This window comes from Paenibacillus sp. AGC31 (assembly GCF_057334655.1).
The window spans coordinates 1-115,343 of sequence record NZ_JBHFJH010000031.1 but is presented as its reverse complement, the minus strand read 5'-3'; the positions used below and the strand labels follow the sequence as shown (position 1 = coordinate 115,343).

97 protein-coding genes, 2 pseudogenes and 1 riboswitch (1 of these 100 running past the window's edge) are annotated in these 115,343 nt (G+C 46.1%); of the genes and pseudogenes, 80 read left to right on the top strand and 19 right to left on the bottom strand.

Annotated features, from left to right (window positions below; translation table 11 throughout):
• The 7 genes from ACE04G_RS19085 to ACE04G_RS19055 all read left to right on the top strand — a co-directional run.
• Positions 1-468 carry the 3' portion of an ABC transporter ATP-binding protein gene (locus ACE04G_RS19085; RefSeq protein WP_221820711.1) on the top strand. It extends 456 nt beyond the left edge of the window, so 468 of the gene's 924 nt are visible here — the last part of the coding sequence; the start codon falls outside the window, past its left edge; its stop codon occupies positions 466-468.
• Positions 461-1,159, top strand: coding sequence for an ABC transporter permease (locus ACE04G_RS19080; protein ID WP_339305678.1), 699 nt, complete (start codon positions 461-463; stop codon positions 1,157-1,159). Before ACE04G_RS19085 ends, ACE04G_RS19080 begins: the two co-directional genes overlap by 8 nt.
• Before the next feature lie 105 nt (positions 1,160-1,264).
• Positions 1,265-2,077, top strand: a complete 813-nt coding sequence (gene thiD / locus ACE04G_RS19075; protein ID WP_221820716.1) for a bifunctional hydroxymethylpyrimidine kinase/phosphomethylpyrimidine kinase — start codon at positions 1,265-1,267, stop codon at positions 2,075-2,077.
• Between the two features lie 250 nt (positions 2,078-2,327).
• Positions 2,328-3,008: a response regulator transcription factor gene (locus tag ACE04G_RS19070; RefSeq protein ID WP_221820719.1), complete on the top strand. Its 681-nt coding sequence runs from the start codon at positions 2,328-2,330 to the stop codon at positions 3,006-3,008.
• Positions 3,005-4,753 carry a sensor histidine kinase gene (locus ACE04G_RS19065; protein WP_221820720.1) on the top strand — a complete coding sequence of 583 codons (1,749 nt, stop codon included), beginning with the start codon at positions 3,005-3,007 and terminating at the stop codon, positions 4,751-4,753. The genes ACE04G_RS19070 and ACE04G_RS19065 overlap by 4 nt, the downstream gene beginning before the upstream one ends.
• 21 nt (positions 4,754-4,774) lie before the next feature.
• Complete coding sequence (gene pssA, locus ACE04G_RS19060; RefSeq protein WP_221820721.1) at positions 4,775-5,320, top strand: CDP-diacylglycerol--serine O-phosphatidyltransferase; 546 nt, start codon at positions 4,775-4,777, stop codon at positions 5,318-5,320.
• Between the two features lie 13 nt (positions 5,321-5,333).
• Positions 5,334-5,819 (top strand): DedA family protein, encoded by a 486-nt coding sequence (locus ACE04G_RS19055; protein WP_221820722.1) that lies wholly within the window; start codon positions 5,334-5,336, stop codon positions 5,817-5,819.
• Between the two features lie 107 nt (positions 5,820-5,926).
• On the opposite strand, the gene ACE04G_RS19050 is transcribed toward ACE04G_RS19055, so the two are convergent.
• Both ACE04G_RS19050 and ACE04G_RS19045 read right to left on the bottom strand, forming a co-directional pair.
• Positions 5,927-6,589, bottom strand: a complete 663-nt coding sequence (locus ACE04G_RS19050) for a transcriptional regulator (RefSeq protein WP_221820724.1) — start codon at positions 6,587-6,589, stop codon at positions 5,927-5,929.
• Positions 6,590-6,746: 157 nt separating this feature from the next.
• Positions 6,747-7,937 (bottom strand): cation:proton antiporter, encoded by a 1,191-nt coding sequence (locus ACE04G_RS19045; protein WP_221820726.1) that lies wholly within the window; start codon positions 7,935-7,937, stop codon positions 6,747-6,749.
• Positions 7,938-8,313: 376 nt separating this feature from the next.
• Between ACE04G_RS19045 and ACE04G_RS19040 the strand changes: the two genes are divergently transcribed.
• From ACE04G_RS19040 to ACE04G_RS19020, 5 genes are all read left to right on the top strand, one after another.
• Entirely contained in the window at positions 8,314-8,886 is a 573-nt protein-coding gene (locus ACE04G_RS19040) for a DUF420 domain-containing protein (RefSeq protein WP_017692198.1), read from the top strand.
• 73 nt (positions 8,887-8,959) lie between these two features.
• Positions 8,960-9,703: a 2,3-diphosphoglycerate-dependent phosphoglycerate mutase gene (gene gpmA / locus ACE04G_RS19035; RefSeq protein ID WP_221820727.1), complete on the top strand. Its 744-nt coding sequence runs from the start codon at positions 8,960-8,962 to the stop codon at positions 9,701-9,703.
• A 173-nt stretch (positions 9,704-9,876) separates the two neighbouring features.
• The gene (locus ACE04G_RS19030) at positions 9,877-10,050 is read left to right on the top strand and encodes a hypothetical protein (protein WP_179088546.1); all 174 of its coding nucleotides are present in this window, start codon (positions 9,877-9,879) and stop codon (positions 10,048-10,050) included.
• A 178-nt stretch (positions 10,051-10,228) separates the two neighbouring features.
• Positions 10,229-11,137: an aldo/keto reductase gene (locus ACE04G_RS19025; protein WP_221820730.1), complete on the top strand. Its 909-nt coding sequence runs from the start codon at positions 10,229-10,231 to the stop codon at positions 11,135-11,137.
• 85 nt (positions 11,138-11,222) lie between these two features.
• Complete coding sequence (locus tag ACE04G_RS19020; RefSeq protein ID WP_017692202.1) at positions 11,223-11,549, top strand: thioredoxin family protein; 327 nt, start codon at positions 11,223-11,225, stop codon at positions 11,547-11,549.
• Positions 11,550-12,215: 666 nt separating this feature from the next.
• Here ACE04G_RS19020 and bacA read toward each other — a convergent pair.
• Positions 12,216-13,058: an undecaprenyl-diphosphate phosphatase gene (bacA, locus tag ACE04G_RS19015; protein ID WP_339185456.1), complete on the bottom strand. Its 843-nt coding sequence runs from the start codon at positions 13,056-13,058 to the stop codon at positions 12,216-12,218.
• 181 nt (positions 13,059-13,239) lie between these two features.
• Here bacA and ACE04G_RS19010 point away from each other — a divergent pair, with 181 nt between their 5' ends.
• The 5 genes from ACE04G_RS19010 (at position 13,240) to ACE04G_RS18990 (ending at position 16,718) form a co-directional block, all read left to right on the top strand.
• Complete coding sequence (locus ACE04G_RS19010) at positions 13,240-13,872, top strand: TetR/AcrR family transcriptional regulator (RefSeq protein WP_221820732.1); 633 nt, start codon at positions 13,240-13,242, stop codon at positions 13,870-13,872.
• 114 nt (positions 13,873-13,986) lie between these two features.
• Entirely contained in the window at positions 13,987-14,838 is an 852-nt protein-coding gene (locus ACE04G_RS19005; protein ID WP_221820733.1) for a substrate-binding periplasmic protein, read from the top strand.
• A 32-nt stretch (positions 14,839-14,870) separates the two neighbouring features.
• A complete protein-coding gene (locus ACE04G_RS19000; RefSeq protein ID WP_017692207.1) occupies positions 14,871-15,515 on the top strand; it encodes an amino acid ABC transporter permease in 645 nt (214 codons plus the stop codon).
• A gap of 16 nt (positions 15,516-15,531) precedes the next feature.
• On the top strand, positions 15,532-16,278 hold the full coding sequence (locus ACE04G_RS18995; RefSeq protein ID WP_221820738.1) for an amino acid ABC transporter ATP-binding protein: 747 nt from the start codon (positions 15,532-15,534) through the stop codon (positions 16,276-16,278).
• A gap of 17 nt (positions 16,279-16,295) precedes the next feature.
• Positions 16,296-16,718, top strand: coding sequence for an OsmC family protein (locus ACE04G_RS18990; protein ID WP_017692209.1), 423 nt, complete (start codon positions 16,296-16,298; stop codon positions 16,716-16,718).
• Between the two features lie 94 nt (positions 16,719-16,812).
• Here the strand turns inward: ACE04G_RS18990 and ACE04G_RS18985 are convergent, their stop codons facing one another.
• Complete coding sequence (locus ACE04G_RS18985) at positions 16,813-17,424, bottom strand: TetR/AcrR family transcriptional regulator (RefSeq protein ID WP_221820740.1); 612 nt, start codon at positions 17,422-17,424, stop codon at positions 16,813-16,815.
• Positions 17,425-17,566: 142 nt separating this feature from the next.
• Between ACE04G_RS18985 and ACE04G_RS18980 the strand changes: the two genes are divergently transcribed.
• The 24 genes and pseudogenes from ACE04G_RS18980 to ACE04G_RS18865 all read left to right on the top strand — a co-directional run bounded on the left by ACE04G_RS18980 (position 17,567) and on the right by ACE04G_RS18865 (position 52,271).
• Positions 17,567-18,745 (top strand): MFS transporter, encoded by a 1,179-nt coding sequence (locus ACE04G_RS18980; protein WP_221820742.1) that lies wholly within the window; start codon positions 17,567-17,569, stop codon positions 18,743-18,745.
• 219 nt (positions 18,746-18,964) lie between these two features.
• Positions 18,965-20,755, top strand: a complete 1,791-nt coding sequence (locus ACE04G_RS18975; protein WP_100529851.1) for a sensor histidine kinase — start codon at positions 18,965-18,967, stop codon at positions 20,753-20,755.
• Positions 20,748-22,340, top strand: coding sequence for a response regulator transcription factor (locus ACE04G_RS18970; protein ID WP_221820744.1), 1,593 nt, complete (start codon positions 20,748-20,750; stop codon positions 22,338-22,340). The genes ACE04G_RS18975 and ACE04G_RS18970 overlap by 8 nt, the downstream gene beginning before the upstream one ends.
• 175 nt (positions 22,341-22,515) lie before the next feature.
• On the top strand, positions 22,516-25,425 hold the full coding sequence (locus tag ACE04G_RS18965; RefSeq protein WP_405130839.1) for a glycoside hydrolase family 2 protein: 2,910 nt from the start codon (positions 22,516-22,518) through the stop codon (positions 25,423-25,425).
• A 278-nt stretch (positions 25,426-25,703) separates the two neighbouring features.
• Entirely contained in the window at positions 25,704-26,687 is a 984-nt protein-coding gene (locus ACE04G_RS18960) for an ABC transporter permease (RefSeq protein ID WP_036606891.1), read from the top strand.
• Positions 26,688-26,702: 15 nt separating this feature from the next.
• Positions 26,703-27,605: a carbohydrate ABC transporter permease gene (locus tag ACE04G_RS18955; protein WP_036606894.1), complete on the top strand. Its 903-nt coding sequence runs from the start codon at positions 26,703-26,705 to the stop codon at positions 27,603-27,605.
• A gap of 186 nt (positions 27,606-27,791) precedes the next feature.
• On the top strand, positions 27,792-29,480 hold the full coding sequence (locus ACE04G_RS18950) for an ABC transporter substrate-binding protein (protein WP_221820749.1): 1,689 nt from the start codon (positions 27,792-27,794) through the stop codon (positions 29,478-29,480).
• 375 nt (positions 29,481-29,855) lie between these two features.
• Positions 29,856-31,559, top strand: a complete 1,704-nt coding sequence (locus ACE04G_RS18945) for an ABC transporter substrate-binding protein (protein WP_221820751.1) — start codon at positions 29,856-29,858, stop codon at positions 31,557-31,559.
• Between the two features lie 319 nt (positions 31,560-31,878).
• Positions 31,879-33,576, top strand: a complete 1,698-nt coding sequence (locus ACE04G_RS18940; protein WP_017692217.1) for an ABC transporter substrate-binding protein — start codon at positions 31,879-31,881, stop codon at positions 33,574-33,576.
• 190 nt (positions 33,577-33,766) lie between these two features.
• Positions 33,767-36,148: a glycoside hydrolase family 95 protein gene (locus ACE04G_RS18935; protein ID WP_221820753.1), complete on the top strand. Its 2,382-nt coding sequence runs from the start codon at positions 33,767-33,769 to the stop codon at positions 36,146-36,148.
• 16 nt (positions 36,149-36,164) lie between these two features.
• On the top strand, positions 36,165-37,526 hold the full coding sequence (locus ACE04G_RS18930; RefSeq protein ID WP_221820754.1) for a GH1 family beta-glucosidase: 1,362 nt from the start codon (positions 36,165-36,167) through the stop codon (positions 37,524-37,526).
• A gap of 360 nt (positions 37,527-37,886) precedes the next feature.
• Complete coding sequence (locus ACE04G_RS18925; RefSeq protein ID WP_036606904.1) at positions 37,887-38,150, top strand: hypothetical protein; 264 nt, start codon at positions 37,887-37,889, stop codon at positions 38,148-38,150.
• Between the two features lie 318 nt (positions 38,151-38,468).
• Positions 38,469-39,443 carry a ubiquinol oxidase subunit II gene (gene cyoA, locus ACE04G_RS18920; RefSeq protein WP_221820756.1) on the top strand — a complete coding sequence of 325 codons (975 nt, stop codon included), beginning with the start codon at positions 38,469-38,471 and terminating at the stop codon, positions 39,441-39,443.
• Between the two features lie 21 nt (positions 39,444-39,464).
• Positions 39,465-41,435 (top strand): cbb3-type cytochrome c oxidase subunit I, encoded by a 1,971-nt coding sequence (locus ACE04G_RS18915; protein WP_076212762.1) that lies wholly within the window; start codon positions 39,465-39,467, stop codon positions 41,433-41,435.
• Positions 41,436-42,056, top strand: a complete 621-nt coding sequence (gene cyoC, locus ACE04G_RS18910) for a cytochrome o ubiquinol oxidase subunit III (RefSeq protein WP_036606911.1) — start codon at positions 41,436-41,438, stop codon at positions 42,054-42,056.
• Positions 42,057-42,386: a cytochrome o ubiquinol oxidase subunit IV gene (cyoD, locus tag ACE04G_RS18905; protein WP_449003981.1), complete on the top strand. Its 330-nt coding sequence runs from the start codon at positions 42,057-42,059 to the stop codon at positions 42,384-42,386.
• A 222-nt stretch (positions 42,387-42,608) separates the two neighbouring features.
• Positions 42,609-43,592 carry a zinc-dependent alcohol dehydrogenase family protein gene (locus ACE04G_RS18900; RefSeq protein WP_339305663.1) on the top strand — a complete coding sequence of 328 codons (984 nt, stop codon included), beginning with the start codon at positions 42,609-42,611 and terminating at the stop codon, positions 43,590-43,592.
• Between the two features lie 354 nt (positions 43,593-43,946).
• The gene (gene kduI / locus ACE04G_RS18895) at positions 43,947-44,786 is read left to right on the top strand and encodes a 5-dehydro-4-deoxy-D-glucuronate isomerase (RefSeq protein WP_036606918.1); all 840 of its coding nucleotides are present in this window, start codon (positions 43,947-43,949) and stop codon (positions 44,784-44,786) included.
• Between the two features lie 86 nt (positions 44,787-44,872).
• The gene (locus ACE04G_RS18890; protein WP_221820760.1) at positions 44,873-45,631 is read left to right on the top strand and encodes a DeoR/GlpR family DNA-binding transcription regulator; all 759 of its coding nucleotides are present in this window, start codon (positions 44,873-44,875) and stop codon (positions 45,629-45,631) included.
• A gap of 77 nt (positions 45,632-45,708) precedes the next feature.
• Positions 45,709-46,461: a 2-dehydro-3-deoxy-D-gluconate 5-dehydrogenase KduD gene (gene kduD / locus ACE04G_RS18885; protein ID WP_221820762.1), complete on the top strand. Its 753-nt coding sequence runs from the start codon at positions 45,709-45,711 to the stop codon at positions 46,459-46,461.
• A 37-nt stretch (positions 46,462-46,498) separates the two neighbouring features.
• Positions 46,499-47,344, top strand: a complete 846-nt coding sequence (locus ACE04G_RS18880) for a sugar phosphate isomerase/epimerase family protein (protein ID WP_221820764.1) — start codon at positions 46,499-46,501, stop codon at positions 47,342-47,344.
• Between the two features lie 239 nt (positions 47,345-47,583).
• Positions 47,584-48,891, top strand: coding sequence for a homocysteine synthase (locus tag ACE04G_RS18875; protein WP_449003980.1), 1,308 nt, complete (start codon positions 47,584-47,586; stop codon positions 48,889-48,891).
• 421 nt (positions 48,892-49,312) lie between these two features.
• Positions 49,313-51,328 (top strand): heavy metal translocating P-type ATPase, encoded by a 2,016-nt coding sequence (locus ACE04G_RS18870; protein ID WP_221820766.1) that lies wholly within the window; start codon positions 49,313-49,315, stop codon positions 51,326-51,328.
• 133 nt (positions 51,329-51,461) lie between these two features.
• A pseudogene (locus ACE04G_RS18865) lies at positions 51,462-52,271 on the top strand (alpha/beta fold hydrolase).
• A 123-nt stretch (positions 52,272-52,394) separates the two neighbouring features.
• Here the strand turns inward: ACE04G_RS18865 and ACE04G_RS18860 are convergent.
• Positions 52,395-53,126, bottom strand: coding sequence for a ZIP family metal transporter (locus ACE04G_RS18860; RefSeq protein ID WP_221820769.1), 732 nt, complete (start codon positions 53,124-53,126; stop codon positions 52,395-52,397).
• A gap of 256 nt (positions 53,127-53,382) precedes the next feature.
• Here ACE04G_RS18860 and trxB point away from each other — a divergent pair, with 256 nt between their 5' ends.
• Together trxB and ACE04G_RS18850 are read left to right on the top strand one after the other, a co-directional pair.
• Positions 53,383-54,324 (top strand): thioredoxin-disulfide reductase, encoded by a 942-nt coding sequence (trxB, locus tag ACE04G_RS18855; RefSeq protein WP_036668032.1) that lies wholly within the window; start codon positions 53,383-53,385, stop codon positions 54,322-54,324.
• 62 nt (positions 54,325-54,386) lie between these two features.
• On the top strand, positions 54,387-54,617 hold the full coding sequence (locus ACE04G_RS18850; RefSeq protein WP_076212704.1) for a glutaredoxin family protein: 231 nt from the start codon (positions 54,387-54,389) through the stop codon (positions 54,615-54,617).
• Positions 54,618-54,756: 139 nt separating this feature from the next.
• Here the strand turns inward: ACE04G_RS18850 and ACE04G_RS18845 are convergent, their stop codons facing one another.
• Both ACE04G_RS18845 and ACE04G_RS18840 read right to left on the bottom strand, forming a co-directional pair.
• Entirely contained in the window at positions 54,757-54,954 is a 198-nt protein-coding gene (locus tag ACE04G_RS18845; protein ID WP_017692236.1) for a hypothetical protein, read from the bottom strand.
• A 147-nt stretch (positions 54,955-55,101) separates the two neighbouring features.
• Positions 55,102-56,268, bottom strand: a complete 1,167-nt coding sequence (locus ACE04G_RS18840; protein ID WP_339179462.1) for an ROK family transcriptional regulator — start codon at positions 56,266-56,268, stop codon at positions 55,102-55,104.
• Between the two features lie 198 nt (positions 56,269-56,466).
• On the opposite strand from ACE04G_RS18840, the gene xylA reads away from it, so the two are divergent.
• The 11 genes from xylA to ACE04G_RS18785 all read left to right on the top strand — a co-directional run bounded on the left by xylA (position 56,467) and on the right by ACE04G_RS18785 (position 75,621).
• Positions 56,467-57,783 carry a xylose isomerase gene (gene xylA / locus ACE04G_RS18835; protein ID WP_036606941.1) on the top strand — a complete coding sequence of 439 codons (1,317 nt, stop codon included), beginning with the start codon at positions 56,467-56,469 and terminating at the stop codon, positions 57,781-57,783.
• Positions 57,784-58,475: 692 nt separating this feature from the next.
• Entirely contained in the window at positions 58,476-59,969 is a 1,494-nt protein-coding gene (gene xylB / locus ACE04G_RS18830; protein WP_449003978.1) for a xylulokinase, read from the top strand.
• Between the two features lie 225 nt (positions 59,970-60,194).
• Positions 60,195-60,911 carry a glycosyltransferase family 2 protein gene (locus ACE04G_RS18825; RefSeq protein ID WP_449003977.1) on the top strand — a complete coding sequence of 239 codons (717 nt, stop codon included), beginning with the start codon at positions 60,195-60,197 and terminating at the stop codon, positions 60,909-60,911.
• A gap of 1,082 nt (positions 60,912-61,993) precedes the next feature.
• Positions 61,994-63,064 (top strand): glycosyltransferase, encoded by a 1,071-nt coding sequence (locus ACE04G_RS18820; protein WP_449004005.1) that lies wholly within the window; start codon positions 61,994-61,996, stop codon positions 63,062-63,064.
• Between the two features lie 183 nt (positions 63,065-63,247).
• Positions 63,248-63,646: an RrF2 family transcriptional regulator gene (locus ACE04G_RS18815; RefSeq protein ID WP_036607093.1), complete on the top strand. Its 399-nt coding sequence runs from the start codon at positions 63,248-63,250 to the stop codon at positions 63,644-63,646.
• A gap of 116 nt (positions 63,647-63,762) precedes the next feature.
• Positions 63,763-64,914, top strand: a complete 1,152-nt coding sequence (locus tag ACE04G_RS18810; protein WP_036606945.1) for an MFS transporter — start codon at positions 63,763-63,765, stop codon at positions 64,912-64,914.
• 151 nt (positions 64,915-65,065) lie between these two features.
• Positions 65,066-65,692 (top strand): bifunctional 4-hydroxy-2-oxoglutarate aldolase/2-dehydro-3-deoxy-phosphogluconate aldolase, encoded by a 627-nt coding sequence (locus ACE04G_RS18805; RefSeq protein WP_449003976.1) that lies wholly within the window; start codon positions 65,066-65,068, stop codon positions 65,690-65,692.
• A gap of 167 nt (positions 65,693-65,859) precedes the next feature.
• Positions 65,860-66,786, top strand: coding sequence for an alpha/beta hydrolase (locus ACE04G_RS18800; RefSeq protein ID WP_449003975.1), 927 nt, complete (start codon positions 65,860-65,862; stop codon positions 66,784-66,786).
• A 228-nt stretch (positions 66,787-67,014) separates the two neighbouring features.
• Positions 67,015-69,408, top strand: coding sequence for an S-layer homology domain-containing protein (locus tag ACE04G_RS18795; RefSeq protein WP_449003974.1), 2,394 nt, complete (start codon positions 67,015-67,017; stop codon positions 69,406-69,408).
• Positions 69,409-69,800: 392 nt separating this feature from the next.
• On the top strand, positions 69,801-70,928 hold the full coding sequence (locus ACE04G_RS18790) for a transglutaminase domain-containing protein (RefSeq protein WP_221820777.1): 1,128 nt from the start codon (positions 69,801-69,803) through the stop codon (positions 70,926-70,928).
• Positions 70,929-71,091: 163 nt separating this feature from the next.
• Positions 71,092-75,621, top strand: coding sequence for a collagen binding domain-containing protein (locus ACE04G_RS18785; RefSeq protein ID WP_449003973.1), 4,530 nt, complete (start codon positions 71,092-71,094; stop codon positions 75,619-75,621).
• Between the two features lie 126 nt (positions 75,622-75,747).
• Here the strand turns inward: ACE04G_RS18785 and ACE04G_RS18780 are convergent, their stop codons facing one another.
• From ACE04G_RS18780 to ACE04G_RS18770, 3 genes are all read right to left on the bottom strand, one after another.
• Positions 75,748-76,389, bottom strand: coding sequence for a class D sortase (locus ACE04G_RS18780; protein WP_221820782.1), 642 nt, complete (start codon positions 76,387-76,389; stop codon positions 75,748-75,750).
• 269 nt (positions 76,390-76,658) lie between these two features.
• Positions 76,659-78,140, bottom strand: a complete 1,482-nt coding sequence (locus tag ACE04G_RS18775) for an amino acid permease (protein ID WP_221820784.1) — start codon at positions 78,138-78,140, stop codon at positions 76,659-76,661.
• Positions 78,141-78,257: 117 nt separating this feature from the next.
• Positions 78,258-78,473: riboswitch (Lysine riboswitch) on the bottom strand.
• A gap of 147 nt (positions 78,474-78,620) precedes the next feature.
• Complete coding sequence (locus ACE04G_RS18770; protein ID WP_047841582.1) at positions 78,621-79,763, bottom strand: virulence factor; 1,143 nt, start codon at positions 79,761-79,763, stop codon at positions 78,621-78,623.
• Between the two features lie 245 nt (positions 79,764-80,008).
• On the opposite strand from ACE04G_RS18770, the gene ACE04G_RS18765 reads away from it, so the two are divergent.
• Entirely contained in the window at positions 80,009-80,428 is a 420-nt protein-coding gene (locus tag ACE04G_RS18765) for a hypothetical protein (RefSeq protein ID WP_339305648.1), read from the top strand.
• A 46-nt stretch (positions 80,429-80,474) separates the two neighbouring features.
• Here the strand turns inward: ACE04G_RS18765 and ACE04G_RS18760 are convergent, their stop codons facing one another.
• A complete protein-coding gene (locus tag ACE04G_RS18760) occupies positions 80,475-81,173 on the bottom strand; it encodes a response regulator transcription factor (protein ID WP_221820788.1) in 699 nt (232 codons plus the stop codon).
• Positions 81,174-81,515: 342 nt separating this feature from the next.
• Here ACE04G_RS18760 and ACE04G_RS18755 point away from each other — a divergent pair, with 342 nt between their 5' ends.
• From ACE04G_RS18755 to ACE04G_RS18730, 6 genes are all read left to right on the top strand, one after another.
• Complete coding sequence (locus tag ACE04G_RS18755) at positions 81,516-84,362, top strand: PAS domain-containing sensor histidine kinase (protein ID WP_449003972.1); 2,847 nt, start codon at positions 81,516-81,518, stop codon at positions 84,360-84,362.
• Positions 84,363-84,746: 384 nt separating this feature from the next.
• The gene (locus ACE04G_RS18750; protein ID WP_124118119.1) at positions 84,747-86,093 is read left to right on the top strand and encodes a cytochrome ubiquinol oxidase subunit I; all 1,347 of its coding nucleotides are present in this window, start codon (positions 84,747-84,749) and stop codon (positions 86,091-86,093) included.
• Entirely contained in the window at positions 86,090-87,124 is a 1,035-nt protein-coding gene (locus ACE04G_RS18745; protein ID WP_076212671.1) for a cytochrome d ubiquinol oxidase subunit II, read from the top strand. The genes ACE04G_RS18750 and ACE04G_RS18745 overlap by 4 nt, the downstream gene beginning before the upstream one ends.
• Positions 87,121-87,330 carry a cytochrome bd oxidase small subunit CydS family protein gene (gene cydS, locus ACE04G_RS18740; RefSeq protein WP_449003971.1) on the top strand — a complete coding sequence of 70 codons (210 nt, stop codon included), beginning with the start codon at positions 87,121-87,123 and terminating at the stop codon, positions 87,328-87,330. Before ACE04G_RS18745 ends, cydS begins: the two co-directional genes overlap by 4 nt.
• A gap of 67 nt (positions 87,331-87,397) precedes the next feature.
• On the top strand, positions 87,398-88,444 hold the full coding sequence (locus ACE04G_RS18735; protein ID WP_449003970.1) for an MBL fold metallo-hydrolase: 1,047 nt from the start codon (positions 87,398-87,400) through the stop codon (positions 88,442-88,444).
• Between the two features lie 215 nt (positions 88,445-88,659).
• On the top strand, positions 88,660-90,285 hold the full coding sequence (locus ACE04G_RS18730) for an ABC-F family ATP-binding cassette domain-containing protein (RefSeq protein WP_062836460.1): 1,626 nt from the start codon (positions 88,660-88,662) through the stop codon (positions 90,283-90,285).
• Positions 90,286-90,399: 114 nt separating this feature from the next.
• Here ACE04G_RS18730 and ACE04G_RS18725 read toward each other — a convergent pair whose 3' ends face one another.
• Entirely contained in the window at positions 90,400-90,588 is a 189-nt protein-coding gene (locus tag ACE04G_RS18725) for a hypothetical protein (protein ID WP_221820794.1), read from the bottom strand.
• A gap of 290 nt (positions 90,589-90,878) precedes the next feature.
• On the opposite strand from ACE04G_RS18725, the gene ACE04G_RS18720 reads away from it, so the two are divergent.
• Positions 90,879-91,766, top strand: a complete 888-nt coding sequence (locus tag ACE04G_RS18720) for a cation diffusion facilitator family transporter (protein ID WP_237178240.1) — start codon at positions 90,879-90,881, stop codon at positions 91,764-91,766.
• Between the two features lie 91 nt (positions 91,767-91,857).
• Here ACE04G_RS18720 and ACE04G_RS18715 read toward each other — a convergent pair whose 3' ends face one another.
• Positions 91,858-92,325, bottom strand: a complete 468-nt coding sequence (locus ACE04G_RS18715; protein ID WP_221820797.1) for a hypothetical protein — start codon at positions 92,323-92,325, stop codon at positions 91,858-91,860.
• Positions 92,326-92,696: 371 nt separating this feature from the next.
• The gene (locus ACE04G_RS18710; protein WP_017692264.1) at positions 92,697-92,861 is read right to left on the bottom strand and encodes a DUF1328 domain-containing protein; all 165 of its coding nucleotides are present in this window, start codon (positions 92,859-92,861) and stop codon (positions 92,697-92,699) included.
• A 219-nt stretch (positions 92,862-93,080) separates the two neighbouring features.
• Between ACE04G_RS18710 and ACE04G_RS18705 the strand changes: the two genes are divergently transcribed.
• The 11 genes from ACE04G_RS18705 (at position 93,081) to ACE04G_RS18655 (ending at position 105,533) form a co-directional block, all read left to right on the top strand.
• Positions 93,081-93,590 (top strand): DUF948 domain-containing protein, encoded by a 510-nt coding sequence (locus ACE04G_RS18705; protein ID WP_076212664.1) that lies wholly within the window; start codon positions 93,081-93,083, stop codon positions 93,588-93,590.
• 68 nt (positions 93,591-93,658) lie between these two features.
• Positions 93,659-94,192 carry a hypothetical protein gene (locus ACE04G_RS18700; RefSeq protein ID WP_221820798.1) on the top strand — a complete coding sequence of 178 codons (534 nt, stop codon included), beginning with the start codon at positions 93,659-93,661 and terminating at the stop codon, positions 94,190-94,192.
• 94 nt (positions 94,193-94,286) lie between these two features.
• Positions 94,287-94,631: a YflT domain-containing protein gene (locus ACE04G_RS18695; RefSeq protein WP_076212661.1), complete on the top strand. Its 345-nt coding sequence runs from the start codon at positions 94,287-94,289 to the stop codon at positions 94,629-94,631.
• A 533-nt stretch (positions 94,632-95,164) separates the two neighbouring features.
• Positions 95,165-96,334, top strand: a complete 1,170-nt coding sequence (locus ACE04G_RS18690; RefSeq protein WP_221820800.1) for a PP2C family protein-serine/threonine phosphatase — start codon at positions 95,165-95,167, stop codon at positions 96,332-96,334.
• The gene (locus ACE04G_RS18685; protein ID WP_221820802.1) at positions 96,331-100,056 is read left to right on the top strand and encodes a response regulator; all 3,726 of its coding nucleotides are present in this window, start codon (positions 96,331-96,333) and stop codon (positions 100,054-100,056) included. Before ACE04G_RS18690 ends, ACE04G_RS18685 begins: the two co-directional genes overlap by 4 nt.
• 86 nt (positions 100,057-100,142) lie before the next feature.
• Positions 100,143-101,015: a CheR family methyltransferase gene (locus ACE04G_RS18680; RefSeq protein WP_074096446.1), complete on the top strand. Its 873-nt coding sequence runs from the start codon at positions 100,143-100,145 to the stop codon at positions 101,013-101,015.
• 16 nt (positions 101,016-101,031) lie between these two features.
• Positions 101,032-102,708 (top strand): response regulator, encoded by a 1,677-nt coding sequence (locus tag ACE04G_RS18675; RefSeq protein ID WP_237178245.1) that lies wholly within the window; start codon positions 101,032-101,034, stop codon positions 102,706-102,708.
• A gap of 86 nt (positions 102,709-102,794) precedes the next feature.
• Entirely contained in the window at positions 102,795-103,133 is a 339-nt protein-coding gene (locus ACE04G_RS18670; protein ID WP_036606989.1) for an STAS domain-containing protein, read from the top strand.
• Positions 103,134-103,151: 18 nt separating this feature from the next.
• Complete coding sequence (gene rsbW, locus ACE04G_RS18665) at positions 103,152-103,604, top strand: anti-sigma B factor RsbW (protein WP_076212654.1); 453 nt, start codon at positions 103,152-103,154, stop codon at positions 103,602-103,604.
• The gene (locus tag ACE04G_RS18660; RefSeq protein ID WP_047841571.1) at positions 103,601-104,374 is read left to right on the top strand and encodes a sigma-70 family RNA polymerase sigma factor; all 774 of its coding nucleotides are present in this window, start codon (positions 103,601-103,603) and stop codon (positions 104,372-104,374) included. Before rsbW ends, ACE04G_RS18660 begins: the two co-directional genes overlap by 4 nt.
• 130 nt (positions 104,375-104,504) lie before the next feature.
• A complete protein-coding gene (locus tag ACE04G_RS18655) occupies positions 104,505-105,533 on the top strand; it encodes a magnesium transporter CorA family protein (RefSeq protein WP_397376255.1) in 1,029 nt (342 codons plus the stop codon).
• Between the two features lie 17 nt (positions 105,534-105,550).
• On the opposite strand, the gene ACE04G_RS18650 is transcribed toward ACE04G_RS18655, so the two are convergent.
• The 4 genes from ACE04G_RS18650 to ACE04G_RS18635 form a co-directional block, all read right to left on the bottom strand.
• On the bottom strand, positions 105,551-105,916 hold the full coding sequence (locus tag ACE04G_RS18650) for a DUF5665 domain-containing protein (protein WP_221820807.1): 366 nt from the start codon (positions 105,914-105,916) through the stop codon (positions 105,551-105,553).
• Positions 105,917-106,000: 84 nt separating this feature from the next.
• On the bottom strand, positions 106,001-106,408 hold the full coding sequence (locus tag ACE04G_RS18645; RefSeq protein ID WP_076212649.1) for a YtxH domain-containing protein: 408 nt from the start codon (positions 106,406-106,408) through the stop codon (positions 106,001-106,003).
• 64 nt (positions 106,409-106,472) lie between these two features.
• Complete coding sequence (locus tag ACE04G_RS18640; protein WP_017692278.1) at positions 106,473-106,730, bottom strand: GlsB/YeaQ/YmgE family stress response membrane protein; 258 nt, start codon at positions 106,728-106,730, stop codon at positions 106,473-106,475.
• A 134-nt stretch (positions 106,731-106,864) separates the two neighbouring features.
• On the bottom strand, positions 106,865-107,566 hold the full coding sequence (locus ACE04G_RS18635) for a phosphatase PAP2 family protein (protein ID WP_221820809.1): 702 nt from the start codon (positions 107,564-107,566) through the stop codon (positions 106,865-106,867).
• A 177-nt stretch (positions 107,567-107,743) separates the two neighbouring features.
• Here ACE04G_RS18635 and ACE04G_RS18630 point away from each other — a divergent pair, with 177 nt between their 5' ends.
• A complete protein-coding gene (locus ACE04G_RS18630) occupies positions 107,744-108,763 on the top strand; it encodes an asparaginase (RefSeq protein WP_076212644.1) in 1,020 nt (339 codons plus the stop codon).
• 138 nt (positions 108,764-108,901) lie between these two features.
• On the top strand, positions 108,902-109,627 hold the full coding sequence (locus ACE04G_RS18625) for a pirin family protein (RefSeq protein WP_036607001.1): 726 nt from the start codon (positions 108,902-108,904) through the stop codon (positions 109,625-109,627).
• A gap of 148 nt (positions 109,628-109,775) precedes the next feature.
• Here ACE04G_RS18625 and ACE04G_RS18620 read toward each other — a convergent pair whose 3' ends face one another.
• Positions 109,776-110,000 carry a DUF1128 domain-containing protein gene (locus ACE04G_RS18620; RefSeq protein ID WP_449003969.1) on the bottom strand — a complete coding sequence of 75 codons (225 nt, stop codon included), beginning with the start codon at positions 109,998-110,000 and terminating at the stop codon, positions 109,776-109,778.
• Between the two features lie 158 nt (positions 110,001-110,158).
• On the opposite strand from ACE04G_RS18620, the gene yyaC reads away from it, so the two are divergent.
• The 5 genes and pseudogenes from yyaC to ACE04G_RS18595 all read left to right on the top strand — a co-directional run.
• Complete coding sequence (yyaC, locus tag ACE04G_RS18615) at positions 110,159-110,716, top strand: spore protease YyaC (RefSeq protein ID WP_221820812.1); 558 nt, start codon at positions 110,159-110,161, stop codon at positions 110,714-110,716.
• Positions 110,717-110,776: 60 nt separating this feature from the next.
• Complete coding sequence (locus ACE04G_RS18610; protein WP_221820814.1) at positions 110,777-111,568, top strand: alpha/beta fold hydrolase; 792 nt, start codon at positions 110,777-110,779, stop codon at positions 111,566-111,568.
• Between the two features lie 434 nt (positions 111,569-112,002).
• Positions 112,003-112,707, top strand: coding sequence for a DUF6483 family protein (locus ACE04G_RS18605; protein WP_221820816.1), 705 nt, complete (start codon positions 112,003-112,005; stop codon positions 112,705-112,707).
• Between the two features lie 95 nt (positions 112,708-112,802).
• On the top strand, positions 112,803-114,050 hold the full coding sequence (locus ACE04G_RS18600) for a class I SAM-dependent methyltransferase (protein ID WP_221820819.1): 1,248 nt from the start codon (positions 112,803-112,805) through the stop codon (positions 114,048-114,050).
• 191 nt (positions 114,051-114,241) lie between these two features.
• Positions 114,242-115,343 (top strand): annotated as a pseudogene (locus ACE04G_RS18595) (hypothetical protein); the annotation flags it as partial.

Below are 115,343 nucleotides of genomic sequence, written 5' to 3'. Positions count from 1 at the left end.
CTGCTCATTCTGGATGAACCGATTAATGGATTGGATCCGGTAGGGATCCGGGAAATGCGAGATTTGTTCAAGCGACTTAGTAATGAGTATCGGATCACCCTGTTGGTCTCCAGTCACATTCTTGGTGAGATAGAGCAGATTGCGGACACGGTTGGTGTCATTCGCGGCGGTCGTTTGGTGGAAGAGGTATCGATGGAGAGCATTCGTGGAAGTCAAAATGAGTACATCGAGTTACAGGCAGTAGATATCCGCAAAGCGACCTATGTCATTGAACATCAGCTTGGTTTGAGTAATTATAAACTGGTTGATGACCAAACGTTACGCATCTATGATCCGGGAATTATTCCATCGGAATTAACCACCAAGCTGATTCAGCATGGTATTGAGATCGAATCGATATCCAAACGGGCTCATTCCCTGGAAGAACACTTCATGAAGCTTGTGAAAGGGGATGAAGACGTTGCTTAAACTCATCAGACTTGAGATGCGGAAGCACCGCTTTGCACGTAATTTTGCAGGTGCAGGTATTGCCAGTTTAGCCATTCTTCTTTTCCTGATCATGATTGGATTCGTGGATGTGGGAGCAGAAGATTATGCCTATGCCGATTACCAGACCGCCTTTATGATTATCGATACATTTGTGAGAGCGACCTTTATCATATTTGCCGGAGCTTTAATATCCAAGCTGGTGATCAGTGAGTATAGAAATAAAACGATGAACGTCATGTTCACCTATCCCATCCAGCGTCATAAAATCATTGCTGCAAAATTGATTATCGTGTTTGGTTTTACATTTGTGATGATTATGGTTACCGATCTGTTGATGGGTTCACTGTTGTTGATTGTTAATCATTTCTACTCCTTCATTCCCGGATCATTGACAAATCAGGATATATTGGGACTTCTGGTGAAGTACAGTATGAGTTCTCTATCGGCTGCATGTATGGCACTCATTCCCCTATTCTTCGGTATGCGTAAGCATTCTGTTACCACTACGATGGTCTCGTCCATTTTGCTGGTTTTGATTGTCTGCTCTGGCTTCAACGGGTCGGAAGTTTCCATTCATTCGCTTATTATTATCCCTCTGACCCTTGGAGCAGTAGGGATATGGATTGCTTCAATGTCCATGGTTCGTCTGGAGACAAAAGATGTGAACTGAAACATTCGGAAAACCATGCTCTGTATGGCTTCAGATGCCATTGACATCCGCTCGTACAAGGGATAGGATAATGTCAACTGAGACACGAAGGAGAATGCAACTACCATGACGATTCCAAAAACATTAACAATAGCTGGTTCGGACACGAGCGGCGGTGCAGGTATTCAAGCTGATTTGAAAACTTTTCAGGAGCTGGGTGTGTATGGCATGACCGTACTGACTACGGTTGTGGCAATGGAGCCCGAAACATGGGATCACCAGGTCTTTCCTGTTGATTTAAATGTAGTTGAAGCGCAGCTTCGCACTGTTCTGGACGGTATCGGTTTCGATGCCATGAAGACAGGTATGCTCGGTTCTGTAGATATTATTGAACTGGTAGCAAAACATATTCGCCGCAGCGGTCTGCCACAGATCGTTATCGATCCGGTAATGGTTTGCAAAGGTACAGACGAAGTGCTGCAACCGGAAAATACGGAAGCGATGATCGAATTCCTGTTGCCAGGTGCTGATCTGGTTACCCCTAATCTGTTCGAAGCATCCCAACTGGCGAAGAGTGGACCGATTCGCTCCAAGGAACAGATGGAAGCAGCGGCAGCAGCAATTCATGCCCATGGCTCGAAACATGTCCTGATCAAGGACAGAGGTGTCATTAGCCCTGGTAAAGCAATGGATCTACTCTATGATGGAACCAACTACGAATGGTTTGAAGCCGATGTTGTCGGCTCCGGATATACGCATGGTGCGGGCTGCACGACGTCTGCGGCGATTACCGCTGGATTGGCTCGTGGTCTTTCAGTGAAAGAGGCTGTTCGTGAAGGTAAAGCCTTTGTGACCAAAGCGATTGCTGGCGGATTCCCGCTGAACCGTTTTGTTGGTCCGACACTGCATGTGGCACACCGTCTGGAGCAACAACGCTAAGTGTTACCAGGGAGCGCGCAGTAGCGCATCAATTCTGGATAACACACTTCGATTTCATTCAAGTAGCTGTCAATGAGCAGGAACTTGCTCGTTGATGGCTTCTTTTTCATGCGAATTTTTATAAAAATTAGTAACTTTTGGCTTATATTAATCGTATATATCATGGGAGCATTCCAAAACATGTATGGACACATGAACGACACATGGAATAGGTATGTTAACATCAGAAATCTAAAAAGGAGAGTCGGCCATGATCAGAACAGTGCTTCTGGTGGAAGATGAAAGCCGCATTCGTGAGATTGTGGCCGATTATTTCATAAAAGAACAATGGAACGTCATAGAAGCAGAACATGGAGTACAGGCACTGGAACTGTTGGCTCTGCATGAGGTGGATCTGGTTATTCTGGATGTTTTGATGCCTGAAATGGATGGATGGACGTTATGTGGGCATATTCGATCCCAATCCACCGTACCTATTATCATGCTGACTGCACGGTCCGAGGATGACGATAAAATTCATGGATTTCAGCTGGGCGTAGACGATTACGTTACCAAGCCGTTTAGTCCACGTGTGCTGGTTGCACGTGCAGAGACATTAATGAAGCGTGTTGAAGGTGCAATTGGACGAGAGCAGGGTGTGATTCGCTTCGGACAGGTAACCCTTGATCCATGGGCCAGACGCCTGGAGAAGGACGGAATTGAAGTGGAACTTGCACCAAAGGAATATGATCTGTTGCTTTATTTGGTACGTAATGCAGGCATTGTGTTGTCCCGGGATGCCATTTTGAATCGGATCTGGGGATTTGATTTTGAAGGTGACTCACGTGTTGTGGATACTCACATCAAGAAGTTGCGCAGCAAATTGGGTGATGAAGCCAAGTGTATCCGGACGGTGATTGGCACTGGATATCGTTTCGAGGCAGAAGCATGAGAAGAAATGGCGTAACGATGAAGCTTTTCCTGGTCATGGCAGGATGTCTGGTTCTTCTATATGGTACGACGGTTTTTGCCCAGTTGGTCTGGTTCCCCGACTTCTATCAGCATCAAAAGGTCAGCAGTATGAAGAAAAAGCTGTCCAAGTTCGAACAGCAATATTCCAATGGACATTGGAGTGATTTACAGCTAGCCAAGGAGACCGGGAAATTCATGCGTCAGAATCAGTCACATCTGGTCATTCTGACGAATACCGGAAGACTGGTTAATGACCCGTTCCACATTACGTTGCTTCAGGAAGATGGAAGTCACGTGAAGGTGTCCTTGTCCTTGTTTATCAATAGTGAGAATGCTGGCTGGATTACATCCCATCTGAAATATGGGCAAGAACTGACGGTGAGAGGTCCGGCCAGCGAGTCCATGGTCTATCCATTCAAAATCCAGGATGCCACTTCTGCCGCATGGGGAACAGAAAGCTTTCAGGAATCAATTGAACCGGTAAAGGAATGGTCTGGCGTATTGACTGAGGTAGTTCTTCCCAATCTGGCAACGTGGAGTCAGAGGCAGGGCCTGCTGGTGCAAGCACTGGATAGCCGGTTCCCTTTGTCCACCGAAGACCAACTGGCCTTGGCGAATGGCAAAATGCTCAATGAAGAGTGGATGGATAGCTGGAGCGGTGTTCGCAATGTCATCACCATTGCTCCAGCGCATCGTTCCGGACCCGAGCAACAACTGATCTTCTCGCTCACCTCTCTACAGGAGATGAGGGAAGCGAATGAGGCAACCCGTTTGTTCTATGCGTATTTCGGCATAGGGGCATTTATATTGATTCTGTTGCTGGCGTTACTCCTGTCCCGAATTGTAACGAAGCCGCTCTTGGCCTTGAACCATGTCGCCAAGAAGATGTCTACGCTGGATTTTACGGTGAAATCACCCATCCGGCGTAATGATGAAATCGGCAGTCTGTCTAATAGCCTCAATGCCTTGTCGGGAACTTTGGGTCAGACACTGGAAGAACTGAGGCAGGCCAACACGCAGATGCGTACAGATATGGAAATGAAACAGGAGATTGAACAGCGTCAGCGCAAGTTTTTTGCCGATGCATCACATGAACTTAAGACGCCAATCAGCATTATTAAGGGATATTCTGAAGGGCTGAAGGATGGCGTGAGTGAGAGCAAACGGGAGCGTTACATTGAGATCATTGCCGATGAGGCGATCAAAATGGAAACGATGGTTGAAGAGATGCTGGATCTGGTGCGACTGGAATCCTCAGCGGTTCAATTGAATACGGATGCTGTTGCACTTGCTGACATGATTGAAGATATCGCCGGCCGTCTGGGTCCGCAACTGAAGGACAAAGGATTGGATGTGGTGCTTGTATCCACAACAGAACAGACGGTTGAGGGTGACCGAAGCAAGCTGGAGCAAGTTATTTTCAATATCATGATGAATGCTATACGTCATGCGATACCACATACCGATATAACTATTGAGATTAGCAGGCGTGAAGGTTTTGTCCATATTTCCATTGAGAACAAGGGCGAGCAGATAGCTGAAGCTGAGCGGCAGTATATATGGGAGAGGTTCTATCGGGTAGAGCGCTCACGTAATCGTAAAATGGGGGGGACCGGGCTTGGTCTGGCCATTGCGAAGCAGATTCTTGATCTGCATGGGTGCAGTTATGGAGTGGAGAATACACCGGATGGAGTCCGTTTTTATATTATTTTTCCTAAAGCCTAGTACGAAAGGGAGTCAAATCTTATGAAGTCTTTACCATCGATTTTAACCTTGGGGAATCTGAGTTCAGGCATGTTGGCAGTTATTATGGCTATTCATGGTGAATTTGCCCTGGCTGTGATGATGATATGGGTAGCGATGTTCTTTGATCTGTTTGACGGGTATGCGGCTCGTAAATTGCATTGTGAGGGTGAGTTCGGCAAGTCCCTGGACTCACTTGCGGATGTAGTTTCATTCGGAACAGCACCCGTGCTGATTCTGTACCTGAATTCCATGCTTGAAGTGAGTGTGCTGGGGATGGCCCTGACTGCATTGTTTCCGGTTTGTGGTGCTTTGCGTCTGGCCCGTTATAACTGTCAGAAGACAGGAAGCAGTGGTTTTGTAGGGATGCCGATTACATTTGCCGGAGGTCTGATGTCCTTTTTCGCACTCTGGAGTCCTTATTTCACACAGGGTGTAGCCTATCTTGTCATTATTGTATTATCCGGTCTCATGGTGAGCCAAATCCGATTCCCGTCTCTAAAACAAGTGTTAGCCTCACATGAGAAGGATATTGTGGAACCGAAATAAGGAGCGAGTCAGTATGGAATTTGCAAAAGAATTTATTGGTCAATATGGTTATTTCGCAATATACGGACTACTGGCTCTTGGCGTTATTGGCATGCCGATTCCGGATGAGGTGATGATGACTTTTGTCGGATATCTCGCCTCCATCTCGGTATTGAATTACTCCGTATCCATCGCCGTCAGTTTCGGTGGGGCATTTACCGGCGGATTGCTCAGCTACATGATCGGCAAGAAGGCGGGCAGGCCGCTGGTTGAAAAATACGGCAAGTGGGTCGGCGTCAATGCCAAACGATTCAGCAGGGTGGAGTCGTGGTTTCTCAAATATGGATATTGGTCCATCATCCTGGGTTACTTCATTCCAGGCATTCGTCATCTGATGTGTTGTTTCTCCGGAATTAGCAAGATGGCCATCGGCAGGTACGTCCTCGTATCGGGCATTGGTGCTTTTGTATGGTGTGTTGCCTTTATCTCCATTGGTTTTTATGTCGGTGTACTAACTTAAAATGGGACAGCCTGTTGCAACAACAGGCAAAGATCGAAGACCTCTTGAGTGTAAGGTGGTCTTTTTTTGTTTTTCTATATATGGTAGGAGACCTCATTCTAAGTAATTTAATCGACTACAAGCAACTTACCCTTGGAGCTGTAAACTAGCCCGCAAGCTATTTCAAGTAATACTTGTTGATCAATCAGGCTGTGAAGAACTCTTCGAGCATGCTGATCCGTGATTCGCAGGTGTGTTGCTAGTTCCGAGGGGGCGAATGGACGGATGATGCGTCTGGCATAACGAACAGCCTCGGCTTCTAGCCAATTTAAGGATGTCGGAACGTCCGTAGCAATGAATTTTCCCATAAAAGACAGCACAAGCTGCTGGCACCGTTTCGGTTCATCCTTAATGGAGATATAAGTGATCGGCAGAAAAATCCAATCATCCAGCGTTAGCAGACAATTCCGCCAGCATAAATCTTTAAAACGCCGTACATCCAGATCACGGGCATGTGGCCCGTATCCTTGGATTTCAATACCTGCCTTAACGCCGTTACCTGGCATGTATGCAAGATCCAGATATCGATAGCCGTTATGAAAGTCTCGAACTTCCCATTCGGGTTGCAAATGGTTAAAGTTTTTCATCAACGGAAACCAGACTGAACGCAAAAATTCCAATGTGCCATGTTCAAGTCCATTTTCCAGTCTGGACAGCACTCTAGGGTTCGTTTCTTCCTCCAAAAGGGAGTGCATCCAGACTTCGTAAGCCTCATCAAAATCAATGCTCATCGTCTTCATCTCCTCTAAAAATAAAATAAAACGAACGTGAACAGGGCTTCAGGTTGTCATGTGAAAATACAAAAAGCCGCTCCGACCATTTCCAACCTTCGCGTTGAAGGGAAAATGGATCAAAGCGGACTGTTAAGTTTTGAACGGTGACATGCCCTTAACCACTTAAATGAGATTCTTCAATTCCTCGTTCGACTTGTTTTTCCCCTTTTTTGCGTGCAAAGGTGATTTTGAGGAGTGGTGGAGTAACCAGTGTAGTCACAATGACCATGATCACAACGCTCGTGAAGTATTCCGGATCAAGTAATCCGGAAGCAAGTCCCGTTGAAGCGATAATGAGAGCAACTTCACCTCTTGATATCATTCCTGAACCAATGGCCAGTGAAGATGTCATATTAAATCCGGTCAGTCGTGCACCAGCTCCACCACCGACAAGTTTGGTAATAATAGCGATAAGACTGATAACAACAATAAACCAAATTTGTGAACCCACACCATCAAAGGTGACATTTAAGCCAATACTTACAAAGAACACTGGAACAAAAATTCCGTAGGCGATCGGTTCCAGTTTGGTTTCGACTTCATGTTTGAAGTTGGTTTGGGAGATGGCGATACCCGCGGCAAATGCTCCAATGATTCCAGCAACACCCATCCACTCTGCAAAGTACGAGAAGCCAAAACAAATAATTAATCCCGCAGTAATGACGGTCTCGGTTACTTTCAGTGGTGCCATCCACTTCATGATGCGTGGAACAAGGAACCAGCTGGCAGCGATGATGATCACAAAGAACAACAGCTTTTTACCAATAAGCAAGGAGATCGAAGTGTCTCCTCCACCAGTACCCAGCAAGCTCATCATAACGGCAAGAATGACAACGACCAGAACATCATCAACGACAGCTGCTCCAAGGATTGTTGTACCCTCACGAGAGCTGAGTTGATCCATGTCTTTCAGTGTCTGAACCGAAATGCTGACGGAAGTGGCACAGAATAAAAGTCCAAAGAACAGCGCGTGTGTCTGTGACATACCAAAGGCCATGGCGGAACCGTATCCTCCGATAAAAGGCAAAATAATACCGCCGACTGCTACGGCAAAGGCCGCCTTCCAGTTTTTCTTTAATTGCTCCAGATCGGTTTCAAGTCCGGCAATGAACATTAACAGCAATACCCCGATCTCAGCCATATAATGCACAAAATCACTTTGCTGAACCCAACCGAGAATTGCAGGCCCGAGGACGACACCCACAATCAGCTTTCCTAAAACCGATGGTTGACCCAATCTTACGGATAGATCACCAGCAAGTTTGGTAAAGATTAAAATAAGTGCAAGAACCAAAATAAATTCCATAGGTTTACTCCCCTCCAGTAGTAGCGTCTATAGGTTAACCAGCCCAAGGGCGATCCATTCTCAGCTTAAAAAAGACAAAAAGGCACAGAAAGGCATTAGGAAAAGTGCCGTTCTGTGCCTGAAAAAGACAAAGAGGGGCCCTTGGTGACAGGCTCCTCCAGTTTCAACGCGTATGTGATTAATTGCATTAATTATACCACAAATATGGACTTGGGTAAATGGGAGCTGGTTTGGATTTGATTGAAAATAGCCGTAAAGGGGCATTTTATCATGTAGTACTAAGGTTTTTGTTCAGAGTGTTGTCACTTAACAGCCCGGAATTGCCGAGATATAATGATATAGAACATAGAAGTTAGGATATGAGGAGGATTTTGCATTGGGCAAAAATAACAAAGGGGAGCCGAACATTCCATCCCCGACGAGTAATAAAAATTTCGCAGGCATCATTATCACCATTTCCATTCTCGCTAATGTCATTATTTTATTATTGTTCTTCGCACCATCGATTGGTTACAAAGGTGATGTAACCTTTGATATTACGGTGTTGCCGCGGTTTAATGCCGTGTTTAACAGCTTTACCTTCATCTTCCTGCTCGCAGCGCTTATTGCTATTATCAAGCGGAATGTGAAGCTGCACAAACGATTTATTCTTGCTGCATTCTCAACGACACTGTTATTCCTTGTGACCTATCTGACGTTCCATTACCTCTCACCAGAGACGTCCAAATACGGCGGCGAGGGCATCATTCGTTCGATCTATTTCTTCATTCTGATTACCCATAGTATACTGGCAGCCCTGATTGTTCCATTGGCATTGTTCACACTTGTCTGGGGTTGGACGAATCAATTGAAAAAACACCGCAAAATCGCACGTTGGACGATGCCAATCTGGCTGTACGTCAGTTCTACAGGTGTTGTGGTATATCTCATGATGGCACCATATTATTAATGTAATGAACGTTTCACTGTGCTAATTAGTTTGACCTGCGGGTAATGTTTCCATGGAAGGAGGGTTCACGTTTATGTACAGAGTTGTTTTGATTCGCCATGGACAGAGCATGTGGAATGTAGAGAATCGTTTTACCGGATGGACAGATGTGGATCTGACGACGGATGGTTACGGAGAAGCTCGCAAAGCAGGGAAGATCATGAAGGAACAGGGATTTGATTTTGATTACGCCTATGCATCCGTGCTGAAACGTTCTATCCGAACACTCGATATTGCGCTGGATGAAATGGACCTCATGTGGATTCCCATTACGAAGACTTGGAAGCTGAATGAACGCCATTATGGTGCGCTGCAAGGACTGAACAAACAGCAGACGGCTCTGAAGTATGGGGAAGACCAAGTAAAGGAATGGAGACGATCCGTGAACGTATCTCCCCCGGCACTGGACGAAACGGATGACCGTTATGTGCAGGATCTGGACAAGTACAAGCGGCTCGGATGTACCATTCCTTTTACGGAGAACCTGATGGATACTTCGAAGCGTGTACTGGACTACTGGAATGCGGAGATTAAACCGATGGTGTCTGCTGGCAAAAGGGTGCTGATCTCTGCGCATGGGAACACGCTCCGTTCACTCGTCATGCATCTGGACCAATTGTCCGAAGCAGACGTGATGGCGCTCAATATCCCGACAGGCATTCCGCTTGTCTACGAATTGGATGAAAATCTGCATCCCATCGGACACTTTTATCTGACCGCCGATGGTTCTACCTACAAACATGAAGAGATGACCCATGTGGCAACGCCATCTGATTAAACGGGTGTGTGAACGTTTATGCCTCAACAGAGCAAGTGAAGATGACCGCTGAATTTTAATTCAGCGGTCATCTTTTTTTCTGCGATCAAGCTTGCACTTCGTTTCGTTTTGCTCCCACAGGGTAATTGTCAAACAAGACACGATGTACATTTATCCTGAAGGAGGAGAAGCACATGTCTAAAAGAAGAGGAATTATCATGACGGCTATCGGCGCAGGTGTGACTTATCTGATGAGGAACAAACAAGCAAGAGATAAGTTGTTTAGCACTGTCTCGGGTATGATGAAAAACTCCAATTCGTCGTCCAATGGAACAAGTAAAACTAGACCACGCGTGGAAGTGAAATAGATTGCGATAGTTCGTTTATCGTTGAATTAAAATGATGATCATGAGAAACCTGGAGATGAAGTCGTTCCAGGTTTTTTTGTGCAATCAAAAGCAGTCCATTGCTTTTGTGTGTAAAGCGATTTTTGTCAGCAAGAATGATACAATGGATACTTGCAGAACGTATGAAGGGAGATGCAATATGAAGAAAAATCGTCTGGGTACATCCGAACTGATGGTGTCTGAGATTGGGCTGGGATGTATGTCACTTGGAACTGAAATGGAGCATGCTATGGGCCTGATTCATGAGGCTCTGGATCATGGAGTCAATCTGCTGGATACTGCTGATCTGTACGACGCAGGGCGTAATGAGGAAATTGTAGGACAAGCTATTAAAGGGCGTCGGGACCAAGTCATTGTGGCGACCAAAGTAGGTAATCGTCGTATGCCGGGCAAAGAGGGCTGGTCATGGGACCCGTCCAAAGCCTACATTAAGCAGGCTGTACATGAAAGTCTGAAGCGTCTGCAGACCGATTACATCGATCTGTATCAGCTGCATGGCGGGACCTTGGACGACCCCATCGAAGAGACGATTGAAGCGTTTGAGGAACTGAAGAAGGAAGGACTTATCCGATATTACGGAATTTCCTCCATTCGTCCCAATGTGATTCGGGAGTATGTAAAGAGGGCATCCATCGTCAGTGTGATGAACCAGTACAGCATTGCTGACCGCAGAGCGGAAGAAGAAGTGCTGCCTTTATTGGAACAAAAGGGGATCAGTGTAATTGCCCGTGGGCCCGTAGCTAGCGGTGTGCTAGCCGATTCTGGATCTGCCAAGGCAGACAAAGGTTATCTGGACTACACACCAGAGCAACTATATACCATTCGGCAAGGGCTAAGTCGTCTTGTTACGGATCAACGGAGCATGGCTCAGACGGCTATTCGCTACGCATTATCCCATCCTGCCGTAGCAGCTGTTGTCCCTGGTGCCAGTTCAAGAGAACAGTTGCTGCACAATATGGCTGCTTCGAATTCGCCTGCACTCACCGCTGCGGAAATTCAGGAAATACGAGAGCTTAGTCCCGCTAATCTGTACAAGCAGCATCGTTAACTCGGTACAGCCTATTTTCAATTGTAACTATACAAGGTACAATGAAGATCAGCCAAAAAAGGAACATAAAAGGGAGAGAAGACATATGGAAAGAATTCAAAGTGAACAGCAGTATTTGGATACAATCAACTCTGATGGTTTTACCGTCATTAAATTTGATACAACCTGGTGTCCGGATTGCAAAAACCTGGATCGTTTTATCGGGGATGTTATCGACCAACATACGGACAAAACCTTCTATGCCCTGGATGCAGAGAAGTTCCAGCCTTTTGCCGAAGAGAATGGTGTACGCGGGATTCCAAGCCTGCTCGTCTTCCAGAACGGCAAGAAAATCGCACATCTGCATAGCAAATGGGCTAAAACACCTGCTCAAATCTCCGAGTATCTGGAGACGCTTGAATCCAAAGTTTAAGCGAACGAAGGCTCAGCAGTTTGTTTAATTAACTTAGCTAAGGAAACCTCTTCTTGTCACGCGACAGGAAGGGTTTTTCTGCTTCATTCCAGCACGCATGATGTGTATTCAAATCTGCATTCGAAGTGGAGAAACAACGCTTGTTTAGAATTTGTTCAGTGCTCCCATGTATACTGTGAGAACAAACTGAATATTTGGAGTGAACAAGACCCATATGAAGAATGAAATTTTTGAGGAAATGCACCAATTAAGTCACAATGACGACCGGAGATATCGATTGTTGATGATTGGAGTAAAACAACTGCTGCAGGAACAAAAGGAGAATAGATATAATCTGCGTGAGAGATTAAAGAGTCGAAAGAAACACCGGAACATTCAAGTAAAAGAGTGGTACTAGCCAGCCTGCATTTCAGAAGTGAACATAAATATGGATGTCCATAATACATAGTAAACCTAGTCGGCATCACCCATGATCCAATCCGGCAGAGAAGGAAGTAATGAAGGGTCAAACTTCTTCTAATTACAGATATTCCTGTCTCTGAAGCCGTTACAGAATCGTGAAGCAACAGAAACGTAGCTCAGAATATAAAATATGGCGGCCTCACTTCCCAAGGGAAAGTGAGGCCGCCATTGATTTTGCCGTTCTATTTACTTGAGTTGTAATGCTTACATCAAAATAATAAAGAACACGGCTGCCAAGACAAAGCGATATACAGCAAAGACGGTCAGGCTCAATTTTTTCAAAATGGACAGGAACGTCTTGATCGCAAGCATGGCGACGATGAAAGCAGCGATGAATCCAATCGCAAAGATTGGGAAATCACTGCTGTTCAGGTGATCGATACTTTTGTAAAGGTCATATCCCGTAGCACCAATCATAATTGGTACAGACACGAGGAATGTGAACTCCGCAGCGGCTACACGGCTTACCCCTGCAATGAGACCGCCTGAGATCGTTGACCCGGAACGGGAGAAGCCTGGCCACAATGCCAAGATCTGAAATATACCCACCGTGAATGCCTGTTTGTAAGAGATATCGTCAACATCATGGGTTGTAATTCGTTCACTCTTACGGCTCCAGCGTTCGGCCACGATCATCAATATACCACCTATAACGAGGCTGTACAGCACTGTTTCCGGACCAAACAAATGTGCTTTGATCCAGTCGCGGAATACAAGTCCGATGACTACGGCAGGAACCATCGCCAGGAAGATATGTCCCAGATTGAGGCGGCGGGAGTAAGGTCTGCTCCCTCCAGTGAAGCGGAACATATCAATGAATTTGTTCCAGTACAGTACTACAACAGCAAGTACAGCTCCGAGTTGAACAACCACCTCAAACGTTTTGACTGACTCGTTGTCCTCTGATAAACCGAGCAAATGGGCAGTCAGGATCATGTGTCCAGTGGAGGATACGGGCAAAAATTCTGTCAAACCTTCGATGATGCCCATAATAATGGATGATATAATATCCAATTCTCTTCCTCCTTGAAATGCAGGTGACAGCATAGGCTGTCCTGCTTGACCATGCCTGTTCATTTGAACAAGGCTATCACCTATTATGATCACAAATGCACTCAACTTCAACTTATACTTGTAACCATTTGTTTAAAACTATATTGACAAAAACCTAGTTATCCCATAGGATATAAATTAACTGACTGACTGATCAATCGGGAGGGTTACATGAATGACCAAAATCAACGGTTTGGAACCCGGTGAAGAACGGCGGGACCAAATAATACGCATAGCGATGGAGCGTTTTGCAACTCAAGGCTACCATCAGACGAAAATTTCCGATATCGTCCGCGAGGCTGGTGTGGCGCAAGGGACGTTCTACTGGCACTTCAAGAGTAAAGAAGCCATTGCTTCGGAGATTGTCTTAACGGGCAAGGAGGAGTTGCTTGAGGCGATCGGACAAGGGTACCGCAAGGATGCAGGATCGGTAGAAGATATGGTGAAAGCATCGGAAAGGCTGTTCACTGACTTGTTTTTGTTTGCCGCGCAGAATCGCTATTTTATGGAACTGTTGCTCAAAGGCATCGTGACGGAAGAATCCGTACAACGCCTGGTCGAGGAGACACGTAATGCTGTGGAAACTGCGTTTCGTCACAATATGGAACGTGCCATCGAGCTCGGCATGTTGCCTAAGGGCATGGATGTACCGCTTCGAGCAGCGCTATTGGTAAGCATGATTGAAGGCATGATAACACGCTGGTTGTTCGGTTCCGATGAGTTGCACAGCAAGTTCTCAGCCATGACAGCTTCATCGCTGGCAGCTGAGGCAGCAAGCTTTGAGTTTTACGGACTATTAGGCTCGTAAGATTCACATGATTAAACAAATAGCAGGGAATAATGGGTACAACTGCGGTTTAGTCACAATAAAGTAACCCAATGTACATCCAGATTAATACACGACTGAGAGGAAGTTAACGTAATGAACAAAACATATGGATCGAAAACTCGTAAAGGCTGGTCTTTGACAGCAATTCTGCTGATGACCGTGCTGGTACTTAGTGCTTGTGGAAGTAAGGCAACAGACAATGGAAGCACAAATGGTGCACAGGCAAGTAATGAATTGGAGCAGATCAAGTCGGCTGGCGTTATCAAAGTGGGCATGATGGGCACATACGCACCGTACAACTTCCTGAACGATAAGAAAGAAATGGACGGCTACGATGCTGATATTGCACGTGAAGTTGCGAAGCGTCTTGGGGTTGAAGTTGAATTTGTATCTCAGGAGTTCTCCGGTCTGACACCAAGTCTGCAAGCGAAGAAGCTTGATGCCATTATCAGCCAGATGACGATTACCGATGATCGTAAGAAAGTACTGGATTTCAGTGATCCGTATATTACGAACCAAGTTAAAATTATTGTAAAAGAAGATAATAACGATATTACCAAGCTGGAAGACTTCAAAGGAAAAACGATTGGCGTAGGTTTGGGTACAAATGATGAATCATATCTGCGCAATGAAGTATTGCCAAAAGTGGGAGACTTCACGATTAAAACCTATGACGATGTCATCTCTTCACTCAAAGATCTGAATGCTGGTCGGATTGACGCAACAATTAACAATATGTATGCACTGAAACCGATTGTGGATGCCAACGGATTGAATATTAAAGCTGTAGGTGAACCGATTAAGAGTGACCAGGCAGGTATTGCTGTTCGTAAAGACAATCCGGAACTCGTAGCAGCACTGAATGATGCTCTCAAAGGCATGAAAGATGATGGCACGTACAATACCATTTTCAAAAAATGGTTTGGTGAAGAGCCTGCGCAATAACGAACCTGCAAGGCGAAGGGAAGATTTGACCCATGGAACTGGTATTTGAGAATATCCCCTTTTTTCTGAAGGGGGCTTACTATACGCTGTATGTAACTGTGATCTCCATGTTTTTTGCGTTCATCATTGGAGTGCTCGTTGCCATTGCTCGTCTGAAGGGACCGATGTGGCTTAGGTTGATCGCAAGGTTTTATGTATCCATCATGCGGGGAACCCCGCTGCTGGTGCAATTATTCGTCATTTATTACGGATTGGTCGATTATGGAGTGACCTTGGGATCCCTCACGGCTGCATGTCTGGGACTCAGTCTGAATGCAGGAGCGTTTCTGTCGGAGACGTTCCGTGGAGCCATTCAGGCTGTACCAAAAGGACAGACCGAAGCTGCATATGCAACGGGAATGACCCCGGCTCAAGCGATGAGACGGATTATCTTCCCGCAGGCTGTGCGCATTGCGATCCCGCCGATGGGAAACACGTTTATTGGCATGTTGAAGGAAACATCACTTGTGGCGGCGATCGGTGTTACCGAGTTATTGCGGTCAGCACAACTGCTGGTATCACAATATGCATTGAACATGCCGTTTTATCTGGCGATCGGAGTGATCTACTGGATTATGAGTATCGGCTTCTCGGCCATTCTGGAACAAGTGGAGCGCCGGCTGGCCCGGGCTTACTGATGGGAGGAGAGAAGCGATGATTACAACAACCGGACTTACCAAACGTTTTCAGCAAAATGAAGTACTTACGAACATCGACCTTCATGTCGATGCCAAAGATATTGTTGTATTGCTTGGCCCAAGTGGTTCAGGCAAAAGTACCTTGCTGCGCTGTCTGAATGGCCTCGAAGAGCTGTCCGGAGGACAGATCGAAGTCAACGGCATTGTGGTCAACAGCGCAGATCCGCTGCGAGTCCAGCGTGCCCGGGTACTGGAGATTCGTCGCCAGACCGGCATGGTATTCCAGCAATTCAATCTGTATCCGCACAAGTCAGTGCTGGGTAATGTGATGGAAGGTCTCGTTACGGTGAAAAAAATCAAACGGGACGAAGCGGCTGAACGCGGCCGAATTCTTCTGGATCGGGTCGGCTTGTCGGACAAGCAGGATGCGTATCCATCCCGATTGTCCGGTGGACAACAGCAGCGGGTTGCCATTGCACGTGCACTCGCGATGGAGCCGGAAGTAATGCTGTTTGATGAGCCCACTTCAGCCCTTGACCCTGAATTGGTCGGAGAGGTACTTTCCGTCATGAAGGAGTTGGCAGAGGAGGGTATGACGATGCTGGTTGTGACGCATGAATTGAAGTTTGCCCGTAATGTGGCGAACAAAATCGTCTTTATGGCGGATGGATCGATTGTGGAAGAAGCAAGTCCACAGGCGTTCTTTGAACAGCCGAAGCAAGAACGCACTCGTCGTTTCTTGCAACAAATTACTGAATTCTAAGAAAGAAGGATAACATCATGAATGTAACAACCGTATGGAAAGGCAAACGTGCGTTTACTTCCGAAGGACCCTCTGGCTACGCCGTTGGCATGGATGCCACTGCTGCTTATGGTGGTGACAGCAAGGGAGCTACCCCAATGGAATTGTTACTGGCGGGTCTCGGCGGCTGTATGGGAATCGATATTACGATGATTCTGGATGCTTTCCTGGACAAAATTGAGTCGATTGAGATTGAAGCGCAAGGCACACGCAGTGAAGAGATGCCCAAAGGCTTCACATCCATTGATCTGATCTTCAAAGTCGATGGGGATATCCCGGATTATCGTATCTGGAAAGCCATCCAGATGGCTGAGGAAAAATATTGTGCAGTTTCCGCTTCGCTGAACGCTGATATTCATCCTAAACTGATCCTCAATGGGGTAAGTACACCTCGTCCTTAATAGCACACGAACAGATTCTATACTAAGCAGGCACTTCCAATCGTGGGAGTGCCTTTTTTGGCTTTTCTAACCTATCAACAGTTCGTAAGTAAAGTCAGGCTGGATGTTGAATAAGGTTCCAGATACCCATGAATTTCGTGATAGCCTGATCGATCGTTGCATGAGGAACACCGTCACGGGCTTGGGTAGAGATGCCTTGCATAAAGGTATCAAATACGGTGGTCAGCATGTGTACATTCGTGGAAGCAGGAATTTCACCCACATCCACAGCACGCTGGATGCAATCCTGCAGGCGTTTGCGAGTCAGCTTTCTTTTCTCAGCGGCAATGTCGCGGATATGATTGTTTTTGGAAGAACATGTGCTGGCTGACAGCACAATTAAACAGCCAGATGGATGTGTGCTGTCTGTTTGCATTTTTGCGGTACTTCTTAATGTGGTTTCGATCGCTTCTCTTGGTGACAGTGTGAGATCCGAGAAGCTTTCCGTCACACGTCCAAACGTATCCATATATCGTTCTACTGCTTCTTTATACAGCGATTCTTTGGATTCAAAGGCTGCATAGAAGCTGGCTGCTGAAATATCCCCCATGGCTGCTCGAAGCTGAAGTAATGAAGTGGCCTCGAAACCTTGCTCCCAAAAGAGCATCATCGCTTGTAATAGGGCTTCATCCCGATCGAAAATGCGCGGACGTCCCGTTCTTGCCATAAGAGTTCTCCCCCTTTTTTCTTAATTATATACTAATCGATCCAAAAGTCATTGACAAGGTGAGACGGTCTGAATAATATAAGGAATGATCGATCCATAATTCGATTACTTGTTCTACATAAACTAAAAAGGAGCTGCACAGATGTCGAATATATCTTCTCATCGTTTTCCGTGGTTGGGGTTGCTTGCCCTGGCTATGGCGGGTTTCATAGCCATCATGACCGAAACACTTCCTGCGGGGTTGCTGCCGCAAATTAAAGAAGGGCTGCAGATCTCTGAGGCAGGGGCGGGGCAGCTTGTCACCTTTTATGCGGTTGGGTCACTGGTTGCGGCCATACCTGTGGCGCTGCTAACCAGGGGCTGGCGGCGGCGTCCGCTTTTACTTCTGTCCATTATCGGTTTTCTTGTCTTCAACACCATTACTGCCCTCTCGCAAAACTATGTACTGACACTATTCGCTCGTTTCTTGGCCGGTGTTGCAGCTGGTGTCTCCTGGGGCCTAATTGGTGGTTATGCATTACGCATGGTACCTGAGCATCTCAAGGGAAGGGGCATGGCTGTGGCTATGATTGGAACGCCGCTTGCCTTATCATTTGGTGTTCCGGTAGGTACGCTGCTTGGTTCATTTATGGGCTGGCGCTCGGTGTTCTGGCTGATGTCGTTGCTGGCGTTTGTACTGATTTTCTGGGTGCTCTGGAAAGTACCCGATTATCCGGGGCAGTCAGCTGATAAACGTATCTCAGTCAGGCAAGTGTTGTTCGCCCCCGGTGTCATTCCCATTTTGACTGTCGTTTTGGCCTGGATGTTGGCTCATAATATTTTATACACGTATATAGCTCCTTTTCTCGCCGATGTCGGTATGGAATCCAAGGTTGGACTCATTTTACTTGTATTTGGTCTGATGGCATTGGTAGGCATCTGGATTACAGGTATTTTCATTGATCGGTGGTTACGTATGCTGGTTCTCATGAGCCTTGCGGGATTTGCTTTGATTTCCCTCGTATTAGGTCTTTGGAGTGAGCACGTTGTAATCGTCTTTGGTTCTGTTGCGCTGTGGGGTCTGACATTTGGCGGTGCGGCTACCCTGTTACAGACTGCACTTGCACAAGCTACAGGCGAACAGGGTGTGGAGCTCGTCATGCCGATTAATACAACCGTTTGGAATCTGGCTATTGCCCTTGGGGGAATGGCGGGAGGTGTTCTTCTGAATCAATGGGGAGCTTCGTCATTTAACTGGGCCATCTTGGCTTTAACATTGGTGGCTTTGATTGTGGCATGGCGTGCCAAAGGATATGGATTCCGCCCATCTAGGAGTCACTAAACTTCTTTCAGTAGAAAATAATTCCGTAAGCCTGGTCGCCATGTTAATGGCGGCCTCTTCTACTAGAGGTAGGCTGGCTTGTAGGCCTGGCAATATATTACCCATTGCAATGACAATCCGAATTCTGGCGGTTATGTGGTATGATTAATTCTGAGGACAGGGCATCCTGATCCTGCTGTTTATATGTAAGCGCTTATACAGATGACGGAAGGTGCAGACATGTTGAAAAGGCTGATACGAACCACCAATAATCTCAAATTAAAGCATAAATTGCTCATTTCCTATGTACTGGTTGTCATGATTCCGGTCCTGATTGTTGGTCTTGCTGTGACCAGTTATTTTCGCCAGCAAGCCCTGGACAATGCGATAGGACAGACGATCATCAATGTGGACAAGATCAAGAGCCAGACAGCAACCATGCTGCGTGTACCAACCGATATATCCAATCTTTTAATGTTTAATGCGGATCTCAAGGAGATCGTGAATAAGCGGTACAAGAGCGTTGTGGAGTTAACCTCAGCGTATCTTGCATACAAAGACTTTCAGGAATACAGGCGTTTGTACCGTGAGATAGCCGGCATTCGCTTTTACTCAACTAACCCAACATTGATCAACAACCTCGAATTCATTCCGGTAGACAAGCAGACGGAAGAGAGCTACTGGTACCAACAGGCATTGAAAACAACCAGCATCGGGTGGTTCTACATCCCAGACAAGGAAGATAATCCTGTACACAAGCTCAGCCTAGTGCGCAAAGTACCTTTTGCCGAGTATCGGACAGAGGGCGTGTTGATGATTGTGATCAATCAGGATGAGCTGAACGGATTGCTGCGTCAGGAACAGTTCGAGACGATGATTACGGACGAGCAGGGGTATGTGGTTGCAGCCAAGAATACCGAGCTGGTGGGTAAAACGCTGGATGAGCTTGATTTTGGCGTTGATCTGCAGAATCAGGCGAAAGGCACCATAGAGGGTGATTTCCGGGGGGAACCATCTAATATTGTTATTGATGAGCTGGGCCCTGGATCGAGCATGAATAGCCTGAAGGTGATTTCGGTTTTTGCCACCAAAAATATCGTCAAAGACGCCAACACCGTCAGCTTGATTGGCATGATTTTTATTATACTGGTGCTGGTGATCGCCCTACTATTCGTATATATCATCTCGTTCCTCACTTCGAACCGATTGCTCCGGCTGAGTAAACACCTCAACAAGCTTGCATTAGGAGACCTGAACGTGACTTCACGGATTGATGGAAATGATGAGATTGGGCAACTATCAAGACAGTTCAACTATATGGTGAAAAGTATCAATGAACTCATGACGCAGGTGGTAGAAGCGACCGAACAGAACAATCAATTGGAAATCGCACAAAAAGAGATTAAACTGAAAATGATGGCGAGCCAGATCAATCCCCATTTCTTGTTTAATGCATTGGAGTCCATTCGCATGAAAGCCCATATCAAAGGGGAAGCAGAGATTGCCAACATCGTCAGGCTGTTGGGCAAGCTAATGCGCAAGAGTCTGGAGATTGGCAGTGGAAAAACAACCTTCCGGGCTGAACTAGAAATGGTACGTTCCTATTTGGAAATTCAGAAATTCCGGTACGGCGATCGCCTCGCATTCCAGATTCATATCGATCCCGAGGTGGAGAAGATGTACATTCCGCCTTTGATTATTCAACCTTTGGTTGAGAATGCGATTGTCCATGGTCTGGAGAACAAAGAGGGGACAGTCCGTGTTCATATAAGTATTCGTTTAGTTGAGAACATTGTACAGATCCGTGTGGATGACAATGGTGCAGGCATAACGCCAGAACGACTGGCTGAGGTGATGCAGTTTATCTGTGGACCGGAGGAACAGGAGAAGAGTCGGATCGGCATGCGTAATGTACATCAACGCTTAACATTGACGTACGGCGAGCCGTATGGATTACAGATTAAGAGTGTATATGGGGAAGGAACAGAGGTTTCTTTCACTTTGCCAGCAGGAGGGGACCAACATGTATAAAGTATTTTTGGTGGATGACGAACCGAGCATACGTGAGGGACTGACAACCATTATCGAGTGGGAAAAATACGGATTCCAGGTCATCGCTACAGCTGCCAGCGGGCGTGAGGCCATCTCCCGGTTTGAGGAATTGGAGCCTGATCTGACGATTATTGACATTCGTATGCCCGGTATGACCGGGCTGGATGTGATTGAAGAAGTCCGCCGGAATCATCCGGATTCGCACTTTTTGATATTAAGTGGTTACGCGGATTTTGATTATGCCAAAAAAGCCATCAGTTTTGGTGTGGATGGTTATCTGCTCAAACCGGTGGATGAAGAAGAGATTATTGGTGAACTGGAGCGTATTGCTACAATCCTGACCCGTGAACGGGAGACAATTGCACGTCATGCTGGTGAAGATACCGTCTATCGGGAGCATCAGATCGAGGCTTTGCTCTTTGACAGTCTGGAGGGTGCGGGTAGCATGGAAGAAGATAGCCTGGGACTGCACTGGCCTCACTATCAGATTGTGCTGCTGGAGCTGCATGTAGCCCCCGACCTGCAACGGGGAAGTGTTATGAAACGCAAACTGATTGAAGCATTTGACCATAAAGACCGAGGCATTGTATTCTCGTTCCATTCAGGTCTGGGGTTGTTAAGTAAGGAAACAATCACATCCGAGTCATCTGCAAGAAATCTGTACAATGAGCTGGAAGGACTGCTGGGAGAATGGGAGGTTCACATGTACGGTGCTGCGGGAGAACCTGTACATTCCACTTCTGAAATTGCGCGGTCATACACACAGGCGAATCGTTTACTCGGGGAACGCTTCTTGTTCACGGAGCAACGCATCATTCTGTGGAATGAAGGCAGTGAAAGCGTTGTTAAGCCAGAAATTGAAGCTGTGGACGGAGCACATGAGCCAGTTGAGGACGAACTTGCGGACAAGCTGTATTATGCGTTAGACATCCGAAGTAGTGAGTCCGTTATGCGAGTACTGGGTGAGATGGAAGAGCGCCTGGTTCCATATCACCGAACAGAGCAAGCGATCAAGACGGCGTTCTCACAGGTATTTTCCCTGGCGTTCAACAAGCTTGCAGCGACGAATCAACATATGCACTCCATTATGCAGGAACATTCGGTTCTGATTAATGAAGTCTATCATCAATTTACGATGTCTGACCTCAAAGTCATGGCAGCGGAACATTTGAATCGACTTATTCAACGTATGGGTGGAGGAAGTAAGGATACTGTATTAAAACAGATGATTGAATTTATCCAGCGTAACCCTGGCGAAAATCTCAAGCTGGAGGTACTTGCTGAAGTATTCAACTATAACAGTAGTTATCTTGGCAAGTTGTTCAAGAACCATACAGGAGAGTACTTTAATGTATTTCTGGACAAGGTCCGTATGGAAAAGGCCAAGGAATTGCTGGATGAAGGACTCAAGGTCCATCAGGTTGCGGCCAGAGTGGGATATGCGAACGTGGACTATTTCCACGGTAAGTTCAAGAAGTATGTAGGTGAATCACCTTCCGCGTACAAACAGGCCAGAAACCAATCATCAATTAAAGGAACGGCTACGGATATAAACGAGGAATAAGTATGGAGTGCGGGGCCTTGCCCTTGCCTATTGTGTAAAACGTTTTCGGTATTGCTGAGAAATTCCCAGATTCATCATATTGTCCATGCACTTCCCATGATAAGCAATGGTCACGGAATGTTTCACATTTTAGACTGGATTTACAAGAATCCAGTTGAAGGGATGGCTATACGATATGAATGTATCTGATATAGGCGCTGTACGTCAACCATTGAACTTAAATGGAACATGGCAGTTTTGTTTGGATCTGGAGTCCGATAAACTCGTTGAACAAGAGATATTACCGCCATCACAGTGTGAAAACACATCATGGGAGACCATTCAGATTCCCGGTTCATGGGAAGAGCAAGGATACGGAGATGAGCCTGAATACGAAAGGCTCGATACCTGGACAAAGGTACGCGAGTATGAAGGCTCAGCCTGGTATGCTCAGGATGTCCATGTTCCATCAGAGGATCCCGGATGCCACTATGTATTCAGATTGGAAGGTGTCCGATGGACAACGCATCTCTGGATCAATGGACAGTATGCCGGGCAGCAGGATAGTCTGGTGAATCAACAGAAGTGGGATGTCACTTCTCTGGTGAAGCAGGGAGAAGTGAATCGTGTGGAGATCCGCGTGGATAATACGATGAAACTTCCGCTGGCGGGTAGCCATATTCATTCATTGCATACGGCCACAGCCTGGGGGGGAATCACAGGTGGTGTTTATCTGGACAGTATGCCTCCCTGCCGATTACAGACGTTACGTATTCAACCAGATGCTGAGAACGGAACCATTCTGGTTGATTGTACTGTAAGCGCTCCCGCAAATGAATCGGCTAGATCAATGCAATTACATGTGGATATCCAGCATCCGGACGGCACATGGCTTAATCGATATAGTTGTAATGTGAATCTGAGTGATCCATCACATGTGGATATAAGCTCAGCAGGTTTAACTGAAATCAACGCTGTAATAGAACAGTGGCAATTGGAACTTGGAACAGAAAAGTCTATCGCAAAATGGTCGGATGAATCCCCTGAATTATACAAGGCAGTGATCCGTCTCCATGAAGGTGAACAGGAACTGGATCGACTGGAGCAATCATTTGGTGTACGCTCCTTTGCAACAAACGGGAAGCAGCTTGAATTGAATGGGACACCAGTATATCTGCGTGGGTACGTCGATTGCTGTATCTTCCCACTGACGGGTTATCCCGTCTGGGACAAGGAGCATTATCTTCAGCAGTTTCGAATCGCCAGATCGTATGGTTTCAATCATGTCCGACTGCATGGGTGGAGCGCGCCGGAGCCTTTCTGGGAGGCGGCTGATGAAGTCGGCATGCTGGTACAGGCAGAACTTCCCCATTGGTCTCGTTTCTTTGAGCAATCGGATCAGTCTGCGCCAGCTGAAGTATTGTCCTATCTGACACAAGAACTGGACGGGTTGCTTCAGTCGCTGCATAGACATCCTTCATTCGTCATGTTCTCCATGGGGAATGAACTCATTGGCCCGAATGGTCACCCTGAACTCAATGCATGGGTATCGAGGGCAAGGGATATCGACCCAACTCGGTTATATACGGACAATACAGGTTTTGGACAACTTCCGGCGCAAGGGCGGGAAGGTGATTATTATATCCAGTCGTTGAACTGGCATCCCCCCCTGGAATCCGCATACTCAGCTGTGCCGGATACCACGCTGGACTATCATGCAGTCACCCGGCTTGCGGAGCATCCCGTCATTGGGCACGAACATGCACAGTACACCATGTATGTGCGGCCCCAAGAGCGAGCCAAGTATACTGGCGTATTGCGTCCTAGCTGGTTACGACCGATCGAAGAATCGTTAACTAACAAAGGAATGATGGAGGACCTCGAGCATTTTCAACAGGTCAGTGGTACCCATCTGGTACGTTCCTTAAAAGAAGCCATGGAGCGAATTCGGCGAACACCGGACGCTGCGGGGGTACAGCTTCTGGACATTCGCGATTTTCCAGGGCAGGGACATGCTACGACGGGCATTCTTGATGTATTTTGGGATGACAAAGGCATTACAACACCAGAAGAATTCATGTGTTTCAACGCAGATATGGTGCTGTTATTAAGTTGCAAGGAGCGTACATTTTACGCCGGAGAATCCATTCATGTCGATGTACGCATCTCTCACTACGGTAAGGAGCCGCTTGAGGACGCGCTCATTCAGTGGAGGTTAATAAGCGATGATGTGATACTCACTGAAGGAGAATGGAAGACCGGAGATATCCAATGTGGGTCCGTCATGTCACTGGGAAGCATCGTCGCTACAGCACCTCGGGAAGCAGCAGCGGCTTTTCGGATTGAGGCGGAGTTGATATCAGGCGATTTGGAAAGAACTGTAGCGAATGTATGGCATGGCTGGTCGTTTCCTTTTTATCAGTCTCATCCGGGTTCGAATCGGTTCTGGAATACCGTGGCAGAGCTGCAGCCACTTCTCGGGGAAGCACAACATGATGGCGTAGATCGCATCGATGGATTTCAGTTGTTGAAAAATCGGGAGATTGACTTGGTGATCGTTCAGTCGTTAACACCCAATGTCGTTGATTATGTGGTCAACGGGGGGAGTGTTTGGCTACAGTCAACCGCAGAAGGGTTATATGATTCAGTGAAGACCAAGTATCTGCCTGTATTCTGGAATTACCTGATGTTTGCTACACAGCCTGGTGCAACGATGGGCTTGTATTTGAGAGAACAGCTAGCACTACTAGGTTCCTTCCCGCATGATGGGGCTTCGGACTGGCATTGGTATCACTTGGTGAACGGTACACCAGCGATAGGTTTGGATACGTTGCCCGGGGTGGAGCCGCTGATCGAAGTGGTGGACCATTTCCATCGGGCCAAACGACTCGCTTATGCCTTTGAGGCAAAAGTAGGGAAGGGTAAGATTTTGATATCCTCACTTCCGTTTGCCAACCTGGCTTTAATGAAGCGTCCAGAAGTCGCCTTTTTATTTCAGGAGATACTTGCGTATCTGCATGGAGATCAATTCCGTCCAGCAACCTCCATATCCGTAGCGCAATTACTCGGCATCGTTAAACTGCAAACGATTCAATTCACATTGTAATTATAGGGACCCGAAAGGGTCCTTTTTGTATGCAATCAGTTTGAAGTAAACGATTTCTATAAAACGTTTTCGAAATTTACCAATTTAGATAATATATTACCTTAATATAACTTTTGTTTCATTTAAAAGTAGAATTTATCACTGATTTTAACGAATTTATGTCTGATTATATATGTCTATATCTAATTTTTATATGATTTTCTCTAAAATCCAGATGGTATTTTGAAAACGCTCTATCGGGTATGATTATTTTATAAAACAGAGGAGGGGGAACGGAGATGGAAACGCTAACAAAAAAATCCGCTTCCGCGAACAGAAGCAGTGACCCCAAACCGCCTTTAAAGAATCGGCGGAACGGAATTTGGGACAGAATGAAACAGCAGAAATATCTCTATCTCATGTCATTGCCATTCGTAGCTTGGGTTTTCGTATTTAACTATCTGCCACTATGGGGATGGACGATGGCTTTCCAAAATTATAAACCTGCCAGATCGTTTGGTGATCAAGAGTGGGTTGGTTTTAAACACTTTGTAGAGCTGTTCAGTGATGATCGTTTCTATCTGGTACTTCGAAATACGCTTGCAATGAGTTTGATGGGACTGGTTGTCGGTTTTATCGTGCCGATATTCTTCGCTATTCTCCTGAATGAAATGAGAGGCATGTTCTTCAAACGTGCCGTGCAAACGGTATCATATCTGCCTCACTTTGTATCCTGGGTCGTTGTGGCAGGTATTATCACCAAGATGCTCTCCACCGATGGCGGGATTATCAATGATCTATTGGTAGGACTGAACATTATCGATCAGCCGATCCAATTCATGGCCAAGGGGAACTTGTTCTGGTACATTGTAACCGCTTCAGATATGTGGAAGGAAACCGGTTGGAATGCCATCATCTATCTGGCGGCGATTACAGGTATCGACAATGAGCTGTATGAAGCTTCCCGTGTAGATGGAGCCAACCGCTGGAGACAGATGTGGCACATCACGCTGCCTGGCATACGGACCACGATTTCCGTACTTTTCATCATGTCAATTGGACATCTTATCAGTATCGGTTTCGAGAAGCAGTTCTTGCTTGGCAACAGTCTGGTCACAGACTACTCGGAAGTACTTGATCTATACGCGCTCAATTATGGTTTGAATATGGGACGATTCTCATATGGTACAGCCATAGGTATATTCAACTCCGTTGTCAGTATCATCCTTCTGTTTACTGCGAACGGCTTGTTCAAAAAATTCACTAAAGAAAGCATCATGTAGGGAGGGGACGACATTATGGCGAACAAAGCATTCAATGCTACTCGGGGCGATAAACTGTTCGATATATTCAACATCCTCGCGATGACCATGGTGCTGGTTGTAACACTTTATCCATTCCTTAACGTACTAGCCATCTCACTCAATAACTCGACAGATACAGTACGTGGCGGAATTTACTTGTGGCCTCGCGAATTCACATTACAGAACTACAAAACGATTTTCCAATATGATGGATTGTTACAAGGTTTGCAGATCTCCATTCTGCGTACACTTGTAGGTACTGTGCTCGGATTGATCAGTTCATCCATGATCGCCTTTACACTGAGCAGACCTGATTTTGGACTTAGAAAATTTGTTTCCACAACGCTCGCGCTCACGATGTATTTCTCCGGTGGTCTGATTCCGGTGTACATTCTGATGCGTGACTTGAACCTGATCGGTACATTTTGGGTATATGTATTGCCTGGCATGATCAGTGCATTTAACGTCTTCATCATCCGTTCCTTCATTGATGGCCTGCCATACTCATTGCAGGAATCCGCGAAGCTGGACGGAGCGAATGACTTTACAATCTATTACAGAATCATCTTGCCACTGTGTAAACCAGTGCTTGCTACCATCGCATTGTTCCTGGCTGTAGGTCAGTGGAATGCGTGGTTCGATACGTACCTGTATAATGGTTCAAAGGCACATCTGACCACGCTCCAATATGAGCTGATGAAAGTATTGCAAAGTACGCAGCAAGGCTCAGGTGCTGGACGAAATGCCAATGATATGGCACAGCAAATGACACAGATTTCACCGGAATCGATCAAAATGGCGATTACGATCGTTGTAACGGTTCCAATCCTCATTGTATATCCATTCCTTCAGAAGTACTTTGTTGGCGGTATGACACTGGGCGCAGTAAAAGGTTAAACAATTGGGTACAGGCTGCCACATAGAGCGGCCGTACATCTACAAATGAAGCATCAGGATACCCGAAGCGCAGCCATTTGGTCTGCGCTTCACCGTATAGGGCTGCGGTGTGGTATTCATGAAGCTATAGACAGGGACAAAAAAGTCCCGGACAAACAGACATATGAAACAGGGAGGATTACCATTATGGCAAGTTCCAAAATGAAGATTGCACTGGCACCAGTGCTTGCAATGTCTTTACTCGCAGGTTGCGGTGGAGGAAGCGGCAGTGATACGTCGTTCAAGGATACAAGCGCAGAGACAACTCCACTTACTTTTGATTTCTTCAGCGTTGACCCCAGTCCGAACTGGAATGGCATGAAGGATGAGGTAGGTAAAGTCCTTACGGAAAAAACAGGGATAACCCTTAACGGTGAATTTGCCGTTAGTGGTGGTCAAGATAAAATATCCTTAATGGCGGCGAGCGGAGACTATCCGGATATTGTCTCCCCCAAAGGAGAACTCAGCAAACTGGTGGATGCCGGAGCAATGCTCGATCTGACAGATCTGATCGACCAATATGCTCCCAATCTGAAGAAGCTGTATGGTAATTACATGGACCGGTTGAAATACAGTAATGAGGATCAGGCTATTTATGTGCTGCCGACGTATTATGCGGTAGACCAGAAGTACTTTGATGCAGGTGGTGGATTTGGTATTCAGCATCGTGTACTGAAAGAACTCGGATACCCGGAAGTGCGTACACTTGAGGATTACGAGAATGTATTGAAGGCGTACAAAGAGAAACACCCAACAATTGATGGTCAGCCAACAATCCCGTTAACATTGGACGCGGATGATTGGAGAATCATGATTACCGTAACGAACCCTGCCTTCCAGGCAACAGGTGCTCCGGATGACGGTGAATACTATATCGATCCAGAGACGTATGAAGCAAGTCTGCATTACAAACGTCCAGAGGAAAAAGAGTACTTCCGCTGGTTGAACCATATGTATAACACTGGATTGCTGGATCAGGACAGCTTCATCCAAAAAACAGACCAATACAAATCCAAAATTGCAAGTGGACGTGTTCTGGGTGTCATTGACCAGGATTGGGGTTATTCCGATGCAGAAAATGCACTGAAATCTGCGGGCAAGGATGAAGCAACGTATTCACACTTCCCGGTAACCCTGTCCGAGGATATCAAGGATCATGCCTACCAAGACCCAGGTTTTGTATCCGGTTGGGGTGTAGGGATTACCACATCGAATCCTGACCCGGTTCGTACGATCAAATTCTTCGATTACCTGGCTTCTGAAGAAGGGCAAGTGCTGATGAACTGGGGAATTGAGGGCAAACAGTACGAAGTGAAGGACGGCAAACGTGTCATTCCTGCCGACATTCTGGATCAGAAAACCAATAATGCAGCCGTATTCCAGAAAGAAACGGGTATTGGACTGTACACCAATATGTCTGGTCACTATGGAGACGGTGTGAAGGATTCAACGGATAACTACTACACTACGAATTTCCCTGAACAGATCGTGGCAGCATATTCCGATGCAGAGAAAGAAACACTCAAAGCTTACGGTGCTACAACGTGGAAAGATCTGTTCCCGAGTGAAGACGAGTTCCCAATCAAACCATGGGGAGCAGCATACAATCTGCCAACACCAGGTGACTCCAACTACAACGTCATCTTCAAGAAAACCCAGGATATCATTCGGAAACGTATCCCGGAAGCCATTCTGAGTACTCCTGAGCAGTTCGATGCGATCTATGACGGCATGATTGCAGAAGTGAACCAAGCAGGAGCAGAGGACATGGAGAAACAATACACAGAACTCGTTCAAAACCGTGTTCAATTGTGGAGCGGTGAAGAGACTAAATAAGCTATCGATTGAATGGATTCAAACCGAGAAAGAACCCGGATAAACGGGTTCTTTTTTATACCTAAAACGTTTTCTAAAAAACGTTTTCAATTTTATAAATTCACTATTGACAAGGGATATAGGAGCGATTATTATTCAATTATGAAAGCACTTACATTTGCTTGTACATCATGTGATATAGACTTGAATCTCAAAGGAAACAATGACAGGAATGAAGAGGAATTAGGCATGAGAAGAACATTTTTTATTTTAAGAAAACGCTTCTAATGTTATAAAAACAAGAAAATTACATTTGTTTCATCTGGTCACGGTATGTGCAGGTCAGCCTGTTATACAAATATACAGCTTCATTAATATCCATAAGGGGGATTACACATGAAGGGCAAAACACCAAAAACATTCGCAATGCTTCTGTTAGCCAGTGCACTTGCAATTACAGCAGGATGCAGCGGCAGTGGAGGAGGAACTAACGCTTCAGAAAAACCGGTTGATTCCGGAGATACAACCAGTCCAGTAACCTTTACATTCTTTGGTGCAGATGCAAGTCCAAGCTGGAACAACATGAAAGATGCAGTGGGCCAAGAGATTACCAAAAGAACAGGTGTTACAATTGAAGCAGAATACGATGTGAACAATGGTGGCGACCAAAAGATACCTTTGATGGCTGCCAGCGGTGATTACCCTGATATTATCTTTCCTAAAGGTAACCTGTCGAAGCTGGTGGATGCAGGCGCAATGCTGGACCTGACTGACCTGATTGAGGAACATGCACCTAACCTGAAAAAGATATATGGCGATCAGATGAATCGTTTGAAATACAGTCTGGAAGATCAAGCGATCTATGCTATTCCAACCAACATGGGTGTAGATAACGTCGCTTTTGATGCAGGTGGTGGATTCGAAATTCAGCAAAGAGTGTTGAAAGAACTGGGATACCCAGAAGTGAAAACACTTGAGGATTACGAAAACGTTCTTAGAGCGTATTATGAAAAGCATCCAACGATTGATGGTCAACCAACCATTCCACTGACACTGAATGCAGATGACTGGAAGATCATGATCACGGTAACGAACCCGGCCTTCCAGGCAACAGGTGCACCGGATGATGGGGAATATTACATTAATCCTGAAACGTATGAAGCGATGCTTCACTACAAACGTCCAGAGGAGAAAGAATACTTCCGCTGGTTGAACAAAATGTACAATGAAGGCCTGCTGGACAAAGATACTTTTGTTCAAAAAGATGATCAATACAAATCCAAAATCGCCAGTGGCCGTGTACTCGGTCTGATCGACCAAGACTGGAACTATGGCGAAGCTGAGAACGCTCTCAAAGCAGCAGGTAAGGACGAAGCCACATATGCTCACTTCTCCGTGTCCCTGAACAAGGACATTGTGGATCACACATTCCAGCCAACAGGATTTGACGGTTATGGCATCGGGATTACAACTTCGGCCAAAGATCCGGTACGGATTATCAAATTCATGGATTGGCTCGCTTCCGATGAAGGCCAGGTGTTGAGAAACTGGGGTATTGAAGGTGAACACTACAATGTAGAAAATGGCAAACGTGTGATTCCTGACGATGTTCAGGAACGCAAAACAAATGACAACTCCAATTTCACGAAAGAAACAGGAGTTGGGTTGTACAATATTTTCAGCGCAAGATACGGTGATGGTGTAAAAGATTCTACAGACAACTACTATACAACGAACTTCCCAGAGCAGATCCAAGCAAGCTACACACCGGCTGAGAAGGAAACGTTGAAAGCATACGGTATCACAACATGGAAAGATTTCTATCCATCCGAAGATGAATTGAAACTGAAAGATTGGGGCGCAGCGTATAATATGCCTGTACCTTCTGACACAGACTACAACGTAACATTCCAGAAGACACAGGATATCATCCGCAAACGGATCCCAGAAGCGATCCTTGCCAAACCTGAGAACTTTGACAGCGTGTATGACAGTCTCCTGGCTGAACTTGATAAAGCAGGTGCAGTAGAAATGGAGAAACAATACACGGTTTGGGTGAAAGAACGTGTCTCCCTGTGGACTGGAAAAGATGTGAAATAAGCTTGAAAACAAAGCATTAAAGTTAAGGATTTTCATTGCAAAAAAGCTCTTGAAAAAGGGCTTTTTTTGTTGTTGACGTAAGGTGGTGATAGCAGTATAATCTATCATGTAAGCACTTTCAGTAAGCGGTTTATTTCATTTCCGAAAACGTTTTACGTCTGTTAGAAGAATAATCTTCTTTTTACAGAATCGAAACGTCAGCTTCACTAAAAACGTCGGAATGAATGAACTCGAAAGCGTATTCAAAAAAAGTGGTATCCTCAGGCATAAAGCCTGTTATACAGATAAAACCTTCATAAATAATAGGGGGAACTAGACAATGAGAGGCAAAATGAAAGGCAATACACCCAAGACGTTTGCAATGTTGATGCTCGCAAGTGCAATGTTGGTTACAGCTGGCTGCGGGAATTCGGGAACCAAAGAGACTTCGGAGTCCAGCGGTACCGAACCCATTACAGTTACGTTCTTCGGAGCGGATGCTAGTCCCACCTGGAACAAGATGCAAGATGCTGTTGGTAAAAAGATCACGGAGCAAACAGGCGTTACAATTGAAGCTGAATATGATGTAAATGATGGTGGTAACCAGAAGATTGCACTGATGGCTGCCAGTGGTGACTTTCCGGATATGATTTACCCTAAAGGTAACTTATCTAAGCTTGTGGATGCAGGCGCGATGCTGGATCTCACGGATCTGATTGAGGAGCATGCTCCCAATTTGAAAAAAATCTATGGGGAACAGATGAACCGTTTGAAATACAGTCTCGAAGATCAAGCGATCTATACCATTCCAACCAATATGGGTGTCGATAATGTTACGTTTGACGCTACAGGTGGATTCGAAATTCAACAAAGAGTATTGAAAGAGCTTGGATACCCTGAAGTGAAGACACTTGAGGATTACGAGAATGTACTCAGAGCCTATTATGAAAAACATCCAACGATTGATGGTCAACCAACCATTCCATTAACATTAAATGCAGATGATTGGAAAATCATGATCACGGTAACGAATCCAGCTTTCCAGGCAACAGGTGCACCGGATGATGGTGAATATTACATTGACCCTGAAACGTATGAAGCAAAATTGCACTACAAACGTCCAGAGGAAAGAGAATATTTCCGCTGGTTGAATAAAATGTACAATGAAGGCCTACTGGACAAAGATGCATTTGTTCAAAAGGATGACCAATACAAGTCCAAAATTGCCAGTGGTCGTGTCCTCGGTCTGATTGACCAAGAGTGGAACTATCAAGAAGCGGAGAACGCACTTAAATCATCTGGCAAGGATGATGCCACATACGCTCACTTCTCTGTATCACTTAACGATGAAATTGTGGATCACACGTTCCAACCAGCCGGATTTGACGGTTATGGCATCGGGATTACAACTTCGGCCAAAGATCCAGTGCGTATCATCAAATTCATGGATTGGCTTGCTTCCGATGAAGGACAAGTTCTGAGAAACTGGGGTATCGAAGGTGAACATTACAACGTAGAAGATGGTAAACGCGTGATTCCAGATGACGTTCAGGACCGCAAAACGAATGACAACTCCAATTTCAGTAAGGAAACAGGAATTGGGATGTACAACGTATTTAGCGCAAGATACGGTGATGGGGTAAAAGATTCAACGGATAACTATTACACAACGAACTTCCCAGAGCAGATTGTAGCTGGTTACACAGCTGCAGAGAAAGAAACACTGAAAGCTTACGGTATCACGACTTGGAAAGAGTTCTATCCGGCTGAAGAAGATCTGCCAGTTAAGGATTGGGGCGCAGCGTATAACATGTCCGTACCTTCCGGTACAGACTATGAGGTAACGTTCCAGAAAACACAGGATATCATCCGTAAACGGATTCCGGAAGCTGTTCTGACTACACCAGCAAACTTTGATGCAACCTATGATGCTTTACTGGCTGATTTGGACAAAGCGGGTGCAGTTGAAATGGAGAAACAATTTACGGTTTGGGTTAAGGAACGTGTCTCTCTGTGGACAGGAAAAGACGTAAAATAACATGGATTGTCTGTGATCCATGGTTAAACAAGGAAAGGGCCCTATATGGGGCCTTTTTTTTGTGTAATGATGTGATGATTTGCATTGACGCAAATTTTGAAATCACATATAATTTTATTATTGTAAGCACTTACCGAAAACGTTTTATGACATAAGGAATATACAGCTGATTCAGGAACAGGAGCTAATCATGTCCCAACACAATAACCAAACTAAAATCAATCGTCTATGGTATCAACAACCGGCAAAACGCTGGGAAGAAGCGCTCCCCATCGGGAACGGCCGTCTTGGAGGCATGGTGTACGGTGGCGCAGCAGATGAACGAATTCAGCTCAATGAAGATACATTATGGTCAGGATTTCCACGGGATACGATTCAATACAGCAGCCAGCGGTATTTGAAACAGACACGTGAGTTGATCCTGTCCGGACAATATGGTGAAGCTGAGGATTTGTTAAACCGTGAAATGCTCGGTCGTGATGTAGAGGCCTATCAGCCAATGGGTCACTTTCTATTGCACCATGAAGGTCTGGATGATCTTTCATATGATGCATTTGAACGGGAACTTGATCTGGAATCGGGTATTGCAACCACGACGTACTCATGGGAAGGAATTCGTTACGTACGTGAAGTGTATTCCAGTGCTTCGGATGATCTGATGGTCTGCACATTAACTGCTGATCAGAAGGGCGCTGTGAGTGTAAGTGTTACGCTAGACAGTCCCCATCCTTATCGCGTTGAGACTTCGGGAGATGCACTAACCATGTTCAGTCGGTGCCCAAGTCACGTGGAGTCCAATTACTTCAGAGATCACCCGGAATCCGTCCTCTATGAAGAGGATCGGGGAACGGCTTATGCTGTCCGTGTAGCATTCACGGCATCTGGCGATCAGGTGAAGGTCTCCAATCTGGAAGGCAAGTTACATATTCAGGGTGCTGACCAGGTTGTTTTCTATCTGGCAGCGGCTACCTCCTTTGAGAGTTACGATGTGTTACCTCTGAAGGATCATCCTGTATTGGAAGAGGAATGCAAGGAGTTGATCTCCAAAGCGATCACACATGGCGTGGAAGGCCTTCGTGACCGACATATTCAGGATCATAGTGCGCTGTTTAACAGAGTCTCTATTGATTTAGGGGTATCGGCTAACGCCGAATTACCTACAGATGAGCGGCTGCAGGCTTATCAGGCAGGGCAACAAGATCCTGGACTGGAGGCACTTTATTTTCAATATGGAAGATATCTGTTAATGGCTAGTTCGCGTCCAGGCAGCCAGCCTGCCAATCTGCAGGGAATCTGGAACCATCAGGTAGAGCCGCCATGGCATAGTGACTACACAATCAACATCAACACGGAAATGAATTACTGGCCGGCAGAAGTCTGCAATCTCAGTGAATGTCATGAGCCGCTGTTCGATATGCTGACAGATCTCAGTGATACAGGGCGCAGAACAGCACGGATTCTCTACGGAGCCCGTGGATGGACTGCGCATCATAACGTGGATATCTGGAGAACCACCACACCTACAGGCGGAGACGCGAGCTGGGCATTCTGGCCAATGGGCGGCGTTTGGCTGACCTCGCATCTATGGGAGCATTACCAATTTACCGGGGATCAGCGTTTTCTTGAGAAACGTGCGTATCCCATCATGAAAGAGGCTGCCTTGTTCTGTCTCGACTGGTTGGTGGAAGGACCTGACGGTTATCTGGTCACGATTCCATCCACTTCACCAGAGAACAAGTTTCTCACAGATAATGGGGAGGCACGCAGTATATCCATGGCTTCAACGATGGATATGACGTTAATTCGTGAACTGTTCACCCGCTGTATTGAGGCCGCGAAGCAATTGAATCTAGATGAGTCATTGGCGGGCGAGTGGGGGGAGGCTCTGGACAAACTCTATCCATTCCGAATTGGAAGCGAAGGACAATTGCTGGAGTGGTTTAAGGATTTTGCCGAATCCGAGCCAGGGCATCGTCACGTCTCCCATCTGTATGGACTGTATCCGGGAGAGCAGATCAATCGAGTACACACACCGGAATTGGTAGAAGCAGCACGGGTATCGCTTGAACGTCGTATCTCACAAGGTGGCGGGCATACAGGATGGAGCTGTGCATGGTTGATCAATCTGTATGCACGACTGCTGGATAGCAGCCAGGCACATCAGTTTGTGCGCACGTTGCTGGCCCGGTCCACACATCCAAATCTGTTTGATGACCATCCACCATTCCAGATCGATGGTAATTTTGGAGGTACGGCCGGAATCGCGGAGATGTTATTGCAGAGCCACTTGAACGAGTTACATTTACTGCCGGCACTACCCGAACTCTGGACTCAAGGTCGAGTTGAAGGGCTTCGTGCAAGAGGTGGTTATACGGTAGCCATAACGTGGACGGACAACAAGCTTGCTTCAGCGGTTATTAAGGCAGATCGAAGTGAGTCGCTTACCCTTCGCAGTGCTTATCCGCTACGCGTGGAAGGACATGAACAAGCCAAGGCAGAGCTTACGCCTCAGGGCGATTATGTAATTATTTTAACGATGACCGTAGGACAGACGATCCGCGTGTCATCATGAGACGGAGGAGCCAACCATGACCATTTTTAAATTTCCGCAAGATTTCCGCTGGGGGACAGCAACAGCTTCCTATCAAATAGAAGGAGCGGCACAGGAAGGTGGACGCGGGGTATCCATCTGGGATACGTTTGCGCGCACACCTGGCAAGGTATATAACGGAGACAATGGGGATGTCGCATGTGACAGTTACCATCGTTACGAGGAAGACATCGAACTGATGAAGAAACTCGGGATTAATACGTACCGGTTCTCCATTGCGTGGCCGCGCATTATTCCTGACGGAGATGGGGAGATCAATCGGGAAGGACTGGACTTCTACCATCGCTTCGTGGATGCATTGTTAGAGGCTGGCATCGAACCGTTCCTCACGCTGTATCACTGGGATCTTCCACAAACGCTGGAGGATGACGGGGGTTGGGGCAACCGAAGAACGGTAGACGCTTTTGTGAAATATGCCGAAGTGATTTTCAAAGAATTCTCGGGCAAGATCAACTTTTGGCTGACATTCAATGAACCATGGTGTATCGCGTTCCTGTCGAACCTTCTCGGGATTCATGCGCCAGGAAACAAAGACCTGCAAACGTCAATTAATGTGGCTCATGGATTGCTGGTTGCTCATGGTAAAGCCGTTCAATCCTTCCGTCGCTTGGGAACAACGGGTCAGATTGGAATTGCTCCGAACGTATGCTGGGCTGAGCCGTACAGCAAATCTCCTGAGGACCAAGCTGCCTGTGACCGATCGATTGCGCTCAATACCGATTGGTTCCTAGATCCAATCTACAAAGGTTCATATCCGCAGTTTATGGTGGATTGGTTTGCAGAAGCGGGGGCTACTGTGCCAATTCAGGAAGGTGATATGGAGATCATCTCACAACCGATCGATCTGCTCGGCATTAACTATTACACGATGGGGATCAATCGCTTCAATCCGGAGGCGGGTGCTCTGCAATCGGAAGAAGTTGATATGGGCCTCACCAAAACCGATATTGGCTGGCCTGTGGAATCACGTGGTTTGTATGAATTTATGCATTACTTGCAAAAGTACGGCAATGTGGATGTATATATCACAGAGAATGGTGCTTGCATCAATGATGATCTGGAGAATGGCAAAATTAATGATGATCGCCGGATTGCCTATTATGAACAGCATTTGGCTCAAATTCACCGCATCATTAATGACGGCATTAACCTGAAAGGGTACATGGCATGGTCACTGATGGATAATTTCGAGTGGGCAGAAGGCTACCGCATGCGTTTTGGTCTTGTTCATATGGACTATCGTTCACTCGTGAGAACACCGAAGGAGAGTTATTACTGGTATCAGAACGTCATCAAGAATAATTGGTTGGAGACACGGAACGAACATAATCCCCAATAGTTTGGGTGGCAGGTTACAAGGGAAGAGCAGGTCCTCATTATATACGGTTCCCTTATTAAAGATAAAAAAGACGGCAACTTTGGAGTATTCCATTGTGCCGTCTTTTTTTGTATTTTTACCGTTGAAAATGAGTAGTTCATAAAGGTTTCATAAGGTCAAGTGCAGTTCCTGTTATGAAGAGACGTTTTTTGGGTTATAAGAAGTATGAATGAATTGAAAAATGTTTTGTCAACGGTTGAAATCAAAATAAAGTGTCCAAATTGCGAAGAAAATTTGAACATTTGTTGACTAAAAATCATACTGATGTGGTATATTGGTATAAGGAAAGCACTTACAAAAAGGGAAAAGGAAGTGTTTACTATGGCATCGAAGACAGCAATGGTTAGCCAATTGGAGCGCAAAGACAAAAATATGCGGCGCGCCGTCTTGACGATGACAGTTCTGGCATGGGTCGCACTCATTACGGGAGTGATCATGTGTCTGATCAATCTGAATGAATTTAATGATCGTAATCTTGGCTTGATGGTCGGTATTGGATTCCTTGTAGGTAGTGTGTTTATTTACGTTATTGCCAAAGCGATTGGCCTTGTTCATACACGCCGGGAAGACGAAGGCGCCGATTGATTATAATCCTGCGTTAATTCGTTCATAATAAGACTGGATAAGTTCCCGGAATCCAGTCAATAAAGCCCTTTGCGGATTCGTTGACATTGTTCAACGGGACTGCAAAGGGTTTTATTTTGTGACTTGATGTGTAAAGATTACAATAAGCAAATATCAACCATGCAAGCGATTTGTGAGAAAAAATTCACACATTTAAGGTGTAAAATCGACAAATTTGTTAACAAGAACAAAAAAGTTGTTCATTTCTGATATCTTTAGTAGGAAGAGAGTAGTATACTGATTTTTCAGTATGAGCGAATTTAAGGAGAGGGGATCAAAATGAACAAGAAACCTAGGTCGCTAACCCGGATTATCATTCCGGTTGTCCTGACGTTGGTTACAATTGCATTGATTGTCTGGCCAATGCTGGCAGGCGGGCAGTACGTTGTTCTGGATCCGAAGGGACCAATTGGCGCTTCGCAGAGAGATTTGATTGTCATCTCGACAATTTTGTGTGCTGTCATTATTGTGCCAGTACTCATTTTGTCTGCCGTCATCGTATGGCGTTACCGCGACAAGCCGGATAACAAAGCTGCTTATGAACCTAACTGGTCTCATAGTACGAAGGCGGAGGCAATCTGGTGGACCGTTCCAATTATTATTATTGGAATACTAGCCATTGTTACGATTCGTTACACGTATGATCTGGAGCCTTCGAAGCCGTTGGCTCACGAGAAAGCACCAATTACCATCCAAGTGTCTTCACTGGATTGGAAATGGCTGTTTATGTATCCTGAGCAAGGGATTGCAACGGTTAACACGTTGAATATTCCGGCAGATCGGCCCGTGAAATTTGAACTCACTGCGGATTCACCAATGAACTCGTTCTGGATTCCGCAACTTGGAGGACAAATTTATACAATGTCGGGTATGGCAATGACCTTGTACCTGCAGGCAGATCATGAAGGTAAGTACTGGGGTTCCGGTGCTAACTTCACAGGCGAGCATTTTGGAGAAATGCGTTTTGATGTGAATGCTACATCGGACGAAGATTTTGACAATTGGGTAGCTGATGTGAAACAGAATTCTCAGCCATTGACCACAGAAGGTTACAGTGCACTGGCTGAACCAGGAACAAGCAATGTTGCTTATTATTCTGCCTTCCCAGAAGGATTGTTCCAAAATATCGTAACCAAGTATGTTGTAGATGGTCAAAGTGCTCATAGCAAACATGGAACTTCAAACGAAGCTTCTGGAGCCATTCAAAATGCAACTGATACGTCCAATCAAGACGAGGACAAGAGTGCTAACTAAAGATTCGAAAGGAGGCCCCCAATGTTAGAGGGACTTAAAGAGTTTGCATCGGAGTTTTTCGTAACCGGTGATCCGCTCATTTATGGTGCGATGGTAGCTATCGGAATTACCATGATTACTATTGTAGCGGTGCTAACTTATTTCAAAAAATGGGGCTGGCTCTGGCGTAACTGGTTAACGACTGTCGATCATAAAAAGATCGGTATCATGTATATCATCGCTTCCATTATCATGTTGTTCCGTGGTGGTGTGGATGCGCTAATGATGCGCCTTCAGCTGGCTATGCCTAACAATGAATTTCTAAATCCTGAACACTATAATCAGGTCTTCACAACTCACGGCACGATCATGATCCTGTTCATGGCGATGCCATTTATGTTTGGTCTATTTAACGTTATTGTACCACTACAGATCGGAGCAAGAGACGTTGCGTTCCCATTCCTGAATGCACTCAGCTTCTGGCTGTTCTTCTTGGGCGCAATGCTGTTTAACCTGTCCTTCGTTATCGGTGGTTCACCGGATGCAGGATGGCTGAGTTATCCGCCTCTATCGGAGCTGTCGCACAGTCCAGGGGTAGGACAGAACTTCTATATATGGGGTATACAGATATCAGGTATCGGTTCCCTGGCTACCGGTATCAACTTCCTGGTTACCATCATTAAAATGCGTGCGCCAGGCATGAGATGGATGAAAATGCCGATGTTCACATGGTCGGTATTCTCCACTTGTATTATCATCTTGTTCGCTTTCCCAATCTTGACCGTGACACTTGCATTGTTATTCCTCGACAGGTTTGCCGGGGCGCATTTCTTCACACTTGATTTGGGTGGTAACCCAATGATGTATATCAACTTGATCTGGATGTGGGGTCACCCTGAGGTATACATTGTGGTCTTGCCGGCATTCGGTGTATTCTCCGAGATTGTAAGTACCTTCTCTCGGAAAAAACTGTTTGGTTACAAGTCGATGGTATTCGCAATGTTGATCATCAGCTTCCTGTCCTTCTTCACATGGGCGCATCACTTCTTCACGATGGGTTCCGGAGCAGACGTAAATGCATTCTTCGCCGTAACTACGATGTTGATTGCTATTCCAACAGGGGTTAAGATATTCAACTGGCTGTTTACCATGTATCGAGGAAGGATACGCATGGCGACTCCGATGATGTGGACACTTGCCTTTATCCCGTGCTTTATTGTCGGGGGTATGACAGGCGTTCTGTTATCCGTTGCTCCTGCTGACTTCCAGTTCCACAACAGTTACTTCCTGATTGCCCACTTCCACCAAGTATTGATCGGTGGTGTTGTCTTCGGATACTTCGCAGGTCTGTACTACTGGTGGCCTAAAATGTTCGGTTTCCAACTCGAAGAGAAACTGGGCAAATGGGCATTCTGGACTTGGAATATTGGTTTCTATGTCTGCTTCATGCCGCAGTACGCTGTCGGCTTGATGGGTATGACACGTCGTCTGAGCACTTACGGCTGGGATACTGGCTGGTGGGAATTGAACTTCGTATCCACAATCGGGGCATTCCTGATGGGTGTCGGATTCCTGTTCCAAGTTGCGCAAATCGCAGACGGTATTCGCAAATACAAATCACTCAAAGCTCCTGCCGATCCATGGGATGGCCGTACGCTGGAGTGGTCAATTCCTTCACCAGCTCCTGAATACAACTTCGCCGTTACACCGCGCGGAGATGATATTGATGAGTGGTGGGAAGAGAAGGAACGTCGTGCCAAAGGCATCTATCCGCCAGAGCAACCGCTTGAGCCGATTCATATGCCGAAGAACTCTGGAATTCCGTTCATCATGTCTGTCTTCTGGTTCATCGCCGGTTTCGGCTTTGTCTTCGGATGGCTGTGGATGGCAATTCTCGGACTCGCTGGCGTAGGGATCTGTATGATCGCCCGTTCATTCTCATACGATACGGATTATTATATTCCGGTCGACGAAATTAAGCGTACCGAAGCGTCGTTAAGGGGGTCGGTATAGATGGCTCAAGCAGCCGCTAAGCACGGTGAGAATCATGCACATGGTCACGACCATGGACATCATGATCCACAGGAAATGAAAATTCTCGGATTCTGGTTCTTCCTGATTTCCGACGTTATCCTGTTCTCCGTATTGTTCGCAACCTTCATTGTGTTGCGTGACAATACGGCGGGCGGACCGATTTTGTCTGAATTGATCAAAATGCCTGGTGTTATTGCCGAAACGTTTATCTTGCTCACAAGTTCATTCACGAGCGGACTAGCCGTACTGGCGATGAATCAAGGCAAAGTAAAACAATTAATCAGTTGGCTGGCGGTTACAGCCGTTCTGGGTGCAAGCTTTATCGCACTGGAAGTATATGAGTTTATTGAGTTGATTCACGAAGGGTTCAGCTTTACAACGAGTGCTGCTTCGGGCGCATTCTTCACCCTTGTGGGAACTCACGGACTTCACGTATCGCTCGGTCTGATCTGGATGATTGGACTTATGTTACAACTGAAAAAACGTGGTATTACCGATGTTACTCGCGGTAAAATCAACGTAATCAGCTTGTACTGGCACTTCTTGGACGTCGTATGGATTTTCCTCCTGTCGATCGTCTATCTCATGGGGGTGATGTAGATGTCAGAGCACAACTCACATGATTCCCACGGTCATGAGCAACATGGTTCATTGAAGTCTTATGTCATCGGCTTCATCCTGTCCGTCGTTCTGACAATCATTCCACTTGTGGTGGTTCTCAATGATATGATGGAAAGAACAGGAACACTCATTGTTGTTCTGGGCATGGCAGCACTTCAGTTTGTGGTTCAACTCTTCTTCTTCATGCATATCCGTGAAACAGAGAAACCACGCTGGAATGTCATGGCCCTTATTTTCGGATTACTGATTATGATGACCATCGTAATTGGTTCGATCTGGATTATGCTTAACAATGCTGTTGCACATTAATTGATATGATGAAAGAGCTTCACGACCTTGGTATTCAAGGTTGTGGGGCTCTTTTTTTTCTAAGCTGAAGTTATCGCATATTTTAATGGAAAAAGTTGTATTATATCTTAATAAGTCGTTGATGAAATAATTTTCCAGTGATACTATTGTTATTCACTCTGTCAATATATTCAATATTTTAGTTAGAGCAATTTTAGCAAAATTATTTTAGGAGATGTACCAATGAAAGCAAGGGTAATCCGTTATTATCGTTTTGGCGAACCAAGTGAAGTGTTATGTATGGAAGAAAAAGATGTGATACCCCCTGGCCCCGGTGAATTAGCAGTGAGGATGTATGCTCGGCCTATTAATCCCTCCGATATTATTCCTGTTCGAGGAGCTTACCCGCATCGTACCCAATTACCAGCTGTTCCCGGGTTTGAGGGTGTGGGGATAGTAGAAGCAGTAGGATTGGGAGTATCCAATCAAATGTTGGGGCGTCGTGTCTTGCCACTAAAAGGCGAGAATACTTGGCAGGACGTCGTGAAGACTTTGGAGCGACATACAATTATTGTGCCAAATGATATCGATGATCACTCAGCCAGCCAGCTCTATATTAATCCGGTTACGGCTTGGTTGATCTGTACAGAGGTGCTTAAGCTTACGTATGGTGATACCCTGATTGTGAATGCAGGGGGATCTGCGCTCGGACGAATCTTTGCACAGATCTCAAAAATCAATGGATTCAAATTGATTGTGCTTACGAGAGATGATCGTCACACTGCTGAACTGTATCGTCTTGGAGCAGTTTCTGTTATCAATACAACAAAAGAGTTGCTACAGGCTAGAATGGCGGAATTAACAGAGGGATACGGTGCTGATGCAGCCGTGGATTGTATTGGAGGGACAGACGGGGAACAGCTGGTGAGTTGCCTTAAACCAAATGGGACGGTCATCAGTGTAGGGCTACTTTCGGGGATCACACCGTTATGGCATGAAGCAACTCGGGGAACACAAGTTCATGTGAAACTTTTCTGGTTAAAACATTGGGTGGAACGCTGTTCGCAAGAACGCTGGGAACAGGTATTTCATGAGGTAATGGAGCTGGTCAGAGCAGGGAGGCTTGTCATGGCAAACATTGGGGCGACGTATGACCTAACGAATGTACAACAGGCTATTGCAGCGGCTGAATCGGGTATCGAGGGGAAGGTTCTCTTATTACAGTAGTACATAAGACTTGGAAAAAACTCAGCATAAAGAATGCGTAATTAACAACTAATTCATATTGGGGGCCTTGTTGTGAAGATTAAAGATATGATGTTTACTGCGATTATGGCAGCCGTTATTGCAGTACTTGGACTGTTACCGCCGGTTCCACTACCATTTTCTTGGGAGGAGTAGATACTCCGATCCACGACTGGTAATCCATAGACAGTTAGAATCATAAATGTTTTATCGCAGAAAATTCTTTTTTTGAAAATAAAGGTACACAAAAGATACATAATGAACTAAAATGAACTTATATGAACATTAATAATATCAATCTCAACCAATTTAAATGACGAAGGGAATGGATGAATAATGGAAAATCGCTATGCTGCACATCCCAATGAAGTGAAAACGTATGATACATCTCGCCTGCGTGAGGAATTTTTGATGGAGCAACTGTTTGCAACTGATGAATTGGTAACGGTGTATTCTCATGTGGATCGTTATATTGTGGGAACGGCTGTACCCGAGAGTAAGGACATTACCCTTGAAGTGAACCTGAAAGATATCGGAACGAACTTTTTCCTGGAGCGTCGTGAAATCGGTATCATTAATGTCGGTGGTCACGGAACAGTGACAGCGGATGGACAAGGTTATGAGATTGGAGCGAAGGAATGTCTCTACATCGGTAGAGGGGTGAAGGAAGTTGTGTTCACGAGCAGTGACAAGGCTCAACCTGCCCAATTCTATTTTGTATCCACACCGGCTCACCACACCTATCCAACAGTAAAAGCAACACAAGAACAAGCTCAGCCGAATCATCTGGGCAGCATCGAAACTTCCAATGAGCGTACGATCTATCGTTACATTCACCAAGGAGAAGGTGGAATTCAGAGTTGTCAGTTGGTGATGGGCATTACCGAACTCGACAAGGGTAACATGTGGAACACGATGCCTGCACATACCCATAACCGCCGTTCCGAAGTATACTTGTACTGGAACTTGCCTGAAGACGGTGTTGTATTCCATATGATGGGTGAGCCAAACGAAACACGTCATCTGGTTGTACGTGATCGCCAGGCGATCATTTCCCCAAGCTGGTCCATTCACAGTGGTGTGGGTACAAGCAATTACACCTTCTGTTGGGCGATGGCTGGTGAGAACCAGACGTTCGAAGATATGGACGGCGTAGCAATGAAAGACCTGAAATAATAAATTACAGTTTTCTGAGTTAAATTGACAGGGTAGACACTATGACTCATTCATTTTGACTCAGATAGTATAGGAAGTTGATTGTGATGAATCCATTGAAAAGACATGAAAAAATTATGGAGGCTCTGCTGGGACGCCAGGAAGTAACCGTCAGTGATCTGAGTGAGTTGTTGCAGGTGACTGGGAAAACAGTGCGAGAGGATCTCGACAAGTTGGAGAGTATGGGACTGCTCGTACGTGTCCATGGTGGTGCTATGCTGGCTCAGAATGACCAGTATGGCATCTTGAATAGCCGTGGAGTTACCGAGAAACATCATCCGGAGAAGACGGAGATTGCTGAACGTGCCCTTGCTTACATTCGACCTGGAGATATCGTTGCTCTCGATGGTGGTAGCACCACGCTGGAGATGGCCAAACGTCTCGATAATCAACCGCTGACGGTGGTGACCAATGACCTGTTCATTATTGCGGAGCTGACCAAGAAGGAGCAAGTGCGACTGGTTGTGCCTGGCGGGGCTCGTGTACGGAATATGTTGGTTGGGGATGATACGGCTTCGTTTATATCCAGTCTTAACATTCACAAAGCCTTTATATCCACGACAGCCCTTCATCCGGAATTCGGATTATCCATATACACGGGAGATCTGGTTCCTTTGAAAAAAGCAATGATATCTGCCTCGCAGCAAGTATACGGCGTTGTGGATCATTATAAATTCGGACAATTTGCACTGCGAACTTTCGCCCAGTGTTCGGAACTGGACTACATTATCAGCGATAGTCGTTTGGATGAAGAGACGGTTGCCTTATACGAGCTGAGCGGTGTCACAGTGGATTATCAAAGTTAACCTCATTCATTATTCATGGGATTAAAGAACGGACGGCTCTACGGATTGCATATCAAAACCATGCGGAGGAATCATTCATGAACCCATTTGATTTAAGCGGACAAGTTGCACTGGTAACAGGTACCTCGGGAGGACTTGGACAAGGGATGGCCATTGGTTTGGCAGAAGCAGGTGCTGATGTGGTGCTGGTCTCTTATTCCAAGCCTGCGGCAACGGCAATTGCCATTGAAGCACTCGGACGCAAAGCTTATGTGATTGAAGCGGATTTAAGTCGTGAAGATGAGTTGTCTGCAGTGTTCGAACAGGCGCTTGCGTTCCAGGGCAGAATCGACATTCTCGTCAACAATGCCGGAATCATTCGTCGCACACCTGCGGTTGATCATGCAGGGCAGGACTGGCATGATGTAATTGGTCTGAACCTGAACACTGTATTTTTCCTAAGCCAATTGGCAGGCAGACATATGATTGAACGCGGAAGTGGCAAAATCATTAATATTGCATCCATGTTGTCCTATCAAGGTGGGATCAATGTGCCAGGGTATACAGCCAGTAAACATGGCGTTGCCGGTTTAACCAAAGCACTTGCCAATGAATGGGCAGGAAAGGGAATCCAGATTAACGGTATCGCACCTGGTTATATGGAAACCGATAATACTACCCAGATCCGTGCGGACGAGAATCGTTACCGGGATATTACAGCCCGTATTCCTGCGGGGCGCTGGGGAACACCTGAAGATCTGAAAGGCCCGGTTGTCTTTCTGGCATCTGCCGCTTCGGATTATCTGAATGGTCATGTGCTGAATGTCGATGGCGGTTGGATGGCACGTTAATCGTTTGATAATCGGATTAGCATAAGGAGGCAGTGAGATGAAACTTGGTATTCTGGCGCATACATTTGGCAAACAGCCTACAGCACAGCTTGCGCAGACGATTGCGGATAACGGATTTAATTCCGTACAGCTGGCGCTGGCCAAAGCATTATCAGATGTGGACTCATCGAATGGCAAGCTGAGCCCTGGACTGGCGAATGAGATTGGAGATCAATTTGCACAGCGCGGGGTGAAGATTGCGGTACTGGGCTGTTATATTAATCCGATTGACCCTGATCCGGTAACAAGACGTGCGGACATTGATCGATTCAAGGAGCATCTGCGTTATGCCCGGGATTTTGGTTGCAGCATGGTAGCAACGGAGACTGGGGGCTTGGACACCTATCAGGATACACATCCGGATGGATATGAAGAGAAGGCGTGGAGTGTGCTGAAAGAAACGGTTGAGGAGTTGGCTGAGGAAGCGGAGAAATGGGGCGTGCATGCGGCGATTGAGCCTGTGTCCACACATACTCTTCATACCCATGAACATATGACACGTTTGTTTGAAGAGATTCCTTCATCGAATCTGGGGATGCTGTTCGACCCGTGTAATCTGATCAAGCAACCACATGCTGCAGATCAAGGGGCTTTCTTGCGCGAGGTGATGGAATCACTGTATCAGCGCATGATTGTGATCCATGCCAAAGATGTAGCCTTTGATGCACAGGGAGAGAAGTACAATCCGGTACCTGGGGCAGGTATACTGGATTACCCGTTATTTTTTGAATTGTTAAAAACGTATAAGCCGCATATTGATATTTCACTTGAAGGCGTAACTGCGGAGGAAGCTGTACCTGCGGCCAAACATTTGCGTGAAGTATGGAGTGCAGTTCGGGTCTAACCAAACCCAGGATGAGGTATTGCATACCGAAGTCAAAGTAGCTGAAAAACCTTTGCGAGGGCAAAGGTTTTTTTTGGTACAGAAATCGATAAAGCACATATTTAATTTTTCTTATCGGAACAATCGGAAATAAGTCTTTTCAAATACGACATCTTGTGAGAGAATATGGAAAACATACGCCACCATGCGAAGACATCAGGAACTTCAAGAACGTATATATCGAGGGAGGATTCAGATTTATGTCAAACGAACGTGAGCTTTCATTTGAAACATTGGCAATTCATGCAGGCCAGGAGATTGATCCAACCACCAACGCACGAGCTGTACCCTTGTATCAGACAACATCCTATGGATTCAAGGACACCGAGCATGCAGCTAACTTGTTTGGTTTGAAAGAGTTTGGCAACATTTATACTCGTCTGATGAATCCAACAACCGACGTGTTTGAGCAACGGATTGCGGCGTTGGAAGGCGGAGCTGGAGCGCTGGCTACAGCTTCTGGTCAGGCAGCCATTACGTTTTCACTTCTGAATATTGCTGGTGCAGGAGATGAGATCGTATCTTCGGCGAGTTTGTATGGAGGTACATACAATCTGTTCTCGACGACTTTGCCGAAACTGGGTCTGGACGTGAAATTTGTGGATTCCAGTGATCCAGAGAATTTCAGAGCTGCGATTACGGAGAAAACCAAAGCATTGTATGCCGAAACGATCGGTAATCCAAAGGGGAATGTATTGGATATTGAAGCGGTAGCAGCTATCGCTCATGAACATGGAATTCCTTTGATCGTGGATAATACGTTCCCAAGTCCGTACCTGCTTCGTCCAATCGAACATGGCGCAGATATTGTTGTTCACTCTGCAACGAAATTTATTGGGGGTCATGGTACATCCATTGGTGGCGTTATCGTGGATAGCGGAAAATTTGACTGGAAAGCAAGTGGCAAGTTCCCGGGATTGACGGAGCCGGACTCCAGTTATAACGGTGTTGTATATACGGAAGCGGTTGGACCGATTGCTTATATTATCAAAGCTCGTGTACAACTTCTGCGTGACTTGGGGGCAACGATCTCTCCATTCAACTCCTGGTTGTTGCTGCAAGGACTGGAGACATTACATCTTCGCGTAGAGCGTCATAGTAGCAATGCCCTTGCGGTTGCGGAATTCCTTGAGAAACATGAGGATGTGTCTTGGGTAAGTTATGCAGGTCTGCCGAGCCATGGTTCTTATGAGCTTGCACAGAAGTATCTACCAAGAGGGCAGGGTGCTATTCTGACCTTTGGCATCAAAGGTGGTGCGGACGCGGGTCGCAAATTGATTGAAAGTGTCAAACTGTTCTCTCACCTTGCGAATGTTGGTGACTCCAAGTCTCTAATCATTCACCCGGCAAGCACAACTCATGCGCAGTTGACTGAAGATGAACAGACCGCAGCAGGGGTTAATCCGGAATTGATTCGTCTGTCTTTAGGTACTGAGAACATTCAAGACATTATCTACGATCTGGAGCAAGCCATCAAAGCAAGTCAGGGAGCAAGTGTAGGCGCGTAAATGGCATTGGGTGGATGTGTAACAATCACTTAAGCGATATGCCATAAACAGGTTATATTGAATATTAAAATGATGGTTAAAGCCGTTGTCCTCCGGGACAGCGGCTTTTTATCTTTTTGAACACACATGTATGACTATCCATCGAAAAAAGCCCATTTACAAATGAGGATCACAGGCATATACTGATTAAAAGTTGTATTGAGTAAACACAATTGCATAAGTGCAAAAATGATTATCATTCTCATTCGAGATTATTTAAAAGCATTCACAAAACCATGCTGCTGCGGGATTCCCGCAGCAGCATGTGTCATTTTTAGGGCATTAACAATGGCTCTCATTCTCAATACAACTTCATTTTTGGGAGCGGAATTTAGCAGACTCGTCATCCGCAAACCTACCATTCGAAAGGAACGTGATTCATATGCAAGCGATACATCAACCACTACACAGACAGAAACAAGCGGAACAGCGCTTATCCCAAACACCAGGCCCAAACCGGGGACGTAAGCCTGATTTTCGAGCCATGTTGCAGAATAAAGAGATGCAATCTGCATTGGGCAGCGGGCTGTTGATGCTGATTGCCTGGGGAACTGCACCGTATTTTGGTACCTTATCCATCATGCTCTACATTGTGGCGTATGCCGTTGGCGGTTGGACCAAAGCGAAGGAAGGCATCGAGACACTGGTCAAGGACCGTGATCTGGATGTAAACCTGCTGATGATTGCCGCATCCCTCGGGGCAGCGGCCATTGGTTACTGGAATGAAGGCGCGATGCTGATCTTTATTTTTGCACTCAGTGGTGCGTTGGAAAGTTATGCGACAGAGCGCAGTCATAAGGATATCTCATCGTTGCTGGCGCTCAAGCCAGAGACTGCAATGCGTATTGAGGACGGACAGATGAACCTTGTGGCTATTGATGATCTGCAGCCGGGTGATCTGCTGTTGGTCAAACCGGGAGAACTTATCCCAGCAGATGGTGTCGTGTACCGGGGGAGTTCTTTTATCAATCAGTCGTCCATCACGGGAGAATCCCTGCCTGTGGACAAAGTTGTGGGGGATGAGGTCTACGCAGGTACGGTAAACGGGGAGGGTGCCTTATATGTAGAGGTCACAAAATCGGCTGAAGGGTCACTGTTTGGCAAAATCATTAAAATGGTGGAAGAAGCACAGGCAGAAGTGCCGGATTCCCAGCGTTTCATGGAGCGGTTTGAAGGAATATACGCACGCATTGTTGTAGGGGTGACTTTACTTGTGATTGCAGGAACTCCACTACTGCTTGGCTGGACATGGAATGAGGCATTTTATAAAGCGATGGTGTTTCTGGTTGTTGCTTCGCCTTGTGCATTGGTGTCTTCGATCATGCCTGTCATGCTGTCCGCGATGTCCAGTAGCGCCCGTCGTGGCATTCTCTTCAAGGGTGGTGCCCATATGGAGAATATGGCTCGCACGCGGGTCGTGGCTTTTGACAAAACAGGTACATTGACCATGGGCACCCCACAAGTGACCGATATTATTACGGCTGAACATGTAGATCGTGCTCAGCTCTTAGCTGCGGTAGCGGCGATTGAGAACCTCTCCATGCATCCTTTGGCTCGTGCCATCGTAGATCAGGCGAACAAGGAGAATATTACACTTCAGGAAGCGGAACACGTACAGGCTCTAACAGGCTGGGGCATCGAAGGAACTGTGAACGATGTGGTCTGGAGCATTGGTAAAACAGATGTACTGGGATCAATGCAGCCAGAGGAGATGAAAGATAGCAACGTTGATGATCCAGATGGACATGGTGCTAACCATATGAAGGTATCTTCTAAGTGGGACGATGTATGCTCCCGTCTTGAAGGGGAGGGGAAAACCGTATCCGCTGTTATGGCTGATAGTGAATTAGTCGGGCTGATCGCGATGCGGGACACGGTACGGCCACAGGCAGCAGCTGCAGTGAAAAAGCTTGAAGCGATGGGTGTAAAAGTTGCCATGTTAACAGGAGATCGAGCCAGATCAGCTTCTGTAATTGCGCGTGAAACTGGAGTAAGCATGGTCTATGCAGACTTGCTGCCTGGAGATAAAGTGAAGCAGGTCCAAGCGCTCCGCAAACAGTATGGTCCAGTGTTAATGGTAGGGGATGGTGTCAATGATGCACCGGCACTTGCAGCAGCTACTGTGGGTATGGGGATGGGATTGTCCGGCAGCGGAACTGCACTGGAGGTCGCTGATGCGGTACTCATGAACGATAACATTGAAGAGATCGCTTGGGTGATTGGGCAAGCCCGGCGAGCTCAGCGTACGGTGAAACAGAATATGTGTTTTGCCATCACCGTTATTCTGGCCTTAATTGCTGGGAACTTCCTCCAAGACGTCGCATTGCCTCTGGGTGTGGTAGGTCATGAAGGAAGTACAATTCTGGTTATTCTGAATGGGCTTAGGCTGCTACGGTAATGAGATTTGAAGAGGAAAATGAGTAATTGGTTTCGCAGGTAGTATGCGGCTGGTTTAACAGCTTACGTTTGAACCTTGGGTCAGTGGGCAATGATTCGAAGGGACGATTCGAGGATAAAGAGAGCTGTGAAATATGGGACGTTATGTACAAGTGGAACCAAATGTAAAAGTATATGTTGAAGATATTGGCGAAGGCACCCCGGTTGTCTTTTTGCGTGGCTGGCCTGTTAATTATAAAATGTTTGAATACCAATTGAACGTACTGCCGAACCATGGCATTCGTGCCATCGCGATAGATTTTAGAGGATATGGCTTATCGGATAAGCCTTCAACAGGATAAGATTATGATCGCATGGCAGACGATGTTCGTGCCGTTATTGATGATCTGGAGCTGAAAGACGCGGTACTCGCAGGATTATCTACGGGTGGAGCGATCGCAGTACATTACATGGCCCCCCATAAGGGGCATGGTGTCTCCAAGCTGGCCTTGTTATCTGCGGCAGCACCTGTGTTCACACAGCGTGAAGGTTATCCGTATGGATTGACTCCAGAGCAGCTGAACGAGCAGATCATTGAGCCGATCTTTGCAGATCGTCCGAAGTTACTGGAGACGTTTGGCGGCATGTTCTTTGCGAAGAAACACAGCCAGCCATTCATGGGTTGGTTCCACGCCCTCGGCATGGAAGCTTCATCTTATGGTACCATTCGCAGTGCAATTGCGCTGCGGGACGAGGACTTGCGAGGTGACCTGAGTTCAATCCAGATGCCAACTGCCATTTTGCACGGGAAAAAAGGTGAGATCTGTCCGTTTGAGTTCGCCGAGCAGATGCACCAAGGCATCGCTTCGTCTCAACTGATTGCTTTTGAAGAGAGCGGTCATGGTGCATTCTATGATGAATTGGAAAAATTCAAATCGGAACTGATTCGTTTCATCCAATCCTGATCAGGAAAAGGCATATTGCCTCTGACAGACGATCCCAGTAATTTCATGGAATCTTCATTTGTGGCTAAACAAAGAACCCGGTCGACAGTCTTGGACTGTTCGCTCGGGTTCTTTAGTCTTCAGTTAAAACAGTTCGGTCAGACCAATCATCGTGATGAGCCCGAGCAAAAAAGACATCGTCGCCACACGTGCATTACCATCACCGTGACTCTCAGGGATAAGTTCCTTATAAACAATGAACATCATCGCACCGGCTGCAAAGGCCAGACCATAAGGCACAAGCCCAGCTACGAGACTGCTCAAGGTGTAACCAATCATAGCTGTAATAATCTCTACCGCTCCGGTCAGGGTGGCAATACCCAGCGCTTTGAAGCGGCCAATGTTCTGGTTCACGAGAAAGAGGGCCACCAAGAATCCTTCCGGTGCATTCTGCAATCCGATGGAAAAGGCAATGAGATTGCCCAGGCTCTCATCTGAGCTTGCATAGCTGACACCAACGGATAACCCTTCCGGCAGGTTATGCATGGTGATGGCTGCAATAATCATGAAGGCTTTGGTTTCAATTTTAAAAGGCATTTTCTCGGGATTCTCCAGATCGACGTGTGGAATCTTCATCTCCAGCACCAGTAGAACCAGGCTACCAAGCAAAATACCAAATGCGAGTACAAAAAGATTTGATTGGCCAAGTGCTTCCGGAATGAGGTTATACACTGAAGCCGAGGTCATAATACCTGCAGCGTAGGCCAGCAAGATATCACGCAGACGGTGTGATATTTTGCGCATAAATAAAATCGGTACGGCCCCTAGGCCGGTAGACATGGCTGATATAAAACTGCCAATGAGTGCATCGTTCATGCTTCCATTTTCCCTCCTGATGAAGACTTCTTCATAATCGCTGCCGAGCATTGACACCGTACATAAAAGAGATCATAATGAACAACAGATTAGAATGATTATAAATTAGAATTCCGTTTCTGCATAGGATAATTCTCATTTCGCAGGCAGGACTTGTGGACATGATATGGGCTTTTCGTTCTAGTGTATGCAAAAGCCTAAGCTTTTGATGCTCGAGGGCCTAACCTTTTTGCAGAACCCGGGGGAGGAACTATACATGTATAAATCAATTATTATTGGAACAGGCCCTGCAGGGCTGACAGCAGCAATCTATCTGGCACGTGCCAACTTGAACCCACTCGTTATTGAAGGACCACAACCTGGTGGCCAACTGACAACAACGACTGAAGTGGAGAACTTCCCAGGTTTCCCTGATGGGATTATGGGTCCTGAACTGATGGACAACATGCGTAAACAAGCTGAGCGCTTCGGTGCTGAATTCCGCACAGGCTGGGTGAACAACATCGACATGAGCGAGCGTCCATTCAAGATTCAAGTTGAAGGTATGGGTGAACTCGTATCGGAAACATTGATCCTGTCTACAGGCGCATCTGCTAAATACCTCGGTATCCCTGGCGAAGAAACAAATGTAGGCCGCGGTGTCAGCACATGTGCAACATGTGATGGATTCTTCTTCCGTAACAAAGAAATCATCGTCATCGGCGGTGGTGACTCTGCTCTTGAGGAAGCAAGCTTCCTGTCCCGTTTCGGTTCCAAAGTAACGTTGGTACACCGTCGTGAAGAACTGCGTGGCTCCAAAATCATGCAGGATCGTGCACGCAGCAACGAAAAAGTAGAAATGGCTTTGAACCGTACACCACTCGAAGTACTTGCTGGCGACAACGGCGTAACCGGACTGAAAGTGTTGAACAATGAAACAGGTGAAGAAGAAGTGATTCCGGCAAGCGGCGTATTCGTAGCGATCGGTCACACACCAAACACTGGTTTCCTTGGCGGACAGATCACTACGGACGAACACGGTTATATCCTGACTACACCAGGTACATCCGAGACAAACATCCCAGGCGTGTTCGCATGTGGTGACGTACAGGATACACGTTACAAACAAGCGATTACAGCTGCAGGTAGCGGATGTATGGCTGCCATGGACACAGAGAAATACATTGAGAGCTTGGAGCACAGCGCAGTTGTTCTGTAATAGAATGAGCTGATCCCAACCAAACTATAGATTAATATAAAACCATATGAGGTGAATTAAACATGGAAAACGTAATTGTATATACATCAACGAACTGCCCGAACTGCAAATCCGTAAAAACGTTCCTGGCTGACAAAGGTATCTCTTATGAAGAGCGCAACATCGAAACTAGCGATGAATATGCACAACAAGTATGGGATATGGGCGTACGCGCCGTGCCATTGACTGTCATTGGTGAACATCGCATTCTGGGTATGAACAAAACCCAATTTGCCAAAGCATTGGACGCTTAAATCAGGCTGATTATCTGAATCATCATGTGTTGAAAGAAATTTTCGATTCATATGCAATTCCGGTTTTCGCGAGCCGTTAGGATATAGAAAGAACCGTACCCGGAAGGGTACGGTTTTTTGTGCAAACGCAGAATATGATCTAGAAAAAAATACTCATGAAAGTCTGAAATACAACATACACCAGCAATCCTGACAGCATGTACATGAAACCAGCCTTCTTTTTGCTCTGGAACAATCGGAGTATGCCAAGGCTGAACAAGGGCGCAAGCACAATCAGGAACAGGAGTACGGTGACAAACATTTGCGCCGAGATATCTGAAGTATCCACGTAGGTCACGCTTTTTTTCACTCCGTTTCGTTATCGGAATTAACACAGCTTGATTCACACAGCCATGACAAAAATCACATAACCCCATTATACATCTGGATTTCTTTAACAAAAAGGGAGGAAATGGGGCGAAATGATGTCAATTTTCATCTGTTATTAGACAGACACCCTAATTTTTCCTAAAAACTGGGATATCGCAGAGTAAGCGGCACCAACGCGGGTGGAACGGCTGCCCAGAGCTGCCCATTCAATCTGCAAACTGCGGCGGTGATAAGGTAATGTACGTTCCTCGACAACTTGTTTTAACGCTGTTTCAATCCAGGGACCTGCTTCAGAGAGCGGACCGCCAATGATAATACGTTCCGGGTTGAAACTGTTAACGATATTGGTAATGCCAATCCCCAGTTTGCGCCCAATCGTGTTGTATAATTCCTGAACAGCCTCGTGGCCTTGCTCGGCATAATGAATAAGATCGCGTGTAGTATGAGCAGGTAATTTTAGCTGATGATCCGGGTGCTCGTAAGCTTTTTCCGATGCGTATAACTCCCAGCAACCACGATTACCACAGGAGCAGGGCAGACCTTCCGCTTCAATGGACATATGGCCTGTTTCTCCTGCGTAGCCCCACGCGCCTTTGTATAATTCACCATCTACCATGATGCCTGAACCAATCCCCATGCCTGCACTGATGTAGATCATGTGACGGACACCGATACCTGCCCCAAAATTCAACTCTCCATGGGCACCAGCATTGGCTTCATTATCGATGGTTACTGGTAGTCTAAATTCTTCTTCAAGAGTGGAGCGAAGAGCTACCTTCTCCCACCCCAGATTGGGTGCAAACAGGACCGTCCCTGCCTCATCGACCATGCCGGGTACTCCGATGCCAATGCCAATGACACCGTGAGGCGAAGGAGGAGCTGCTTCAATGAGCTGTTTTGCTGCCAATTTCAATTGCTCCAGTACAGAGGACACGTCATGATGTTCCAAGGTCATTGCGTACTCTGTCATGATGTGTCCTTCCAGATCTGTTAGCACGCCTTTCAAATGAGTCACACTGAGTTCCAGACCGACTGCATAGCCTGATGTCCCTCGAAACAGCAGCATGAGTGGTTTACGTCCGCCGCTGGATTCACCAGGGCCAATCTCCTGCACCAGGTCATCACTGATCAGATCAGCAACCAGATTGGATACCGTTGCTTTGTTCAGCCCCGTAACCTCGGACACTCGCGCACGAGAAAGAGGGGCATGGCGCCGGATCGTATCCAGAACGATCGACTTGTTTATTTTTTTGACCAGCATCTGGTCTCCGGTAATTTTCATATGGTTAAGGCACTCCTATTCTTCTGATAAAAGGGTTCTGACCCACATCCGAAACAAGTTATTCGACTATTATAGCGTAAACAAACATGTAAAAAACAATTTTATTTTACTTTGTTTAACCAATAGACAAAGTAAATTCGATGTGATAGGATAACGGTGTAAACGATTTCTTAAAACTATTGAGGAGGCATTTTACACATGGCCTATTTTGAATCCGTTAATAAAATTGCATTTGAAGGTAAAGATTCCAAGAATCCTTTTGCTTTTAAACATTATAATCCGGAAGAAGTGGTAGCCGGCAAATCGATGGAAGAACATTTCCGTTTTGGCATGGCTTACTGGCATACATTAACTGCAGGCGGCAGTGACCCGTTCGGTGCGGAGACAGCTGTTCGTTCGTGGGATAAATACTCGGGTCTGGACCTCGCGAAAGTACGCGTGGAAGCGGCATTTGAATTTTTGGAAAAAATGAATCTCCCGTTCTTCTGTTTCCACGATGTGGACATTGCACCAGAAGGTAACAACCTGCGTGAGTTCTACAGCAACATTGATACAATCGTTGATCTGATTGAAGATCATATGAAATCCAGCGGCAAAAAACTGCTCTGGAACACGGCAAACATGTTCTCGAACCCACGCTTCATGTTTGGTGCAGCATCCACTTGCAACGCAGACGTGTATGCTCACGCTGCAGCACAGATCAAAAAAGGTCTGGAAGTGGGTAAACGCCTGGGCGCTGAAAACTATGTATTCTGGGGCGGTCGTGAAGGTTACGACACATTGCTGAACACAGACATGCAACTGGAGCAAGACAACATTGCTCGCATGTTCCACATGGCTGTAGACTACGCGAAGGAAATTGGCTTTGACGCACAATTCCTGATCGAGCCTAAACCAAAAGAGCCAACAAAACACCAATATGATTATGATGCAGCAACTTCCATTGCTTTCTTGCAAAAATACGGTTTGGACAAACACTTCAAACTTAACCTGGAAGCGAACCATGCTACACTGGCTGGTCATACATTCGATCACGAAATCCGCGTTGCTCGTACAAACGGCATGCTCGGTTCCCTCGATGCGAACCAAGGCGACATGTTGATCGGTTGGGATACGGATGAGTTCCCGGTTGATATGTACGATGCTACGTTGACAATGTATGAAGTATTGAAAAACGGCGGTATCGGCCGTGGTGGTGTGAACTTTGACGCGAAAGTACGTCGTGGTTCCTTCGAAGCAGACGATCTGTTCCTGGCACACATCGCAGGTATGGACACGTATGCAAAAGGTCTGAAAGTAGCAGCGAAGTTGATTGAAGATCGTGTATTCGATGACTTCATCGAAAAACGTTACAGCAGCTTCAGCGAAGGTATTGGCGCAGATGTGGTTGCAGGTAAAGCGACACTGGCTTCCCTTGCTGAGTATGCACTCAACAACGAAAGCCCACGCAAAAATCAATCCGGACGTCAGGAATTGCTGAGAGCACAACTTAACCAGTACATCCTGGCTGACTAATAGCGCATAAGGCAGGGTTGGTGCACGTCGGCCACCGATGGTTATTCAACTCATATGTGTTGGACATTAGTATCCAAGCTTGCCTATGCACAAGATTAGCTTGTACCATGGAACGCCTGAACAAGCATGACATTCGGACCGTCCCCGACTTTCCCTTGGGAAGACGGGGGCGGTTTTTTGGTTAAACAAACAACACGATTTTTAAGATTTTTGATATAAATGTTTCTTTAAGATGGTGCATGCAGAACGAAGTGAGCAGAAAGGACCCGAGGAAGCGGAGCGTGCGCATTTATCACCGGATTTCTCCCTTGCTAAAGGGTATAAAGGAAATCCGGGGGTAACGGCGATCTGAGGGTTTTCTGATCACGAAGTGACCATATGAGCATCAAGGATTTCATTTATAACCAATGACGAATCAAGGTCATTGGATCAATCTTTTCGCTACAAAAACGAGTACGTTTTTACTGTTTTGATATAAATGTTTCTCTGAGATGGTAAATGCAGAACGAAGTGAGCAGAAAGGACCCGAGGAAGCAAAGCGGTCGCATTTATCCCCGGATTTCACCCTTGCTAAAGGGTATAAAGGAAATCCGGGGGTAACGGCGATCCAAGGGTTTTCTGATCACGAAGTGACCACATAAGCATCAAGGTTTCATTTATACAATCCTGTTACAAACGAGAGGAGTTAACCTATGAGTTACGTAATCGGTGTCGATCTTGGAACCAGCGCGGTCAAAACCGTGTTGGTCAATCGTGAAGGTAAAGTGGCATTTGAAGCATCTGAGGCATATCCGTTGTATCAGCCCAAGGCTGGATACAGCGAACAAAACCCTGAAGATTGGGTAGAGCAGACCATTGTTTCCTTGCGTAAGTTGCTGGAAGTGTCTGGCGTGCAGCCTTCGGAAATCGAGGGAATGAGCTTCTCCGGTCAGATGCACGGACTGGTGTTGGTGGATGCAGAAGGTAAACCGCTGCGAAATGCAATCTTGTGGAACGATACACGTACTACGGCGCAGTGCCGCCGGATCGAAAAAGTACTGGACGGCAAGCTGTTAAGCATTGCCCGGAACCGTGCACTGGAAGGCTTCACATTGCCGAAAATTCTGTGGGTTCAGGAGAACGAGCCTGAATTGTTACAGCAAGCATCCTTGTTCCTGCTGCCAAAAGACTATGTGCGTTATCGCCTGACGGGTGATTATGCTATGGATTATTCCGATGCAGCGGGAACTTTGCTGCTGGACGTTGCAGGCAAGCAGTGGAGCAACGAGATTGCAGATGCATTCGACCTGCCAATCTCCCTATGTCCACGTCTTGTGGAATCGTTTGAGGAAGTGGGCACGTTGCTGCCTGAGATTGCGGATCAAACGGGTCTGGCGGCTGCGACGAAAGTATACGCAGGTGGTGCGGATAATGCTTGCGGTGCGATTGGCGCAGGTATTCTGAGTGAAGGACAGACGATGTGCAGCATCGGAACGTCCGGGGTTGTGCTTTCCTACGAAGAGCGTAAAGATCTCGATTTCGAAGGCAAAGTGCACTTTTTTAATCACGGGGAGAAAGATGCCTTCTATATTATGGGTGTAACACTTGCCGCAGGATATAGCCTGTCCTGGTTCAAGGATACGTTTGCAGCGGACAAATCGTTTGATGTGCTCTTGCAGGGCATTGATCAGGTTCCGGCGGGCAGCAACGGATTGTTGTTCACACCATATATCGTTGGGGAGCGTACACCTCATCCGGATGCGAATATCCGTGGCAGCTTCATCGGTATGGATGCAGGACACAAGCTGGAGCACTTTGGACGTGCGGTGATGGAGGGCATTACCTTCTCGCTGCGTGAGTCCATTGATATTCTGCGTGGTGCAGGCAAAACAGTCAATGAAGTCATCTCCATTGGTGGTGGTGCCAAGAACGAAGCCTGGTTGCAAATGCAGGCTGATGTCTTTAATGCCACGATTGTGAAGCTGGAGAGCGAACAGGGTCCTGCGATGGGTGCAGCGATGCTGGCTGCCTATGGCTGTGGCTGGTTCCCGTCATTGCAGGAATGTGCAACTGCGTTTATTCGTCCAGCGAAGTCCTATGAGCCGAACCCGGAAACGGTTGCTGTCTATGATGGACTGTTCGCACTGTACCAGGAAGTCTATGGACAGACACGTAGTCTCAATGATCGTTTGGCTGAATATCGTTAATTCATTTATTTATTTCACTACATTAATCTTGTGATTACATTTAAAAGCATCCGCGAAGGCGGGTGCTTTTTTGTCGTTCATCAAGATTAACCCCATGAAAGGTTTACTTGGCCTGCATATCCGCATTCCGGCTCTGCATAGATTGGAAATAGAGGATTGTGATTCGTCCAGGCATCGTGTATCCGACATTTTAATAGGTAGAAGCTTGAGCATGGGGGTGAAGCTTTGGATGGACATGAGGAACATGGAAGACCACATATTACCTTGTCGATGATCGTTCGTAATGAAGAGAATCGTTATCTCAGGCAGGCACTGGAGAGACATCGTCCCTGGATTGATCGCGCAGTAATCATTGATGACGGAAGCACGGATGGAACGGTCGCGCTGTGCAGGGAACTTCTGGACGGTATTCCACTCGTATTAGTGGAGAACGCTGCTTCACGTTTTGCAGACGAGGTAAGCCTGAGAAAACAACAATGGAAAGAGACCGTGGCGACCGATCCGGAGTGGATCTTGAATCTGGATGCGGATGAGATTCTAACCAGTGACTTTGGGTTGGTACGGGATCTGCTGCTCAGTGGAAATGAAGATGCGATCTATTTCAGATTGTTTGATATGTGGAGTGAGACGCATTACCGGGAAGATGAGTTCTGGCAGGCGCATGCCTATTATCGGCCATTTCTGATTCGTTATCACCCGGGGATGAACTATGAATGGAAGGAGACACCCCAGCATTGTGGTCGTTTTCCGTTAACGATCCAGCATTGGTCCTATGGATGTCATGCTCCCCGGGTGAAGCACTATGGTTGGGCGCGGGAAGAAGACCGCATCCGCAAATATGAACGCTATCAAGCACTGGACCCTGAAGCAAGATACGGTTGGAAGGAACAGTACGAATCGATATTGGATCAAGAGCCACGACTGTTGGCATGGTTCGAATAAGGAGAGGGGGAGTGAGTACATTGAAGAAAGACCCTTTACGCAAATCGCAAGAAGAATCCCAACCTCAAATAGAGCCGAATTCACATGAGAAAGATAATCAGAAAGAGAATCAAAGAGAGGAGCAACCTGAGAGCCAGAAAGAGAGCCAGAGTAATCATCGACCGCCCAGACGTTCTGATCAATCGCAGGAAACCCATCAATCGGAAAAGCTTGAAGAGCTTAGCCAGGAAAGAATACTGATCGCCAGCCCGGTTCGCCAGACCACTCCGGTGCTCCGTGAATTTCTGGATTCTCTGCATGCACTGGAACGAACCACAGTGAAGACGGATTATCTGTTTGTTGACGATAACGTGGAAGAAGCCGCATCGAATATATTGCGTGAATTTGTGCTTCAGCATGAAGGGACGGTTATTCAAGCAGATGAACATGGCAGTGGTAGTTCTGACAACAAAGGGGTGTACAGCAAAGATGAGGGGGGACACTATTGGCAGGATGAGCAGATTTGGCGTGTAGCCGGTTTGAAAAATCGCATATTGCAATATGCACGTGACAACCACTACGATGCGGTTTTCCTGATAGATTCTGACTTAGTGCTGCATCCGCGGACGCTGGAGCAACTTGTATCGAGTGGCAAAGACATTGTATCCAATATCTTTTGGACCCGCTGGCAGCCGGATGCCAGGGAAATGCCACAGGTATGGCTGCAAGATGAGTATGCCTTGTATCGCCGCGGTGGCAAAACATTAGACGGAACCGAGGCGGAGGACGAGGGCACGCAAACGACTGCTTTTCTAACTCAGCTACGGATCCCGGGTTGTTATGAAGTTGGAGGGCTGGGGGCATGTACCCTTATTCGCAAAAATGTTCTGGCAGCAGGAGTTTCATATGACCAGATTCCCAATGTATCCTTCTGGGGCGAAGATCGTCATTTTTGCATCCGTGCTCAGGCACTGGGTTTTCGTTTGTTCGTCGATACTCATCTCCCAGCGTACCACATCTATCGTTTGTCCGAACTGCCGGGGGTATCTGCATTTAATCGCAGGGCCAGACGAGGGGAGGAGACGATCAGTATTACCTTGTGTATGATTGTGAAAAATGAAGAAGCTTCCCTCGCCAGATGTCTGGACTCGGTCAACGGCATTGCCGATGAGATTGTAATCGTGGATACCGGTTCGACGGATCGTACTCGTCAGATCGCTTCCAGATATACGGATCGTATCGTTGATTTTGAATGGGTGGATGACTTTGCAGCAGCACGAAACTTTGCCTTCGATCAGGCGAAGAGTGAATATATTCTGTGGCTGGATGCCGACGATGTGTTCGAACCGGAAGATCGGGCGAAACTGATCGCCTTGAAACGTTCGCTCGACCCGGATGTTGATAGTGTCACAATGGATTATAATCTGTCATTCACAGCAGATGGCAAGGTAGCCTACAGCCTGCGTCGGAATCGTCTGGTGCGTCGGGATCGGCAATTTCGCTGGATTGGCGCGGTCCATGAATATCTGGCTGTAGCGGGCAATCTGCTGCATAGTGATATAGCGGTTACCCACAAGAAAGATAAGGTGTATACCGATCGTAATCTGCGGATTTATCGCAAAAGGGAACAGGCCGGAGAGGAATTCGGGCCGCGTGACTTGTACTATTTCGGTAATGAACTGAAGGACCATGGACAGCATGAGGATGCGGTGAAGTACTATGAGAAGTTTCTGGATACCGGATTGGGCTGGGTGGAAGATCAGATCGCTGCTTGCCAGAAAATTGCGGATTGTGAAGCTGCACTTGAACGTCCGGAACAGGAAGTCACGGCGTTGTTCCGATCATTTGCCTATGATTTGCCAAGAGCCGAGATTTGCTGTCGATTGGGTGGTTATTTTGCCGACCGTGAAGATTATCGCAAGGCCCTGTTCTGGTACGAACAGGCGACTCGTGCTGTACGTCCTGATGATCCTATGGTAGTGCTGAATGAAGCAGCTTGGACCTGGATGCCGCATCTGCAACTATGTGTGTGTTATGACCGGATGGGTAACCGCGCCAAGGCCCGAGAACATAATGATATCGCACTTGCCTATCATCCAACACATCCAAGCATGTTATATAACGATCGATACTTTAAAGATTTGGAGAAGGATAACGTATTGGAAAATGCCTAAAGCATGCATATAGATTGGAACTGTAGGTATAGATATTGCTGGAACAGTTGTTTGTAACAAGAGCCTCCTCTGATGAAGGAGTGGACGCAATGTGCCACTTTTATGAGAGGGGGTTATTGACGTAATTGTATCAAAGGAGTTATTGTAGATATATTAAGTCTTTTATTAGGAAGGAATGAGATGATGAAGTATTCCAAAGCTACCAATTACGCCCTGCACACGATGCTTTTTCTTGCGGCATCCAATTCAGATAAACCTGTGGGTGTGCAGCAACTTTCAAAGTGGCAGAATGTTTCACCCACATATCTGTCCAAGATTTTAACTAAATTGACAAAAGAGGGGATGATTCATTCTTCATCTGGTGCCCATGGCGGGTATACACTTCAGGAGAAGTGGGAGGATCTTACGTTTTTGGACATCATACAGGCCATTGAGGGTACAACCTCTCTGTTTGATTGCTGTCATCACAAACAGGGATGCTTAATTCAAGAAACCATGATCACTGCCGAAGGACAGATGGAAGAAGTGCTTAAAAATCGAAAATTATCTTCAATTGCCGGTAAAATATCAATGATGCATTAAGTATTTTTTTGTATTTATAATAGATATAATTTGTCTTTTATATCTATTATAAATTTCAACAAACGAATATATCCAGAAGATTTCACACACTATTCTTTTGAATAAAGGAGACTGAAATGAATTCATTTATTATCTATTTATTGGCTTTAGGAGCCTTTGTTGTGGGAACAGCCGAATTTGTCGTATCTGGTGTTTTAGATATCATTGCCCGCGATTTACAGGTTTCGATCTCATTAGCGGGACAATTGGTCACCGTATATGCACTATCTCATGCATTGGGAGCCTGGGCTCTGGTCATGCTGACTTCCAAGTTACAACGTAAAAAAGTACTTCTGTATTCCATGCTTATTTTTATCTTGGGGAATATCATTGCATTCTTCAGTTTGAACTTTGGCATGCTTATGTTCTCACGCATCGTATTGGCCATGAGTGGTGGTCTGTATTTTGTCCTAGCCACGAACTATGCTGCAAGACTAGCTCCTTCTGGCAAACAGGGTAGTGCCATTGCAACTGTCATCACAGGATTCACCGTTTCATTGGTATTAGGAGTGCCGATTGGTACCTTCATTGCTGCCTACATGGATTGGCACTATGTTTATATCATGATTGCAATTATCGCATTTATTAATTTCATGCTGTTGTACAGATTTATTCCTCGAATGGAGGGTAACCCGTCTCTCTCCCTGAAGCAACAATTATTGATTATCAAAGATAAAAAGGTTATCACCGGATTATTAACGACTGTTTTCTGGATTCTGGGCTACACCATGGTATTTGCTTATATCGCTCCACTTTTAAGTTCAGTAGCCGATTTTTCAATAGAAATGATTAGTACGGCGTTACTTGTATTGGGTGTATTTGCATTCATAGGTTCCCGTCTTGGTGGCTATGCGGTAGATCGATGGGGACCTGTTCGCACGATTCCAATCAGTTTGATTATTCATGCTGGTGCCCTCTTTATTTTGCCAATCACAGCAGGTTCCACAATAGGTATTCTTCTGACCATCATGATTTGGGGCACAGCTGCCTGGATAACAACGCCCGCGAATCAGTTCTATTTGATTACATTGAGACCACAGTCTTCTGAAACAGTCCTGAGTTACAATACGGCAGTAATGAACATAGGTATGACTTTCGGTGCCGGATTGGGAGGTGTAGTTGTGAAATACAATTCCGTTCAAAATTTGGGGTGGATTGGTGGTATGGTCCTGCTGTTGGCGTTGGCGATTGCCCTTGTTTCCTTCAGGTTGACTACAAAGCCAAGTTGAATTCAATGTCTTTTTAAAAGCAAGAAGTGAATATTGGATCAAATGATTTCATCCAGGAGAGGATATGCCTTACAATAATGAATAACGGAAAAGCGGTGACCATGATTGCCTGTCTTCGGCTGCCGAATTGATGAAGCAAGGGGAACTGGATATGAATTTGACGGAAGTACTATTGGAGTCAAGGCTGGTTGCGATTGTGCGCGGTATAAGCCGCGAAGCGGCAGTAACAGCTGGACAAGGTATGACAGGTGGTGGAATCCGACTAATGGAAGTCACACTGAACACACCTGGAGCACATGATATTATTGCAGACTGGCGTGAGCGGCATGAAGGAAAGGCTTATGTTGGAGCGGGTACGGTTCTGAATGTGCAGATGGCGAAGGAAGCAGTCGCTGCAGGAGCACAATTTCTGGTGTCTCCCAATGTCGATCTGTCTGTCATTGAATATGCTGTAGAACATGGTGTCGAGATCTGGCCTGGAGCCATGACACCTACGGAGATTGTCGCTGCCCATGAAGCGGGAGCGCGAGTTGTGAAGTTGTTTCCGATGGCGAGTCTGGGTATACCGTATCTGCGGGAGATCAAAGCGCCACTGAATCATATTCCACTGCTGGCAACAGGTGGTGCCACACTGGAGAATATTGCTGATTATTACGCAGCAGGCGCTGCTGCAGTGGGTCTGGGAAGTGCACTTTTACCACGAGAAGCTCTTGTGGCAGGAGATCATGAGCAGATTGCAGCATGTGCACGGAGATTTGTGAAAGCAGCTGAAGTCTAGGATTCCAGCGTCAGATGAGGGATATGTATATTTGGGTATATATGAAGGTGCCTTTAGATTAGTTGTTGGATTAATCTTTATCATAAAAAACCATGTCGCTTAACGTGCCGTTCATTCTATTGTTTTATGATGGATGTATGCCAGAATTCGGAGAGGAGAGATGCCCTGTGAAAGCTAAAACAATGATAGGCGGCGTGCTCGCCGTGGCCGCAGTAACGGCAGGTGGATTATGGAAGGCAGCGGTAAAGAGCCAGACACCCAAGAAGATTCCAATCACATTGACACCCCCAATGCCATTTGAGGATGTGACCTTTGACAGTGGGGGAGGTCGGGTGCATGGCTGGTTCATCCCGGCCAGAGTTGACATTCCGAAACCATGGCCGCTCGTTATTATTGCACATGGCTGGGGCTCTAATCGCTCCCGTGTTCTTCGTTACGCACGTCCGATCTGGGAAGCAGGATATGCTTTATTTATGTATGATGTGCGTAGTCATGGGGCCAGTGATCCGGTTCGTGCTGCATCTGCCTACCTGTTCCGGGATGATCTGCTCGCGGCGTTGCAGTATACGACTGCACGACCAGAGATTGATGCGGATGCCATCGGAGTGCTTGGACATTCTTTGGGAGGACTGGGTACGATTCTTGCAGTGACGGAGGGAATTCCTGTATCAGCAGTGATTACGGACTCGATGCCATCGCAATTTGAAGTAATCGTCAGTTCAGAGTTGAGACGCCGACGTCTGCCCTTGTTTCCACTGGCCCAGTTAATTCCGAGAATCTGGTTCTGGCGACTGGGTGAATCTCTGAAATCTTATCGTCAGCGTGATCCGGTGATGATGCTGAACGAACGGCGCAGGGGGATGCAACTGCCAATGCTTATGGTACACTCCAAGGGGGATAATTTCATTCCCCCGAGTGAGCTTGAATATTTTATGTCCAAAGCCGATCCGCCTGTTGAACATCTATGGGTCAACAGCGGAGGACACAGTTGTTCTGAGGAAGATCCCACCTTCTGGGACACCGTTATTCCATTTTTGAAAACCCATGTCCAAGGTCGGTCAAAGTCGAACGATTCCACTATTGCGAGCAGTTAAACCAGGTAGAATCAGGCCTACATAAGAGTGCAGGCTAACAAAGGGAACGCCAACGTGGTTGGCGTTTTTTTGCTGTTATGAGCAATATGCAGAAATTCACATTTGTAAAATTGCCCCGAAAACGACCATTAAAAAGGAAGCTTATGGTATCATAGGATAGACTGGCAATATTCATGCGAGGTTATTTGTTATGCATCTTTGTATGAAATTGAAGGGAGAGGTCCAGATTTGAGTTTGAATTGGAAGTTTAATGTACGCTTCAAAATGTTCACAGCGAAAGCTGCAACGGCAGCGATGGCAACACTGTTACTTGCTTCGCAAACACCAGGTTTTGCAGGCAGTGCATCAGCCGCGCAAGCAGAACAGTTAACTGAAGCGACAACGGGGGATAATGAACAACTAGACGCAACGAGCAATGACGTGCCCGAGGGAGCGAAAATCTCATCCAGGCAAGCCAGTGAAAATATACTGAAGCTATTTCCTTTGTTAAAGAAAGCAACGATCTCATCTGCACGATTCGATTCACCTAATTCTTATCCACCGCCAGACTACAAGGCATGGGAGATCGGGTTCCAGATTACGCAAGGCAATCATACGTCAGGATTCAATGCAACCGTACATGCAGGCACAGGGGAAGTGTTAAGTGTACATTTGCCGTCGGATGTCATGGATAAGCATGTCACGGCATCGGATGTTAAGCTAACCAAAGCTGAAGCCGAAGAGAAGGCCGTGAACCTGTTGTACCAAGCGATTCCAGGTCTGAAAGATACAGAGTATGCTCCGCTTGGAGATCTGTATTCTTCTATTGAACAACAGTCATTATTCGGCAGAACAGAGTATCGATACGGTTACCAGTTGAAGCATGACGGGTTATTATCTGACGCAGAGACAGTCTACATAAATGTGGATGAAAGTGGTTTGGTGACAGGTTACTCACGAGGTACTACCTCAGCTAAGTATCCTTCATCGAAACCGGCAGCTTCGGAAGAGAAGGCGAGACAGCAGTTTGAAGAACAGTTCGATGTGGAGCTGGCCTATATCTCCAAAGATCGTCTGTCTTCCAAACAAGGTCAGCAGTATTATCTTGGCTACACACCAAAGACTATCAGTATCGTCCCGATTGAAGCCAATACGTTGGAACGGATTAATACATTAACCGGTAAAGCTGTAGATGAAGATTCTTTGCAGCAGGATACGAAGCTGAAAGGCGATGTAACTCCGTTTGTCCCAGCCAATGGTACGAGGTTAAATGTACAGCAGGCCGCCAATCGGGTGGCTACGAACTTTGATATTCCCAAGGGTTACAAGCTGGAGCACAGCCAGTTAAGCAAGGGATTATATGCAAGCCCGAACAATCAGGTATGGAGTCTGAGCTGGAGCGATCGAAGTGCCAATATGTCCTATATGTTCATGCGGGATATCTCAGCACAGGTAGATGCAGTTACTGGACAGATCTACAGTTATACGATGATGCAACGAATGGGACCACAGATGGAGCAGGAGAAGGCAACTGAAGAGAAGGCAGGCAAAGGGGTAACCCGAAAGCAGGCTGAGAAACTGGCGATGGACACGGTCATTGCGCTAGTTCCAGATGCAACGGAACAGTTCCACCTATCTAACGTTATTGAGGTAGATGATGCGCGTACCTTTATGTTCCAGCGTTATCTGAACGGAATTCCGGTTAAGGATGATACGGCACAAGTACAGGTGCTGAACAACGGAACGATTAACGAATTCTATACACGTATTGCCGCAACGCCTGAACAACTGCCAGCAGAGAAAGAGCCAGCCATTAGTTACGAAGAGGCAAGGGCAATCTACCTGAAAGAGTTCAAGCTGGTTCTGGCGTACTCTAGTTACGGTGGATGGGGTATGAACAGCGGTGAAGTCATCCCGGTGGGAGTTAACCTAGCTTATATGCCTACACGAGATGAAAATTCGATCTATGGCAACTATGAAGTGCTGGATGCTAACACAGGAAAATGGATGTTGTTATACGGGGATACAAGCTCTGCAACCAAGGCGGATCCTACGGATATTTCCGGTCATGTCGCCGAAGCAGCTCTACGCAATATGACACAGCATGGCGTATTGCTTGCGGATGAGCAGGGACGCGTATTCCCGGATCGTGTGATCACCCGGGGAGATTGGTTTAACTATCTGGCAAGAGCGATTAATCCAAATATGGATCTGTACTACAGTGGGGACGGAGATGACAAGTTATACGCTGATGTGACACCTGACAGCCCGTATTATAAGGCAGTTCGGGCATTAATCGATCAGCGCTGGCTTGCCGGAGCGGACCCTGAACAGAATTTAAATCCGCAGGAAGAGATGACACGTGAAGAATTGGCAGTACTGCTTGTACGTATTTTACGCTATGAGAAGCTGGCTGGATTCTACACATTGCCATCGGATCTTCCCAACATTGCGGATGCCAGTGCCATTACGAGTAAGGGAGCGGTTTCCCTGAGTTTGAAGCTGGGATTGCTTCCTTCCATTGAAGGACGATTCATGCCTGCACGAAAAGTGACGGTAGCTGAAGCGTCACAGGTATTGGAACGGCTGGCGAAGCTTCAAGGTAAGACAGATACATTTATGAGTGGTAATCGCCTGTATTAGACGAGGAATCACACATATCATGCCCAAGCGGATCATAGGATGAAAATAACGGGTAATCGTGATTTATTGAACTGAAGATCAAAGGGACCTTCCATAGAAGGTCTCTTTTGATTTAATTTTTACAAAAATTATATCATTTTAACTAACATTTACACGATAACGGAGAGGTCAGAAATAACTTGAGGAAGCGAAGCGTGCGCCTTTATCACCGGATTTTTCCTTTTGAACAAAGGATCAAAAAAATCTGGGGATAACAGCGATCGGAAAGTTGTTCTGACATCGGAGTGTTAGTGTAAATATTCTTTAGTTGAAATGATATAGAAGAATGACGACAGAGCCTTTTGTGATACAATAGGGCGTGAGAACTTTGCAAAGAAGGGTGGGTTCCTTTCATGGGTAAGAACGGGAAACGAATTATCACCATACTGCTGGCAGGCTGTCTGATTGCTGTAGCATTACCACGTACGGTTGATCTGGATCAACTATACGCTGCATCAGGAACATCAGATATATCCACGGCAACAGATTTGCGCCAGACCTTGCTTACCGCAATGTCACAGCGAACGGAGGAACTTGTTTTTACATACAAAGGCAATGTGAAAGGCCTCAAAAAACAATTACAAACCTCCATCGATGAGGCAATGAAGAGTGACCCTTATATCCAATATACCGTTAAAAGTTATGCATTCAATTATAAAGGCTCCAATGTGTCGGCCGAGGTGCATGTGACTCTCTCCTATCGGGAGACCAAGGAGCAGACCGATTATGTGAATCGTAAAGTCACAAACGTGTTGAAAGAAATCATCAAACCCGGCATGACGGATCATGAGAAGGTCAAGGTCATTCATGACTGGATTGTGCTTAACCTTTCCTACGATACCTCTCTGAAGAAATATACGGCCTATGACGGGCTTGTTACAGGCAGTACCGTCTGTCAGGGATATTCACTGTTGGCATATCGGATGCTGGAGCGAGTAGGTATCGATAACCGGATTGTGGAAGGTACAGCGGGCGGGCAGCTTCATGCCTGGAATATCGTGAAGCTAGACGGCAAGTGGTATCACATGGACACCACCTGGGATGATCCTACTCCTGACCGCAAAGGTAAGGTGAGCCACAGCTATTATTTGCTGAGTGATGATGAGATGGCACGTGACCATATCTGGACAGACAAAAGCAAGTACCCCGCTGCGCCTGCCCCGTATCGGGAAGCTTTACTGAAGCTGGTGAAGGCCGGAGATAGCAAAAAGGCTGCCTATCAGAAGCTGTACCATGCTCTGGACTATTCCCTGTATGATGAACAGGATGCTGTTAAAGGCCATGCTGCGCTGAAGACCAAAGTTCAGAGCAAGCTGAAGGAAGGCGGAACCTCGCTGACATTCAGGTACAAGGGTACGGAGGCTGGACTGATTGAAGATTTGCAGGATTTGTACCAGCTTGGCATGAAATCGATATCTTATTATGTGTCCAAAATGGAAGGTACTACGGATCTGCGCGTCAAAATTAACTGGACAATATAACAGCCGTTTGAACAGGATGCTCCGATTGAGGAGTATCCTTTTTTGTGTTCAATTTTGTGTTCAATAGCGAGGATTTTAGTGTTGTCTATTTTTTGTATATGTCGCTTTGCTATTCTAATCTTCGGCGTATGCCAACACTACGTACGAGGAGGATATGCAAACAATGAGGAAAAAAGTGAGCATAGTGATCATTGCTCTGTTACTGGTCACGCAAATGATGCAGGGTTGGATATTTACACCAACAATGCATGCTCAGGATGAATTAACTAATTTGCCAGCCAGTGCAATCAGCGATACAGCATCAGAAGAAGGTTTGGCAGGTTCGGAAGAGGTCAACAACGTTGATGTTGCTGCCACTCCGGAAGAAGAGGGGGAGGGAAACCTCAACCAGAGCAGTTTAGCAGTGGCAGCTGCAGGTCCGGTAATTACAGATCAATTGATTACCAGTGTGCAGATGTACAATCAGGAGCCAGAAGACAATGGGAATGGCACGATTGAAGTTAAAGGAGATAAAATCGAGGATATTCGACCAAGCATTCAGGATGAGGTGGCTGTAGTCTTTGCATGGGGACTTGCAGACGACAACCACAACTACAGCGATGGCTCTACGTTCACCTTTAACTTGCCCGATAAATTCATCATCGGATCACAGCTTAAGGGTAATCTGGATGGCGGTGTAGGGGAGTATGTGGTGAATCCAGATGGCACAATCATCTTTACCTTTAATGAACTGATCGAGCATGCGAAGCTGGAAGGCAACTTCTACGTGTGGATTAAGTTCGATGAGAGCAAGATGGAAGATGGTTTGAAACAACAGATAGACTTTAGTTCCGTAGGGCAGGGCATCATTGATGTGCACTTTGCCAACACAGCCATAGATAAGTTAAAGAAATCGGGAACCGCAAACAAAAACAACTTCAACTCGGATGAAATTAAATGGACCGTAGATTTTAACCAAGGCGAGAAGGCTATGAAAAATGCTGTTCTTGCAGACACGTTCCCAGCAGAGCTAGAGCTCAAGGGCAATATCGAAATTCGCGAATTGGAAGTGCAATTGAATGGATCTGTTAAAGAAGGTCCAGGGGTTCGCACAGAATCACAGTTTCCAATTCAATTGGGAGACACGGATAAGGCCTACCGTGTGACTTACACGACAAGTGTTAAAGCACCAACCACTGCTCCGTTCACCAACGTGGAGTATCAAAATCAGGTTGCGCTTACAACAGATCAGAGCGAGCACAACGAAACAGATATTGGCCGAGTTCGTGTAAGTTTTAATGAGCCTTTGAACAAGTCAGGGCAAGATAGTGCGTATGATCCGGTAACACAGACGATCACATGGAAAGTGCAATATAACTACAATCAGCAAGAAATCATGCAAACGAATGCATGGATTGAAGACCGCTTTGATACGGCAAAACAGCAACTGATCAACAATTCCGTCAAAGTGTATCAAGTGGACATTAATGCAAGTGGAGCGGCTTCGAACAGAACACTGATCAATCCAAATGAATACACACTCGAAGCGATCGGTACAGGGTTCGATGATGGCTTCAGATTACATTTTAAGAACGATATTACAAAGGCCTATGAGATCGAATATGATACACAATCCATTCATCGTGTTTATACAAACGACACTATTACGAACACAGTGAACATGTATGATGGTACTTCCAAAACAGGCCGGAGAGACATTCAGGAAGTCATTTTTGCAAAGAGTGTAAAAAGTGAAAACTTCAACACAAAAGAAATTGAATGGCAGATGGTTTTGAATCATGATTTGCAGGACATGACGGATATCGTCATCACCGACAATTACGAAGGTAGACATATGAAACTGATTCCGGGTAGTCTTCAAGTGAGCGGTGTTAACAAAGACGACTTTGAACTGACTCCAGACCCGGCTGATCCAACGTATGAAAAAGGATTCTCACTTCGCTTGAAGGACGGGGTAACGCTCAGTACGGAGCATGTTATTACTTACAAGACAAGCTTTGATCCGACAGCAGGTATGCCAACGAATGATGAATATCGCAACTCGGCCAAGATCGATTGGGAAGAGTCTGATGTAAAACAGACTGCGATTACAAAATCTGCTGCGGTCAAACCGCAAGACTACACGATTCAAAATGGTAACAAAAAGGGTGAATATAGCGCCAAAGATAAAAAGATTACCTGGACAATCGATGTAAACTACAATTTGTTTGATATTCAGGATGCAATCCTTAAGGATGCTTACACTGGAGACCAATCTTTTGTAGACGGCTCATTGAAGGTTCATGAGTTAGAGTTACAGGGAGCCAATAATGTTACTGCTGTAGGTAGCGAGGTTCCACTCACACCTGGTCAATTCCAGCTGAACACGGACGGTAAAGGTTTTGTTTTGGATCTGGGTAACATGGGCAAAATGGCTTATCGCATTCAGTACCAAACAAGTCTGGATGGACCATATTCTGTCGTAGGTGCATATGCCAACCAGGCTGTTCTGACGGATGGTGAGGGGGGTGTAATACGATTTAATAGATCAGCCAGTGTTACACCTGCCAACGGTGGTGTGTACGTGCGCAAAACAGGGAAGCAAGAAGGTACAACGGATAAAGCATCATGGACGGTAAATATCAATCCAAGTCAATCTTTCATTCCTGCGGGTAATCAATTAACAGATACCTTGTCAGAGAACCAGATTTTATTGGCTGATTCATTGAAATTATATGCAACCAATTTACCTGCCAACAATTCAGGCAATGTATCCACCAAAGCTGGACTTGTTGATCCGGCTGATTATGAATTGCACGTGGAGGGCAATACATTTACCTTCACCTTCAAGAAAGATATCCATACCGCATTCATTTTGGAATATCAGTCTTATATTAATGCCGATCATGGTGCCCGAATTGAGAATAAGGTTGAATTTGCAGGCCAATCTTCCTCGGTAATCGGAGAAGGTAATCAGTCGGGAATCAAAGTTTCCTTGGCTGGAGCAGGTGGAGGAGCCTCTACAGGTCTGGGCAAAATCAGAATTCACAAAGTCAGTGATACAGGAGTTCCGCTGGAGGGTGCAATATTTGCAATCTATAATGCGTCTGGAACTACGCTTCTGGAAACATTGAAACCAACGGACGAGAATGGTGTGGTCGAAAGCTCCAGAAACTATCGATTAAACAATCTAACCAACGGTATACCTTATAAGTTAAAAGAATTATCTGCACCGGCAGGATACTTGGTTGATCCTGAATATGGCTCTGTCTCAGGTAAAACGATTGAATTTAAGGATGCGGATATCGCTTTTGAAATTGAAAATAAAAAGATTCGTCAAGGCTTTGAATTAACCAAGGTAGATGCGGTGGACTCCTCGAAGACACTTAAGGGAGCAACTTTTGAATTGTACTCCAAGGACGGCGCAACGCGAGAGAAAATCGATGAGTTAACGACAGGGGAAGATGGGAAGATCGCCAAAGGTGGACTATCGCCAGGGGATTATGAGCTGGTAGAAGTCGTGGCACCTGAGTTTTATCAATTGGATGCTACACCAATTCCGTTTACCATTGTAGAAAATCAGACGGAGAGTATTACATTGACGAAGTCTAATGCAATGGGTACAGGTGGTAAACTTGTCGTTACCAAAGTAAATGCCAAGGATCAGTCCGTATTAAGCGGAATTGAATTCGAATTGCGTGATCGTTCCAACAGTGTCATCGATACAAAAGTAACCGACCTAAATGGGGTCATTGAATTCGACGGTTTGGAATACGGTCCATATACATTGGTAGAGACCAAGGCAGAAGGCTATGTTATTGAACAGCCGGAGACGCTTGTATCTATTATCAAACCGGAAACTCAATTGACCATTGAAAATAAAAAAAATGATCGTTCCGTGAAATTGATTAAAACCAATGCGGGTAGAACTCAGCACCTGCAAGGAGCTGTGTTTGAATTACGGGCCCAAACTGCATTGATGGATGCAAATGGGAATTGGGAGTTCCACAAGGTAACAGGTCTGGATGAAGCTACACTGACAACCAATCAACAAGGTGAAATTGTACTTGAAGGCTTGGATATCAATAAATATCAGTTGGTTGAAATAAAAGCACCTAACGGATATGTCTTAGACACAACCCCAGTATCATTTGAAATTACGAGTACACAAACCGAAGTTGTAATTGTGGAGAAAACAAACCAGGCTATGCCAGTATCAGGTGGATCGAGTGGGCCTTATAATCCGGGAACACCTAATACGGGGGGAACGCCGCCAGATCCGGATAAACCAACAACACCGGAACCGGAAACACCAGGAACGTCTATCCCAGGCACTGTTGTTACTGAACCTACTGAACCTACTGAACCTACAGAACCTGGAGGCGGAACCGAAATTCCAACAGATGAAGATAACGGAGTAGCTCCTTCTTCACCAAGCGATTCCAACGGTGACGATACTGCATCTCCAGTTGGGGATACAGATGCACCGGATGGGGATGGTGCACTTGCACCTCCTACTGGAACGGATACAGATGGATCCCAGGGCAATGGAAATTCTGCATCACAGCCAAACGGAAATTCTGGATCTCAGGGAATGCTGCCACAGACAGGTGAAGAGAGCACAATGGCTTACACTGCTGTGGGCATGATGCTGATGGCGTTAGGTAGCGCTGGATTCATGTACTTCCGCCGCAGACAACAGCTTCAACGCTAGATTCAAACACGTAATATCTAAAATTCATCGTGTGTAGATAGAAATACCCTCTAGCAATCACTACGAAGACTTAGCGTCGACGTGTGAATATGCTAGAGGGTATTTTTTGGTGATATTTAGGGAGGGTCAGGTCCCCGCAACAATCGGTTTCACTTCAATAGCTCTTACAATTAGGCGATGTGTTGGATTGACGAGTGGATCACAGGTAATCAAGGTAAGGACCTGTCCAAGTCCGGGATCCTCCAGTACAGATAAGTCAGTAGGCTCCACTATGGATATCTGATCTACCTTATATTGGATAGTCGTTCGATCTGCCAGGGTGACTTCCATTGAATCACCAATCTGGAGTTCTCCCAGACGATTGAACAACCGACCTTTTTTGTGGGCGCGATGAGCGGCTATGGCAGCATTACCTTTGTTACCGATACTAGTGGTTTCGACAAGATGGGTTGCAGCTACCTTCATGTTGTCCTCCGTTGCACCTTCCAGAATCGGTAAGCGGACATCAATCTTGTCAATCGATAGTATCCCCAACGTATCCGAAGAGGCGTCTTGCACTGTATCTGTACTATCCGTAGTCGGCTCGGCGGAAGCTGCATCCTGCCTGCCTTGTTCGAAGGAGTGATTAAGCTTAGACAAGCCGTTTTGCAATTGCTCCAGATCGTTCATGACACGGGTTTGCTGCCAGTCATAATACGTTTCTCGCAGGAAAGGAAAGCTGATGATCAGGATGCCCAGTAGAACGAGCAGAATAGAGAATTTTTTCATTATACATCAACTCCCGTTGTCCAAGAAAAATAGTATACCCTTCTCTATTCTACTTACGGATCTATACAAAATATGGACAGGGACGAAAGGACGTACAGAAATGTTCGAAGGGGGAGCCGATCCAACACAAAACCTCCCCGTTTCGCTACAGTAGGAAGACTGCAACGCCCCGGGGAGATATTATTATATAGTGTCAATTGTATCAGCTGTATAAGTTAAACTAACCATTTACATGAGAACGTAGAGGACAGAAACAACCTGATTCTTCGTTAGTGCTTATCAGCTGGTGAATCGGTAGGTGTGAAATCACATTCCTGCAGTGGCACCACTTTGGTCTTTTTGATCCATTTGTAACCGAGCCACAACACCAGGAACAGGGGTACGCTCAGGTAGGCAACGATGGCTCCACTCCAGTCGATCTGATCACCCGTGAATGCCTGATAGTTCTGTCCGATGATCACGATAATACACAGGACAAAAGCAAAGATCGGCCCAAACGGGAACCAGCGTGCACGGTAAGGCAGATCGCTCAGATCCCTGCCTTGTGCAACGTATGCACGACGGAAGCGATAATGACTGATAGCGATACCCAGCCAAGTGATAAAACCACACATACCGGATGCATTCAACAACCAGGTGTACACAATCCCATCGCCGAACAGGGAGGCAAGGAATGCTAACATACCAACGGCTGTTGTGAGCAGCAAGGCATTCATTGGAATACCCTTTTTGTTCAACTTGCCGAGGAAACGAGGGGCTTTACCATCTCGGGCAAGGGCATAGAGAACCCGGCTTGAAGCATACATACCTGAGTTACCGGCAGAAAGTACAGAAGTCAGAATAACAGCATTCATCACGGAAGCTGCAATGGCGAGGCCAGCTTTCTCAAATACCAGTGTGAACGGGCTGACACCGATATTTTCCAGATCACCTTTGAGCAGATTCGGATGCGTATACGGGATGATCAGACTGATCACGGTAATTGCCAAAATGTAAAAAATCAGAATGCGCCAAAATACCTGACGAATTGCACGAGGGACATTTTCGCGCGGGTTTTCACTTTCACCGGCGGCTACCCCGATAAGCTCGGTACCTTGGAATGAGAATCCAGCAGCCATGAACACACCTAACACAGCGAAGAATCCGCCATGGATGGGCGCATCACCGATGGTGAAGTTGCTGAAACCAACCGCTTCTCCGCCCATAATACCAAAGATCATGAGCACACCAACGGCGAGGAAGATGATGACAGTAGCGACTTTGATAATGGCGAACCAGTACTCGGACTCTCCATAACCCTTAACGGACAATACGTTCAAGGCAAAGATCAGCACGAGGAACAATAAGCTCCATAACATGGACGAACTGTCAGGGAACCAGTATTTAATGAGTACTGTAGCGGCAGCAAGCTCTGCTGCAATGGTTACCGCCCAGTTGTACCAGAAGTTCCAGCCCATGGCGAACCCGAGAGCAGGATCGACAAAACGTGCGGCATACGTATTAAATGAACCGGAGTCCGGCATAAAGGTAGCAAGCTCACCAAGGCTGGTCATTAGGAAATAAACCATGATTCCAACGGCTGCATAGGCAATTAATGCTCCACCAGGGCCTGCGGTTGAGATGGCGGTACCACTTGCGAGAAACAGCCCGGTACCAATCGAGCCACCGAGGGCGATCATCGTCATATGGCGTGCGCGTAATCCTTTTTTCAGGGAAGGTCCAGTTGTTGTTGGGTTACTGCAGTCTTGCATGGAAACACTCCTTCATTCGATATACTGATGTTTGCGATACTTGAATTCATAAACAAAAAGACCACAGGCATCAGCCTGCGGTCTTTAATATTTCAATGTCCGCACCATGTCCCAGATGATTAAGATAGCTCAACACAGAAGAATTCATACCTTTATATAAAGGAAATGTACTTCCGTGACAGTTCTGCGCCTTTCGACAGCAGCCCCAGCTCACCGGACCGTATAAGGAACGTCCAGCGAGCTTCGGCGGGTACACCTTTCGGCTGATCTCATAAGCGGCTCCTTAGCGCCTCCATCAGCGTACTGATCGCACCCGCGACCTCTACCTCACCATCAATGGATGAGGTGTATCTATTGTCTATGAAATTATGAACAACACAACTTAACACCGTGTGTCCTGTTTAGTAAACAGACAATCAGTATAACGCGCATGGTTTTCCAGTGCAATAACAATTGTTGGATGTGAGGTCTGAGAGACGACTATTCCTCTTTTTTGTTACGACCAGCCATTTGCTGCCATACTGTTCCAGCGGCCTGTTCGCCCGATTCGATCCGCTCCAGAGCCATCTTGGCCTGCAGGCTGACTTCAAATTCGGGATCATCGGCTGCAACTCGCAACGCTTGCTCTGCTTCTTCAGTTCCGACCTCATAGAGGAAACGTGCTGCACGCCAGCGTACAAGTTTACTTTTATCAGATAACGTGGCTGTCATAGCTGGGGTTGCGGCAGGGTCCCCAATATCAGACAAGGTATCCCCGGCAGTCCGGCGTACCGCAGGAGAACTGTCCTGAAGCGCTTCATACAGTAATTCCATCGCTTCCGGTGTACGAATGTCACCCAGGTATACGACAGCCAAGCGGCGAATCTGCATTTTGTTGTCATGCAAGGCATGGGCTACGAGGGGCAGTCTTTCTGCCGTAGGCTCCATGCCGTCAAATGCCGCATAGCGAACATTCCAGTCCTCGTTTCGCAGAGCCTCTTCAAGTTCGGCTCCATCCAATTCACGGCGGCGCTCGACGAACTCTTCGGATTTGGTACCATGTTCAATGGCCTGTTTGATGACCTGCTCCAATCGTTCCGGCGGGTAAGCGGCTTCCAATTCTTGCTCGACTTCACGTGCAATATCAGGCAATTCACCATATCGAACACCGTAATCACTCAGTTTGCGTTCTTTGATCATCGTTGCACTGGCGACTTCTGTTACGGCTTTGACAAAACGGTCTGACAACGAGATTCGTTCTTCCTTGACCCCGGCCTTGACCCTAATTTGCATCGGTACGCCTCGGAAGAATTGTACAAATACCTGTGCTTCTCCGAAGTGCTCGCCTGAACCATCTTCGGATTCAATCCAGTCCAGATCAATGCCTTGTTGTCCAAGGCGATTTTGGACTTCGCCCAAGATAACGGACCAGTCGGCATTCCCTTTACGATCAAGTGCGACAAAGTCTGTCGTGTGGAACACACTCTTTACACCAGGAATATGAAGCATCTGGCGAATGAACGCCGGAGCAGATCGTTCGTTGTCCAGTGTATATGTTTTGCGAATTCCGTCCTCCAGACGTTCATCGAGATGTAACATCATCGTATTTGGACTCGGTGTTGGTTCAATGGAAACAATATTCATCAATGTAACCTCCTATAGTACCAGATTCATCTATAACTTCCCGTAAATTAAATCACACGGGTATTTCTCTATTTTACATCAATGTGAGGAATCTGCGAAATCATTCAGAAGAAGTGAAGGGGAATTGTCTAACACTTAATGTGAAGAAGTACGAAATTTGTTAACACTTCTTTCATGTTCACGCACAAACATTTTTAAACGAAAATTGGCACAATAAAGATAAGAATCAACTGGAGGTTATACCTATGGAACCCATTACCGTGCTCTCGGATGGAAAACGTCGTATTGCATATGAGAATATTATTCAATTGTTCAGGAACTGGTTTGAGGACTCAGCATCTGGTTCTGCGATAGAAACACATCGTGGAAGTTGGGAAAACGCCCGTTACTGTATTGTTGATTATCAGGTTGCCGAAGAAGCGGTGTCAGCAGCAAACGCCATTCGGGCTTTTATGCCACAACTTCCGTTACTGGTCATTACGGATTTCAAATCCCTTATTCGGAAGCGTCATCTTCAACAGATTACAGGTACAGGTGAGATGAAGATGATTCTCTGGAATGAGCAAGAGCCGAATCAACTAATCAAGGATATGGAAAATTGGTTACATTTGTCGTCTGTCCATAAATCAGAAATAGCCATACCGCCCATCTTATCCATGAGATAAAAGAGGGATATGGCAGAGGGTGTTAACTTCAAGCGTTACGGTCCTATTAGATCACATATTTATAGCCTGTTCCCCAAACCGTCTTAATATAACGTGGGTTCTTGGGGTCAGGCTCTATTTTTTTACGCAGACTTGAGATATGAACATCAATGGTACGATCCAGATAGGCGCGTTCAGAGCCTTTGATCCGATCCATCAGCTCATTGCGGGTGAACACTTTACCCGGATTTCGGTACAATTCCTTCATAATCTCAAACTCAATATGAGTGACCTCGATCTCAACGCCATCCACAAACAGGGTTCTTCTGTACTCATTCACATTCACATGTCCAGTAACCTCTGCCTGCTTATCTTCTTTTACCGGTTTATCCTTATAGGAAATGATTGATCTTCGCAGCAGTGCTTTAATCCGGGCATCCAACTCTTTCAAACTAAATGGTTTGCACAGAAAGTCATCCGCACCATTATGTAAAGCACGAAGTCGATCATTCAGCATCGTGCTTGCTGAGATCATTAGAATCGGCACAGTGGAGTGCTGGCGAAAGGCTTCTACAAGAGCATTCCCATCCGTTTCAGGAAGCATCAGATCCGTTACAACAATGTCTGGCTGGAATTGTGGGAACAGTTGAAGTGCCTCGTGGGCATGATGAACCCGTTCCGTGATGTATCCTTCCTCCTCAAGAAAGAAAGCAATCATGTCAGCCAGATTTTTCTCGTCTTCTATAAGAAGTACTTTGATCGTCATAGGGTCACACTCCTGGTGAAAATAATGTGTTAAGAAAATACTAAAAAAAAGCTGTGATTTGCTAAAAAATACTGCAAAATTTTTAATGTTTCTATCCCAGAATATAGGATGTATATGTAGACAGGAAGCAGGCTTTTTAGATGAACTTCAATATTTTAGCATGAATGCAGTTTGTTTGCCGAGCGATCAGAATTTCCCAAAGCTACATCAAGTGATAATTACAGTATAATGGATCAGAACGATTTGAGGGGAAAAAAAGTAGATTGTATCCGCTTGTTTATAGGGGGAACCAACGTTGTTGTTAAATACAGAACAAAAAGTCAGCCGCGAGGGCAGTTGCTTATGGATCGTATAAAGGCAAGCCAACTGCTGGAGTGGGTCGTGCTGAAGCTAAGGATACCCTGGTTTGGAACCAGCATTCTTATCGTTCTTGGCTCACTAAGTACTATATTTCCACTTACCTTATTCTATGGTGTACAGTTTATGGTTGGCAGCGCAGCAGCACTCATCGCTCTTCGTTTGCATGGGACTATCTATGGATTTGTCACCATTACATTCATCTATCTGTTAAATACCACCGTTGTCGGCTTCGAGCCGCGGAACTTAACGGTAATGATTGCGCATTTCATTGAGCTGATCTGGATGATCGGTTGGCAATTGCGTTGGAAGAATGGCAGCCTAATCAAGGCTAATGCTGTCTTTTGGGTAGTGATGCTGCTTCCCGTCATCTATTGCGGACATTATTTATTGGGACTGAATATAGAAGATTTGAAGTATGAGTATATGTATATTGCCGTGATTGGTATGGTGAATGCGTTGATCGCGGGTATTGTGGTGGACTTCTGGATTACTACGGGTGAGCACAAATCAAAACGTACAGGAACTATTCCTATCACCAGAATCGCATTTAAATACGTAGTCGCCTTTGTGGTGTTTGTTTCTCTCCTATTGTTATCCGCAGATAGCCGCAGACAATTAAGTCAAATGAATGATGCCATTATACTTGATATGAAACATGCAGCAAGTGCTGTTGTTCAGGATCTGGACGAACAGTATGTTACCTCGGAGAATATGGATCAGAACATGGCACGGTATCATCATTTATTGGGTGTGAATGTGATTCTGCTGAATCGGAATGATACAGTCGTTACTTCTGGTTTGAATACACTACAGGCTGGTGAGTATCTGGACATGGATAGATACAGTCTCCTTAAGTCGAAAGATAACCTTATGCTATTAAGCTCTGAGAATATTCATTACAGTGCTGTATTGAATCACTGGAAACAGGCATCTTTCATCTATGAAGCGGAGATGACAGCTGTAACACCTTATCGGGTATTCATTGAGACCAGCTCAACCAAGTATTATCCTCGAATAGAATCGATCTATCTTACCACATTGCAATACCTGTTCCTCATCATCGTGGCTTCCATGATTGTAGCGGCTCCTCTGAGCAGTAAGGTCGTTAGTCCACTCTTAAGACTAACCAGAATGACAGGTTCTCTTCCGAGGTTGCTGTTTCGAAATGGGAAGATGGAGTGGCCAACGAGCCATGTAACTGAAGTACAGATTCTTATTGGTAATTTGCGTAAAATGGCTGATGTACTGCTGGAACAATTCGAACAGATTCGTCACGATAAGTTAACTCTGGAGGACAGGGTCATAGAGCGGACCAAGGAACTCAAGAATAGTGAAGAAGTCAAACGTGCAATTATTGAATCGTCAATAGATGCGATTATCGCTGTAGACTCGAATGGAATCATCGTTGAGTTTAATCCGGAGGCCGAAAGAATGTTTGGATTGCTTCGGGAAGAAGTGATCCTGCACAAGGAAGCACCATCTCTTTTTCAAGGGGCCAGCTGCAGTGAGATCAAGAATTTGCTGGAGCGATTTGAATATGTTGAAGGTAAAAGATACACCATTGTTGAAGAAATTTCAGGTATCCGACGGGATGGTTCCGTATTTCCGATCGAGTACAAAATTGTTGAGATCCAGTTGGGCAAAAATGAGACATTATATAATCTATTCATTAAGGATATTACCGAGCGGACCAGAGCAGAAGAAGATCGTGTACGTCATGCCCTTGCGCTGGAGAAGCTGAACTCGGAGTTGTTCAATGAGAAGATTGCCATTCAGGAACAGCGAGATATCAGTGAGCAATTCATTGAATCCGTACGGGAAGGGCTCGTTATGTCTGATCGATCAGGGACTATAACCATCGTCAACCGAAGGATAGAAGAGATGTTTGGTTTGGGTGATTTTATGGGCAGATCCATTGAAGATTTGGCGCAGGCGATTGATACGATGGTATTAACGGACAACTTCAATCTGATGGAACAGACGAGAGCATTCCTGAATGGAGAAACGGCGTTTATCGAGACCGAATTTATATTCAATAATGTGGATAAAAGTGTATTTTCCTTGTACATGAAGCAGATGGATGTCCCGGGTAAAAACCATGGGTTTCTGCTGGTGTTCCGTGACCGGACAGGAGAAGAACGGCTGGATCGGATGAAAAATGAGCTCATCAGTGTGGTATCTCATGAGCTTCGAACGCCTGTAGCCACCATTATGGGATATGTGGAATTAATGATGATGTATGACCTTCCGGCAGCTCAACAGCGGGAATTCATGCAGACCATCTCTTCGGAGGGCAAGCGGCTGAGCAGTTTGCTCGATGATGTACTCGATATTCAGCGCCTCGACAACGAAGGTATGACTTACCACATGACATATGTACCGCTGGTTGAATTGGTAGAAGGGGTTGCCGAACAGTGGAATATGAAGTCTGCCCAACGGATCTACGTGCATACGTTTAATGGAGACTTCTTTGCTTATGCTGACCAGAACAGGATGGTTCAGGTTCTGCATAATCTGGTGGGCAATGCAGTCAAGTATTCTCCGGGAGCCGATCGTATTGATGTTACGTTATGGGAAGAAGAGGAATGGTTATGTCTTGATGTGCGTGACTACGGAATAGGTATTGCGGAGCAAGAGAAGGACATGCTGTTCAACAAATTCTATCGGGTTGATAATTCGGATCATAGGCAGATTGGTGGAACAGGAATCGGGTTGTACATTTCCCGTAAAATTATAGAGGATCACAAGGGTACGCTGACTTTTATATCTGCACCGGACAAAGGAAGTACGTTCAAGGTTCGACTGCCCAAACAGGACGTCTTGGTGTGAATTTATTGATGGATGAAGAAATGTATTTCACTTTTTTATGAATAATGTTTATGTACGAGACCTACGGATAGAGCCTTTGCCCTTCAACGCGTGAGCGTGATAAGGGGAAAGGCTTTTTTTGTTTTTCAATTTCCCCGGATAAAAAAACAACTTCTTTTGCAAACTGTCTATAGAGCCATAATTTGCATCCCATGCAAAAGGAGGACGGCAGGTATATGTTCCGTAAACAAGAGAAAACACTCATCATCGTCTGTCTGGTTGCAGCTGTGGTTGTGCTGTATGCCGTTGTGAAGAGCATCATCCGAATCATGAGTTATTGAGATACACGTTCAAGCAGAATAACTGCTGTCGTACATAACGATTATGTGAAAGAGGAGTGTAACCATGTCATCCCTGGATCCTGTTCTGCTCAGCCGGATACTAACCGGCCTTACCTTGTTTGTGCACATTATTTTTGCCTCTATTGGTGTAGGTGTTCCACTTATGATTGCCTTGGCCGAGTGGCGAGGACTCCGAACCAATGATATGCATTACACCTTGCTGGCACGCCGATGGGCACGAGGTTTTGTCATCACCGTTGCTGTTGGTGTCGTTACAGGCACCTCGATCGGATTACAGCTCAGTCTGTTGTGGCCGATGTTTATGCGGGTAGCGGGTCAGGCAATCGCCCTGCCGCTGTTCATGGAGACGTTTGCCTTTTTTATAGAGGCGATCTTTCTTGGAATTTACCTCTATACGTGGGATCGTTTCAAAAAGAAATATACGCATATGCTGCTGTTGATTCCGGTAGCTCTCGGCTCATCTGCATCTGCGATCTTCATTACAACGGTGAACTCCTTCATGAACCAGCCTCAGGGATTCACCCTGATTAATGGTATTATGAAGGACATTCATCCGATTGCTGCCATGTTGAATCCGGCAACGCCAACCAAAGTGTCCCATGTACTCGCCTCATCCTACACCTTGAGTGCAGGTATCCTGGCGGGGATAGCCGCCTTCAGTTTGCTTCGGGGACGGGATCATGTGTATTACAAAAAAGCACTGAAACTCACGACGGTATCTGCACTCGTATTTGCCATCAGTACCGTCATGATCGGTGATTCCTCCGGTAAATTCCTGGCGAAATATCAGCCGGAGAAGCTGGCTGCCGCAGAATGGCATTTCAAGACGATGAAAGAGGCACCGCTCGTCTATGGGGGGATTTTGGATGAGAACAATGAGGTGAAATACGCGATTGAGATTCCCTATGCGCTTAGCATTTTGGCAGGTAATCGTCCCGATACGGAAGTGAAAGGTCTCGAAGAGTATCCTGCGGATCTGAGGCCACCATTGTCTATTCACTATATGTTCGACCTGAAGGTCACAACCGGAGTGATCATCCTGATGATTCCTGTGTTATATGTACTGCGTCGGTGGTTACCAGGGCGCAAGCCATATCCCAAATGGCTACTGCTCGGCATTGTCTTGCTGGGGCCTCTGGCCATGATTGCCATCGAGCTGGGGTGGATGTTCGCCGAAGTTGGCAGGCAGCCTTGGATCTTACGCGGGTATATGAAGGTGGCGGAAGCAGCCACGACGTCAACTTCGGTTGGATGGATGTTAGTGTTGTTCATCTTGCTGTATCTGATCCTGTGTTTCTCGTGCATTCGGGTACTCAGCAAGCTGTTCCGCAACAAGGAAGCAGAGAAGGAACTGGAGTCTCTGGGGCTTGAAGGAGGGATCGTGCATTGAGTTTCGAAATTGCAGGCATCGCAATATTGTGGACGTTTTTGTTCGGTTACCTGATCGTTGCTTCAATTGATTTTGGCGCCGGGTTTTTCAGCTTTTACAGCATATTGACCGGACACGAGAACAAAATTCATAACATCATTCAGCGCTATCTGTCTCCCGTGTGGGAAGTGACGAATGTGTTTTTGATCTTTTTTGTGGTTGGACTGGTCGGATTTTATCCGGATAGCGCCTTTTATTACGGGACAGCTCTGCTGGTGCCGGGTTCCTTGGCCATTGTACTACTTGCAATCCGGGGCGTATATTACGCCTACAATACCTATGGCAACCATGGGCAGAACAGCCGGATCTACATGGCATTGTACGGGGCGACGGGATTGCTGATTCCGGCTGTATTTTCCACCATTTTGGCGATATCCGAAGGCGGGATTATTGAGCAGGTGGGCGATCAGGTGTTTTTTCGCTGGCGTGAATTTTTGACGAATCCCTATACCTGGTCGGTTGTTTTGCTTGCACTGGTCAGTGTGCTGTACATCTCGGCGATGTTTCTATCTTATTATGCGAAGCGGGCAGGGGATGAGCCGGCATATGAGGTGCTTCGAGAGTACGCGCTGTTATGGAGTTTGCCTACCATTTTTGCAAGTTTTCTGGCTTTTCTGCAGATTAACAAACAGAATCCCGCACACTTTGAGCAGATGGTGAATATTTCGTGGATGTTTATCGCTTCGTTTATTTGTTTTGTCATTGCCGTGTCGCTGGTGTGGAAAAGTAAATATCTGGGTTGGTGTTTTGTCGCTGTCATGCTTCAGTTTGCCTTTGCCTGGTATGGTTACGGGCGATCCCACCTTCCGTACATTCTGTATCCTTACATCAATATTTACGACAGCTTTACGAATCGGACGATGGGGATTGCACTCATTACAGCGTTTAGTCTGGGGCTACTCGTGCTCATTCCTTCGCTTGTGCTGATTATGAAGCTGTTCCTGTTTGATGCCAATTATGTGCGCGGTAATTCTGGTAAAAAGAAAGGATGAGTCTGTCCATGCACCCAAACATGTTCTTACTCATGACTCCCTTGCTGGATCCACTATCTACTGAGGGAGTCACAGGGATACCCGGTATAACCGGATTGAGCTTTTTTGAGACATTCACCATTATGTACGCCCCTCCACTGATCATAGCGGCTGCTATTGTCTTTCTGTTTGTATATCTGGCCGTATATAAGAACCCAAAGGATTGATTGGTACGTCCATTCCCGTTTGGGGTAATCTCTTGTTAAGAAATGAGGAAGGGAGGAGGGCCCTTTCATGCCGAAAATCCGTTATAACAATATCGATAATGTAAGTACGGACAAAACGCTGAAGGAATTCAAACAATGGAGGGAGCAACGGCGGAGCAAAGTGAAGGACTACTCCTACACCGTGCCCAAACACCCGCCTGAACTGGATTATCTGCATGCCAACCGGGATGACACAAGTATTACCTGGATTGGTCACTCCACGTTTTTCATTCAATATTATGGATTGAACATCGTGACTGACCCGGTGTGGGCCGAAAAAATGGGATTTCAACGAAGACTCGGTGCCCCCGGCATTCCGATTCAGGATATTCCACCGTTGGATGTCATTCTGATATCTCATTCCCACTATGATCATCTGCATCTGGCTTCCTTGCGTAAGCTGATTACAGCCAAGACATTGCTGATCGTACCCGATGGTCTGAAACGTAAGATGATTCGCAAAGGATTCCATCGATGCCAGGAGATGAAGTGGTGGGATCATATGACACTTGGCGGAGTCAAAATAACTTTTGTCCCTGCACAGCACTGGACGCGCCGAACATTGTTTGATACCAATACGTCCCATTGGGGCGGTTATGTATTGGAATCGAACCATCCGGCAACGACTTCAGCAGCGGAAAGTGCTGCAACAACGAGCAATCAGGATGAATCATCCACGGAATCAGGGAAGAACGAAACATCCAAAACATCAGACGGTCCGCCTGTGTTGTATTTTGTGGGTGATACAGGTTACTTCCAGGGTTTCAAAACGATTGGAGAACGCTTTGACATTGGTGTTACCCTCATGCCCATCGGTGCCTACGATCCGGAGTGGTTCATGACTTCTCAACATGTGACACCCGAAGAAGCGCTGCAGGGATTCGTTGAATCCGGTTCACAGCTCATGGTGCCCATGCATTACGGCACATTCAAGCTGGCGGATGATACGCCCAAGGAAGCGCTGGATCGGCTGGAAGTTGAACGTGAACGGCTAGGCATTGGTAAAGAGCGGATTCGGGTGCTTGGTCATGGCGAGACACTCCGCATTCACCACGAGGAAGGCAAACAGGGCTAACAAAAAAGAGTCAAATATGTTAATGTAGGGATATGCCTGCATGAACAGTGTATTTACCAAATCTTTAATAAGTAAAAAGCGGCCAATTTTCGAATTTGCCGCTTTTTTGTGTTATAATATGGTGCCAGAATAGGCATCGGGATATTGAATCCATGATTTACGCAACTTGCTATTCATGCAGTATGCAGATTAACCAATAAAGGATGGTATGCTTAATGATCAGTACAAGCGGCATCACGCTCCGCTACGGAAAACGTGCACTTTTTGAAGATGTAAATATCAAATTCACACCAGGAAACTGTTACGGCCTCATCGGCGCCAATGGAGCCGGTAAATCAACATTCTTGAAAATTTTGTCCGGTGAAATTGAATCAAACTCGGGAGAGGTGCACATCACCCCGGGCGAACGTATGGCCGTTTTGAAGCAAAACCACTTTGAATATGATGAGTATCCGGTTCTCGAAACGGTAATTATGGGTCATAGTCGTCTCTATGCCATTATGAAAGAAAAAGATACGCTGTATGCCAAAGCGGACTTCACGGAAGAAGATGGCCTGCGTGCAGGTGAACTTGAAGGTGAATTTGCCGAGTTGAATGGCTGGGATGCTGAGCCGGATGCAGCGGCACTCCTGATCGGTCTGGGTATCGACCGTGACATGCACGATAAAAAAATGAATGAACTAAGTGGTAACGAAAAAGTTCGTGTCCTGCTTGCACAAGCATTGTTTGGTCGTCCAAACAACCTGTTGCTCGATGAGCCTACCAACCACTTGGATCTCGAATCCATTCAATGGCTTGAGAACTTCTTGATGGACTATGAAGGTACTGTTATTGTGGTATCCCATGACCGTCACTTCCTGAACAAAGTATGTACACACATTGCGGATATCGACTTTGGTAAAATCCAGCTGTACGTAGGTAACTATGACTTCTGGTACGAATCCAGCCAATTGGCACTTGCGTTGCAACGTGATGCCAACAAGAAAAAAGAAGAGAAGATTAAAGAGCTTCAAGCCTTTATTCAACGTTTCTCGGCGAACGCCTCGAAATCGAAACAGGCAACTTCCCGGAAGAAACAACTCGACAAAATCACGCTGGATGACCTTCGTCCATCGAACCGTAAATATCCGTTTATCAACTTCAAACCTGAGCGTGAAGCTGGTAAACAATTGTTGACCGTAGATCGTATCAGCAAATCCATTGATGGTGTGAACATGCTGAATGATATCAGCTTTGTCGTGAACAAAGGGGATAAAATCGCATTTGTTGGCCCGAACGGGAATGCCAAGTCACTCTTGTTTGATATTCTTATGGGTGAAACGGAGTTGGATAGCGGCGAATATACTTGGGGGGTAACTACAACTCAAGCTTATTTCCCAAAAGACAACTCCAAATATTTTGACGGTGTAGACATGACTCTTGTGGATTGGCTCCGTCAATATTCCAAAGATCAGGATGAAACGTATCTGCGTGGATTCTTGGGACGTATGTTGTTCTCAGGTGAGGAATCCTTGAAAAAGGCAAGTGTACTCTCCGGGGGCGAGAAAGTTCGCTGTATGTTGGCGAAAATGATGCAGACTGGTGCTAACGCATTGATTCTGGATGAGCCTACGAACCACTTGGATCTCGAATCCATTACAGCGCTGAACAATGGTATGATTGATTTTGACGGCACCATGCTGTTCACATCCCATGACCATCAGTTCATTCAAACCATTGCTAACCGGATTATCGAAATTACGCCGAATGGCATCATTGATCGCCAAATGAGCTATGACGAATATCTGGAAAGTGATGAAATCAAAGAACTGCGCAATAAAATGTATCCGGTAGAAGCTTAAACCAAGCATCATCTACGGCACATTATTATAGGAACACCAAAGAACCGCAAGCCTCTGTGAAGAAGGCTTGCGGTTCTTTTTGTAATTCAATGGGTTTCTCTTCGGCTTTAAGACCTAAGATCCACCAGTACGGCGACGTTGGTTGTTAGGCTTCTTGTTGTTTTGACTCTTCATCGCTTTAGGTCCGCCTTCAAAGTAGGCGCTGGATTGGTTACCGAAATTTGCTTGTTCTTTCTTTTGCGCCAGCTTTTGGCGTATAGCATCCTGCAAACTGACCTTTTTCGGTTCGTTATTTTCGCTCATCGTTATTTCCCTCCCGGTCTTACAGTGAGCCGTCCAAATTGGACGGGATGTACCTATTTTATACGTTTTACAAAAGCCCTACAAGGGCAACCTGATAAAATGCTCAAAACCTTTGGTTTTACCCGGGCCAACATTTTTTCTCATTAACTACAGCCCTGCCGTCTGGCAACTTTTTTTCGGCTTGCCTACAGCAATGCAGCTTGGCAACACTGTTTCTGTAGACCCACACGCTCCACATTTGTTAACATGGAAAAACCGTAATACGAAACGTTAAAGGGGTGTCGCCCGGTTTGAACGCTTATGAAGAAATTCGAAAAGGGGAGCGAGGGGCTTGGGTTAGTATTGCAGCCTATCTCGTCTTGTCCGCTTTTAAGCTGATCTGTGGATATTTATTTGCTTCCAGCGCCTTGCTGGCCGATGGTTTTAATAACCTTACGGATATTGTGGCATCCGTTGCTGTATTGATCGGGCTTCGGATCTCCCAGAAACCACCTGATTCGGATCATGCCTATGGTCATTTTAGAGCGGAGACGGTTGCTGCCTTGGTGGCTTCGTTTATTATGGCTATGGTTGGGCTGCAAGTATTGGTTGAAGCCGTTCGCTCCTGGTATGAAGGAGCCTTTGTTGCTCCAAATCTGTGGGCGGCAGCGGTGGCTGTAGTCTGTGCCGTTGTGATGTTAGGTGTATATCGTTACAATCACCGTCTGGCTAAACAAATTAATAGTCAGGCTCTGATGGCTGCGGCGAAAGATAATCGTTCGGATGCCTGGGTCAGCATAGGCGCTGCAATTGGAATTATAGGTGCGCAGTTCGGACTTCCATGGCTGGATAAAGTAGCTGCCATTGCTGTAGGTCTGTTGATCTGCAAGACGGCTTGGGAGATTTTCCGGGATTCTACACATCGTCTTACGGATGGATTTGACCAGAAGGAACTGACGGATCTCAGATCCTCCGTAGCACGCGTTCCCGGTGTTGAGATGATCAAGGATGTGAAGGCGCGTGTGCATGGCAGTCATGTACTTGTGGATGTAGTCATTGAAGTGGACGGAGGCCTAAGCTTGATTGAAGGCCATCAGATCTGTGACCGTGTTGAAGAGCGGTTGAAGCGATCGCATAACATCATGCATGTACATGTTCATGTGGAACCAAAGACGGAAGAAGTCACAAGGAACTCATGAACAGGGAGTGAACATCTTGGAAAATCAAAAGAGGACAGCCGCGATTGTGCGTGCTGTCCTCTTTACTTATCATTAGAACGATTATACGATGTTATTGAATGGCAACGTGGATCCACGCTTTGCCTTTCCACGTGTATACTTGTACCCACTCGCCGCCATCGAATCCATCAACAACTTCACCTGTTGTATCGATGACTTGGGAGCCTAATGCACCGATTGGCTTACCGTTAGGTGCATCATAGAACCAAGTGCGCTCCAGAAGGTTCAGCAACATCGTTGGTGCCAGTACTTCATCGCCTGGTTTTACGAGTGGCTCTTCAAACATTTTGTCATCTGTGCCGTAGGTTGCCCCAGTTACCGTCTCAGCTTTACCTTCTACTGTATTCACAGCAGGTTTGTTCACTTCAACAGCTGGAGTTGTTGTGGTCGTTGTCGTTGTTGTAGCTTCTGTTCCTTTTTCCGGATTCACCGTTCCAGTAACCGCTTCCTCAGCACCCGCAGCAGCAGCCATCGAACCCATCAACGTTAAAGCAGCGGCAAAACTTACGATTTTTTTCATTTTGTTTTTCCTCCTCGGTAGGTATGTAAAATGTTGTCCTGATTACAAGTAACCAAGCAAGCACCCTTATGAATCACAAATTATAACAATATTTTCTTGCATTCTCCAGTGTCAACTGGCTCATATGTGGGTATATAGCAAGCCTGTAAATATCATACTTCGGTGGGATAAAACCGGGTTGGCTATCTCAAAAAGGTCCTGATTTTTTGTGATTCATACGAGAGCGGATTGGAATAAAGCAGAAGGGAGTGCAATACATAGTATAGAAAAGTTGACCTATGCCTGAACGCACAAAAGCCAATCGGCTTGGTAGCACGATCGGCTTTTGTATGTATTCGTTTAGTAACACTCAGTCATATCAGAACCTGAGGTTATCGCATTCGGCTGCGTCCCGTAATCAGGGAGATTACGAACAGTACAACAAAGATGAAGAAGAGTACTTTCGCGATTGAAGCAGCTGCTTCAACAATACCGAAGAATCCAAAAATACCTGCTACCAGTGCAATAATTAGAAATAATACAGACCATTTCAACATAAGTATTCATCCTTTCGTTACTTGATTGTGCAGTGAGTTGTGTTCACCTCACCGCCTTGTGTAGTCTAACTTTAACCGAGTGCTAACCGCTTGAAACATTGGTTTTTTTTCCAAGCGAAGGCATATATGAAGGGATATATAATATTGTTTCGTCCGGGAAATCGCCGGGTAACTATAGCAATAACAAACTGATGCACATATGGAAAGAGAGGTTCTTCTATGATCTATCAAATTAGCGTGGCCCTGATTGCAGTGGCATTTGCAGTACTGGTATTCTTTTTAATTCGTACCTTGAAATCCGCTCAGGGTTCTCTGGACAATGTCTCACAGACATTGCAGGAGGTACAGAAAACCATTGATGAACTTAGTTATGAAGTGAAGCAGACGGTAAGACATGCCAATGATATTACGGTGGATGTACAGCACAAAATGAAAAAAATTGATCCTGTTATGGAATCTGTTGAGAATCTGGGTGAAGTGTTGAATGAAGTGACGGCAGCAGCCAAACAAGTCTCCACAACGCTGATGGCGAAATTTCAGACCAAACGTAACAACGCTGAACAGACCAAGCATGCTGAATCGGTTCATGTAACTGCACCGCCTGCTACATCAACGGATCGTACCCTGCAATCCTATGAAGCTACATATAATGGTGAAGCTAAGGGCGGGAAAAACTGGATGAAGTATATTGATCTTGCAGCGAATGTATGGCAACGGATGCGCAAGTAACATGACCGCTTTGTAACCCATGAAGAAGCCTTCAGAGCGGTGATGAACCTGATGAAAGGGTGAGAATCATGATGAAACTACTGCTTGTGATGTTTAGCGTAATTTCTCCCTTTTCCGTTCAACCGGCAGCGGTACCCGCTGCTCACGATATGCAATGGACGGCAATGGAAGAGAAGGCGTCAGAGGTAACTCTGGCTGTTAATCGATCCGAGACTTTCCAGCATTTTCGGACTCTGAATGGTATTTCTTTGGATGACACTATGGATGATTTGTTGGCCAAGAAGGGCCAACCGGGGCATAAACAGGAAGATCCTTATCTGGGGTGTCCTGAATATCACTTTCATGATGTGAAGGTTGGCTTGTGTGAAGATACGGATGTCATTCAATATGTGCATATCGATGCATCTGAGAATCACATCATGTTAAACGGAAAGAGAATTGAGATGAATATTGAAGCGTTCCATCATGCTCTTGGGAAACCTTATTATGTGGCAGAGGACGGAGAAGTGTTTCTCCGTGGAGACCAGGCTCTGAAAGTATATATGAAGTCAGGATCTCAGCAGATTGAAGGCATTGATCTTTTTGATGATACAGTTTCCTAGGATTGGTTATTACCGAATCGTTTCAACCCCATATAGTATGGTTATATACTAAGTAGCGCGATACAGAAGATTAAATCAGAGGAGAGTGGAAACGATGAATTCAACCAATGAGCAAGCTTATGCAAAAGTGGTAGAAAACGGAGTCCAGGCGGTAGAAGCGGTGAAAGAATTGCAGATTACCGGATACCTTCCTGATCAAATCTTTGTTCTCGCCCATGAGAAGGATCGTACAGATCGAATTGCCGATACAGCAGATGCCAAAGAAATTGGCATTAAGGAAGAAGGAGTATTTGATTCCTTGGCGAATCTGTTCCGCTCACGTGGTGATGAACTCCGGGCCAAAATTGTTTCGATGGGCTTTACCGAAGCCGAAGCGGACTTCTATGAGAGTGAACTCGACAAAGGTAAAGTACTCGTTATTGCTAAAAAGAAAGATTAACCCGATATACTTGCAAGTTGAAGTTTGCTGAACATGGACAAGCTTCTGAATCATTTATGTAAAATGCTTAATCAAAAACATAGATAAGGAATGGGGCTTTCCCCATTCCTTATCTATGTTTTTGCAAGTTTGGAAGCGGGATCAGGACGCTGCAAAAACAGGGTAACGAGCGGGGGTTTTCCCCTGCGATGGTGCCATTTACTGATAAAGGATGTTCATAAAGTCCGCTTTTGATTACGAAGGATGCCTATCGGCATCATCAGCATCGAATATGGAATTCAGCCGAAATGTCCGTTGCTCACGTAGTTTTCCCTACGCTCCGCTACTCCATTTCTAGCTTTATCCCATCTTCTCGGTACTGAAAACAGGTCTTTTTGAACACGTATTAATAGAAGTTTTTTGTTTTTACGATTATAGTTATACTAGGAATTATTATGTCTACTGCCGTTTTGTATGCAAAATTTGTATAATCAACGTTCGTTTTAACTTAATAAGAATCGACAAACCCGGACGCCACAGATAAGGAGATATCAATGAGAATACTTATTGTTGACGACAATCCGACGAATGTCATTATCATTCGAGAAATTCTGAAAAAAGAAAACTATCGTGACATTGCAACGGCGAGTTCCGCCATGGAAATGTTTGAAGTGTTGGGAATTGGGGAGGAAAGCAACGAACTTCGTCCAAAACCGTCGGATATTGACCTGATTTTGCTAGATATGATGATGCCCGAGATGGACGGCATCGAAGCCTGCAGTATTGTGCAGAAATTTGAGAATCTGAAGGATATACCGATTATTATGGTGACTGCCATCGGGGACTCCAAGAAACTTGCCGAAGCATTGGATGCAGGTGCATCTGACTATGTGACCAAACCGATTAATAAAGTCGAACTGATGGCCAGAATTCGACTCGCACTTCGTCTGAAACAGGAGAAGGATTGGCATAAAGAGCGTGATCAACGTATTCAGGATGAGCTCAAGTTGGCAGCGATGGTCCAAAATGCTGTTTTAAGTCCGGCAATTAGGGACCCGCTGTTCCAAGTGCATGCCATCTATAAACCATCCTTTGAGCTTGCGGGTGATCTGTATTCTTGGTACCCCCTTGGGGAAGGCCGTTACGGAGTACTGCTGCTCGACATGATGGGACACGGGATATCTTCATCCCTGTTTACCATGTTTATCGCTTCTGTGTTGAAAGATACGGTTACCACTTATGTGGATCCAGAGAAGGTCATTCAGGAGTTGAACCGTCGTTTTAACCAGCTCCATCTGGAAAAACAATTGGTGCAGTATTATTTCACGGCCATTTATCTGGTCGTTGATACACGGATGAAGCGCATTGATTATGTTAATGCAGGGCATCCACCTGCTTTATTTTTCCGAAACGACGGCAGTGTCACCACATTTGACAGTGTCTGCTGTCCTGTTGGTTTATTTGACAAAATGGATATTGAACCACAAACGATCCATTACGAGGGTGACGGGCATATTGCACTCTATACGGATGGATTATTGGAAGCTGTTCAGGGCGGGCAGGAAGAACAACATGAATTCCTGATTGAAAAACTGACCGGGTCACATCAGTGGAATGAAGCTGCCATGCAGGCCATGTTTTTTGATGACGAAATTCCCCAGGAGCGGGATGATGATAAATGTCTGGTCTGGATTACTTTGGATAAAGGGGCGGGGGATGAATGAAGATCAGGAATAAACTGCTGATTGGTTTTACCGCTCTGATGGCCATTTTGATCGTGCTCACGTTTGTGAGTTATGAACGGCTGAACAGCAGTAATCAACAGATAGATCAGATGTATCAGGAACGTTATCTCAAAGTAAGATTCACTTCTGCTGCACGCGGAGAGGTTAATGACATCGCTAAAGTGCTGGCTAACTTGTTATTGAATCCAAACAACTCGACTGCAGCAGCAGACGCTGACCTGAAGGAGATGAAGGATCGAGGCGATCGCAACCTCGTTGAAGTAAGAGACCGAGCAGACAGTGCACCTGAACATCAACTGGTGGATCGTGTGAATACTGCGTGGACGGCTTATACCTCCTATGCAACGAGACAGATCAACCTGATGTCCCAAAGCAGGGTAGAAGATGCGAATAACTACCGCAATTCAACAGGACTTGCGGTGCAAAAAGAAGCTGTGGATAGTTTGAATGCTCTGTCCCGTTATCAGGACCAAGAGATTGATGCCGAGATCAAGAACGCTAATGCAGCGTATACGAGAGCTGTACAGATCACGATAAGTATCATGATTGCAGGGTTGTTGCTTGCATTGGGTGTCATTATGTGGGTGCTGCCGAGTATTACACGGGGTCTGAACACTGTATCTATGATGATTACCAGCTTTGGTAAAGGGCGTTACCGAACCATTCGGCGCATTCAGGTCAAATCCAAGGATGAAATTGGTCAGATTGCCAGTGTGTTCAAAGATGTATCCAATGATCTGGAAGAAAAACTGGAAATCGAGAAGGCTTATGTACAGGCTCAGCAGGATCAAAACTGGATGAGTTCAAACATCGCAAGAGTCCCGGAGCTGCTTCGGGGGATTGGCTCCATTCGCCAAATTTCACAGATGTTTATCAGTGAGTTCACACCTGTGCTTGGCGCTCAGTTGGGTGTCGTCTATCTGATCGATGAGGAGAAACATCCCGACGAATTGAGACGTTACGGTGCATACGCATTTGAAGAGAACGAAGATGTTGGTAAAGAAATGTATCGCATCGGTGAAGGCCTGATTGGTCAAGCCGCGCTGGATATGACACCGATTATTCTGGAAAATACGCCTGAAGATTACGTGCATATTGGTTCAGCTTCAGGCTCAACACGTGCTGCGGGTATCATGATCTATCCTGTCGTGTTTGAGGATGAACTGATTGGTGTAGTTGAAGTGGCTTCCTTTGAAGGTTTCAATGAACTTCACAAGCAGTTGTTCACACAACTGATTATGAACCTGGGCGTAATTTTGAACAACGTTCGACGTCGTTTGCGTGTGGAGGAGCTGCTGCGTGAATCCCAGGCACTGACTGAGGAACTGCAGGTTCAATCGGAAGAATTGCAGACACAGCAAGAAGAACTTCGTCGTTCCAATGAGAATCTGGAGGAGCAGACAGAGGCACTTAAACGTTCCGAGGAATTGCTGCAGCGTCAGCAGGAAGAACTGGAGCATTTCAATACGGAACTCATTGCCAAGACGCGGGCGCTTGAAGAGCAGGTACGTGAAGTTGAAGAGAAGAATGACGAAATTGAGAAAACGAAGACACAGTTGGAACAGCAAGCTACACAGCTGTCGATGACAAGCAAGTACAAGTCCGAATTTTTAGCGAATATGTCACATGAACTCCGTACACCATTGAACAGTCTGCTCATTTTGTCCCAGTTATTGTCGGAGAACAAGGGTGGAAATCTGACTGACAAACAGCAGGAATATGCGCAAACCATCTACATGTCGGGCGCGGATCTGCTGAAGATGATTGATGAGATTCTGGATCTGTCCAAGGTGGATGCAGGCAAGATGGATATCAATTATGAGACAGTTCGAATGGAAGAGCTGACCAGCTTTGTTCAGCAGAACTTTGGACCGATGGCGAATAAAAAGGAACTGAACTTGAATATCGATTTCGACAGCGATCTACCGGAATGGGTGTACACCGACAGTCATCGCGTGAAACAGATTTTACGGAATTTGTTGTCGAACGCATTTAAGTTTACCAATCGAGGTTCGGTTAGTCTGATTGGACGACGGATGAAACCGGAAGAGCTGCCGGGTTATATGAACACCAATCAGGAATATCTCGGATTCAGTGTGAAAGATACGGGCATTGGCATTCCATCGGACAAGACGGATCTGATCTTTGAAGCGTTCCAGCAAGTAGACGGGACCACAAGTCGGAAATACGGTGGAACTGGCCTGGGATTGTCCATTAGCAGGGAACTGGCACGTTTGCTTGGTGGCGCAATACAGGTGGAATCATCCGAAGGGGAAGGTAGCTGCTTTACCTTGTACCTGCCGGATAATCATGAAGAGGAAGCCTTGGCAGAGGAAGGTGCTTCAAGAGAAGCGGCTGTTTCCTCAGAGGATCTTTATGAACAGTCCATCGAAGCACGGACCATGTTTTCAAGTCATCAGTCCATTCTCTCTCCTGATCCGGAGCGTAGCGTGGGTACAGATCTGTCTCCTACCCATACTCCAGATGTCACACAGATCGAAGATGATCGGGAGAATATCATGGAGAGTGACAAAATCCTCCTCATCATTGAGGATGATGTGAACTTTGCACATATTTTGATGGATATGGCGAGAGGAAGAGGCTTCAAAGCACTTGTTGCCCTTCAAGGTGATAAAGGACTTGAAATGGCACGTCAATATCTGCCGGATGCCATTATCCTGGATATTCAATTGCCGGTGATGGATGGTTGGACCATTCTGGGCGAGCTGAAGAGCAGTTCGGCAACACGCCACATTCCGGTTCATGTGATTTCAGTCATTGATGATATGAAGCAAGGTCTGATGATGGGCGCCATTGCGTATCTGAAAAAACCTTCGAGCAAGGATTCACTGGATAAAGCATTCTCGCATATCAAATCATATACCGAGAATCAATTGAAACGACTGTTGATCGTCGAAGATGATGAAATTCAGCGTAAAGCCATTATTGAATTGATTGGTCATGATGATGTTGCAATCACCGCTGTATCGACAGGTAGTGAGGCTTTGAATGAATTACACAGCCAGCGTTATGACTGTATGGTACTTGATCTGATGTTAACGGATATGACCGGGTTTGAGTTGCTTGACCAGATTCGCGATGATGAATATCTGAACGATCTGCCGATTATAATTTATACAGGCAAAGAACTGGATTCCAAGGAAGAAATGAAGCTGCGCAAATATGCGGAATCCATCATTATCAAAGATGTGAAGTCACCGGAACGTTTGCTGGATGAAACTACATTGTTCCTGCATCGGGTAGAAGCCAATTTGCCGGAAGACAAGCGTCGAATCTTGCAGAAACTACACAACAAGGAAACGTTGTTTGAAGGCAAGAAAATATTGCTTGTAGATGACGATATTCGTAACGTATTTGCCCTTTCAAGTGTTCTTGAAGGCTATCGGATGGATGTGACGTTTGCTGAGAACGGACGAGAGGCTTTGGAGATTTTGGACAAAAATCCGGAATTTGATCTGGTACTGATGGATATGATGATGCCAGAGATGGACGGTTATGAAGCGATGACACGAATCAGACAGATCCCGCAGTTTGAAAAGTTGCCGATTATTGCGCTTACGGCCAAAGCCATGAAAGAGGATCGCGGCAAATGTATTGAGGCCGGAGCATCTGATTATGTGAAAAAACCGATCCAGACAGATCAATTGTTATCCTTAATGCGCGTTTGGCTGTATTCGTAAGTTCATTATTCGTATGTTCATTGTTTGGGTAATGAAAGACAATACAACGAATACGCAAGTAACAAATGAAGAAGTGGAGAGAACTTATGACACCGTGGGAACCTACCGAGACGGGGGCAGATTTGGTCCGTATGCCGCAAGATGAAGAGCGCGAGCTGATCGAGATTGAGTTGCTGCTGGAAGGCATGCACCGTTTATATGGATATGATTTTAGAAACTATGCACTGCCATCCCTGAAACGAAGAATCTGGCATCATGCACATGCTGAAGGTGTTAAGAGCATATCCGGCTTACAGGAACGTGTTCTTCATGACCGTTCCGCGTTTGACCGTTTTGTACAGAACTTATCCATCCCTGTAACGGAAATGTTTCGAGATCCTTCGCTTTTCCGAATGTTTCGGGAGCAGATTATTCCTATCCTGAGAACCTATCCGTATATCCGAATATGGCATGCGGGATGCTCTACGGGAGAGGAAGTTTATTCCATGGCCATCATGTTGCATGAGGAAGGACTGTATGACAAGGCGAGAATCTACGCAACGGATATGAATGATCGCTCTTTGCAACAGGCCAAAGAAGGCGTATACGGTATTGAAAAAATGAAACTATTTACTACAAATTATTTGGAGGCAGGGGGTACCAGAGCCTTCTCCGAGTACTATACAGCGAAATACAATTCGGTGATATTTCATCCCTTTCTACGGAAGAACATCATTTTCGCCGAGCACAACCTGGCAACGGATCGGTCATTTAACGAGTTTAATGTTATCTTTTGCCGTAATGTCATGATTTATTTTAATGATGAACTGCGGAACCATGTGCATGGGCTGTTTCATGAGAGCTTGAGCCACTTTGGTATTCTGGTTCTGGGGTCGAAAGAATCGATACATTTTACAGAGTTCAGTGATACCTATGAGCCGTTAGACCGGACCGAAAAAATATACCGGAAGATCAAATAGGGGGTTAGGGTTAGCCATGGGGCTCAATGAACCAATCCACATATTATTGGTAGATGACCGCCCTGAGAACTTGCTTGCTCTTGAAGCAGTTCTGGAATCGGAACAATATAAACTCGTTAAGGCAACTTCCGGAGAAGAGGCACTCCGCTGTCTGCTAAAAGACGAATTTGCGGTTATCGTTCTCGATGTGCAGATGCCTGGAATGGACGGAATTGAGACAGCAAAGTTAATTAAGGCACGGGACAAGTCCAAGGATGTGCCGATTATATTCATCTCTGCCAATAGCAGAGAAGCGGAGCACTTGTTTGCCGGATATTCAGCCGGGGCCATTGATTACATGGTTAAACCATTTATTCCTCAGATTTTGAAATCCAAAATCGAGGGCTTTGTAGAGATGTTTATCACCAATAAACGTTTGAAGACACAGACCATGCTTCTTCACCAGAAGACACAGGAACTGGAGAAGATGAACCAACAACTCATTCAGGCCAAGGAAGAAGCGGAAATTGCAGCCAATGCAAAGACCGAGTTCCTGGCAATGATGAGTCATGAGATTCGTACACCGATGAACGGAGTTATCGGCATGGTTGATCTGCTGATGGAAACGGAACTGAGGGAAGACCAGAAGGAATATGCAGATATCGTTCGTCGCAGCGCAGATGCACTTGTCACGGTCATCAACGACATTCTTGATTTTACTAAGATGGAATCCGGCAAAATGGAACTTGAAGAGCATCCTTTTGAAATTGTCTCCTGTATTCGGGAAGTGCTGGGATTGTTTGCTGCAGAAGCAGGCAAAAAGAACCTGGAACTGGATTATTTCCTGGAAGATTCTGTCCCTGAATTAATCTATGGAGATATGGCAAGGCTCCGTCAGGTTCTCTTGAATCTTATTGCAAATGCGATCAAATTTACCGATCAGGGTGGAGTGTATCTGATCGTGTCAGTTAAGGAAGAAAAGGATGGACAAATGGCATTGGAGTTTGCCGTTAAAGACACTGGGATAGGTATCGCTTCAGACAAAGTGGATCGCCTGTTCCAGCCGTTTTCCCAGTTGGATACATCCATGACACGTAAATACGGTGGAACTGGCTTAGGACTGGCAATATGCAAGACTCTGGTTGAAATGATGGGTGGACAGATCTACCTGGATACAACAGAGCAACGGGGAGCAACGTTTGTATTCACAATTCAGGCGAAACGTTATGTAGAAACTGAACTGGTCCAGAGGAACGGGGAAGAGAAACCAACGGATGTGAAAAATGAGAATAAATATCCTACGGTATTAATCGTGGATGATCATCCTATTAACCAGAAGTTGATGGCGATTATGCTCGGTAAGCTTGGGTTGCTCTCAGACATTGCTGAAGATGGGCAGAGCGCACTCGATATGGTAAACGGCAGCCGTTATCCCTATGACTATGTGTTTATGGATCTGCAGATGCCTGTTATGGACGGTTTGGAATGTACACGACGGATTCGAGAGAGCCTGTCCCAGTCTAATCAGCCAATCATTATAGCGATGACTGCTAACGTGATGGAAGGTATTCAGCAACGCTGTATTGCTGCCGGCATGGATGATTATATTAGTAAACCGGTAAAAATGGGCAATGTAAAACAAAAAATAGCCCAGTTTCAGAAACAACGACAAATGTTAGACCCAGGTCCCTCAGCCATGAATCAGGCCAATTGAAACATTTTCCAAACTCCTTTCTGTTTCACTTGTGCTGAAGTTGGGTTATTAGGTAAGGAAACCATTGATCAGGAGAGAGATGTCTAATGAATACAAATAAAAATGAAAAATTCAATGCAAGAACTGAAACTCAGGACGGCGTGTGCACGGTGTATCTGACTGGCGAACTGGATTTGTCGGTTGCTCCTGACTTCCGCTTGGTGATGGAGCCGCTCGTGGATAACAAGGAACAGGATCTTGTGATTAACATGAAAGAATTGAAGTATATCGATAGTACAGGGATTGGTATCCTGTTATCTGTTTTGAAGGCAAGACATGGAATGGAAGCTCGCTTTGAAGTACAGGAAGTTCCTGCGCAGATTCAGAAACTTTTTGACATGACGGGCATCGCCAAATTCTTTGTCACACAGAAGAATTCCCAATAGGAAAGGATCGAAAAAGGAATGAATGCAGAAGTTCAAAGAGTCACCCTTAATTTACCGGCGACAGCTGATTACGTTGATATTGTAAGACTTAATCTTTATGGAGTAGCATCCAAAATGGGATTTTCTTATGAAGACATTGAGGATATGAAAGTTGCTGTATCCGAGGCCTGTAATAACTCTGTACTGTATGCCTACTCACACGAAGGTGGCATGGTTGAAGTTGTATTCGAAGTGGAAGGCGAAACATTGTCCATTACTGTCAAGGACGAAGGTGCCAGCTTCGAGAACATGAATCCTGCTGTGTCACGTGCTGGTCTTCACGACAAAGAACTGACAGAAGCACAGATTGGCGGACTTGGGTTCTACCTGATGCAAGCCTTGATGGACGATGTCAGTGTGGAAAGTGAGACGGGCAAAGGTACGAAAGTAGTACTCGTAAAACGTCTTGCAAGAAGTGAGGAGAAAGTATGAATGAAAAAGTGACTCCCCCAGAGTCCATGTCTGAAGCTATAGGTTTGATCTGGGAATACCAGCAGACCCAAGATAATGAAATTGCAACAGTTCTCATCCGTAAATATGAACCAATGGTTAAGATGGCAGCAGGTAAAATCGCTCGGAATCGCCCCGATCTATACGAAGATTTGTATCAGACCGGGCAGATGGCCTTGATTCGATTGCTTAAGCAATACGATATCAACCTAGGTATTCCGTTTGAACCTTATGCCATGAAGAGTATGATCGGTCATATGAAGAACTACTTGCGTGACAAATCCTGGTATATTCAGGTGCCCCGGAGGATTAAGGAAAAGGGAGCCCTTGTGCAACATGCCATTGATGAGTTAACCGTCAAGTTGGAGCGCTCACCCGGTGTGAACGAAATTGCTGAATACCTTGATTTGACTGCAGAAGAGACGATTGAAGTTCTGGCTGGTCGGGAATGTTACCATTATGTATCACTGGATTCTCCTTTATCTCAGGATGACAGTGCAGCAACATTGGGAGAACTGATCAGTGCAGATGTTAATGACTATGATTCGGTCGAAAAACGGATGGACTTGCAACAGGCATTGGGACAATTGAAGGAACAAGAGCAGCAGGTACTTATTCTAGCATTCCAGGATGGCCAATCTCAGCGGGCAATTGCCCAGAAGCTTGGTGTTTCACAGATGAGTGTATCTCGGATTCAGAAGCGAGCTACAGAGAAATTGAAACAGATCATGTCTAATGCTTCAATGTTATGAAAAATGGAACCCAAATGTTTTTGAGTACGGCATAGAGAAGGACACGTAATTCCATTGGAATACATACGTGTCCTTTTTGGGATTAAAAAGGTTGTATGCAATAAACATATGTGCAGGAGTGGATATTGTGATTGTGAACCAAATCAAGCTGGAAGCCCGTCGCGACAAGTTATCTTGCTCAGACCATTGGCAATGGTGGGATTGGGTTGCACCTGATACGGATAGCATGAAAAATGCCTTGGAGGAGCTGGCAGAGTCATTTCCCGATATGCAGTATTGGCTCGATAAAATTCCGGAAGTGGAATCGAATTATCTATCCGTCCGTTTCGTGAATGGTACTGAGCCCGTCATATTTGGCTCCTTGTTGTACGCGATTAAGAATGAGAGAGATGACAAAAGAAAAGATAATCAGATGTTCTTTTATGTCGATCGCACCAACCTGGTTACCTTGAATATGGATGAAAATACAAGAGGTATTATGAAGACAGATGAACGTGCAAATATGTTGCAACAATGTACAGTGGCGAGGGATGGCATGTTCGTACTTTTTCGAGCAATACTGCATTACTATCATGTGGGTATGGATCACTTTGAGGTGAACCTGCGTGATCTGGAACGGAAGATGGAGTCTCGTAATGCACGTACCTTGATGGACCAGATTCTCGCTGCCCGATTTGAATTGTTATACTGGAGCAATCTGTTTATCCCGTACTCGGAACTCATGGCCGCTGCCCATGAAGCCTACCTGAGTGAGATGAAAGACAATCGCTTCTTTCTACAGCTTCAATATCGTGTGGAACGTATGGAGCGTCTGTTCAATCATTACGAGAAAGAGATCGATACGTTAATTTCCATTGATAATGCGATCTCAGGAGTTCGTGGGAATGAGATTATGAAGACGCTAACCATAGTTACCGCTGTGTTCATACCTGCCACGGCAGCTGGCGCGATATGGGGGATGAACTTTGAGAACCTGCCCTTTATCGACAAATCATGGGGAGTTGTACTGGTCCTTGTCGTTATTATCTTAAGCATGATCAGCATGTATGTATGGCTGATGATGAAAGGATGGACAGGAGACCTGCTCAAAGTGAAGTCTTCACAGCCTTCAGCTGAAGAGATCGAGAAAAAAGGAGCAACTGAAACGCGTAGGGGGTAGCCTATTGGCTAGTCCTCTTAGTTTTTGTAATCTTCAATGTAACCAAGTAAATCAGCAATATATTGTCCAACAATCGGCATATTGACGAATTGACTGAGAATGAACGCCAGCAAACCCAGAACAACAAAGGTACCTACAGTTAGGCCGAGTCCTCTTGCCATTCCTGCTGTAAAGTTAGTAATGATCCGCTTCTTGGGACTGCTGTAATTCTCAATAATATCCTTGATCTGTGCTCTCTCCAGACTGTCCGCAATCTGGTCGAGACGGGTGTTCAATCGTTTTACCTCATGACGCAATTCAAAAGGATGCTCGCTTGTATCATACTGCTGTGTCGGTGTTCCTCCCGCAATTGGAGTATTACCATTGATTGTAACTTTACTCATATTATTCGTCCTCCTCAACTCGCATTGGATAAAAAATAGCCAGCTGAAGTGCAGCTGGCTATTGGTCTCTCGATCTGTATCGCCTTACAGGCTGGTCGAGTTAAGTTCTTTACGTGCATCTTCCTTCGCTTCAACGGAGGCGGCAGCCACTTCATCAGATGCACGGGATGCTTCGTTAGCCACATCAGCGGACGCTTTTCTCACAGAGTCCATTACATCATTGCGGCCTTGATTTACCGTTTTTGCAATGTCGGAAGTTTTGGAAGAGACCGTTTTAGCCAGTTCAGTTGCTTTGTCACTTACAACAGTTGCCACTTCTTTGGTGCGGTCAGTAACGATGCCCACTTTCTCGGAAAGGTCACCACGCAATTCACGTCCCGGTTTAGGCGCAAAGAGTAGTGCTGCTGCAGCTCCCAGCAAACCCCCGATGAAAATACCTTTTGCGAAAGTTGAACCCGTCTGTACAGGATATTGCTCTTCTGCTTTATTCATGTCTAATCACTCCTTCTTCAATTTAAGAAACAAATACGAAACAACGAACACCTTGTTGCCCGAATCAGGCAGCCTGTCTTAGCAGTCTGGACACAAGCCCCAGCAAGAAAACAAAGAGCGCTGTACCAATGATGGCAGGGATGATGGCAAAGTTACCGATAACTGGTCCCCAGTTACCAAGCAAAAGTGCTCCCAGCCAGGCTCCGGCAAATCCGGCAATCATTGCACCGATTATGCCTCCAGGCATGTTGTGACCGGCAAGTGCATCTCCGATCAAACCGATGATGACAGCCATCACAATGCTGATAATGATGCCCCACATAACAACCGCCTCCTTTAAACTTGATGTAGGATGTTGTCTGTTCGCGTTTGCTTACTTCGTATATAAACCCCGTGCAACCCTGTGAAACAATAAAGATCAGGATGAATGAACTGGAAATCAGAGGAATTCATTCTTTAGCGGCTTTGTTTAATGCCTTTAACCATGCAGAAGATCCATGCCAATCCAGCAGTAAATCCAGTAAATACATCGGTAGGATAATGAACGCCCAACATGATCCGGCTGAGACCAATCAAGAAAATAAAACTGATGCCACATAGAACAGGAAGCCACACACTAGAAGAGTTATGTCGCTGTCGTTCAATGGCCCAGATTACAAAGAGCATGCCGTAGAAGCCCATGGAGATCATGGCATGTCCGCTGGGAAAGCTGTATCCGTGAACGACCAGCAGATGATCCAGTTCTGGTCTGCTTCGTCTGAAAAATTCCTTCAATAACGTGTTCAGAACCCACATCATGGCAAAACTCCCTGTGAGCGCATATCCATATATAACAAACCTTGGACTGCGTTGTATGAAGAAAAGAAGAGCAAAACCTCCTGCAGCCACAGCAGAGATTTTGAATGAGCCCAGTGAGGTTATGAATGCAGTGTAAGGGAACAGATGAAGACGTGAATCTGAATTCAGATAAAATAATTGCTGAATTTGATCATCCAGACGAATAATAACATCAGCACCCAACCAGGCACCCAGACCTGCCAGAATGAATACGACCGATGCGCTGAGGGCCAGACCAGCCAAACCCCAGTTGAGGAGTGGACGTAATAACGTACCGGAAGTTGAACTGAATGAGGCTGATGAATACGTTTTGCGGGGCATAATGAGTTTCTCCTTCAGTTATGGTAGTAGATGAACATAGATGATAAAGCTATACCCGAAATGCCTGTCGAAAAAACTGTAAAAACGTCGCTTTTGTACTATACTATTTAAGATATCCCATGCGGCGTCGTGACGCAAAGCAGAGATGAAATCGGGAGCACAAAGGAGAGAACTCGCATGGAGAGTGCCTTGTTAATTAAAGAATACCGTGCAGGCGTTATGGAATGCGCCCATTACGGACACATAAGCATTACGGATGAGTATGGCCGAATCGTATACTCGGCTGGTGACCCTCATTTTAGAGCGTTCACTCGCTCATCTGCCAAACCTTTTCAAGCCATTCCAGGTATTCGGGCAGGAATTGCCAGTCACTATGGCCTATCAGCACAGGAGATTGCCATTATGTCCTCCTCGCATCGTTCGGAACCGGAACACATTCGGGTGCTGGAGCAGTTATCCGGTAAGATCGGATTGGGAGAAGAATGCCTGATCTGTGCACCAAGCTATCCGCTTAATGAAGAAAGCCGTAATCAATGGTTACGTGCACAAGGAGAGAAACGGCGCATCTTGCACAACTGCTCCGGAAAACATCTGGGAATTCTGGGGTACAGTCAGATGAAGCAGGTTGATCTGGGCAGTTACGCTGAACCGGATCATCCGGTACAACGTGAAATTCTTGAAACCTTTGCCGACCTGGCAGGTATTGAGGAAAAAGAGATTGAGCTTGGGACGGATGGCTGCGGCTTTCCGGTATTTTCTTTGCCGTTGTCGGCATTGTCGAATGCTTATCTGAAGCTTGCTTGTCCGGATCTTATTGCTGATCCTTCCACAAGAACAGCTGTAGAGACCATAACATCAGCTATGAATGAACATCCGTTGATGGTAGGTGGCACGGAGCGTGTAGATTCAGTGCTGCTGGAAGACGATAACATTGTAGCGAAGGGTGGGTTCAAGGGGGTATTCGGATTTGGTCTGAAAAAAGAAAGACTGGGAATCACCTTCAAGGTGCTTGATGGTTCCGAGGAAGAGTGGGCGTTCATTACCCAATCCATCCTGAAACAGATTGGTTATTCCAATGAGAGAACCATTGCACGATTGGCTGAAGTGTTCCCTTCGGACATCCGAAATGATGCGGGTACCCTTGTAGGTCATGCAGATAGTGAGTTCATTCTCCACTCACTTGAAGATAGCGTATAACCTTAAGAAGGGGCGTGATTAGAGTTGCCGGACCCCGGGTAAAGATGCATACCAACTGGTATTCATCTATACAATTCATATACACGCATGGACTGCCGCGGTAATGTGGCAGCTCTAAACCCTTGGAGGTGGATGAACATGATTAAAGTGGTGACATCGGAAGAAAGGCACACGTCGGATCGAGGTTGGATACACAGTGAATTCAGCTTTTCCTTTGCGGATTATGATGATCCAAGCAACGCCCATTTTGGCTGTCTGTTGGCTCATAATGAAAACACGCTGATGCCGCAAGAAGGCTTTAAGAAACATCCACATCATGATCTTGAACTTGTCAGTTATGTCATATCAGGTACACTCAAACATACGGATAGTATGGGAACAGAACAATTGCTTGAACCAGGTACGGTCCAGGTGATGAGTGCGGGTACGGGTGTTGAACACTCCGAGACCAATCCGTCAGCGGATGAACCGGTACGTTTCCTCCAGATGTGGTTTTTGCCATCGGAGCGTATGCTGAAACCTTCCTATACGAATCGGAGAATAGAGCCGCAGGAGCATTTGAATCGTCTATGTCCGATTGTATCCGGGCAAGGGGGCGAGGGAAGTGAAGGCGCATTGCCTATTTCTCAGGATGTAACCTGTTACCTGTCCCATTTGGAGTCCGGGAAAAAGTTGATGTACCCGCAACACGAAGATCGACGGACACATCTTTTTCTGATCAGTGGACATGTAGAGATTCATTGTTCAGATGGCAACTTCAACCTCAAGCCGGGGGATGCCGCACGAATTCGCAAAAGCTGTGATCTGCAAATCACAAGCACAGACAGTGAACCTGCCGAATTTGTTTTGGTTGACCTGCCCTAAGGATGAGATATATTCCGTAGAAGATAGCCTTCAAATATGAATATGTGAAAAAGGACCTGTTCCCACGGTGATGTGGAAACAGGTCCTTTTTAGGCTTGGTTTTGAAAGGACTTCATAGAAGTCGCAAATGATCAAAAGCAACACTTTGCTAAGATTTACGAAGGTTACCCAGTTCTGAAGCGACAGCTTCCACTTCAGAGATACTGAGATGTTCCTTGCTCAGAATCATTTCATACAGGTCAAACAGATCTTCGTATTTCTCAAGTGGGAATGAAGAAGCTTGCATGGCGGCACCGCTTGCCATACGAAGTTTGGTTTTGATCGCTTCAATCATATATTCCATATTGACTGCTGTTGCTTGTGTTAAATCCATCGTTAAGTTCATCCCTTCCGTATCGGAAACTCTTGTTATTGTATCATGATTGGAAGCGCTCAGGCTAATGCTTTTGCAGGGAAACCAAGCATCGGTTACAATGATGGATACAACAACAGGGTTTCATGGAAACTTGAGTGTACTGGAGGGAATACAGCTTGGCAGCGTATAAGCGAGAAATGGTTCGCCATCAAGGAAGGGAAGTCCGCAAAGGCGTGCCTGCAGGGAATCTGGTCTTATTTTTCAAAAACATCATTCAACTTCATTCTCCAGCTGAAATCACGTTTGTCTGCATTGGTACGGATCGTTCCACCGGGGATGCTCTGGGTCCACTGACAGGAAGTTTACTGCAAGAGAGTGGAATGGAGAACGTGATTGGCACGCTGACTTCCCCTTGTGATGCAGATACGCTGGAAAAGAAATTGGCACTTATTCCTGCACACCATGCCATCATAGCGATTGATGCATGTCTGGGTCCAAAGCATGCGGTAGGTACATACTATCTCTCGAATAACCCACTCATTCCCGCCCAATCGGTCGGAGGCAAGCTACCCCCTGTTGGACAATACAGTGTAGCAGCTGTGGTTAATGCAAATGGACCAAGGCCCTATTCCATTTTGCAGATGACCTCGCTTCACTTGGTCATGGGGATGTCCCGAACGATTGCAGACGCCGCAATTGAAGCATGGAAATGGAGACAAACGTTTCATTCATGATATGTAGGCTTAATAATATACAACCTGAATTATATCATTCGCGCAGAGAGAGGGATTTATATGGAAAAAGTGATGTGTGATGGAACGACGATTTGTTATGCCGAACAAGGTAAGGGAGAAGCACTCATTTTGCTCCACGGATACTGTGGCAGTTCATCGTATTGGGATGAGGTCGTACCTGAACTGGCACGCAGCTATCGCTGTATCGTACCTGATCTGCGTGGACACGGAAAAACAGATGCACCTGTAGGAAGTTATACCATCGAACAGATGGGCAACGATGTATTACAGTTGATGGATGAGTTGAATGTGGAAAAAGCGGTCCTTCTGGGACACTCGATGGGGGGATACATTGCGCTCTCGATTGCACAACGTCACCCGGAGCGTTTGAATGCATTTGGTCTGATCCATTCGACAGCCTATCCGGACAGTGAAGAAGCCAAGGAGAAACGCCTGCGCGCTGTATCCACCATTCAGACCGAAGGGATCGTAAATTTTGTAGATGGACTGGTTCCCGGACTGTTTGCACCGAAACATGTGGAATCGCTATCTAAGCATGTAACACGTGTGAAGGAAATCGGTTACCAGACTGCTCCTCAAGGTGCTGTTGGTGCTGCACTTGCTATGCGGGAACGCCCGGATCGCCGCGATGTGTTATCGGCTACACCTTTACCTGTATTGCTGGTTGCAGGAGAGAAGGATGCTGTTATCCCGCCAGAACGTACATTTACAAGTGACAAGCCACATATCGTACAAGCCGTGATTGCGGGTGCGGGTCATATGAGCATGTATGAAGCTCCTGAAGAGTTAATTCAGGTCATTAAACAATTTATGGCTGGATTATCAAAATAATTGATGAAGTGATTTATGTTGATATCATTAGGGCATGTCTGAAAACTCCGAAGGAAGTAGATTTTACTGAATTTTTCGTTCCAAGCAAGGAAGTTTTCCGCAGGCGTGCCGGGGCACGTCAAGGGGAAGTGACGTAGCATGGGGCGAAAAGGCGGTAAAAGATGCACTTCAGCGAGTTTTGAGACACGTCCTAGAATATAGTTTGGTTTCTGGATGATTCTACCTCTTGTGGAGGAGGAGTAACCAGTTCCATTTCAACCGAGCCCCTGCCACGTCCCTTTGGGATAGGCAGGGGTTTAGTGTGTTCATGGCCAGAGCAAAGACACGCGTGTCTTGTTTTTGGCTTTTTGTCATGGCATGAATTAGAATAAATATAAAGGAACGATATGAGAACGATTGGATGTATAGGGTCGAAGGATGAGGGGGCATACAGCATGTTCAGAAAAGATTATCTGCTCCGCATGATGGAGGAAATGACTGAAGCAATTGGCAAAGTGTTCACGCTCAAACAGCAGCGTAAGCATACCGAGGCATTGTCTGAGTTGGATGAGCTGATGCGCAGGCAGTTTGGGTTGAACTTATCTCTACTGAATTCATTGCCAGCGGAGGATGTTATTGAAATGTTCCGTTTTCGCGGAATGATTGAGGTAGACAATCTGCAGCAGGCCGCGAGGCTGATTGAAGAAGAGGCTTACATTTATCAAGAGAAGGCCAAAGTGGAAGGCATAGATGATCAGGAGAGAATGGACGCAGAGGATGAGGCTGTCATTCGATTGATGAGATCACTTCATTTTTACCTGTATGCATTGAATCATGGCGCCAATCCCCAGTTATTGAATGCACCGGAACGGGTGGAGGGTGTATTGGGGCTCACGAAAGAATATGTACTTCCTGCCCGGACTGAAAGACAGCTTGCCCTCTATCGTGAACAACAAGGACGTTACGACCAAGCAGAGAACAGTTGGTACAGATTGCTCCAGCTTGGTGATGAATTCCCGGTGAGCTACCGAGATGATGTACAGGCATTCTATGAAAGGTTGAGCCAACTCACAGATGAACAGCTGGAGCACGGTGGTTTGCCGCTTACCGAAGTTGAAGAGGGGTTAGCTGAACTAAGTCGTCAAGAGATGAACTCCTAAATATGGATAGGATCAAGGCCTGTTACATGCCTTTACTTGGAGAGGGAACGGAATTGTGGTATGGTAACGGTTGACCAAACCAAACCGAAAGTGAGATGTACCCCGTGGATTCATTGCGAAAGCTTATACAAGACATCTTTGAACAGAATTCGCTGATTACAGCGACCTGGAGCCAGCTGCGCAGACGGGACAATGTCTCGTATACCAAAGTGCAAGTCAAGCCGGTGACACTGAAGAATCAGCTGCATTATCAATTTGCATTTCATTATAACAACAAAGTGCTGCACGAGAATTTGACTCCGGCTGAAGCGGCTGAGCGCATGACTTTGTTATGCGAAGAGACGTTTCGTCAAGGGCTGCTCTGTACGACCGAGGCAGACTATCAAATTTTGATCAGCAAAAAATATAAAGTATCCATTCTGACCAAATCTGCTTCCAAAACTGCGGTGGATCTGTCGCATAATCGCAAGAAGCAATATGTATTAGAAGAAGGCGTACCTGTATCGTTCCTCGTTGAACTTGGCATTATGAACGAAGAAGGTCGTGTGCTGGCCCGCAAGTATGACAAGTTCAGACAGATCAACCGTTTCCTCGAAATGGTGCAGGATGTCATTCCACATCTGCCGGAAGGACGTCCACTGACCATCGTTGACTTTGGTTGCGGCAAGTCTTATCTGACATTTGCGTTATATCATTATCTGTCTGTACAACAACGTCGTTCACTCAAGATTATTGGGTTGGACTTGAAGGCAGATGTCATTGAACACTGTAATGATCTGGCTAATCGATTGCATTATGGCGATCTGAAGTTTTTGGTTGGAGACATCGCGGACTACGATGAATTGAACGAAGTGGATATGGTTGTCACGCTGCATGCCTGTGATACAGCCACCGATGCTGCTTTGGAGAAGGCAGTTCGTTGGGGGGCTTCTGTTATTCTGTCTGTTCCTTGCTGTCAGCATGAACTGTTTGATCAAGTAGAGGCCTCCGTGATGAATCCATTGTTGTCCCATGGCATCCTCAAGGAACGTTTTTCCGCACTGGCTACGGATGGGATTCGTGCCAAGTTGCTTGATCTGATGGGATACAAGACACAATTGCTTGAATTCATCGATATGGAGAATACGCCTAAAAACATATTGATTCGTGCTGTTCGCGGTCAGGCCGGCGAAGTGACGGAGATGTGGAATGAATATACGGCTTTCCGTGATTTCATTCATGCCGATCCATATTTGGAGCGGGCTTGTGCCGATTTGCTTCCTGGCGATGGCAAGCAGGCCGGCGGGAAATCAAAATCGAGCAAAGAAACCGTTCAAGATTCCGCAAATTGCGACCTTAGCTGAGTGTGCCAATGACAATCCAGGGACATACTGCAACTAGGGTCTCTGAATGTAAAATGATATTCAATGCACATACTTCGTAGCAAGCCACACCATAACTGTCAGATGTATATCAGGCAGAAGGACCCGTTATCGGGATCTTCTGTCTTTTTGTTATGCATACGGAGCGGTGGAAGGAAGGAGGGTGTATAAGGATGAAGAATAGGACAATGGATAAGGGAGTTGTAAGGAATACAGAATATGTAGATAACAGGGACTTATGTAATGGGGACAGTAGGGGCAGTAGAGACAGTACATATAATAGGGAAGATACATACAACAAAGATCATATGTATAAAAAAGATGATACGTATAAAAAGGATGATAAAAATAATTCAAGTGGAGCTATCCAGACCGATGCGTCAGGGAGTTTTTCTCAAAGTTTGAGGTGTAAACGTTATTCAGGATCGGGGTGGACTGTTGGGTTAGGCATACTCTCCATTGTCTTGCTGCTTGCAGGATGTCTGAGTCGGGGACTGTACTATTCGGCTGATCTGTATCCTGTCCTTTTGATCGCAGCAGGAAGCATATTGATCATGATTGTGCTATTTCTTGTCGGTATTCGTCTAGAGAAAGAGCAAGAGCAGGAGCAAGGAAGAAAACAAGTACCTCTGTCACCGGTACATTGGCTAGGGAACAATGAACGAATGGTTTGGCGAATGATTCGAATCCCGGGGATGTGGTGGGTATTGTGGCCGCTGGGGATGATGACATGTTTTGGGGTACATGCGTGGGCAGGCTCTGTGAGTAAACAGGGCAGCATGGATGAGATGCTACGGTGGAGCCTGCTTGCGCTATTTACTCTGCTCACCGCATTACTGGCTGCGCGCACGGATGGTGCGCGTTGGTTAGCCTGCGGTTGGCAGATGGCAGGCGGCTTGCTTGTGCTAAGCGGCATCCTTGCCGTGTGCGGGATATTGCCACTGCCCTTCGGGGTGATGCGGACTGCTGACCCCGAGATCAGCTCCGCCGGAGCAAGGCTCGGCGGATTATTGCAGTACCCGAATGCGTACGGTGCCGTTGTTGGCATGTACGCACTGGAGCGGCTGACAGCCGCCGCGCGAGTCATAGCCCGGCCTGTGCCGGCCGGGCGACTCATCGCGGCAGTGCTGCCGCTCATGCCTGCGCAAGCCGCGCTCCTGCTGAGCGAGTCGCGCGGCGCTTGGCTGGCGACCGGCTGCGCCGCGGTCGCCGCCTTTGCTTTGCAGCGGCGCGGAGCCCGCCTGCCGCTGCTGCTGGCCACGGCCGCGCCACTGG

Excerpts from the sequence above, each read along its gene's own strand:
- thiD (WP_221820716.1), top strand. The coding sequence starts at position 1,265 with ATGACGATTCCAAAAACATTAACAATAGCTGGTTCGGACACGAGCGGC.
- ACE04G_RS19070 (WP_221820719.1), top strand. The coding sequence starts at position 2,328 with ATGATCAGAACAGTGCTTCTGGTGGAAGATGAAAGCCGCATTCGTGAG.
- ACE04G_RS19065 (WP_221820720.1), top strand. The coding sequence starts at position 3,005 with ATGAGAAGAAATGGCGTAACGATGAAGCTTTTCCTGGTCATGGCAGGA.
- pssA (WP_221820721.1), top strand. The coding sequence starts at position 4,775 with ATGAAGTCTTTACCATCGATTTTAACCTTGGGGAATCTGAGTTCAGGC.
- ACE04G_RS19055 (WP_221820722.1), top strand. The coding sequence starts at position 5,334 with ATGGAATTTGCAAAAGAATTTATTGGTCAATATGGTTATTTCGCAATA.
- ACE04G_RS19050 (WP_221820724.1), bottom strand. The coding sequence starts at position 6,589 with ATGAGCATTGATTTTGATGAGGCTTACGAAGTCTGGATGCACTCCCTT.
- ACE04G_RS19045 (WP_221820726.1), bottom strand. The coding sequence starts at position 7,937 with ATGGAATTTATTTTGGTTCTTGCACTTATTTTAATCTTTACCAAACTT.
- gpmA (WP_221820727.1), top strand. The coding sequence starts at position 8,960 with ATGTACAGAGTTGTTTTGATTCGCCATGGACAGAGCATGTGGAATGTA.
- ACE04G_RS19030 (WP_179088546.1), top strand. The coding sequence starts at position 9,877 with ATGTCTAAAAGAAGAGGAATTATCATGACGGCTATCGGCGCAGGTGTG.
- ACE04G_RS19025 (WP_221820730.1), top strand. The coding sequence starts at position 10,229 with ATGAAGAAAAATCGTCTGGGTACATCCGAACTGATGGTGTCTGAGATT.
- ACE04G_RS19020 (WP_017692202.1), top strand. The coding sequence starts at position 11,223 with ATGGAAAGAATTCAAAGTGAACAGCAGTATTTGGATACAATCAACTCT.
- bacA (WP_339185456.1), bottom strand. The coding sequence starts at position 13,058 with ATGCTGTCACCTGCATTTCAAGGAGGAAGAGAATTGGATATTATATCA.
- ACE04G_RS19010 (WP_221820732.1), top strand. The coding sequence starts at position 13,240 with ATGACCAAAATCAACGGTTTGGAACCCGGTGAAGAACGGCGGGACCAA.
- ACE04G_RS19005 (WP_221820733.1), top strand. The coding sequence starts at position 13,987 with ATGAACAAAACATATGGATCGAAAACTCGTAAAGGCTGGTCTTTGACA.
- ACE04G_RS19000 (WP_017692207.1), top strand. The coding sequence starts at position 14,871 with ATGGAACTGGTATTTGAGAATATCCCCTTTTTTCTGAAGGGGGCTTAC.
- ACE04G_RS18995 (WP_221820738.1), top strand. The coding sequence starts at position 15,532 with ATGATTACAACAACCGGACTTACCAAACGTTTTCAGCAAAATGAAGTA.
- ACE04G_RS18990 (WP_017692209.1), top strand. The coding sequence starts at position 16,296 with ATGAATGTAACAACCGTATGGAAAGGCAAACGTGCGTTTACTTCCGAA.
- ACE04G_RS18985 (WP_221820740.1), bottom strand. The coding sequence starts at position 17,424 with ATGGCAAGAACGGGACGTCCGCGCATTTTCGATCGGGATGAAGCCCTA.
- ACE04G_RS18980 (WP_221820742.1), top strand. The coding sequence starts at position 17,567 with ATGTCGAATATATCTTCTCATCGTTTTCCGTGGTTGGGGTTGCTTGCC.
- ACE04G_RS18975 (WP_100529851.1), top strand. The coding sequence starts at position 18,965 with ATGTTGAAAAGGCTGATACGAACCACCAATAATCTCAAATTAAAGCAT.
- ACE04G_RS18970 (WP_221820744.1), top strand. The coding sequence starts at position 20,748 with ATGTATAAAGTATTTTTGGTGGATGACGAACCGAGCATACGTGAGGGA.
- ACE04G_RS18965 (WP_405130839.1), top strand. The coding sequence starts at position 22,516 with ATGAATGTATCTGATATAGGCGCTGTACGTCAACCATTGAACTTAAAT.
- ACE04G_RS18960 (WP_036606891.1), top strand. The coding sequence starts at position 25,704 with ATGGAAACGCTAACAAAAAAATCCGCTTCCGCGAACAGAAGCAGTGAC.
- ACE04G_RS18955 (WP_036606894.1), top strand. The coding sequence starts at position 26,703 with ATGGCGAACAAAGCATTCAATGCTACTCGGGGCGATAAACTGTTCGAT.
- ACE04G_RS18950 (WP_221820749.1), top strand. The coding sequence starts at position 27,792 with ATGGCAAGTTCCAAAATGAAGATTGCACTGGCACCAGTGCTTGCAATG.
- ACE04G_RS18945 (WP_221820751.1), top strand. The coding sequence starts at position 29,856 with ATGAAGGGCAAAACACCAAAAACATTCGCAATGCTTCTGTTAGCCAGT.
- ACE04G_RS18940 (WP_017692217.1), top strand. The coding sequence starts at position 31,879 with ATGAGAGGCAAAATGAAAGGCAATACACCCAAGACGTTTGCAATGTTG.
- ACE04G_RS18935 (WP_221820753.1), top strand. The coding sequence starts at position 33,767 with ATGTCCCAACACAATAACCAAACTAAAATCAATCGTCTATGGTATCAA.
- ACE04G_RS18930 (WP_221820754.1), top strand. The coding sequence starts at position 36,165 with ATGACCATTTTTAAATTTCCGCAAGATTTCCGCTGGGGGACAGCAACA.
- ACE04G_RS18925 (WP_036606904.1), top strand. The coding sequence starts at position 37,887 with ATGGCATCGAAGACAGCAATGGTTAGCCAATTGGAGCGCAAAGACAAA.
- cyoA (WP_221820756.1), top strand. The coding sequence starts at position 38,469 with ATGAACAAGAAACCTAGGTCGCTAACCCGGATTATCATTCCGGTTGTC.
- ACE04G_RS18915 (WP_076212762.1), top strand. The coding sequence starts at position 39,465 with ATGTTAGAGGGACTTAAAGAGTTTGCATCGGAGTTTTTCGTAACCGGT.
- cyoC (WP_036606911.1), top strand. The coding sequence starts at position 41,436 with ATGGCTCAAGCAGCCGCTAAGCACGGTGAGAATCATGCACATGGTCAC.
- cyoD (WP_449003981.1), top strand. The coding sequence starts at position 42,057 with ATGTCAGAGCACAACTCACATGATTCCCACGGTCATGAGCAACATGGT.
- ACE04G_RS18900 (WP_339305663.1), top strand. The coding sequence starts at position 42,609 with ATGAAAGCAAGGGTAATCCGTTATTATCGTTTTGGCGAACCAAGTGAA.
- kduI (WP_036606918.1), top strand. The coding sequence starts at position 43,947 with ATGGAAAATCGCTATGCTGCACATCCCAATGAAGTGAAAACGTATGAT.
- ACE04G_RS18890 (WP_221820760.1), top strand. The coding sequence starts at position 44,873 with ATGAATCCATTGAAAAGACATGAAAAAATTATGGAGGCTCTGCTGGGA.
- kduD (WP_221820762.1), top strand. The coding sequence starts at position 45,709 with ATGAACCCATTTGATTTAAGCGGACAAGTTGCACTGGTAACAGGTACC.
- ACE04G_RS18880 (WP_221820764.1), top strand. The coding sequence starts at position 46,499 with ATGAAACTTGGTATTCTGGCGCATACATTTGGCAAACAGCCTACAGCA.
- ACE04G_RS18875 (WP_449003980.1), top strand. The coding sequence starts at position 47,584 with ATGTCAAACGAACGTGAGCTTTCATTTGAAACATTGGCAATTCATGCA.
- ACE04G_RS18870 (WP_221820766.1), top strand. The coding sequence starts at position 49,313 with ATGCAAGCGATACATCAACCACTACACAGACAGAAACAAGCGGAACAG.
- ACE04G_RS18860 (WP_221820769.1), bottom strand. The coding sequence starts at position 53,126 with ATGAACGATGCACTCATTGGCAGTTTTATATCAGCCATGTCTACCGGC.
- trxB (WP_036668032.1), top strand. The coding sequence starts at position 53,383 with ATGTATAAATCAATTATTATTGGAACAGGCCCTGCAGGGCTGACAGCA.
- ACE04G_RS18850 (WP_076212704.1), top strand. The coding sequence starts at position 54,387 with ATGGAAAACGTAATTGTATATACATCAACGAACTGCCCGAACTGCAAA.
- ACE04G_RS18840 (WP_339179462.1), bottom strand. The coding sequence starts at position 56,268 with ATGAAAATTACCGGAGACCAGATGCTGGTCAAAAAAATAAACAAGTCG.
- xylA (WP_036606941.1), top strand. The coding sequence starts at position 56,467 with ATGGCCTATTTTGAATCCGTTAATAAAATTGCATTTGAAGGTAAAGAT.
- xylB (WP_449003978.1), top strand. The coding sequence starts at position 58,476 with ATGAGTTACGTAATCGGTGTCGATCTTGGAACCAGCGCGGTCAAAACC.
- ACE04G_RS18820 (WP_449004005.1), top strand. The coding sequence starts at position 61,994 with ATGATTGTGAAAAATGAAGAAGCTTCCCTCGCCAGATGTCTGGACTCG.
- ACE04G_RS18815 (WP_036607093.1), top strand. The coding sequence starts at position 63,248 with ATGAAGTATTCCAAAGCTACCAATTACGCCCTGCACACGATGCTTTTT.
- ACE04G_RS18810 (WP_036606945.1), top strand. The coding sequence starts at position 63,763 with ATGAATTCATTTATTATCTATTTATTGGCTTTAGGAGCCTTTGTTGTG.
- ACE04G_RS18805 (WP_449003976.1), top strand. The coding sequence starts at position 65,066 with ATGAATTTGACGGAAGTACTATTGGAGTCAAGGCTGGTTGCGATTGTG.
- ACE04G_RS18790 (WP_221820777.1), top strand. The coding sequence starts at position 69,801 with ATGGGTAAGAACGGGAAACGAATTATCACCATACTGCTGGCAGGCTGT.
- ACE04G_RS18785 (WP_449003973.1), top strand. The coding sequence starts at position 71,092 with ATGAGGAAAAAAGTGAGCATAGTGATCATTGCTCTGTTACTGGTCACG.
- ACE04G_RS18780 (WP_221820782.1), bottom strand. The coding sequence starts at position 76,389 with ATGAAAAAATTCTCTATTCTGCTCGTTCTACTGGGCATCCTGATCATC.
- ACE04G_RS18775 (WP_221820784.1), bottom strand. The coding sequence starts at position 78,140 with ATGCAAGACTGCAGTAACCCAACAACAACTGGACCTTCCCTGAAAAAA.
- ACE04G_RS18770 (WP_047841582.1), bottom strand. The coding sequence starts at position 79,763 with ATGAATATTGTTTCCATTGAACCAACACCGAGTCCAAATACGATGATG.
- ACE04G_RS18765 (WP_339305648.1), top strand. The coding sequence starts at position 80,009 with ATGGAACCCATTACCGTGCTCTCGGATGGAAAACGTCGTATTGCATAT.
- ACE04G_RS18760 (WP_221820788.1), bottom strand. The coding sequence starts at position 81,173 with ATGACGATCAAAGTACTTCTTATAGAAGACGAGAAAAATCTGGCTGAC.
- ACE04G_RS18755 (WP_449003972.1), top strand. The coding sequence starts at position 81,516 with ATGGATCGTATAAAGGCAAGCCAACTGCTGGAGTGGGTCGTGCTGAAG.
- ACE04G_RS18750 (WP_124118119.1), top strand. The coding sequence starts at position 84,747 with ATGTCATCCCTGGATCCTGTTCTGCTCAGCCGGATACTAACCGGCCTT.
- cydS (WP_449003971.1), top strand. The coding sequence starts at position 87,121 with ATGAGTCTGTCCATGCACCCAAACATGTTCTTACTCATGACTCCCTTG.
- ACE04G_RS18735 (WP_449003970.1), top strand. The coding sequence starts at position 87,398 with ATGCCGAAAATCCGTTATAACAATATCGATAATGTAAGTACGGACAAA.
- ACE04G_RS18730 (WP_062836460.1), top strand. The coding sequence starts at position 88,660 with ATGATCAGTACAAGCGGCATCACGCTCCGCTACGGAAAACGTGCACTT.
- ACE04G_RS18725 (WP_221820794.1), bottom strand. The coding sequence starts at position 90,588 with ATGAGCGAAAATAACGAACCGAAAAAGGTCAGTTTGCAGGATGCTATA.
- ACE04G_RS18715 (WP_221820797.1), bottom strand. The coding sequence starts at position 92,325 with ATGAAAAAAATCGTAAGTTTTGCCGCTGCTTTAACGTTGATGGGTTCG.
- ACE04G_RS18710 (WP_017692264.1), bottom strand. The coding sequence starts at position 92,861 with ATGTTGAAATGGTCTGTATTATTTCTAATTATTGCACTGGTAGCAGGT.
- ACE04G_RS18705 (WP_076212664.1), top strand. The coding sequence starts at position 93,081 with ATGATCTATCAAATTAGCGTGGCCCTGATTGCAGTGGCATTTGCAGTA.
- ACE04G_RS18700 (WP_221820798.1), top strand. The coding sequence starts at position 93,659 with ATGATGAAACTACTGCTTGTGATGTTTAGCGTAATTTCTCCCTTTTCC.
- ACE04G_RS18695 (WP_076212661.1), top strand. The coding sequence starts at position 94,287 with ATGAATTCAACCAATGAGCAAGCTTATGCAAAAGTGGTAGAAAACGGA.
- ACE04G_RS18690 (WP_221820800.1), top strand. The coding sequence starts at position 95,165 with ATGAGAATACTTATTGTTGACGACAATCCGACGAATGTCATTATCATT.
- ACE04G_RS18685 (WP_221820802.1), top strand. The coding sequence starts at position 96,331 with ATGAAGATCAGGAATAAACTGCTGATTGGTTTTACCGCTCTGATGGCC.
- ACE04G_RS18680 (WP_074096446.1), top strand. The coding sequence starts at position 100,143 with ATGACACCGTGGGAACCTACCGAGACGGGGGCAGATTTGGTCCGTATG.
- ACE04G_RS18675 (WP_237178245.1), top strand. The coding sequence starts at position 101,032 with ATGGGGCTCAATGAACCAATCCACATATTATTGGTAGATGACCGCCCT.
- ACE04G_RS18670 (WP_036606989.1), top strand. The coding sequence starts at position 102,795 with ATGAATACAAATAAAAATGAAAAATTCAATGCAAGAACTGAAACTCAG.
- rsbW (WP_076212654.1), top strand. The coding sequence starts at position 103,152 with ATGAATGCAGAAGTTCAAAGAGTCACCCTTAATTTACCGGCGACAGCT.
- ACE04G_RS18660 (WP_047841571.1), top strand. The coding sequence starts at position 103,601 with ATGAATGAAAAAGTGACTCCCCCAGAGTCCATGTCTGAAGCTATAGGT.
- ACE04G_RS18650 (WP_221820807.1), bottom strand. The coding sequence starts at position 105,916 with ATGAGTAAAGTTACAATCAATGGTAATACTCCAATTGCGGGAGGAACA.
- ACE04G_RS18645 (WP_076212649.1), bottom strand. The coding sequence starts at position 106,408 with ATGAATAAAGCAGAAGAGCAATATCCTGTACAGACGGGTTCAACTTTC.
- ACE04G_RS18640 (WP_017692278.1), bottom strand. The coding sequence starts at position 106,730 with ATGTGGGGCATCATTATCAGCATTGTGATGGCTGTCATCATCGGTTTG.
- ACE04G_RS18635 (WP_221820809.1), bottom strand. The coding sequence starts at position 107,566 with ATGCCCCGCAAAACGTATTCATCAGCCTCATTCAGTTCAACTTCCGGT.
- ACE04G_RS18630 (WP_076212644.1), top strand. The coding sequence starts at position 107,744 with ATGGAGAGTGCCTTGTTAATTAAAGAATACCGTGCAGGCGTTATGGAA.
- ACE04G_RS18625 (WP_036607001.1), top strand. The coding sequence starts at position 108,902 with ATGATTAAAGTGGTGACATCGGAAGAAAGGCACACGTCGGATCGAGGT.
- ACE04G_RS18620 (WP_449003969.1), bottom strand. The coding sequence starts at position 110,000 with ATGGATTTAACACAAGCAACAGCAGTCAATATGGAATATATGATTGAA.
- ACE04G_RS18610 (WP_221820814.1), top strand. The coding sequence starts at position 110,777 with ATGGAAAAAGTGATGTGTGATGGAACGACGATTTGTTATGCCGAACAA.
- ACE04G_RS18605 (WP_221820816.1), top strand. The coding sequence starts at position 112,003 with ATGTTCAGAAAAGATTATCTGCTCCGCATGATGGAGGAAATGACTGAA.
- ACE04G_RS18600 (WP_221820819.1), top strand. The coding sequence starts at position 112,803 with ATGTACCCCGTGGATTCATTGCGAAAGCTTATACAAGACATCTTTGAA.